Annotated in this window: 96 protein-coding genes, 2 tRNA genes and 1 pseudogene (2 of these 99 cut by a window edge); 50 read left to right on the top strand and 49 right to left on the bottom strand. The window is 72.3% G+C overall.

Translation table 11 applies throughout. The features are described from left to right. The 3 genes in view from AB0B33_RS13770 to AB0B33_RS13780 are tightly spaced (each overlapping or abutting the next) and all read left to right on the top strand, a layout consistent with a single transcriptional unit that may run on beyond the window. Positions 1–233, top strand: partial view of an ATP-grasp domain-containing protein gene (locus AB0B33_RS13770; protein ID WP_360770771.1) — the 3' end only. Its footprint begins 1,021 nt before the window's first position; 233 of the gene's 1,254 nt are visible here — the last part of the coding sequence; the start codon falls outside the window, past its left edge; it ends in the stop codon at positions 231–233. Further along, positions 230–1,168, top strand: coding sequence for a TauD/TfdA family dioxygenase (locus AB0B33_RS13775; protein WP_360770774.1), 939 nt, complete (start codon positions 230–232; stop codon positions 1,166–1,168). The genes AB0B33_RS13770 and AB0B33_RS13775 overlap by 4 nt, the downstream gene beginning before the upstream one ends. Next, positions 1,165–1,806, top strand: a complete 642-nt coding sequence (locus AB0B33_RS13780) for an NAD(P)H-dependent oxidoreductase (RefSeq protein ID WP_360770777.1) — start codon at positions 1,165–1,167, stop codon at positions 1,804–1,806. Before AB0B33_RS13775 ends, AB0B33_RS13780 begins: the two co-directional genes overlap by 4 nt. 352 nt (positions 1,807–2,158) lie before the next feature. On the opposite strand, the gene bla is transcribed toward AB0B33_RS13780, so the two are convergent. Next, a complete protein-coding gene (gene bla, locus AB0B33_RS13785) occupies positions 2,159–3,061 on the bottom strand; it encodes a class A beta-lactamase (protein ID WP_360770780.1) in 903 nt (300 codons plus the stop codon). 107 nt (positions 3,062–3,168) lie between these two features. Here bla and AB0B33_RS13790 point away from each other — a divergent pair, with 107 nt between their 5' ends. Together AB0B33_RS13790 and AB0B33_RS13795 are read left to right on the top strand one after the other, a co-directional pair. Then, positions 3,169–4,038, top strand: a complete 870-nt coding sequence (locus tag AB0B33_RS13790; RefSeq protein WP_360770782.1) for a LysR family transcriptional regulator — start codon at positions 3,169–3,171, stop codon at positions 4,036–4,038. After that, positions 4,035–4,937, top strand: a complete 903-nt coding sequence (locus tag AB0B33_RS13795) for a serine hydrolase (RefSeq protein WP_360770785.1) — start codon at positions 4,035–4,037, stop codon at positions 4,935–4,937. The genes AB0B33_RS13790 and AB0B33_RS13795 overlap by 4 nt, the downstream gene beginning before the upstream one ends. 389 nt (positions 4,938–5,326) lie before the next feature. Here the strand turns inward: AB0B33_RS13795 and AB0B33_RS13800 are convergent, their stop codons facing one another. Further along, positions 5,327–5,893 (bottom strand): isochorismatase family protein, encoded by a 567-nt coding sequence (locus AB0B33_RS13800; protein ID WP_360770787.1) that lies wholly within the window; start codon positions 5,891–5,893, stop codon positions 5,327–5,329. 53 nt (positions 5,894–5,946) lie between these two features. Between AB0B33_RS13800 and AB0B33_RS13805 the strand changes: the two genes are divergently transcribed. Next, positions 5,947–6,237, top strand: a complete 291-nt coding sequence (locus AB0B33_RS13805; RefSeq protein WP_360770790.1) for a hypothetical protein — start codon at positions 5,947–5,949, stop codon at positions 6,235–6,237. Positions 6,238–6,240: 3 nt separating this feature from the next. Here the strand turns inward: AB0B33_RS13805 and AB0B33_RS13810 are convergent, their stop codons facing one another. Then, positions 6,241–6,453 (bottom strand): DUF2795 domain-containing protein, encoded by a 213-nt coding sequence (locus tag AB0B33_RS13810; protein WP_360770793.1) that lies wholly within the window; start codon positions 6,451–6,453, stop codon positions 6,241–6,243. A gap of 34 nt (positions 6,454–6,487) precedes the next feature. Continuing rightward, positions 6,488–7,480 carry a selenide, water dikinase SelD gene (gene selD / locus AB0B33_RS13815; RefSeq protein ID WP_360770796.1) on the bottom strand — a complete coding sequence of 331 codons (993 nt, stop codon included), beginning with the start codon at positions 7,478–7,480 and terminating at the stop codon, positions 6,488–6,490. Positions 7,481–7,534: 54 nt separating this feature from the next. On the opposite strand from selD, the gene AB0B33_RS13820 reads away from it, so the two are divergent. The 3 genes from AB0B33_RS13820 (at position 7,535) to AB0B33_RS13830 (ending at position 10,624) form a co-directional block, all read left to right on the top strand. Then, positions 7,535–7,629: transfer RNA gene (locus AB0B33_RS13820), tRNA-Sec, on the top strand. Beyond that, positions 7,629–8,912, top strand: a complete 1,284-nt coding sequence (gene selA, locus AB0B33_RS13825) for an L-seryl-tRNA(Sec) selenium transferase (protein ID WP_360770799.1) — start codon at positions 7,629–7,631, stop codon at positions 8,910–8,912. Before AB0B33_RS13820 ends, selA begins: the two co-directional genes overlap by 1 nt. Next, positions 8,903–10,624 carry a SelB C-terminal domain-containing protein gene (locus AB0B33_RS13830; protein WP_360770802.1) on the top strand — a complete coding sequence of 574 codons (1,722 nt, stop codon included), beginning with the start codon at positions 8,903–8,905 and terminating at the stop codon, positions 10,622–10,624. Before selA ends, AB0B33_RS13830 begins: the two co-directional genes overlap by 10 nt. Here AB0B33_RS13830 and AB0B33_RS13835 read toward each other — a convergent pair. The 3 genes from AB0B33_RS13835 to AB0B33_RS13845 all read right to left on the bottom strand — a co-directional run bounded on the left by AB0B33_RS13835 (position 10,621) and on the right by AB0B33_RS13845 (position 13,173). Continuing rightward, positions 10,621–11,568 (bottom strand): alpha/beta hydrolase, encoded by a 948-nt coding sequence (locus AB0B33_RS13835; protein WP_360770805.1) that lies wholly within the window; start codon positions 11,566–11,568, stop codon positions 10,621–10,623. The genes AB0B33_RS13830 and AB0B33_RS13835 overlap by 4 nt on opposite strands. 67 nt (positions 11,569–11,635) lie before the next feature. Further along, entirely contained in the window at positions 11,636–11,818 is a 183-nt protein-coding gene (locus tag AB0B33_RS13840; protein WP_247023071.1) for a CsbD family protein, read from the bottom strand. 95 nt (positions 11,819–11,913) lie between these two features. After that, positions 11,914–13,173, bottom strand: a complete 1,260-nt coding sequence (locus tag AB0B33_RS13845) for a cation:proton antiporter (protein WP_360770808.1) — start codon at positions 13,171–13,173, stop codon at positions 11,914–11,916. Between the two features lie 182 nt (positions 13,174–13,355). On the opposite strand from AB0B33_RS13845, the gene AB0B33_RS13850 reads away from it, so the two are divergent. Then, entirely contained in the window at positions 13,356–13,700 is a 345-nt protein-coding gene (locus AB0B33_RS13850) for a hypothetical protein (RefSeq protein ID WP_247023073.1), read from the top strand. A gap of 39 nt (positions 13,701–13,739) precedes the next feature. Further along, positions 13,740–15,060: pseudogene (locus AB0B33_RS13855) on the top strand (cytochrome P450). A 3-nt stretch (positions 15,061–15,063) separates the two neighbouring features. Here the strand turns inward: AB0B33_RS13855 and AB0B33_RS13860 are convergent. Together AB0B33_RS13860 and AB0B33_RS13865 are read right to left on the bottom strand one after the other, a co-directional pair. Next, positions 15,064–15,510 carry a hypothetical protein gene (locus AB0B33_RS13860; protein ID WP_360770811.1) on the bottom strand — a complete coding sequence of 149 codons (447 nt, stop codon included), beginning with the start codon at positions 15,508–15,510 and terminating at the stop codon, positions 15,064–15,066. 320 nt (positions 15,511–15,830) lie between these two features. Beyond that, complete coding sequence (locus tag AB0B33_RS13865; protein ID WP_360770813.1) at positions 15,831–19,487, bottom strand: family 78 glycoside hydrolase catalytic domain; 3,657 nt, start codon at positions 19,485–19,487, stop codon at positions 15,831–15,833. Between the two features lie 358 nt (positions 19,488–19,845). Here AB0B33_RS13865 and AB0B33_RS13870 point away from each other — a divergent pair, with 358 nt between their 5' ends. Next, on the top strand, positions 19,846–21,303 hold the full coding sequence (locus AB0B33_RS13870) for an alpha-L-arabinofuranosidase B (RefSeq protein WP_360770816.1): 1,458 nt from the start codon (positions 19,846–19,848) through the stop codon (positions 21,301–21,303). Here the strand turns inward: AB0B33_RS13870 and AB0B33_RS13875 are convergent. From AB0B33_RS13875 to AB0B33_RS13890, 4 genes are all read right to left on the bottom strand, one after another. Then, on the bottom strand, positions 21,269–22,579 hold the full coding sequence (locus tag AB0B33_RS13875) for a DJ-1/PfpI family protein (RefSeq protein WP_360770819.1): 1,311 nt from the start codon (positions 22,577–22,579) through the stop codon (positions 21,269–21,271). The two genes, AB0B33_RS13870 and AB0B33_RS13875, sit on opposite strands and share 35 nt — an antisense overlap. A 1-nt stretch (position 22,580) precedes the next feature. Beyond that, on the bottom strand, positions 22,581–22,970 hold the full coding sequence (locus tag AB0B33_RS13880) for a hypothetical protein (RefSeq protein ID WP_360770821.1): 390 nt from the start codon (positions 22,968–22,970) through the stop codon (positions 22,581–22,583). A gap of 94 nt (positions 22,971–23,064) precedes the next feature. Beyond that, on the bottom strand, positions 23,065–23,718 hold the full coding sequence (locus tag AB0B33_RS13885) for a response regulator transcription factor (RefSeq protein ID WP_360770824.1): 654 nt from the start codon (positions 23,716–23,718) through the stop codon (positions 23,065–23,067). Next, the gene (locus AB0B33_RS13890; RefSeq protein ID WP_360770827.1) at positions 23,715–24,797 is read right to left on the bottom strand and encodes a sensor histidine kinase; all 1,083 of its coding nucleotides are present in this window, start codon (positions 24,795–24,797) and stop codon (positions 23,715–23,717) included. Before AB0B33_RS13890 ends, AB0B33_RS13885 begins: the two co-directional genes overlap by 4 nt. A gap of 138 nt (positions 24,798–24,935) precedes the next feature. Here AB0B33_RS13890 and AB0B33_RS13895 point away from each other — a divergent pair, with 138 nt between their 5' ends. The 3 genes from AB0B33_RS13895 (at position 24,936) to AB0B33_RS13905 (ending at position 29,891) form a co-directional block, all read left to right on the top strand. After that, positions 24,936–27,509, top strand: coding sequence for a glycosyltransferase (locus AB0B33_RS13895; protein ID WP_360770830.1), 2,574 nt, complete (start codon positions 24,936–24,938; stop codon positions 27,507–27,509). Next, positions 27,509–28,957, top strand: coding sequence for a radical SAM protein (locus tag AB0B33_RS13900; protein ID WP_360770833.1), 1,449 nt, complete (start codon positions 27,509–27,511; stop codon positions 28,955–28,957). The genes AB0B33_RS13895 and AB0B33_RS13900 overlap by 1 nt, the downstream gene beginning before the upstream one ends. A 91-nt stretch (positions 28,958–29,048) precedes the next feature. Beyond that, entirely contained in the window at positions 29,049–29,891 is an 843-nt protein-coding gene (locus AB0B33_RS13905; protein ID WP_360770836.1) for a GH25 family lysozyme, read from the top strand. On the opposite strand, the gene AB0B33_RS13910 is transcribed toward AB0B33_RS13905, so the two are convergent. Then, entirely contained in the window at positions 29,888–30,130 is a 243-nt protein-coding gene (locus AB0B33_RS13910) for a hypothetical protein (protein ID WP_360770838.1), read from the bottom strand. The genes AB0B33_RS13905 and AB0B33_RS13910 overlap by 4 nt on opposite strands. 131 nt (positions 30,131–30,261) lie before the next feature. Here AB0B33_RS13910 and AB0B33_RS13915 point away from each other — a divergent pair, with 131 nt between their 5' ends. The 3 genes from AB0B33_RS13915 to AB0B33_RS13925 all read left to right on the top strand — a co-directional run bounded on the left by AB0B33_RS13915 (position 30,262) and on the right by AB0B33_RS13925 (position 32,326). Next, positions 30,262–31,482: a GDSL-type esterase/lipase family protein gene (locus tag AB0B33_RS13915; protein WP_360770841.1), complete on the top strand. Its 1,221-nt coding sequence runs from the start codon at positions 30,262–30,264 to the stop codon at positions 31,480–31,482. Between the two features lie 78 nt (positions 31,483–31,560). Further along, positions 31,561–31,950, top strand: coding sequence for a hypothetical protein (locus AB0B33_RS13920; protein ID WP_247023086.1), 390 nt, complete (start codon positions 31,561–31,563; stop codon positions 31,948–31,950). Positions 31,951–31,975: 25 nt separating this feature from the next. After that, on the top strand, positions 31,976–32,326 hold the full coding sequence (locus tag AB0B33_RS13925; RefSeq protein ID WP_247023087.1) for a ClpX C4-type zinc finger protein: 351 nt from the start codon (positions 31,976–31,978) through the stop codon (positions 32,324–32,326). Here the strand turns inward: AB0B33_RS13925 and AB0B33_RS13930 are convergent. The 7 genes from AB0B33_RS13930 to AB0B33_RS13960 form a co-directional block, all read right to left on the bottom strand. Then, positions 32,316–33,119, bottom strand: coding sequence for an SAM-dependent methyltransferase (locus AB0B33_RS13930; protein ID WP_247023088.1), 804 nt, complete (start codon positions 33,117–33,119; stop codon positions 32,316–32,318). The two genes, AB0B33_RS13925 and AB0B33_RS13930, sit on opposite strands and share 11 nt — an antisense overlap. 252 nt (positions 33,120–33,371) lie before the next feature. After that, positions 33,372–34,331, bottom strand: a complete 960-nt coding sequence (locus AB0B33_RS13935; RefSeq protein WP_360770846.1) for a hypothetical protein — start codon at positions 34,329–34,331, stop codon at positions 33,372–33,374. 122 nt (positions 34,332–34,453) lie between these two features. Next, positions 34,454–34,527 (bottom strand) — tRNA-Pro (locus AB0B33_RS13940). 118 nt (positions 34,528–34,645) lie between these two features. Then, positions 34,646–35,818, bottom strand: a complete 1,173-nt coding sequence (locus AB0B33_RS13945; protein WP_360770848.1) for an alginate lyase family protein — start codon at positions 35,816–35,818, stop codon at positions 34,646–34,648. A gap of 164 nt (positions 35,819–35,982) precedes the next feature. Beyond that, positions 35,983–38,238, bottom strand: a complete 2,256-nt coding sequence (locus AB0B33_RS13950) for a glycosyl hydrolase family 18 protein (protein WP_360770851.1) — start codon at positions 38,236–38,238, stop codon at positions 35,983–35,985. Between the two features lie 119 nt (positions 38,239–38,357). Further along, positions 38,358–39,137, bottom strand: a complete 780-nt coding sequence (locus AB0B33_RS13955; RefSeq protein WP_360770853.1) for an enoyl-CoA hydratase/isomerase family protein — start codon at positions 39,135–39,137, stop codon at positions 38,358–38,360. A 2-nt stretch (positions 39,138–39,139) separates the two neighbouring features. Then, positions 39,140–40,051: a PaaX family transcriptional regulator C-terminal domain-containing protein gene (locus tag AB0B33_RS13960; protein ID WP_281506287.1), complete on the bottom strand. Its 912-nt coding sequence runs from the start codon at positions 40,049–40,051 to the stop codon at positions 39,140–39,142. A gap of 147 nt (positions 40,052–40,198) precedes the next feature. On the opposite strand from AB0B33_RS13960, the gene AB0B33_RS13965 reads away from it, so the two are divergent. Then, a complete protein-coding gene (locus AB0B33_RS13965) occupies positions 40,199–41,836 on the top strand; it encodes an ABC-F family ATP-binding cassette domain-containing protein (RefSeq protein ID WP_247023110.1) in 1,638 nt (545 codons plus the stop codon). Beyond that, complete coding sequence (locus AB0B33_RS13970) at positions 41,833–42,315, top strand: GNAT family N-acetyltransferase (protein ID WP_360770858.1); 483 nt, start codon at positions 41,833–41,835, stop codon at positions 42,313–42,315. Before AB0B33_RS13965 ends, AB0B33_RS13970 begins: the two co-directional genes overlap by 4 nt. Positions 42,316–42,345: 30 nt before the next feature. Here AB0B33_RS13970 and AB0B33_RS13975 read toward each other — a convergent pair whose 3' ends face one another. The 5 genes from AB0B33_RS13975 to AB0B33_RS13995 form a co-directional block, all read right to left on the bottom strand. After that, on the bottom strand, positions 42,346–43,155 hold the full coding sequence (locus tag AB0B33_RS13975) for a carbohydrate ABC transporter permease (RefSeq protein ID WP_360770861.1): 810 nt from the start codon (positions 43,153–43,155) through the stop codon (positions 42,346–42,348). Next, positions 43,152–44,051 (bottom strand): sugar ABC transporter permease, encoded by a 900-nt coding sequence (locus AB0B33_RS13980; protein WP_360770864.1) that lies wholly within the window; start codon positions 44,049–44,051, stop codon positions 43,152–43,154. The genes AB0B33_RS13975 and AB0B33_RS13980 overlap by 4 nt, the downstream gene beginning before the upstream one ends. A gap of 1 nt (position 44,052) precedes the next feature. Beyond that, entirely contained in the window at positions 44,053–45,318 is a 1,266-nt protein-coding gene (locus AB0B33_RS13985) for an extracellular solute-binding protein (RefSeq protein ID WP_360770868.1), read from the bottom strand. A gap of 109 nt (positions 45,319–45,427) precedes the next feature. Continuing rightward, entirely contained in the window at positions 45,428–47,518 is a 2,091-nt protein-coding gene (locus AB0B33_RS13990; RefSeq protein ID WP_360770871.1) for an alpha-galactosidase, read from the bottom strand. A 56-nt stretch (positions 47,519–47,574) separates the two neighbouring features. Beyond that, the gene (locus AB0B33_RS13995) at positions 47,575–48,519 is read right to left on the bottom strand and encodes a methionyl-tRNA formyltransferase (RefSeq protein ID WP_360770874.1); all 945 of its coding nucleotides are present in this window, start codon (positions 48,517–48,519) and stop codon (positions 47,575–47,577) included. Positions 48,520–48,634: 115 nt separating this feature from the next. Here AB0B33_RS13995 and AB0B33_RS14000 point away from each other — a divergent pair, with 115 nt between their 5' ends. Then, entirely contained in the window at positions 48,635–49,942 is a 1,308-nt protein-coding gene (locus AB0B33_RS14000; RefSeq protein ID WP_360770877.1) for a lysine N(6)-hydroxylase/L-ornithine N(5)-oxygenase family protein, read from the top strand. A 313-nt stretch (positions 49,943–50,255) separates the two neighbouring features. Here the strand turns inward: AB0B33_RS14000 and AB0B33_RS14005 are convergent, their stop codons facing one another. The 4 genes from AB0B33_RS14005 to AB0B33_RS14020 form a co-directional block, all read right to left on the bottom strand. Beyond that, the gene (locus tag AB0B33_RS14005) at positions 50,256–50,741 is read right to left on the bottom strand and encodes a DinB family protein (RefSeq protein ID WP_360770880.1); all 486 of its coding nucleotides are present in this window, start codon (positions 50,739–50,741) and stop codon (positions 50,256–50,258) included. Between the two features lie 123 nt (positions 50,742–50,864). Beyond that, on the bottom strand, positions 50,865–51,674 hold the full coding sequence (locus tag AB0B33_RS14010) for an ABC transporter ATP-binding protein (protein WP_360770882.1): 810 nt from the start codon (positions 51,672–51,674) through the stop codon (positions 50,865–50,867). Positions 51,675–51,678: 4 nt separating this feature from the next. Next, complete coding sequence (locus AB0B33_RS14015; RefSeq protein WP_360770885.1) at positions 51,679–52,737, bottom strand: iron chelate uptake ABC transporter family permease subunit; 1,059 nt, start codon at positions 52,735–52,737, stop codon at positions 51,679–51,681. Positions 52,738–52,815: 78 nt separating this feature from the next. Further along, positions 52,816–53,853: an iron chelate uptake ABC transporter family permease subunit gene (locus AB0B33_RS14020; protein ID WP_360770887.1), complete on the bottom strand. Its 1,038-nt coding sequence runs from the start codon at positions 53,851–53,853 to the stop codon at positions 52,816–52,818. Positions 53,854–53,989: 136 nt separating this feature from the next. On the opposite strand from AB0B33_RS14020, the gene AB0B33_RS14025 reads away from it, so the two are divergent. From AB0B33_RS14025 to AB0B33_RS14040, 4 genes are all read left to right on the top strand, one after another. Continuing rightward, the gene (locus tag AB0B33_RS14025; RefSeq protein WP_360770889.1) at positions 53,990–72,085 is read left to right on the top strand and encodes an amino acid adenylation domain-containing protein; all 18,096 of its coding nucleotides are present in this window, start codon (positions 53,990–53,992) and stop codon (positions 72,083–72,085) included. 3 nt (positions 72,086–72,088) lie between these two features. Next, positions 72,089–72,499, top strand: a complete 411-nt coding sequence (panD, locus tag AB0B33_RS14030) for an aspartate 1-decarboxylase (RefSeq protein ID WP_360770892.1) — start codon at positions 72,089–72,091, stop codon at positions 72,497–72,499. A 97-nt stretch (positions 72,500–72,596) separates the two neighbouring features. Then, on the top strand, positions 72,597–73,622 hold the full coding sequence (locus AB0B33_RS14035) for an ABC transporter substrate-binding protein (protein WP_360770895.1): 1,026 nt from the start codon (positions 72,597–72,599) through the stop codon (positions 73,620–73,622). 11 nt (positions 73,623–73,633) lie between these two features. Next, positions 73,634–73,843: an MbtH family protein gene (locus AB0B33_RS14040; RefSeq protein WP_247023125.1), complete on the top strand. Its 210-nt coding sequence runs from the start codon at positions 73,634–73,636 to the stop codon at positions 73,841–73,843. Positions 73,844–74,169: 326 nt separating this feature from the next. Here the strand turns inward: AB0B33_RS14040 and AB0B33_RS14045 are convergent, their stop codons facing one another. Genes AB0B33_RS14045 through AB0B33_RS14055 form a run of 3 tightly spaced genes read right to left on the bottom strand, consistent with a single transcriptional unit; the run spans position 74,170 to position 78,505 of the window. Continuing rightward, a complete protein-coding gene (locus AB0B33_RS14045; protein WP_360770898.1) occupies positions 74,170–75,921 on the bottom strand; it encodes an ABC transporter ATP-binding protein in 1,752 nt (583 codons plus the stop codon). Then, complete coding sequence (locus tag AB0B33_RS14050) at positions 75,918–77,588, bottom strand: ABC transporter ATP-binding protein (protein WP_360770901.1); 1,671 nt, start codon at positions 77,586–77,588, stop codon at positions 75,918–75,920. The genes AB0B33_RS14045 and AB0B33_RS14050 overlap by 4 nt, the downstream gene beginning before the upstream one ends. Before the next feature lie 53 nt (positions 77,589–77,641). Continuing rightward, entirely contained in the window at positions 77,642–78,505 is an 864-nt protein-coding gene (locus AB0B33_RS14055) for a hypothetical protein (protein WP_247023128.1), read from the bottom strand. A gap of 44 nt (positions 78,506–78,549) precedes the next feature. Between AB0B33_RS14055 and AB0B33_RS14060 the strand changes: the two genes are divergently transcribed. Together AB0B33_RS14060 and AB0B33_RS14065 are read left to right on the top strand one after the other, a co-directional pair. Next, positions 78,550–79,062, top strand: a complete 513-nt coding sequence (locus AB0B33_RS14060) for a DinB family protein (protein ID WP_247023129.1) — start codon at positions 78,550–78,552, stop codon at positions 79,060–79,062. Between the two features lie 511 nt (positions 79,063–79,573). Next, positions 79,574–80,710 (top strand): hypothetical protein, encoded by a 1,137-nt coding sequence (locus AB0B33_RS14065; protein WP_360770905.1) that lies wholly within the window; start codon positions 79,574–79,576, stop codon positions 80,708–80,710. Here the strand turns inward: AB0B33_RS14065 and AB0B33_RS14070 are convergent. Next, positions 80,666–81,235 carry a TetR/AcrR family transcriptional regulator gene (locus AB0B33_RS14070; RefSeq protein ID WP_247023131.1) on the bottom strand — a complete coding sequence of 190 codons (570 nt, stop codon included), beginning with the start codon at positions 81,233–81,235 and terminating at the stop codon, positions 80,666–80,668. The genes AB0B33_RS14065 and AB0B33_RS14070 overlap by 45 nt on opposite strands. A gap of 81 nt (positions 81,236–81,316) precedes the next feature. On the opposite strand from AB0B33_RS14070, the gene AB0B33_RS14075 reads away from it, so the two are divergent. Next, the gene (locus AB0B33_RS14075; protein WP_360770908.1) at positions 81,317–82,291 is read left to right on the top strand and encodes a zinc-binding dehydrogenase; all 975 of its coding nucleotides are present in this window, start codon (positions 81,317–81,319) and stop codon (positions 82,289–82,291) included. Here AB0B33_RS14075 and AB0B33_RS14080 read toward each other — a convergent pair. Beyond that, complete coding sequence (locus tag AB0B33_RS14080; RefSeq protein WP_360770911.1) at positions 82,260–82,874, bottom strand: dihydrofolate reductase family protein; 615 nt, start codon at positions 82,872–82,874, stop codon at positions 82,260–82,262. The genes AB0B33_RS14075 and AB0B33_RS14080 overlap by 32 nt on opposite strands. A 97-nt stretch (positions 82,875–82,971) precedes the next feature. Here AB0B33_RS14080 and AB0B33_RS14085 point away from each other — a divergent pair, with 97 nt between their 5' ends. The 6 genes from AB0B33_RS14085 (at position 82,972) to AB0B33_RS14110 (ending at position 88,291) form a co-directional block, all read left to right on the top strand. After that, on the top strand, positions 82,972–83,844 hold the full coding sequence (locus AB0B33_RS14085) for a LysR family transcriptional regulator (RefSeq protein WP_360770914.1): 873 nt from the start codon (positions 82,972–82,974) through the stop codon (positions 83,842–83,844). A gap of 10 nt (positions 83,845–83,854) precedes the next feature. Beyond that, complete coding sequence (locus AB0B33_RS14090; RefSeq protein ID WP_360770917.1) at positions 83,855–84,565, top strand: MBL fold metallo-hydrolase; 711 nt, start codon at positions 83,855–83,857, stop codon at positions 84,563–84,565. 124 nt (positions 84,566–84,689) lie between these two features. Beyond that, positions 84,690–85,505 carry an ABC transporter permease gene (locus AB0B33_RS14095; protein ID WP_360770920.1) on the top strand — a complete coding sequence of 272 codons (816 nt, stop codon included), beginning with the start codon at positions 84,690–84,692 and terminating at the stop codon, positions 85,503–85,505. Next, positions 85,490–86,194, top strand: a complete 705-nt coding sequence (locus AB0B33_RS14100) for an ABC transporter ATP-binding protein (protein WP_247023137.1) — start codon at positions 85,490–85,492, stop codon at positions 86,192–86,194. Before AB0B33_RS14095 ends, AB0B33_RS14100 begins: the two co-directional genes overlap by 16 nt. Then, positions 86,181–87,191, top strand: coding sequence for an ABC transporter substrate-binding protein (locus AB0B33_RS14105; protein ID WP_360770924.1), 1,011 nt, complete (start codon positions 86,181–86,183; stop codon positions 87,189–87,191). The genes AB0B33_RS14100 and AB0B33_RS14105 overlap by 14 nt, the downstream gene beginning before the upstream one ends. Beyond that, positions 87,188–88,291 (top strand): LLM class flavin-dependent oxidoreductase, encoded by a 1,104-nt coding sequence (locus tag AB0B33_RS14110; protein ID WP_360770927.1) that lies wholly within the window; start codon positions 87,188–87,190, stop codon positions 88,289–88,291. Before AB0B33_RS14105 ends, AB0B33_RS14110 begins: the two co-directional genes overlap by 4 nt. On the opposite strand, the gene AB0B33_RS14115 is transcribed toward AB0B33_RS14110, so the two are convergent. The 5 genes from AB0B33_RS14115 to AB0B33_RS14135 form a co-directional block, all read right to left on the bottom strand. Beyond that, complete coding sequence (locus tag AB0B33_RS14115; protein WP_360770930.1) at positions 88,288–88,887, bottom strand: class F sortase; 600 nt, start codon at positions 88,885–88,887, stop codon at positions 88,288–88,290. The genes AB0B33_RS14110 and AB0B33_RS14115 overlap by 4 nt on opposite strands. Beyond that, positions 88,877–89,725, bottom strand: a complete 849-nt coding sequence (locus tag AB0B33_RS14120) for a DUF4397 domain-containing protein (protein ID WP_247023141.1) — start codon at positions 89,723–89,725, stop codon at positions 88,877–88,879. The genes AB0B33_RS14115 and AB0B33_RS14120 overlap by 11 nt, the downstream gene beginning before the upstream one ends. Positions 89,726–89,742: 17 nt before the next feature. After that, positions 89,743–91,566 (bottom strand): glycosyl transferase, encoded by a 1,824-nt coding sequence (locus AB0B33_RS14125; RefSeq protein ID WP_360770934.1) that lies wholly within the window; start codon positions 91,564–91,566, stop codon positions 89,743–89,745. Between the two features lie 95 nt (positions 91,567–91,661). Next, positions 91,662–92,447, bottom strand: coding sequence for an IclR family transcriptional regulator (locus tag AB0B33_RS14130; protein WP_360770937.1), 786 nt, complete (start codon positions 92,445–92,447; stop codon positions 91,662–91,664). 52 nt (positions 92,448–92,499) lie between these two features. Further along, the gene (locus AB0B33_RS14135; protein WP_247023144.1) at positions 92,500–93,090 is read right to left on the bottom strand and encodes a TetR/AcrR family transcriptional regulator; all 591 of its coding nucleotides are present in this window, start codon (positions 93,088–93,090) and stop codon (positions 92,500–92,502) included. Positions 93,091–93,203: 113 nt separating this feature from the next. Here AB0B33_RS14135 and AB0B33_RS14140 point away from each other — a divergent pair, with 113 nt between their 5' ends. The 6 genes from AB0B33_RS14140 (at position 93,204) to AB0B33_RS14165 (ending at position 101,210) form a co-directional block, all read left to right on the top strand. Beyond that, on the top strand, positions 93,204–94,154 hold the full coding sequence (locus tag AB0B33_RS14140) for an oxygenase MpaB family protein (protein WP_247023145.1): 951 nt from the start codon (positions 93,204–93,206) through the stop codon (positions 94,152–94,154). Between the two features lie 9 nt (positions 94,155–94,163). Then, positions 94,164–95,189, top strand: coding sequence for an LLM class F420-dependent oxidoreductase (locus AB0B33_RS14145; protein WP_360770941.1), 1,026 nt, complete (start codon positions 94,164–94,166; stop codon positions 95,187–95,189). Positions 95,190–95,503: 314 nt separating this feature from the next. Next, positions 95,504–97,504, top strand: a complete 2,001-nt coding sequence (locus AB0B33_RS14150) for a neutral/alkaline ceramidase (protein ID WP_360770944.1) — start codon at positions 95,504–95,506, stop codon at positions 97,502–97,504. Between the two features lie 11 nt (positions 97,505–97,515). Continuing rightward, positions 97,516–98,460 carry a sphingomyelin phosphodiesterase gene (locus AB0B33_RS14155; protein WP_360770947.1) on the top strand — a complete coding sequence of 315 codons (945 nt, stop codon included), beginning with the start codon at positions 97,516–97,518 and terminating at the stop codon, positions 98,458–98,460. A gap of 34 nt (positions 98,461–98,494) precedes the next feature. After that, a complete protein-coding gene (locus tag AB0B33_RS14160) occupies positions 98,495–99,808 on the top strand; it encodes an MFS transporter (RefSeq protein ID WP_247023149.1) in 1,314 nt (437 codons plus the stop codon). Further along, positions 99,795–101,210, top strand: a complete 1,416-nt coding sequence (locus AB0B33_RS14165) for an aminotransferase class V-fold PLP-dependent enzyme (protein ID WP_360770950.1) — start codon at positions 99,795–99,797, stop codon at positions 101,208–101,210. The genes AB0B33_RS14160 and AB0B33_RS14165 overlap by 14 nt, the downstream gene beginning before the upstream one ends. A 222-nt stretch (positions 101,211–101,432) precedes the next feature. Here AB0B33_RS14165 and AB0B33_RS14170 read toward each other — a convergent pair whose 3' ends face one another. From AB0B33_RS14170 to AB0B33_RS14185, 4 genes are read right to left on the bottom strand one after another with little or no spacing between them, the layout of a single operon-like run. Continuing rightward, positions 101,433–101,705, bottom strand: coding sequence for a DUF6295 family protein (locus tag AB0B33_RS14170; protein WP_247023152.1), 273 nt, complete (start codon positions 101,703–101,705; stop codon positions 101,433–101,435). Positions 101,706–101,717: 12 nt separating this feature from the next. Next, positions 101,718–102,458, bottom strand: a complete 741-nt coding sequence (locus AB0B33_RS14175) for a dienelactone hydrolase family protein (RefSeq protein WP_360770953.1) — start codon at positions 102,456–102,458, stop codon at positions 101,718–101,720. Further along, positions 102,455–104,125, bottom strand: a complete 1,671-nt coding sequence (locus AB0B33_RS14180) for an MFS transporter (protein ID WP_360770956.1) — start codon at positions 104,123–104,125, stop codon at positions 102,455–102,457. The genes AB0B33_RS14175 and AB0B33_RS14180 overlap by 4 nt, the downstream gene beginning before the upstream one ends. Continuing rightward, positions 104,122–104,556, bottom strand: coding sequence for a MarR family transcriptional regulator (locus tag AB0B33_RS14185; protein ID WP_360770959.1), 435 nt, complete (start codon positions 104,554–104,556; stop codon positions 104,122–104,124). Before AB0B33_RS14185 ends, AB0B33_RS14180 begins: the two co-directional genes overlap by 4 nt. Positions 104,557–104,698: 142 nt before the next feature. Between AB0B33_RS14185 and AB0B33_RS14190 the strand changes: the two genes are divergently transcribed. Then, positions 104,699–104,995, top strand: coding sequence for a hypothetical protein (locus AB0B33_RS14190; protein WP_247023156.1), 297 nt, complete (start codon positions 104,699–104,701; stop codon positions 104,993–104,995). A gap of 19 nt (positions 104,996–105,014) precedes the next feature. Here the strand turns inward: AB0B33_RS14190 and AB0B33_RS14195 are convergent, their stop codons facing one another. Genes AB0B33_RS14195 through AB0B33_RS14210 form a run of 4 tightly spaced genes read right to left on the bottom strand, consistent with a single transcriptional unit; the run spans position 105,015 to position 107,729 of the window. Continuing rightward, positions 105,015–106,082, bottom strand: a complete 1,068-nt coding sequence (locus AB0B33_RS14195) for a GTP-binding protein (protein ID WP_360770962.1) — start codon at positions 106,080–106,082, stop codon at positions 105,015–105,017. Then, entirely contained in the window at positions 106,079–106,228 is a 150-nt protein-coding gene (gene rpmF / locus AB0B33_RS14200) for a 50S ribosomal protein L32 (protein ID WP_247023158.1), read from the bottom strand. Before rpmF ends, AB0B33_RS14195 begins: the two co-directional genes overlap by 4 nt. Then, positions 106,228–106,482 carry a type B 50S ribosomal protein L31 gene (locus AB0B33_RS14205; RefSeq protein ID WP_247023159.1) on the bottom strand — a complete coding sequence of 85 codons (255 nt, stop codon included), beginning with the start codon at positions 106,480–106,482 and terminating at the stop codon, positions 106,228–106,230. Before AB0B33_RS14205 ends, rpmF begins: the two co-directional genes overlap by 1 nt. Continuing rightward, the gene (locus tag AB0B33_RS14210; RefSeq protein ID WP_360770967.1) at positions 106,479–107,729 is read right to left on the bottom strand and encodes a GTP-binding protein; all 1,251 of its coding nucleotides are present in this window, start codon (positions 107,727–107,729) and stop codon (positions 106,479–106,481) included. The genes AB0B33_RS14205 and AB0B33_RS14210 overlap by 4 nt, the downstream gene beginning before the upstream one ends. Positions 107,730–107,807: 78 nt before the next feature. Between AB0B33_RS14210 and rpmB the strand changes: the two genes are divergently transcribed. The 7 genes from rpmB (at position 107,808) to cobA (ending at position 113,061) form a co-directional block, all read left to right on the top strand. Beyond that, entirely contained in the window at positions 107,808–108,044 is a 237-nt protein-coding gene (rpmB, locus tag AB0B33_RS14215) for a 50S ribosomal protein L28 (protein WP_360770970.1), read from the top strand. Beyond that, positions 108,044–108,211, top strand: a complete 168-nt coding sequence (rpmG, locus tag AB0B33_RS14220; RefSeq protein WP_003091682.1) for a 50S ribosomal protein L33 — start codon at positions 108,044–108,046, stop codon at positions 108,209–108,211. Before rpmB ends, rpmG begins: the two co-directional genes overlap by 1 nt. Continuing rightward, on the top strand, positions 108,211–108,516 hold the full coding sequence (gene rpsN / locus AB0B33_RS14225) for a 30S ribosomal protein S14 (protein ID WP_247023162.1): 306 nt from the start codon (positions 108,211–108,213) through the stop codon (positions 108,514–108,516). Before rpmG ends, rpsN begins: the two co-directional genes overlap by 1 nt. Positions 108,517–108,521: 5 nt before the next feature. Then, a complete protein-coding gene (gene rpsR, locus AB0B33_RS14230) occupies positions 108,522–108,767 on the top strand; it encodes a 30S ribosomal protein S18 (RefSeq protein ID WP_360770973.1) in 246 nt (81 codons plus the stop codon). A gap of 90 nt (positions 108,768–108,857) precedes the next feature. Continuing rightward, positions 108,858–109,919 carry a MoxR family ATPase gene (locus tag AB0B33_RS14235; RefSeq protein WP_360770976.1) on the top strand — a complete coding sequence of 354 codons (1,062 nt, stop codon included), beginning with the start codon at positions 108,858–108,860 and terminating at the stop codon, positions 109,917–109,919. Then, positions 109,916–111,787: a hypothetical protein gene (locus AB0B33_RS14240; RefSeq protein WP_360770979.1), complete on the top strand. Its 1,872-nt coding sequence runs from the start codon at positions 109,916–109,918 to the stop codon at positions 111,785–111,787. Before AB0B33_RS14235 ends, AB0B33_RS14240 begins: the two co-directional genes overlap by 4 nt. A gap of 47 nt (positions 111,788–111,834) precedes the next feature. Then, complete coding sequence (gene cobA, locus AB0B33_RS14245; RefSeq protein ID WP_360770982.1) at positions 111,835–113,061, top strand: uroporphyrinogen-III C-methyltransferase; 1,227 nt, start codon at positions 111,835–111,837, stop codon at positions 113,059–113,061. Here cobA and AB0B33_RS14250 read toward each other — a convergent pair. Beyond that, complete coding sequence (locus AB0B33_RS14250; RefSeq protein ID WP_247023167.1) at positions 113,049–113,927, bottom strand: alpha/beta fold hydrolase; 879 nt, start codon at positions 113,925–113,927, stop codon at positions 113,049–113,051. The two genes, cobA and AB0B33_RS14250, sit on opposite strands and share 13 nt — an antisense overlap. A gap of 135 nt (positions 113,928–114,062) precedes the next feature. Here AB0B33_RS14250 and AB0B33_RS14255 point away from each other — a divergent pair, with 135 nt between their 5' ends. Next, a complete protein-coding gene (locus tag AB0B33_RS14255; RefSeq protein WP_360770985.1) occupies positions 114,063–114,905 on the top strand; it encodes a crotonase/enoyl-CoA hydratase family protein in 843 nt (280 codons plus the stop codon). 35 nt (positions 114,906–114,940) lie between these two features. Then, a protein-coding gene (locus AB0B33_RS14260; protein ID WP_360770988.1) for an AMP-binding protein crosses the window boundary here: on the top strand, positions 114,941–115,343 show its start. Its footprint extends 1,301 nt past the window's final position; only the first 403 of its 1,704 coding nucleotides appear in the window; its start codon is at positions 114,941–114,943; its stop codon lies off the right edge, out of view.

Genomic DNA, 115,343 nt, shown 5'->3' on the forward strand with positions numbered 1-115,343 from the left:
TCTACGCCGAGGGCACCGGACGGCTCGTGCGCGTCGAAGGCACCGAAGAAGTCGCGGACCTGCCGGAGGTCCTCGACGTCGTCACCATCGTTTCGCCCGGCCAGGTGCTCAGCGACGACCAGGAGATCTACGCCGTGAACGTCCTCGTCGCCGGCTTCGCCGACGTCGACGACCTGGCCGCGCTGCACGCCGAGGCCGCCAAGCTTGTCCGATTCGAACTGGAGGGGTCATGACCGCCGATCTCGCGGCGCCGCTGGGGCAGCTGCAGGGCAACGAGCACACCAAGATCGCCGTCTTCCCGGCCGCGGACTTCGCGGCCGTCGAGGCGCAGCTGCCGCAGGTGCGGGAGCACCTGCGCGACCACGGCGCGATCCTGCTGCGCGGCCTGCCCGCCGACCTCGACCTGTTCAACCGGGTCACCGAGACGATCGGTGGCGCGCTGCTCAGCTACACCGAACGTTCGACGCCGCGGTCGAACGTGGCGGGCAACATCTACACCTCGACCGAGTACCCGCCCGCCGAGTCGATCCCGATGCACAACGAGAACTCGTACTCGGCGAGCTGGCCCGCGCGGCTGTTCTTCCTGTGCGACACCGCCGCCGAAACCGGTGGGGCCACGCCGATCGCGGACAGCCGGGCGATGTACCGGCTGCTGCCGGCAGACCTCCGCGAGCGGTTCGCCAGCGGCGTCACCTACGCGCGTGCTTTCCGCGAAGGGCTCGGGCTGACGTGGCAGGAGGCGTTCCAGACCGAGGACCGCGCGGTCGTCGAGGACTACTGCGCGCGCAACGGCCAGACGTTCGAATGGACCGAGGAGGGGCTGCGGACCCGGCACGTCCGGCCGTCGTTCGTGGTGGAAGAGCACACCGGGGAAACCGTGTGGTTCAACCAGGCCAACCTGTTCCACGTCTCGAGCCTCGGTGAAGAGGTCAGCGAGGCGTTGCTGGAGCTGTACCCGGAGGCGGACCTGCCGCGCAACGCCTACTTCGCCGACGGCAGCCCGATCCCGGTCGAGGACCTTGCGAAGGTGCGGGAGGTCTACGACGAGGTCAGCTTCGCGTTCCCGTGGCAGGCCGGCGACATCATGGTGATCAACAACATGCTGATGGCGCACGGCCGCGAGCCGTTCACGGGCAAGCGGCGCATCCTGGTGGCGATGACGGGATGACCGCCCCGGTGGTGGTGCTGCTCGCGCACCCGCGGCCCGGGAGCTTCAACCACGCGCTCGCCGGCCGGGTCGTCGCGGCGCTGGAGCGGGCCGGGGTGCCGGTGCGGTTCCACGACCTGTACGCCGAGGGCTTCGACCCGGTGCTCACCGCGGAAGAGGCCTACACCAGCGGCACCCGGGCGGAGGAGTTCCTCGCCGCCGAACCGGACCCGCTGGTGCGGCGCCACCGCGAGGAACTGCGCGAAGCGGGCGGGCTCGTCGCGATCCACCCGAACTGGTGGGGCAAACCACCGGCGATCCTCAGCGGCTGGCTCGACCGGATCCTCGTCCCCGGCGTCGCGTACCGCCTCGACGACGCGGGCGGCGCCCCCGAGTCGCTGCTTTCGTTGCGACGGCTGCTGGTGGTGAACACGTCCGACACGACGGAGGAGCGCGAGCGAACGCTGTTCGGCGACCCGCTCGACGCGATCTGGCGGCGCTGCCTGCCGCCGTACCTCGGCGAGCCGGAGGTAAACCGGCTCGTGCTGCGGGTGGTGGCCGACGCGGGCGGAGACCGCCGTGCGGAGTGGCTCGACGAGGTCGAAGCAGAGGCGGCCCGGCTCTTCGGGGCGCGGGTGACGTCGGACGGCGGGTCTTGACCTCAGCGCGGTAGGGCGGCCGGGTGGCGGGTGTCTTGAAAGAGTCGTTCAGGTTACCGGAGGTCCTGAATGACTCAAGACACCCGCCGCCCGCCGCCCGAGCGGCCAACCCGCCGACTCGACGCCTTCCCCGACCCGCCAACCCAACGCCCGACCCAGCGCGCGCCCGACCCGGCAACCCCATGCCCGCGCAACCCCACGCCCGCGCAACTTCAGCGCTCGCCGGACCCGCGCAACCCCACGCCCGCCCGAGCCGCTATCCCCCTACCGGCGGCCGCCGCTCGCTGGCGGGGCTGGCCGGGGCCAGGGAGCCGGCGCGGTGAACGACCCTTTCATGAGCTTCTCCGGGCCCTCAGCGGTAGGTGTCGAGGGTCAGCTTCGCCGCCTGGGCGAGCAGGCGGTCGTCCGGCTTGGCGTTCTTCGCCTTGCGGTCGGACAGCACCACCAGCACGATCGGCGCGCGGCCCGGCGGCCAGACGACCGCGATGTCGTTGCGCGTCGCGTAGTCGCCGGTCCCGGTCTTGTCGGCGACCGTCCAGCCGGCCGGGGTGCCCGCGCGGATCACCGCGTTGCCCGTGAGGTTGGCGCGCATCGTGTCCGTGTAGAAGGTCCGCTGCTCGGCGGGCAGCGCCGTGCCGACGGCGAACGCGCGCAGGTCGGCCGCCATCGCGTGCGGGGTGCTCGTGTCGCGGACGTCGCCCGGGGCCAGGTCGTTGAGGCCCGGCTCGATCCGGTCGACGTGCGTGGTGGTGTCGCCGATCCCGCGCAACACCGCGGCCAGCCCGACCGGGCCGCCGAGCTCGCGGAACAGCAGGTTGGCGGCGGTGTTGTCGCTGTAGCGCAACGCCGCGTCGATCGCGTCGCGCAGGGACAGCCCGGTGTGCTTTTCGCCGATCGGCGAGTTCGGCTGGACGTCGGCCTTCGTGTAGGGCAGCACCTTCGCCAGCCCCGCCATGCTCGTGCGCTGGAGGACGGCCGCGGCGGAAAACGCCTTGTGCGTCGACGCGTAACCGAAGCGCTCGTCGGCCCGGTGGGCGATCTCGCGGCCGGAGCCGGTGTCGATCGCGTACACGCCGAGGCGGGCGTCGAATTCGCGTTCGAGCGGAGCGAAGTCCGGTTGAGGCGCCACCGCGATCGAGGACGTCGACGGCGCTGCCGGGGCCGGCGTCACGGCCGGCGTTTCGGCGGCGCACGCGGTGAGCGGGACGAGGGCCAGCGCGGCGAGCGCGGCCCACCGGACGTGGGGGAACGGCACGGTGCTTCCTTCCGGTCTTGATCGACATCCGCAGTGTCGCCGCAGTCGCTCATGCTGTCCAAGACGCGAACGCACGGTTCGATGCCGGAATCGCATAGAGTGAGGTCGTGGACCTGGTCGGCGGCTGCAGAGCGTTCGTGAGCGTGAGCGAGACGGGGAGCTTCACGGCGGGCGCGGCGCTCGCGCGCATCCCGCAGCCGGTCGCGAGCCGGCGGATCGCGGCGCTCGAGCGGCACTTCGGCGAGCGGCTCTTCGACCGCTCCACCCGCCGGGCTCGGCTGACCGCGTTCGGCCGTGACGTGCTCCCGTCGGCCCAGCGGCTCGTCCGGCTGGCCGACTCGCTGGAGCACGACGCCCGGCGCGCGCGGCTGCGGCCCATGCGGGTGGCCGTGCCCGGCACGTGCGGGGTGCGCGAGCTCGCCGAACTGGCCGCCGAAGCCCGGGCGCTCGACGTCCACCTGGAGTTCCGCGCCGCGGAGCCGGGGGAGCGGGCCGAACTCGTCCGGACGAGCGAAGTGCGGGCCGCGCTCACCGCCGTCCCGGCCGAGGAGGGCGTGTGGTCGGTGCCGCTGGGCGTCGCCGGGGTGGCGCCGCCGGGAGCGCGGGTCGTGCACCTGGAGACGCTGCGGGCGGGCCGGTCCGGCGGCCCGCGGCGGCGCGTGTGGATCCAGCCCGAGGACGACGTCCCGCACGTCCGCGACCGGGTGCTGCGGGTCCGCGACGCCGTCGGGCTCCCCCCGGCGCAGGTCGCGGTGGCCGGCTCGCTGACCGCGGCGGCCGCGGAGGTGTTCGCCTCGGCGGACCTGCTGGTCTGCTCGGTCGCGCAGGCCGCCGACCTCGGGCTGCACTGGCGCCCGATCGGCGAACTCGATCTCGCGCGCGGCTTCGGCGTCGCGGCCACGCTGGGCGAAGACGCCGAACGGCTGCGCACGGTGCTGCGGGAAGCCGTCGGACGCTGCCTGGGAGCCGCGTCGTGAGCACCGAAGCACTGGTCCGTGACCTGCGGGCGGAACTGGACGACGGCGGCCTGCGCGGCTCGTTCCTGGTGCGCGACCTGCGGTCGGGCGCCGAGGTGGGGATCGACCCGGACCGCGAGTACCCGATCGCGTCCCTGGTGAAGGTCCCGCTGGCGGCGGCGACCCTGGAGCGCATCCGCCGCGGCGAGCTCGACGGCGCCACCCAGCTGGACGTCCCACCCGGCCGCGTCACCACGCCCGGCCCGATCGGCGTGACCCGCTTCCGCCACCCGGCCCGCATCGCCGTCGAGGACCTGCTGTACCTGAGCACGTGCCTCAGCGACGGCCAAGCGGCCGACGTCCTCTTCGGTCTGACGCCGCCGGCCGAGGTGGCGGCCCTGCTGACCGGCTGGGGCCTGAGCGGGATCGCGCTCCGGCACGAGCTGCGCGACCTGGTGGACACCCCGGCCGAGCGCTTCGACGCGGCCGAAGCCGACCTCGCCCACGCCCTGGCGATCGGCGCGGGCACGGCGGGCCAGGGCCACCGCCTGGCCCAGCTCGACGTATCGCGCGCGAACACGGCGTCCGCACGGGCGGTGCTGGAGCTGCTGCAGGCGCTGTGGACCCCGTCGAAGATCGACCCGACGGTGGCCGCGGGGGTGCGCGAGCTGATGGCGAACAACGTGATCCGCCACCGCCTGACCCCGGACTTCGCCTCAGACGCTGCGAAGTGGTCGTCGAAAACGGGAACGCTGCTGAACATGCGCCACGAGGCCGGCGTCGTCGAGCACGCGGACGGCGGGGTGTTCGGTGTGGTGGCCTTGACTGAATCCCGTGTACCGGCGGCGGTCCAGCCGGAGGCGGACGTGCTGATGTCCCGCGTCGCGCGGGCGTTGCGCGACCACTTGCGTGGTGCGTGAACGTCGATGGCTACGCGGCAATGGACGAGCACGGACGCGAGCTGACGGTCCTGTACTACCGCGACGCGGCGGCGATCGAGGGCTGGAAACAGCAGTGGTACGCGAACTACCACATCGAGGTGACGAGGGGGGAGCGCGCTTACGGCTTCACGCGGCAGGAGGAGCCGAGCGAACCGGCGTGGCTCGGCAGGCGCGCGGGAGGACCTGCGCGCGAAATCGACCGTTGGCCGACGAGCTTTTCTGTCGCGCCTTCGCTCGCGCGCGGATCGGCCGGAATCCGCAACCCGCTGTCGCACCGCGCTCGGCTCACCCAGAGCCCTCGGCCCGCCGCCGGACCTCGCGTCCGAAGCCCTGCCGACCCCAGCCGCCGGCCCGCAACCCGGTCTCTCTCAAGCCGGCGTGGTCACCCCGAACTCCACCTCCTCCGTGGTCATCGTGCCCGCCGTGCGGCCTGGCGCCGTCTGGTACTGCCAGTACAGGTTGGTGTGGGCGATCACCTGCCCCGGCGGCGGAGCACCATAGGCCGACAGGTCCTCCGTCGTGTGCGCGTCCGAAACCAGCGCCGCGTCGTACCCCCGCGCGAGCGCCCCGTGCAGCGTCGACCGGATGCACGCGTCCGTCTGCGCTCCCGCCACCACCAGCGCACCCACCCCTCGTTCGGCCAGCACCGCCTCGAGATCGGTGGCCTCGAACGAGTCCCCGTATTCCTTGTGCACCAGCGGTTCCGCCTCCCGCCGCACCAGCTCCGGCACATAAGCCCACGTCTCGCTGTCTCGTGGCAGCTCGTCGCTGGTGTGCTGCACCCACACCACCTCCGTCCCCGAAGCGCGGGCTTTCTCCACCAGGGTCACGATGTTGGCGAGCACGGACGAGCGGTCGTGGGCCGACGCCATCACGCCGTTCTGGACGTCGACGACGAGCAACGCGGTCTTCGGCCGGTCAGTCAATGTGGTCATGGCGGAACCCTAGCCACCACCACCGACAATTTCCGGAAGTAGCATGTCCCGCCATGGACTACGGGATGGTGTTGCTCGGTGTCGCCGTGCTGGCCGGGGTCGTCGCGCTGGGAACGTCGGCCACCGACCGGCGGCTGACGCGGGTCGACCGGCGGCTGGCGCGCGTGGAGCGGAAGCTCGACGCCATCGCCGAAAAGCTCGGGGTGGCCGTCGAGGAGCCGGCGCTGCCGGAGGTCGTCGCGCTGGTGCGAGAAGGCAAGAAGATCCAGGCGATCAAGGTCTACCGCGAACGCACCGGCGCCGACCTCAAAGACGCCCGTGACGCCGTGGAGCGCCTCGGCTGACGCCTACGGCGCCCCGCCGATGTGCTTGGCCGACACCGCCTCCCAGACGGCGTCGAAGTCCTCGTACCGGTCGCTGTGCGGCAAGCCGCCCAGTGAGCCTAGGACCGAGTCGCCGCCGCCGGCCGCGGCCGCTCGGCGGAGGAGTTCGTCGCGGCCGCACGGGTACTCCGTCTCGGCCAGGTGCTGTTCGAGGCTGGTTCGGTCCGGTGCAGGCATGCTCGTCGCGTACCCGCCGCGCCCGGCCCGAAACTCAGCCGACGACGATCGTGTGGTCCCCGCGCGGGACCAGCTCCCCGATCACGGGGTGCCCCGGCAGCTCCCCGGCGACCAGCAGCCCGCCGGACGTCTGCGCGTCCGCGAGCAGCAGCGCCTCGTCCTCGGACACCCTCGACAGGTCCGTGTGCGGCCGGACCCAGTCGAGGTTGCGCCGGGTGCCGCCGCTGACGTACCCCTCGCGCAGCGCCGAACGCGCGCCGTCGAGGTACGGCACCGCCGCCGGGTCCAGCCGGGCCGTGACGCCGCTGGCCCGCGCCAGCTTGAACAGGTGGCCCAGCAGGCCGAACCCCGTCACGTCGGTGGCGCACGTGGTCCCGGCCGCCAGCGCCGCGCGGGAGGCGGGCGCGTTCAACGTCGTCATGACGTCGATCGCCTGCTCGAACCGTTCCCCCGTGGCCTTGTGCCGCGAGTTCAGCACGCCGACGCCGAGCGGTTTCGTCAGCGTCAGCGGCAGCCCGGCCCGCCCGGCGTCGTTGCGCAGCAGCCGCGCCGGATCCGCAATGCCGGTGACGGCCAGGCCGTACTTCGGTTCCGGGTCGTCGACGCTGTGCCCGCCGGCGAGGTGGCAGCCCGCCTCGCCGCAGACGTCCAGGCCGCCGCGCAGCACTTCGGCGGCCAGCTCGAACGGCAGCGTCTCCCGCGGCCAGCCGAGCAGGTTGAGCGCCACCACCGGCGTCCCGCCCATGGCGTAGACGTCGGAGAGCGCGTTGGCCGCCGCGATCCGGCCCCAGTCGTAGGCGTCGTCGACCACCGGGGTGAAGAAGTCCGTCGTCGCGATGAGCGCGGTGTCCCCGGAAATCCGGACCGCGGCCGCGTCGTCGCCGGTGTCCAGCCCGACGAGCAGCTCGCCCGGCGGGTCGACGGGCGAGGCGCCGGTGAGGCCGCGGACGGCCGCTTCGAGTTCGCCGGGCGGGATCTTGCACGCGCACCCGCCGCCGTGCGCGTACTGCGTCAGTCGGTAACCCACGGGTTCATCGTGCCCGCTCGCCGCGACCTTGGCAGGATGGCTGCCATGGTTCAGGGAGGCGTATCCGGCCTGGTGACCGGCGCGATCTTCAAAATCGCCGAGCGGCAGGTCCTGCCGCTGGCGGGTTCGATTCCCGTCCGCCTCCGCCATGCCTGACCCCCGCCGCGCGATCCCACGCACCGACGCGCTCCTGGCCGAGCCCGGGATCGCCGAAGCCGCCGCTGAAATGGGTCGTGACCTGGTGAAATCCGTCGTCCAGGACGTCCAGCGGGCGGCGCGGGCGGGGGAACTCGCCCCGGCCGACGTCACCGCCACCGTGCTCGCGCGGTTGCCCGGGAGTGCCGCTTCGCTGCGGCCGGTGATCAACGCGACCGGCGTCGTCGTGCACACCAACCTCGGCCGCGCCCCGCTGTCGGCGGCCGCGCTCGCCGCCCTCGTCGCGGCCGGCGGCGCCACCGATGTCGAGTTCGACCTCGCGACCGGTGACCGGGCCCGCCGCGGCCGGAGCGCGCTGTCCGCGCTGGCCGCCGCCGTGCCGGACGCCGGCGCCGTCCACGTCGTCAACAACAACGCGGCCGCCCTCCTGCTCTGCGCGCTCGCCATGGCCCCCGGCCGCGAGATCGTCGTCAGCCGCGGCGAGCTGGTCGAGATCGGCGACGGCTTCCGCATCCCGGACCTCCTGGCGTCGACCGGCGCGCGGCTGCGGGAAGTCGGCACCACGAACCGGACGTCGGTCCGCGACTACGCCGCCGCGCTCGGCCCGGACACCGGCTTCGTGCTCAAGGTCCACCCGTCGAACTACCGGATCACCGGGTTCACGGCGGAAGCACCGCTCGAGGAGCTGGCGAAACTCGGCGTACCGGTCGTCGCGGACATCGGCTCCGGCCTGCTCGCCCCGCACCCGCTCCTGCCGGACGAACCGGACGCGGCGACCGCGCTGCGGGCGGGCGCCGCGGTCGTCACCGCCAGCGGGGACAAGCTCCTGGGTGGCCCGCAGGCCGGGCTGCTCTTCGGCGACGAGGACGTGATCGAACGGCTGCGGCGGCACCCCGCGGCCCGCGCCCTGCGCGTCGACAAGCTCACCCTCGCCGCGCTCGAGGCGACCCTGCGCGGCCCGGTGCCCCCGGTGCGCGCCGCGCTCGAAGCGTCCGTCGAGGACTTGCGACGCCGCGCCGAAGCCTTGGCGCGGAGCCTGCGTGACGTCGGCGCGGAAGCCGTCGAATCGGCCGCGGCGGTCGGTGGCGGTGGCGCGCCCGGCGTCGAACTGCCCAGTGCCGCGGTCAGCCTGCCCGCGCGGTACGCGGCGGCCCTGCGGACGGGCGAGCCGCCGGTCGTCGGCCGGGTCGTGCGCGACCGCTGCCTGCTCGACTTGCGGACCGTGCGCCCGGACGAGGACGCGAAGCTGCGGGAAGCCGTGCGCCGATGCGGGTGATCGTCACCGCCGGCCACGTCGACCACGGGAAGTCCACACTGGTCCGCCGGCTGACCGGGATGGAGCCCGACCGGTGGGCCGAGGAGCGCCGCCGCGGGCTCACCATCGACCTCGGGTTCGCGTGGACGCGGATCGGCGGGGAGGACGTCGCGTTCGTCGACGTGCCGGGCCACGAACGGTTCGTGCCCAACATGCTGGCCGGGGCCGGACCCGCGCCGGCCGTGCTGTTCGTCGTCGCCGCGGACGAGGGCTGGATGCCGCAGTCGGCGGAGCACCTCGCCGCGCTGGCCGCGTTCGGCGTCCGCCGCGGCCTGCTGGTCGTGACCAAGGCGGACCGCGCCGATCCGGCCGCGGCCACCGGGGCGGCGCTCGCCGAGATCGCCGGGACGTCGCTGGGCACCGTGCCGAGCGTCGCCGTCAGCGGCCGGACGGGCGAGGGTCTCGACGAGCTGCGCACGGCGATCGGCGAGCTGACCGGCGGCCTGCCCGCACCCGATCCCGCCGCCGACGTCCGGTTGTGGATCGACCGCGCCTTCACGGTGTCCGGGGCGGGCACGGTCGTCACGGGCACCCTGTCCGCGGGGACGATCGCCGTCGGCGACGAGCTGCACCTGGGCACGACGCCGGTGAAGGTCCGCGGCCTGCAGGCGCTCGGGGAGCCGCACACCAGCGTCACCGCCGTGGCCCGGGTGGCGGTGAACCTCCGGGGCACGCCGCGGGGTGACGTCGGCCGCGGCGACGTCCTGCTGACGCCCGGCCGCTGGCGCACCACGGCCGAGTTCGACGTGCGGCTGCGCGGTGCGGCGACCGCCGACCTGCACCGGGACCTCGTGCTGCACCTGGGAACGGTGGCGCGGCCGGTGCGCGTCCGTCCACTGGGGACGGACACCGCACGGCTCACCACGACCACCGCGCTGCCGTTGCGCGTGGGGGACTGGGGCCTGGTGCGCGACCCGGGCGAGCACCGGATCGCCGCCGGGTTCGACGTCCTGGACGTCTGCCCGCCGCCGTTGTCGCGCCGCGGCGCCGCGCGGGACCGCGGCCGCGAGCTGACCGACCCCGACCTCGCCCGGAGTTACCTGCGCCGCCACGGTTTCGTCCGCGCGGACGACTTCACCGCGATGGGCCTGCCCGAGACGGGGGAGCGCCTGGGCGGCTGGTGCGCGGACCAGGACCGGTTCACGGCGTTGCGCGCGGAGGCGGCGGAGATCGTGGGCGGCTGGGACCGGACCGCCGCGGGCGTGCCGGTGGAAGCGCTGCGGCAGCGACTCGGCTTGCCCGCGCCCGAACTGGTCGTCCCCGTCCTGCGCGGGACGGGCTTCGAGGTCGCGGGCGGGCTGGTCCGCCGCCCCGGCGCCGGGCTCGCCCCGGCGGTCGAGGAAGCCCTCGAAGCGGTGGCGAAGCGGCTGGCCGAGCACCCGTTCCGCGCCCCGGAAGCGGACGAACTGCGCGCACTCGGCCTCGGCCGACGCGAACTGGCGGCGGCGACCCGCCTCGGCCGGCTGACAGCGCTCGCCGAAGGGGTCGTGCTCGGCCCGGACGCGGAGGACCGCGCGGTGGCCGAGCTGAGCAGGCTTCCGCGCCCGTTCACGGTTTCCGAGGCGCGCAAGGCGCTCGACAGCACTCGCCGGGTGATGATCCCGCTGCTGGAACGCCTCGACGCGGCGGGCCGCACGGAACCGCTCGGTGACGGGACCCGCCGGGTGCGCTAGATCCCGCTGCCACGCGTCCGAGGTGCGTCGACCGCGGCCCGGCTCGGCCCGGCCGTCGGACAATCGCGACCCTGGATCCCGCCGAAGAAGTCGCCGAGCGCGGTGGCCAGTGCTTCCGGGTTCTCCTCGGCCATGTGGTGCCCGGACTCGATCGCGTGCCCGCGCAGGTCGGTCGTCCACCCGCGCCAGATGTCCAGGACATCGCCGTAGAGGTCTGCCAGGTCGTCGTCGCTGGACCACAACACCAGTGCCGGGCAGGTGATCCGCCGCCCGGCGGCCTGGTCCGCGTCGTCGTGGGCGCGGTCGATGCCCAGGCCCGCGCGGTAGTCCTCGAGCATCGAGGTGACCGTCGCCGGGTTGTGGATCGCGCGGTGGAAGTCGGCGAAGTTCGCTTCGCCGAGCCGCTCGGGCGTGTTCTTGGTGCCGACGTTGTACCAGGCGTCGGGGTCGGCGGTGATCACCCGTTCGGGCTTTTCCGGCTGGGCGAAGAAGAACCAGTGGAACCACTCGCGCGCGAACCGCGCGTCGCAGCGGGCGAGGGCCTCACCGATCGGGACGGCGTCCAAGATCGCCGCGCCGCGCACCACCGTGGGGTGGTCGAGCGCCAGCCGCGTCGCCACGTACGCGCCGCGGTCGTGCCCCGCCACGAAGAACCGGGAGTGCCCGAAGTGCTCCATCAAGGCGACGCAGTCGGCCGCCATGACGCGTTTGCTGTACGGCGTGTGCCCGGCGTCGGTGGGCGGCTTGGTGGACTCGCCGTAGCCGCGGGTGTCCGGGCACACCACCGTGAACCGCTCCGCCAGCCGCGGGGCTACGCGGTGCCACGTCGTGTGCGTGCGCGGGTGCCCGTGCAGCAGCAGGACCGGCGGGCCGGAACCGCCGTGGCGCACCCGCAGGGTCACGTCGCCGACGTCGACGTGGTCGAGCGTGAAGCCGTCGAACATGGTCGCCCCCGAACGCGAAAAGCTGCCGCACCCCGGGAAGCCCGGGGTGCGGCAGCGGCAGGACAGGTCAGTTCTTGTCCTTGACGCCCTTCACGGCGTCCTTGATCTTCTCGCCGGCCTGCTTCAGCGAGCCCTTGGCCTGGTCGGACTTGCCCTCGGCCTGCCACTGCTCGTTGCCCGTGGCGTCGCCGACGGCTTCCTTGGCCCGGCCCTTGAGCTCTTCGCCCTTGTTTTCGATCTTGTCGTTCATCGGGGTGCACCTTCCCGTTGCGGCGACATTTCCGGATCGGCCAGTCGCCAAAAGGGCCTTGACAAGTGGTTACCCGGCCGTCGCGGATCTACACATCAGGTCGCCGGGAGGTGGCCGCCCATCCGTTCGATCCGCTGGATCGCCGGTTCCGCGATAACGCCGTGCACCAGCACCGACACGGCGACGGCGAGCGCGCCGACCCGCCACAGCACGTCCTGCTGCGGCACCGGGAGCCGGTTGAGCGCGTAAGCCAGGTAGTAGAGCGTGCCGATGCCGCGGACGCCGAAGAACGCGATCGCCGCGGTGGCCGGGCGCCCGGCGGAGCTGCCGAACAGCGAGAGCCAGCCGATCACCGGCCGCACGACCAGGACCGCGGTGACGGCGATCACCACTTCGAGCACGCGCAGGCCGCGCAGCAGCCCGTCGCCTATGGCGAGCCCGAGCCCCAGCAGGGCGAGCGGGACGAAGAGCCGCTCCAGCTGGTGGCCGAAGGCGTGCAGGACGCCGTGGTAGTCGTGCTCCCGCTCCAGCTTGCGGACGACGACCGCCGCGACGAACACGGCGGCGAAACCGTTGCCGTGGGCCACTTCCGCCAGCGCGTACGGCAGGAAGGCGAGCGCGAGCAGGACCAGTCCGTCGCCGTATTCGGCCAGCCGCAGCCGGTCCGACGACGTGTGGAAGATCGCCCAGCCGAGCGCGCGCCCGGCGAGCAGGCCCACCAGCACGCCGATCGCCACGGGCAGCAGGAGGTCCACCAGCACCCACGAGAAGCCGAGGTTCGGCCTGCTGCCCGCCAGGGCGAGGCCGAGGAGGACGAACGGCATGGTCAGGCCGTCGTTGAGCCCGGCCTCCGTGGTCAGCGTGAAGCGGATTTCGTTGTTCCTGGCCAGGTCCGGTTCGACGTCGGGGTGCGGCACGCCGACGTCCCCGGCCAGCACCGGGTCGGTCGGCGCCAGCGCGGCGGCCAGCAGCAGCGCCACCCCGGGGGCGAGCGCGAGCCACCAGTACCCGAGCACGGCGATCACCGCGATCGACAGCGGCATGGTCAGGGCCAGCAGCCGCCACGTCGAGCCCCAGCGCTTCAGGCCGAACCGGCGGTCGACGGACAGGCCGGCCCCGGCGAGCGCGACGAGGATACCCAGCTGGGTGAAGGATTCGACGCCTTCCAGGTGGGCGGCGGGATCGCTCCAGCCGTTGCCGTAGGGCGCCGGCAGCGGCAGCAGGCCCAGCACGATCCCGGCGATCAGCATCACCAGCGGTACCGAGAACGGCCGGTCGGCCACGAGTTTCGGGACGATCGCGGCGGCGAGGGCGAGCAGTCCGGCCACACCGAACAGCACCGTCAACGACGACAAGGGTTCCTCCTGCCCGCTCAAGCCGTGCCGCCCGGGCGGGAGGTCCGTGCCGGGACCAAGCCGAGCGTGAGCCGGGTCCGCCGTCGCCCCGGATCGGCCGTGCCGGAGTAGCGTTGGCCGTCAAGGTGCGTCGCGCCCGGAGTTCCCGGCTGTGCGTGCGGCGAAACCGGTGAGGAGGCGGCGTGACGGCGAGCAACGGGGCCGGCCGGCCGTGCCGGTTCTGCGGCCGGAACCGCGACCCGCGGGTCCCCGGCCGGTCCGGGCCGATCTGCCTGGACTGCGTGCGGGCCGGCCTGCGGGTGATCCGGGACGGCGCGGACCGCCGGACTCCGGCGGGTGACGTGCTGGCGGCGGTGACGTCGCCGCTGGCCGCGGTCTGCGACTTCTGCGGCCGTCGCGAGCGCCGGACGTTCCTCGGCCTGCGGCGTCCGCTGCTGCGCGTGGACTGCGCCGCGCGGGACGCGGTGATCTGCGCGGACTGCCTCGACCACGCGGGGGACGTGCTGAACGTCGCACTGCGCGGCTGACGGCGTTTCCGGCGGGGCGGCCCAGGGTAGCCGGACGCCATGACCTCCACCCGAGGGAAGATCGACACCGCTTCGGTGGCCGAGACGGTCAAGGTCGCCATCGGTGTGGCACTGCCCACTTTGGTCGGCGGGGTGATCAAGCGCCGCCCGCCGGCGATGGCGCTGGTTGAGAAGCTGCAGGCCGACCGCCCGGCCGTGAAGCTGTTGCGGCGCCTGCGCGAGCGCCACGAGGGGCGGCCGCTGAAGCTGCGCGTGCCCCGGCCGGTCGGTGGAGCTGGCGTTGTCCGGTGAAGACGTCGGCGCGCTGCTGGCCGCCGCGCCGACGCCGTTCAGTCCGTCCACAGTGGAGAAGCGGGCCGCGCTGCGGCACTTCCAGCCGCACGGCCTGCTGATCTCGGACGCGGCGGAACGCGAGCCGCGCCGGGCCTTCACGGAAGCCGTGCTCGAGCCGGGCCGTCCGCTGCACGAGCTGGCCGGGCCCTTCGCCCGGGCGATCGCGGACGAGACCGCCGTCCTGCTGGGTGAGGCGACCCACGAGGGCGAACTGAACTGGGACGCCTTCAACGTCGCTTGGTGGCGGCTGGTCCGGCGCGTGGTGCTCGGCGAGCGGGCCCGCGACGACGAAACGCTCACCGACCTGCTGGAGAAGCTGCGCTTCGACGCGAACTGGGCGTACGCGCACCCGCGGCGGAAGCGCGTGCGCGCGGAGTTCCACGAACGGCTGACCGCCCACCTCGGCCGAGCGGAGCCGGGCAGCCTGGCCGCGGCGATCGCCGCCACGCCCGGCGACGGCACGGCGGCCGACCAGGTGGCGCACTGGCTGTTCGCCTTCGACGCGGCGGGCATGGTGGCCTTCCGGACCCTCGCCCTGCTGTCCACCCACCCGGCGGCGGCCGATCGCGCCCGCGGGGAAATCGCCGGGATCGACCCGGGGGAGCCGCACCAGCTGAGCTACCTGCGGGCGTGCGCACTGGACGCGATCCGCCTGTGGCCGACGACGCCGATGCTGCTGCGCGAGAGCACCGAAGAGACGCCGTGGAGCCCGGCGGGGACGACGGTCCTGGTCTACACGCCGTTCTTCCACCGCGACCCGGAGCTGCCCTACGCCGACAGCTTCGCCCCGGACATCTGGCTGGACGGCCGCGCGGCGGCGAACCCGGCCCTGGTCCCGTTCAGCGCGGGCCCGGCGATCTGCCCGGGTCGTGACCTGGTCCAGTTCTGCGTCAGCACGCTGCTGGCGAACCTGCTGCGCAACCACGCGTTCGAGCAGACGACGGGCCCGGTACTGGCCCCGGACCGCGCACTCCCGGCAACCCTGGACAACTTCCACCTGAAGTTCACCGTGCGGCCGGTACCGTGAACACTATTTCTTCAGCTCGATCACTTCCGAGAGGGACTTGGCGTTCTCAGCCGGGAAGAGCTGCTTGGCTCCGGCCATCGCAATGAGCCGGTTGCGCAAGTCGGCGTCGTCGAGCAGTTCCAGAACGTCGAGTGCTCGCTGGAGATTGTCACTCTCTTTGAGGTTGTCGCCAGCCTTTTCGAACCAGGTGCTGGCGCGTTTGTCGGCGACATCGGACCGCTGGTAGAGGAGGGCGGCGATGGACGTGTTGACGACTCCGGCTGCTCCGGACACGTTCGATGTGTCCAGGCTGGCGAAGTAGGCCATGACCGCGCCTGCCAGGATCGTCGCAAAACCGATGGCGCCCAGCGTCAGACTGAACCAGAACGCGATCTTCGACCGTGTCAGCGCCTCATCGGCGTACCGCGTGTATCGGTTGACATCGCGAGAAGCCGCGTCGGCGGCGTTCACGACGATTTCGGCCGCAGCGCTTTTGAGCCGAACTTCCTGGGGGTGCTGTCCATCGATGGCATCTCTGCCACCGTCGGTTGGCCGGTGGTGTCGTTCGCCGTCGGCGGCCTCGCGCTCGAGCGCTCGCTGCCGTGAACATCGCGTCGTCGCCAGATCACCTGCCCTGCGACCGCTGCCGTACCTGCGACCACCGCGAAAGTCGTTGAATCACGGTAGGTCGCTTCGGAGAGGCCCCCTGTTACAGGGCAGATCCACCCATGCGAAAGGGTGGCCTTCGGTGCGGCAAACGCACCGAAGGCCACCCGGGGTGCTTCAGCCGGTCACGCGGGAGCGGTGAACACGTACGAACCCGCCGGCACGAAGTACGTCCCCGCCGCCGACGGGACCGCCTCCGCCGGGGCCACCACCGCGCCCGGGTTCGACGTCGGGACCTTGACCGTCGCCGACGACCCGGGCGGGACAGTCACCCGCAGCGTCAGCTTCCCGGCCGACACCGACCAGTCGCTGACTGCGCCGCCGTACGGCGTCTCATAGGCCGACTTCGCCGACGTCAACCCACCGCCCGGCCTGGGCGCCACGAGCAGCGACCCGTACCCCGGGGACGCCGGTGACAGCCCGCCGACGGAGCGGTACAGGAAGTCGCCCACCGAGCCGAGGCCGTAGTGGTTGAACGAGTTCATGCCCGGGTCGTTGAAGGTGCCGTCCGGCTTGATGCCGTCCCAGCGCTCCCAGATCGTCGTCGCGCCGTGGCCGATCATGTAGCCCCAGCCGGGGAAGCCCGGCTGCAGCAGCACCTGGTACGCGACGTCGGCGTGGCCGTGCGCGGCCAGCACCGGCAGCAGGTTCTCGACGCCGAGGAAGCCGACGCTGAGGTGTCCGTTCGCCGCCGCCACCCGGGCGGCCAGCTTGTCCGCCGCCGGCTGGACGCGGGCCGCCGGGAGCAGCCCGAACGCCAGCGCCAGGACGTACCCGGCCTGGGAACCGGACCCCACCGTGCCGTCGGCCTGCGAGAAGCGCGAGGTGAACGCCGCCCCGATCTGGTCGGCGAGCGTCCCGTACTTGGCCGCGTCCGCCGTCCGGCCGGTGGCCGCCGCCATCCGGGAGACCAGCCGCGACGACCACGCGAAGAACGCCGTCGAAATCAGGTCCTGCGCGGTGTTGTCGTTGACGTTGAGCCAGTCCCCGAACGTCTGGTGGTCGCGGATCAGGTCCGCGCCGGACGTCGAGCGCAGGTACTCGACCCACTTGACCATCGCCGCGTAGTGCTCGTCGATCACGCCGGTGTCGCCGTAGCGCTGCCACAGGGTGTAGGGCACGATGACGCCCGCGTCGCCCCAGCCCGCCGTGCCCGAGCCGCCCAGCACACCCGGCGCGACGTCGGTGAACGAGCCGTCGTCGTGCTGCGCGTCGACCAGGTCGTCGCTGAACTTGCCGAGGAAGTTCGCGACGTCGAGGTTGAACGTCGACGTACCCGCGAAGATCCCGATGTCGCCGGTCCAGCCGAGCCGCTCGTCGCGCTGCGGGCAGTCGCTCGGGACGGACAGCATGTTCGACCGCTCACCCCACAAGATGTTGTGCTGCAGCTGGTTGACCAGCGCGTTCGACGTCGTGAACGTGCCCGTCTGCGCGCCGGACGTCCACATCGCCCGGCCGGTCAACGTCGAGGCCGTCGGAGCTGACGGCAGGCCGGTCAGCTCGACGTACCGGTAGCCGTGGACGGTGAACCGCGGCTCGTACGTCTCCGCGCTCCCGGTACCCGCCAGGGTGAAGCGGTCGGTCGCCTGCGCCGCGCGCAGGTTCGTCGTGTAGATCGTGCCGTCCGGGTCGAGCACTTCGGCGTGCCGGACGGTCACCGTCGTACCCGCCGCTCCGGTGACCGAAAGCCGGTTCCAGCCGCTGAAGTTCTGGCCGAGGTCGGCCACCCACACGCCGGGCTTCGGCTGCGTCCACGCGACCGGCTTGAACTCTTGCTGGACCGTGACGCCGTTGTCCACTTGGGACACCAGGTTCGGCTTCGCACCGGACCGCAGGCGGGGTGCCGCCCAGCCGCGGTCGTCGAAGCCGGGCCGGTCCCAGCCCGCCGGGGCGAGCCGGGCGTCGTACGTTTCGCCCTGGTAGAGGTCGTCGGCGCGGATCGGGCCGTCGGTGGTCTTCCAGGTGCCGTCGGACGCGACCGTCGTGCTGGTCCCGTCGGTGAACGTCAGCACGAGCTGCGCCGAGTACCACGGCTCGGTGCCGTACTTCTGGCTGCCGGCGATGCCGACGCTGCCGGAGTACCAGCCGTTGCCCAGCATCGCGCCCAGCGCGTTCTCGCCCGGCCGGATCTGCCCGGTGACGTCGGAAACCCGGTACTGGACGCGTTTCGCGTAGTCGGTCCAGCCGGGTGCGAGGACCTCGTCGCCGACCTTGACGCCGTTGAGGTGCGTCTCCTGCAGTCCGAGCGCGGTGGTCAGCAGCCGCGCGCTGGCCACCGGCTTCGAGATCGTGAAGCTCTTGCGCAGCAGGGGAGAGGGCGCCGAGACGGCGACGTTCGCGCCCCACGGACCGGTGCCGTACGCGGTCAGCGCGCGGGCCGCGGTCCACGAGCTGTCGTCGAACGTCCGCTGCTGCCAGCCGTCCGGGCCGGTCTGGCTCGCCTTCCACGAGCTGTCGGTGCTCACGGCCGGTCCACCGGGGACGGTCAGCTTCGCGATCAGCCCGGCCGGGCTCTGCGTGGTGTTCTCGGCGCTGATCGCGACCGTGTTGGACCCCGCCGTGAGGAGGCTGCCGACGTCGACGACGGCGGCCGTCTTCCACGAGTCGGTGACCCGCGGGGAATCGCTCACCTTCGTGCCGTTGACCCACACGGTCGCGGTGTCGTCGCCGGTCACGACCAGCGTCGCCTTCCCGGGCGCCGCCGCGAGGTCCACGGTCTTGCGGAAGAACCGCGTGGCCGGGGGCACTCCGCCGAGCGGATCGCCTTCGGGGTACCAGATCCAGTTCGCGCCGGCCAGGTCCGGGCCCGCGGTGGCGCGGCCGAGGAACGCGCCGGTCCATTCCGCCGTCGGCGCGCGCAACGCGGTTTCGAAGCGCTGCACCGCGCTCCAGCCGCTCTGCCGTCCCTGGCCATCCCAGACGCGGACGCGCCAGGTGTACGCCGTGAGCGAGCCCAGCGCCGGACCGCCGTAGGCCACGTCGGCCTGCTGCGCGGAAGCTACGCGGCCGCTGTCCCAGACGTCCGTCCCGCCGGCGGACACCACGAGCTGGTACGCGGACTGCCGTTGCTGCGGTGCGGAAGAGCCCAGTTTCCAGCCGAACCGCGGCTGCGCCGGGTCGACGCCGAGCGGGTTGACCCGCTGCCCGACCGTGGCGCTCGCGACCGACAGCGGGGTCTGGTCCGAGCCGTTCGGCGCACTGACGCCGGTGCCCCACGGTGCCGTGCCGAACGCGCCGAGGTCTTGGGCCGCGGCCCAGCCGCCGTCGGCGAAACCGGGCTGTTCCCAGCCTTCCGGCGCGGTGGTCGCGCTCTTCCAGGTGCCACCGGTGGTCACGTCCGTGGTGCCCGAGCCGGTGGTGACGCGCAGCCGCCCGAGCAGGCCCGCCGGTCCGCCGGCGTTGCGGGCGGCGACGGCGAGGGTGTTGACGCCGGGCTTGAGCGCCGGCTTCAGGTCCACGGTCAGCGCCGTCCGCCAGGAATCCGCGGTGCGCGCGGAGGAAGCGAGCGGCGTGCCGTTGAGCCAGACGTCCGCGGTGTCGTCGCCGGTGACGGCGAACCGGGCGTCGGTGACGGCGCCGGCCGGGACGGTGAACGTCGTGCGGAAGTACCGGGTGGCGGCGGGCGCCGAGACGCGGGCGTCGCCTTCGGGGTACCAGATCCAGTGCGCGCCGGCGAGGTCGACGGGTGGCGCGGCGCCGGCCGGGGGCACCGCGGCGGCCGAAAGGACCAGGATCGCGGCGAGCGTGGTGGTGGTCGCGCGCCAAAGCTTGGAGGGCAGCATACGGGCTCCCTGGTGGCGGGGATGGGCGACGAATTTGAACGTTTCAATAAGACGTGATACGTGACTGTAATGACGAACTCACACGTTGGCAATACTCCACCGGGGCGCACGCGCTGCATCGGTGCAGGTAAATGTAAATCGTTTTAGATCGCAAGGATGTCCGTTTCGCGACTGATGGGGGCGTTGACGAACGGGGGATCGGACTGGATAGTGCTCGCTGGTAACGCTCACATCATTCGGCCAAGCCATGGAGGCTTTTATGTCTCACCGTCGAGACGGCAAGAATGTTAGCGCTAACAGTCGGCCGAGGTTTTGGCTCTCGCTCGCCGGTGCCGTGGTTCTGGCACTCGCGAGCTTGATGACCGCCTCGACCGCGTCGGCCGCCGCTTCGCTGCCGTGCGATATCTACGGGGCCGCGGGCACACCGTGCGTCGCCGCGCACAGCACCACCCGCGCCCTCTACGCCGCCTACAACGGCCCGCTCTACCAGGTGCAGCGCGCGTCCGACGGCGCCAAGACGAACATCGGCCTGCTGGCCGCGGGCGGGTACGCCAACGCCGCCGCGCAGGATTCGTTCTGCGCCGGGACGACGTGCCTGATCACCGAGCTCTACGACCAGTCGCCGCGCCACAACGACCTGACGATCGAAGGCCCCGGCGGCGCGGGCGGGCAGGACACCGGCGTGCCGGCGGACGCTCTGCCGGTGACCGCGGGCGGGCACCAGGTCTACGGCGCTTCCTTCTCCGGCCGCATGGGCTACCGCGACAACTCGACGTCCGGCGTCGCGAAGAACGGGCAGCCCGAAGGCATGTACATGATCACCTCCGGCACCCACGTGAACGGCGCCTGCTGCTTCGACTACGGCAACGCCGAAACGAACAACCAGGACACCGGCAACGGCCACATGGACGCCCTCAACTTCGGCACCGAGTGCTGGTTCCAGCCCTGCCACGGCGCCGGCCCGTGGGTGCAGGCCGACCTCGAGAACGGGTTGTTCCAGTCGAGCGCGGGCGGCAGCCAGAACACCGCCAACACCGGGATCACCGCGCCGTTCGTCACCGCCCTGCTGAAGAACAACGGCCAGAACTTCCTCGCGCTCAAGGACGCCAACGCCCAGTCCGGCGGCCTGCGGACGACGTACTCCGGTCCGGAACCGACGCGCGCCGGGTATTCGCCGATGCACCAGGAAGGCGCGATCGTGCTGGGCACCGGCGGGGACAACAGCAACGGCTCGATCGGCTCGTTCTTCGAAGGCGTCATGACCGCCGGGTTGCCGTCGGACGCGGCGGACAACGCGGTCCAGGCCAACGTCGTGTCGGTCGGTTACGGCGGCCCGACCGGCTCCACCGGCACCTTGAACCCCGCTTCGGAGATCTCCCTGCGCGCGACCACCGCGTGCTGCACGAGCGACTACATCCGCCACCAGAACGACAACGCGGTGATCTCGGCCGTCAGTTCCACTTTGGACAAGGGCGACGCCACCTGGATCGTCCGCCGCGGGCTGGCCAGCGCGTCCTGCGTGTCGTTCGAATCCCGCAACTACCCCGGTGACTTCCTGCGGCACTTCAACTTCCAGGTGTACCGCCAGCCGATGGACGGCAGCGCGGCCTTCCGCGCCGACGCGACGTTCTGCCCGGTGACCGGGAAGAACGGCCAGGGTTCGTCGTTCCGGTCCTACAACTACTCCGGCAAGTACCTGCGGCACTACAACAACACCCTCTACATCGCCGACACCAGCGGCGCCCACGCCTGGGACGCCGCCGGGTCGTACAACGACGATGTCAGCTGGGTCGTGGCCCAGCCCTGGGCGCCCTGATCCGGCGCACGGCCACGACCACCGCCGCGCCGAGCAGGATCAAGACGATCGGCACGGCGGTGGGCAGCCACGGCCAGGCCCGGCCTTCGAACACGACCCCGTCGGTGGGCAGCTCCAGCACCTTCGCCGTCCAGCGGGCGGTGGCCACGTCGGTGCTGCGCGCGAGCCGGCTCACCGCGGTGTCGTAGGCGAAGCCGGGCCGGTCGTGGACGTACTCGGGGGCCGGCCCACCGGCCGGTGGCGTGATCCCGCGGGCCGCGCCCGGCACGAGCAGCCGGTCGAGGCCCGGCGCGGTGAGCGCCGCCCGCGGCAGGAACGTCAGCCCGTGCCGCGACCGGACCGGGCCGCCGCCGGCGCTGAGGGCGAGCGTGCGCGCGGACAGCGACTGCCCCTCGGTGTCGAACACCGAGGCCAGCTCGATCTCCCCGACACCGTCGGTGAGCAGCACCCCGACGGTGTCGGGGTTCCAGCGGAACCCCGCGTTGACGATCGCGGCGGCGTCCGGGACCCCGGCGGGCGGCGTCACCGGCACCCGGGTGCCGTAGTGGCGCCAGCCGATCTTCGCCGCGGCGCCGGCCGCCACCGCGGGCCCGGCGAGCCGCTCGACCCAGTGCAGCGTCCCGTCGATGCCGGAGAGGACTCCGGCGGTGGTGACGACGTCGCCGTCGTCGACGAACCGCTGCCCGCGCACCCACTTCCCGGCCGGGTACTCCTTCGCCCAGTCGTCGAGCTTCAGCCAGTGCGCGGTGGCCGGGCGCCCGTCGAGCAGCCCCGCCGAGGCGAGCACCCCGCCGCCGTTGCAGACGCTCAGCAGGTTCGCGCCGTGAGCGGCCTGGGCGCGCAGCCACGCCGTGACGACGTCGCTGCCGGGCTCGCCGACGTCCGGCAGAGCGGGCACGACGACCAGGTCCGGCGCCTTCGGTCCGAGCCGCGCGGCCAGGTCGTCGAAGCCGAAGTCCGGCACCAGGTCGAGGCCGCCGGTCAGCGGCTCCGGCTCGCGGTGCGGGGCGACCGTGTAGACGTTGAACTTCCCGGTCGCGGCGAGGATTTCGTACGGCGCCAGCGCGTCGGAGACGACGGCGCCGTGGTCGCCGACGACGATCACCGCGGTCGGCTTGGCCGGGTCGTGGGGGACCGGCGCCGCGGTCGGGAGGGGCCGCACCGGACCGGGGGCGTAGAGGGCGTCGAACGCCGAGAGGGCGGAGACGGTCGCGCCGACGGCCGGGACGGCGAGCACGGCGACGACGAGTGCGCACCACTTCAGGAAGGTCCGCACGTCAGTGCCAGTACTCGGCGCGGCGCCACACCATGGCGGCGAGCATCAGCGGGACCATGAGCACGTGCCCGGCGACCATCAGCGCGGTGCCGGAGAGCGCGCCGAGCCAGTAGGGCACGAGCAGCGCCACGAACGGCAGGTACATGGCGGCGGCCATCTCGGCGATCCGTGGCCAGGAGTGCCGGCGCAGCGCCATGGCGAGCACCATCGCGACGGTCATGTCCGTGGCCATCACGAGCGCTTCGACATCGGCCCGATCGAGCCAGGCCGACGGCCACAGCGGGGCGAGCGCGACCATGCCGATCAGCATGGCGACGACCATTTCGACGTAGTGGCCGGCGAACCGGGCGAGCTTGCGGGTGGTGGATCTCGGTGTCTCGGCGGTGGTCATCGCGGGTCCCTCCAGGTTTCGTCCTGGACGAGGATCCCGGTCCGGCGCCGTGCTGCCAGGTGCCGGAAGTCATGACCCGGGTCATGTGACCGCGTCAGAGCAGGCCGAGGTCCCTCGCGCGCAACGCGGCCTGCGTGCGGTCGCGGGCACCGAGCTTGCCCAGCAGGTTCGTCACGTGGTTCTTCACCGTGCCCTCGGCGAGGAACAGCGTCGTGGCGATCTCGCGGTTGCTGCGGCCGCCGGAGAGCAGGCGCAGCACCTCGAGTTCGCGGTCCGACAGCGGCACGACCAGCGGCTGCGGCCGCGGCTCGGGCGCGTCGGCCAGCTGCGCGAACCGCGCGACGACCTTCGCGGCGACCGAGGGCTGCAGCACGGATTCCCCGCGCGCGGCGGCCCGCACCGCCTCGATCAGCCGCGCCGACGAGACGTCCTTGAGCAGGTAGCCGACCGCACCCGCGCGCAACGCGGCGAAGACGTCTTCGTCGTCGTCGAACGTGGTCAGCGCGATGACCTGGACGGCCGGGTGCGCCCGCCGCAGCCGCCGGGTGGCGCCGACGCCGTCGAGGACCGGCATGCGCAGGTCCATCAGGACGACGTCCGGGGTCAGCGCGGCCGCCTGGCTCAGCGCTTCCTCGCCGTTGCCCGCTTCGCCGACGACGTCGATGCCGTCGTGGGTGGCGAGGAGGGTGCCGAGGGCTTCGCGGAAGAGGGCCTGGTCGTCGACGAGCAGGACGCGGACCGGCGTCATCCCGGGACCTCCATGCTCAGCGCGCTGCCCTCGCCGGGCGCCGAGGTGAAGTCGAGCTTGCCACCCAGGTTCTCGGCGCGTTCCCGCAGCCCCAGCAGCCCGAAGCCGGCGGGCGCACCGTCGTCGCTGCCGACGCCGTCGTCGCGCACCGAGACCCGCACCGACGTCTCGGCGTAGTCCAGCAGGAGGTCCACCCGCCCGGCGGACGCGTGCTTCCGGACGTTCGTCAGACCCTCCTGCGCGGCCCGGAACAGGGCCTCCCGGTGTGCTTCGGGCAGCGGGCGTTCGGCGCCGGACACGGTGAGCCGCGCCGGTACCCCGGCTTCGGTGGCCAGTGCCTCCAGGGCGTCCGGCAACGGCGCCGGCCGCGGTTCGCGCAGCGCCTTGACCGACCGGCGGACTTCCGCGAGGGCGTTCTCGGCCTGGTCCTGAGCCTTGGCCAGGACTTCGTCGGCCTTGCCGGGATCGGTCGGCAGCACCGCCCGCGCGGCCTTGACCTGCATCTGGACGACAGTGAGCGAATGCCCGAGCCCGTCGTGGATGTCCCGGGCGACCCGGTTGCGCTCCTGCGCCGTGGCCAGCCGTTCCGCCTGGGTGGCGTAGTCGCGCAGCTTCGCGTGCGCTACGGCGAGTTCGCCCCGGGACCGCTGCTCGCGCACGAGGAGTTCGGTGATGACGGCCGCGAACAGCACCGAAACCAGGGTGCCGAGCCCTTCGCGCAGGCCTTCGCCGAGCGACATCCCGAGGTGCACGAGCGGCACCACGGCGATCACCAGCGCGACCACCGGGAGCGGCAGCCGCAGCAGCACGCACTGGCTGACCAGCACGACCAGGAACAGCGTCGCCCCGACGCCGGCGTTGACCGTGAAGACGAAGAAGGACAGCGGGAGCTGCACGGCGACGTAGCCCGCCGCCCAGCCGAGCCGGCCGCGGTCCTGCACCCAGCCGAAGCCCAGCGTGGCGAGGGCGGCGAAGACGGCGCCCAGCACGAGGGAGAGCACGGGTTCCCCGGAACCGAGGACCCCGAGCACGACGGAGAGGAAGGCGCCGCAGGTCAGCACCCCGAGGGCCCGGTTCATGGAGCCACTCTGGGGCGTCGCCGGGCCGCGGTCAACCACCGCGGACCGGAGGAAAGCGCTCTCTGCTCACGCGGCCGCCCGCCGCCACAACCCGTAGGCTGGCGGTGACGGCGAAGCCGAGACGGGAGTCCGACATCGATGTCAGTGCTCTGGGGCGTGTCCTTCGACGCCACCCCGCTTTCCGGGGTCGTGGTGGAGTTCCTCAAGACGGCGGGCCGGCTGCGCGGGCGCCGGGTGCACCTCGACCTCGGCTACGACATCAAGGCCGGCAAGGGTGCTTTCTTCCGGCCCTACCGCGACGAAGCGGGCCTGCTGCCGGACTGGGTCACGCTCGACCGCGTCGAGGGCGTCGAGCAGATCCGCGGCTACGACCGCGCGTTCGTCGAACGAGTGCTCCGGGAAGTGGTCCAGGGCGGCGACGAGACGCTGCGCCCGGAGATCGACCGGATCGCCGGGGAGCTGGCCACCCGCATCGTCGCGACCTGGGAACGCCTCGGCGTGACCATGGTGGCGGTCGAAAACGGGACCCTGCCGGAGAACTTGACCTACACCGAAGCGCTGTACCGGGCGATCGACCGCTACGGCGCCCGGCACCGGCTCGGCCGGTTCGTGTTCTGGCGCGACCACGACCTGATGTGGCAGAGCGAACCGGGGATCGCCAAGTACGGCCGGTTCCCGTACCCCGGCGTCCCCGCGCCGCGGAACTCGCCGCACATCCACTACTTCGCGCTCCACGAGCAGGCGAAGGCCCGGACCCTGGAATGGGTTCCCGGTCTGCGGAACATCGACGTCCTGCCCAACGCGTTCGCCATCGCCCCCGCGCGGATCGACGAGCGCAACGGCGGTTTCCGCCGGGACCACGGCATTCCCGCGAACGTCCCGCTGCTGGCCCGGATCACCCGGATCATCCCGCAGAAGCGCGTCGACCGGGACCTGCACCTGCTGGCGCTGCTGCCGGACGCCTGGCTGTTCGTCGCCGGCGACGTCGAAGAGGCACCCGCCGAGCACACCCGGCTCGTCGCGCTGGCCGACCGCCTCGGCGTGCGCGACCGCGTCGTCTTCGGCGGCTGGCTGACGCCGTACGACACGGCGCTGCCCGGCCGCTACTCGGTGCGCGACCTGCTCGCGCACGCGACGGTCGTGTCGTTCCTGACCTCTTACGACTACGAGAGCTACGGCAACCCGGTCAGCGAAGCCATCGCCTCCGGGACGCCGTACATCACCAGCGGGTACGAGCTCTACGACGTCGTCTACGGCGGGTTCCGGGCCCCGGTGCTGGACATCCGGGCGCGCGACCTGCCGGACGCGGCGTTCGCCCGCGAGGTGGCCGAGCTGATCACCGACGAAGGGAAACGGGCGGAAGTGGTGCGGGCGAACTCGGAACTCGGGCGGGCGCGGTTCGGCACGCCGGTCGTCGACGGCCTCGTCGACCGGCTCTACCCGCCGCCGATGGGGGCGGGTACGCGGCTGAGCGTCGTGCTGCCGGTGTACAACGAAGCCGCGAACCTGCCGGAGGTGCTGCGGACGCTGCACGACCAGCGCGACGGCGACGGGCCGCTCGACCGGGGCCGCTACGAGGTCGTGCTGGTGGACAACAACTCGACCGACGACACCGTGTCGATCGCCCGCGACTTCGCGGCGGCCCACCCGGACCTGGCGCTGCACGTCATCCACGAGTCCGAGCAGGGGGTTTCGTGCGCGCGGCGGGCCGGGATGGACTTCGCCGCGGCGCGCAGCCGCAACCGGCCCGACACCGATCCGGGGGAGCGGTTCTACCTCGTGTCGGCCGACGCCGACTGCCGCGTCGACGCGCACTGGCTCAGCGAGCTCTTCGCCGCGATGGAGACGAGCAAGGCCGCGATCGGCGTCTGCGACTACTACTACAACGCCGGGCACTTCACCGGCCGCCCGCGGCTGTGGGACGCGATCCAGCGGACGCTGCGGTGCCGCGCGGTGACGTTCTCGCTGTTCGGCGGCTTCCCGGACGGCAAGGGGTTCGCCGTCGAGCGCGACGCCTACGAGCGCGCCGGCGGCATCGAGATCTTCTACCAGCTGCAGGACGGGAAGTTCGTCAGCCACCTCTCCGACGACTGGGACTTCGGGATCAAGGTGGCCAGCGGCGGCGACGCGATCACGTACGCGCCGCGCTCGCGCGTCGAGATCAACCCGCGGCGCGTGGACCACGCCATCGACGAGGTGATCGCGGGCCGGGCGTACGGCTCGGACGGCATCATCGTCATGCGCGACATCCGGCCCGCGACGCCCGGCGCCGCGGCGGACCTGACCGAAGCCGAGGCGCGGCAGGCGTGGGAGTTCTCGATCAAGGACTTCACGCCGAAGAACACCATCCTGCCGGTGCTGCTGACCCCCGCGCTGCTCGAAGACGACGCCGTCATCGCGTTCTTCGGCGCGGAGCTGGCCGCCCGGCTGGCCCGGCGGATCGCGGAGATCCGGGACGAGATGCGCGTCGTCGACTTCACGCCGATCCACGCCTACAAGACACCGTCGTACCGGCTGTACTTCGAATTCGCCGACGAGCTGTTCGCGTGCCTGCGGGAGCACGTCGGCGAAGACATCGGCTTCCCGCCCCCGCTGCCGCCGTGCCTGACGGAGATCCCTCCCGCTCGCTTCGCGGAGTTCGTCCACTACTACTGCGAGGATCGCGAATCGGGGGAAGCCCACAACTACTTCGGCAACGGAGGGGTGTTCTGATGACGCTCGCCTACGAAGCGGCGATCGGGTCGCTGCACGGTCTCGACCCGGCGTGGCCCCGGCCCGCCGTGCTCGACGCCCTGGAAGCGCCCGAGAACCGGCACCTGCTCGAGTTCGTCCGCGAGGACCCGTTCGGGGCGCACGTGTTCCCCGGCAACGTCCCCGGCACGCCGGCGGAGTTCCTGCGCGACCTGGACGCGCAGCTCGCGTCCGCCGGCCCGATCCACCTCTGGTCCTACATCCCGACGTGCGCCTACCGCTGCCGCTTCTGCCAGTACCCGGTGGTGCTGGTGAAGGGCAAACCCGAGGTGACGTACGAAAAGGCGAAGCACTGGGTCGACCTGAACATCGCCGAGGCGAAGCTGTGGCTCGACGCCGTGCCGAACCTGGCCGGGGCCGAAGTGGGGGAGTTCAACGTCTTCGGCGGCACGCCGTCGCTGCTGCCGGAGCCGGAGATCCGCCGGCTGCTGGAGTTCTACCGCGCGCACTTCGGGTTCACCGGCGACACCACGATCCGCTTCGAGGGCGATCCCAGCACGTTCACCCCGGCGAAGCTGGACCTGCTGCGGGAATTGGGCTGCACCAAGCTGTCCAGCGGCGTCCAGTCGTTCGACGACCACGTGCTGGAGCTGTGCGGTCGCGAGCACAGCGCGGCGATGTGCGTCGACTTCGTCCGCAACGCGCAGCGCGCCGGGTTCGACTGGATCAGCATCGACCTCATGTACGGCCTGCTCGACCAGACCCTCGACAGCGTCCGGCGCGACCTGGACGTCGTGCTGGAGAACGAAGTCACCGCGGTCGTGTGCACGAAGCTGCACCTGGCGTCCTACAGCGACACCCGTACCGGCGTCACGGGAGAGAAGCCCGCCGCGTGGCAGCTGCCGTCCTACCGGGACAAGCTGGTGCGCGACGGCCACCGCTGGCCGACGCTCGGCGAGCAGTACCAGATGCGCGAACTGCTCACCGACGGCTTGCGCGCGGCCGGCTACACCGAGCACCCGACGATGTACTTCGCGCGCGACGGCCTCGGGCCGGAGAAGTGGAAGTCCATCATGGTCGACCAGGACAAGCAGGAGGCCGAAGTCGCGATCGGGCTCGGCGGCAGCTCGAGCTGCCGCGCGTCCGAGGCGATCACCGACGTGAACTCCCGGCGCTACCCCGAAACCGTGGCGGCCGGGCGCATCCCGCTGGGGTCGGCGACGCGGTTCACCCCGGAGGCACAGGAGGCGCGGGCGGTCAAGATGGCGCTGACGACGTTGCAGCCGCTGCGGGACTCGCTGCACCGCTCGCGGTTCCCCGGCCGGTCGCTGTTCGCGGAGCCGTGGCTGGGCAAATTCCGCTCGCTGGCCGCGCGCGGGCTCGTCCGGCTGGACCCGGACGACGGCGTCGTCGAACTGACCCGGGTGGGGGAGGTCCTCGTGGAAGCGATCATCACGACCGAGCTGTGAGTCACTACATCGAGTGACAGAAGTGTCGCGAAGAGCGACACGGGCGGGCAGCATGGGCTTCGGACGTGCCAGTACCGAGATCGGAGCCCGGATGAGCCGAAGCCTGGCCGAACAACCGAAGTGGCGGGCGCGGCTCGCGGGAGCGGGCGCGCTGGCCGCGCTCGCGGCGGTCGTCACCGCCCCGCCCGCGGCGGCCGCCCCCGACTATTCGCTGGCGGACGCGAACTACGCCGGCACGCAGATCGCGCTGCACGAAGGCGTCCAGGGCACCCCACGCCTGGACGACGTCGGGCAGACGCTCGGCCACGACGTCAGCGGGCACCAGGGCCCGGTCGACTGGGCCGCCGCGGCCGGCGCCGGCGCGCAGTTCACCTACGTCAAGGCGACCGAAGGCACCGGGTTCGTCAACCCGCAGTACGGGCAGCAGTACGACGGCGCGCACGCGGCGGGCATCATCCGCGGCGCCTACCACTTCGGCCGCCCGGACGTCTCCGGCGGCGCCGAGCAGGCGGAGTACTTCATCGCCCACGGCGGTGGCTGGCGCGCCGACGGCACGACCCTGCCTGGCGCGCTGGACATCGAGTACAACCCGTACGGCGAGGTCTGCTACGGCAAGAACGCGGCCGACCTGACGGCGTGGATCGCCGACTTCACCCGCACCTACCTGGCGAAGGTGAAGCGCAGCGCGCTGATCTACACGAGCACGGCGTGGTGGAAGCGCTGCACCGGCAACGCGGGGCAGTTCGGGAACACCAACCCGCTCTGGCTCGCGCGTTACGGCGCGGACGTCGGCGAACTGCCCGCCGGCTGGGACAAGCAGAGCATCTGGCAGTTCGCCCGCGGCGGCGGCCTGCCGGGGGACCAGAACTACTACAACGGCCCGTTCGGCCGCGTCCAGGCACTGGCCAAGGGCGCGGCGGCCGGCGGCGCTTAACGGCGCAGGGAGACGTCCGGCCACGGCGGCCGCCGCAGCACCGCGAGGGTGCCGAGCGTCGCGGCCACCAGGCCGGTCGTCACCGCCAGCAGGGCGACGCGCGTGGCGTCGACGGCCGGTTCCCACTTGACTTCGCCCTCGCGGATCGCGAACACCCCGACCGGGCGGCTGACGGGGATCACCGTCGTGCCGTCCTGCGTTTCGTACGGTTCGCCGAAGAGTGGCGGCAGCTGCTCCATCACGCCATCGAACCGTGCGGGCGCCTCCGCTGACAAGATCGGACAGAATCCTGTCGGTTCCGTGATCGGCTGCTTACGATCGGCGGCAGGGCCGTCGCCGCCGACTGTCCTCAGTGGACAAGGGAGCCGCCGTGCGCAGGATCGCCCTTCTGACCGCGTTTTCCGTGGCCGCGGCCGTCGTCGCGTCGGCGCCGGGAGCTGCCGGGGCCGGGCCCGCGTGGTTCACGTCGTGGGCGCAGTCGCAGGACGGCCGGGCCGACGCGCCGGTGTCAGCGCAGTCGGTGCGCATGATCACGCACCTCAGCCAGGGTGGCGACGCGGTCCGCGTCCGGTTCCAGAACACGTTCGGGACCGGCCCGCTGACCATCGGCCACGCGACCGCCGGGCCGAGCGCGGGCGGCGCCGCGGTGTCGGCGGTGCGCGGGCTGACGTTCGCCGGCCGCGCGGGTGTCACGATCCCGGCGGGCGGTGAGGTCTGGAGCGACGAGACCAAGCTGGTGACGAAGCCGGACACGAACCTGGCCGTGAGCATGTCCGTCGAGGGCACGGCGGTGGTGGGCCGCCACGGCGCGGCCCTGCGCGACAACTACCTCACCCCGCCGGGCTCGGGCGACCACACGGCCGACGGTCCGGGCACCGCTTATACGTCGACGGTCGGGTCGACGTACGTCGTCAGCGCCGTCGACGTGCACAACACGGCGCTGAAGGGCACGGTCGTCCCGTTCGGCAGCTCGGTGGTCGACGGCGTCGGCAGCACGAACTGCGGCCCGGGCTGCACCCAGCTCGGCGCGGATCGCCGGTGGACCGACGACCTGGCGCGGCGGTTCGTCGCATCGTCGGCGCCGCTCGCTGTCGCCAACGCCGGCGTCTCGGGTACGACGAGTGCCCCCACGTGTCCCGGCATGCCGCCGTCGGTCGCGGGCCTGGACGCGGCGAGCCGGCTGGACCGCGACGTCCTGGCGCTGCACGGCGTCCGGTCGGTGATCTACTACTACGGCACGAACGACCTCGCGTACGGCTGCGACGCGGCGGCGATCCTGGCCAGCTACCGCGCGGTGTTCCAGCGCCTGCGCGCGGCGGGCATCGCGGTGTACGTCACGCCGAGCACGCCCCGCCCCGGCTACGACGACGCGGCGAACCTGGCCCGCCACGAGATCGGCCTGTTCGTGTCCAAGTGGAGCAGTTGCGGCGGAACGTGTTCGGGCGTCGTCGACTTCGACCAGGTGCTGAAGGACCCGTTGAAGCCGAACAGCATCCTCCCGGCGTACGACAACGGCGACGGCATCCACGCCAACGCGGCGGGTCAGCAGGCACTGGCCGATTTCGTGTCGGTTTCGCTGCTCGCCCGATAGGGGCCGGTTCTTCACACGATGGGTTGACCACGCGAGTCGGACCGGCGGTTTTGTGCGGGGATGCGCAGAGTACGCCGTGTGATCGCTGACTCGATGGACGACGCCGGGTGCTGCCTGCTGTCGGTGGCCTGGAACGTCGCCCCGTTGGCCGAAGCCCACCCGGACTCCCGCCGCGGCTCCTTGCGACGCCGCGTCGTGGCCGCGTGCCGCACGGCGGGCCACGGCGCCCGCGACTGGGCGGTGGCGCACGGGCCGGGTGTCGAGGCGGAGTACCGCCCGTTCCTCCAGCTGGCCGACGTCGCGTACGAGATCGCGACGTTGTTGTTGCTGGTGGAGGACTTCCTGGTCCCGGACCTCGAGAGGGAGCACCGGCGCTGGGCCGAGATCGAGGAGCTGACAGTCCGGTTCACGGAGCTTTCGGAGTGGACGTCGTCGTTCCTCTTGTCAGGCGCTCCCTTACGCTTGTAAGGTCAGCCCTGACAAGGGAGGTCCGATGGCGGTCATCGCCCGCTGTTCGTTCTGTTCGAAGCCGAACACGGAAGTGGAGACGTTGGTCGGCGGCCCAGGTGTCTTCATCTGTGACGGCTGTGTGCAGCTTTGTGTGTCGGTGATCGAGGGCAAGCCTTCCGACGCGCCGCTGATCGCTCCGTGGGAGCACGACCTGCCACTGGCACAGGTCCTCCAGAACCTGGCTCCCGTGTCCGCGGCGACCACCCAGGTCCAGCAGAACCTGGCGGCGTGGGTCGGAAAGGCCCGATCACTGGGCGGCACGTGGTCCCAGATCGGCGAGGCATTGGGAATGACCCGCCAGTCGGCGTGGGAGCGCTTCGGTTCTACCGCTTGACGCCCACGCCGGCGTAGAGCCCGTCTTCCTCAGGATCGACGACGGCGGCCAACCGGTCCGGTCGCCAGTTCGCGGAGGTCGTCAGCCCGGGTTCGACGAGCTCGAAGCCGTCGAAGAGTGCCAGTACTTCGCTCTTCGTCCGCGGGAAGATGTGGTCCTGGGTCGACCGCATGGTCTCGGCCACCCGCGGATCGTTCAGGACGGCGAAGTCGTTCGTCAGGTGGGTGAGCGCGAGGTAGCTGCCGGGCGCGAGGACTTCACGGTAGTTTTTGAAGATCTCGCTGACGTCGGGGAGGTAGTGCCCGAGGGTGATGGCGAGCAACCCGACGGGTTTCCCGAGGTCGAGCAACCTCTTGGTGGCTTCGGCTTGCAGGACCGCGTCGGTATCGGTGGCATCGGCCTCGACGGCAGCGGCGTTGCTGTTCCCCTTGAGCAACATCCGGCTGTGCGCAACGGCGACGGGTTCGTAGTCGACGTAGACCACTTTCGCCGCGGGGTCGGTGGCTTGGGCGACCTCGTGGACGTTGCCGACGGTGGGGATGCCGGAGCCGAGGTCGAGGAACTGCCGCACGCCTTGGTCGAGCAGGAACCTGACTGTCCTCCGGAGAAAGGCCCGGTTCCGCCTGGCCACGGCGGCGACTTGGGGCTGGATGGCCTCGAGCCTCCGCGCAACCTCCCGATCGGCGGTGAGGTTGTGCGCCCCACCGAGAAGGTAGTCGTAGATGCGGGCGGCGCTGGGGCGGGAAAGATCAGCCCCGGGCGGGATCCAGTCCGCCCCCTCCTGCTCGGTCATGGTTCGTCCCCTGCAATCGGCTGCGGTCACCCTAGCTGGTCTGACTGTCGCTGTGCTTGTGCTTCGGGAGAACCAGTCCGGCAGGTGGGCTGTCCCACTCGTCAAACAGCGGTGGCCGGGACCAGTCCGCGGGGTCACGGAAAACGACGCGGGTCCCGGCGAATTCAGCCCCTTCGAAGGTCACAGGAGTTCCGCTGAAGGCGGACTCCGCGAAGAAGACGATCCCCTGCCTCAACTTCGCGCCGCCGAAGCTCACGTTGCCGTCCTGGAACTTCGTGTCCTTGAACGCGACCGTTCCTCCCTCGAAGCGTGCGTCGTTGAACAAGACGCGGCCCCCGGAAATTCGGCCTCGGTGAAGTTGACCGTGCCGCCGGCGAACTCGGCCGTGTGGAAGCTGACGAGCGCACCGGAAAACTTCGCGTTTTGGAAGTGCACGTAGCCGCCGGTGAACCGGGCTCTCTCGAACAGGACCATACCGCTGGTGAACTCGGCGTTGCTGAAGTCCCCGCCGTCGAAGTGTGCCCCGGTGAAGTCGAGGTTTCGGCCACGCCACGAAACCTGCGCCTGAGGACGAAGGTGCGTGGAGATCAGCCGGATGATGGTGTCGCGGACGTGCCGCTCGCCACGATCGGCAGGATCGTGCTCGCTCCCCCTCGGCGCGGACGACGCGCCATGGCCGGGTTGTCGCAGTCCCAGTGTTCTGCTTTGACCGGCGGCCGGAAGGGAATTTTCCTCCGATCGATACGGCATGCGCAGGTACGCGCAGAGTACATCGATGCACGTCTGCCGCCCGGCGTACCAATCATCGGCCAGCCCGCCCATGGCGTACACCCCGGCCAATCGCACGGCGGCCTTGTCCGACCCGAGCTGTTCCGCGGCCTTGGTGAACCGTTCGGCGAAGAACTTGGCTTCCTCGCGCCGTTCGGCCGCCTCGTTGAGCTGTTGCTTCCGATACGCGACGACCAGGGCCACGATCCCACCGATCCCACCGACGACGGTCAGCGTGATCTTCAGCAGGTTCAGGCTCTGATCCGCCGTCCACGGGGCGGTGACACTGATCCGCGGCCGTCCAAAGGCCCACCACAAGAGGGCCGCGATCCCGGCCGCGGTCGCAATGGCAGCCACGAGCAGAACGGCAAGGTTCACCCCGAGCGACATCCGCACCGTGTGCCGCGGAACATCGGAACGGCGTCGGCGCTTGAACGACGGCACCGGGAGCCTCCTCGTCGAAACTGTGATCACCCGGATCACGAGTAGTCGGCACCGCCGGGCTCCGCGTTACGGCCTCGGATACGACGAAAGCCACGTTCACCTGAGTGAACGTGGCTTGTCCGTCGGGCTGACAGGATTTGAACCTGCGACCCCTTGACCCCCAGTCAAGTGCGCTACCAAACTGCGCCACAGCCCGGACCCGCACTCGCTGAGTGCGTGAGAAGTACTCTAGCGTGCCCCTCAACCCCCTCTGCAAGCAGGGTCCCCAGTCCGCCTGACCTGCGGAAACAACTCAGGCGGACCGGAGCCCAAGATCAAGCCGGGTTGCTTGCGTGGGTCAACGTCTGCCAAGCCACGAACAGGTTGTTCGACCCCGCCGGCCGCTGGCGTTCCGTCAGCGTCTGCGTGTTGGACATGGCGATGCCCAGGCGCGTGTGGAGCGCGTTGAACCCCACCTCGGTCACCGGACCCAACCCCAGCTTCAGGGAGCCCGAGCAAAGCCAGGAAGGCACCGCAGTCCCCAGCTGGTACTTCGACTGGAAGCCCAGCGCCTGACGCAGCCGTTCGCCGACGTCGGTTCCGTAGACGTCCTGGCCCTGGATGCGGAGCGTCTCCGCCACGTCCGCGATCGCCGCGATGCCGTAGCCCGTGTGGGTGAAGTCGCGGCAGGTCTCCTGGGTCAAGCCGTCCACGAAGGTCGACTGGCCCTGCCAGTAGCCCACGATCTGGTCGCGCGACGACAACCCACTGCCAGGGACCGTCTTCGGCAAGGCGCCGTCCGAAGACAGGTACACGTACGCCGCCACTCGGTTGCGGTACCGGGTTACCGCCTTGTCGAAGTTCGGCTTGTCCTCCAGGAACACCGTGATGCCGACCGCGGCCTCCATCATGGACAGTTCCCAGTTGCCGTTGCTGTTGCTGCCGTTGATGATTTTGTTCAGGTACACGTTGCGCAGCATCGTGCCGAAGCGCCCCGAATTGGGCCAGCTCGTGTACGTATATTTGATGATCTCCGCCGCTCGGGGCCACGACGAGCCCGCCCAGCCCGTCTGCAGGGGTGCGTTGCTGTTGGTGTGGCTCGTGATCGTCGCCGACCACGCGTCCATCAGCGCTATCGCCTTCTGTGCGTAGCGGGCGTCACCCGAGATGTACCAGATCAGGGCGTCCGTGTACGCCGCGATCGCGTCTTCGCGCTCGTCCGTGCAGCCGTAGTTCGGGTTCGAATAGGAGCCGCATTCCACGACCGCGCGGGGTTTCGGGGTTCGGGACAACGAGGCGTACGAGCTCGCCAATGCCTGGTCGTACGCCGCTTTCCAGGGTTGGGCGCCCGCGTTCACCTGGGTTTTGACGAAGTCCAGCTGGGGGCGGCTCACCAGTACTCCGGGGTGGGTGAACGTCGCCGGGGCGGCCGGGGCCGGGGTGGCGATCAGCCCCAGTGCCAGCGGGATCGCTGCACCCAAAGCGAAAAACAAGCGTAAGCGGGACATGGCTCTCCTCGAGACGACGGTGTCCTGGATCCCCTGCGCGCTGCGCCCAGTTTCATGGTCCAGACCATCGGGAGTCAAGAAGTTGAGAGCCTTTGTTCGCGATTTGAAGGAAAGGTTCAGCCCGCTGAACGGAAAGGCCGATTCCGTTCAGCGGGCTGAACAACCTAACCGAGTCCGGCGCTGACCGCGTTCATCAATGCGCCGGTGTCACCGGACATCTCCCACGCCATCACGCCGAGCAGGCCGCGCTGCTTCAGCCACGTCGTCTTCAGCCCGATCGACCACGCGTCGTCGAACGTCCACCACTGGCCGCCGTTGCCCGTGTAGCAGGACGTCGCCACCGCCGCCGTGTCGTGGTAGACCGTGCAGTTCGGGACGCTCGCCAGCAGGTTCGCGTAGCCGCGCGTGCCCGCCTCCTCGGCGAACTGGCCCGGGGCCGCGCCGGTCGCCGACTGCCACTCGCCGTTCTTGCCGCCCGCCGCGACGCCTTGCCAGCCCCGGCCGTAGAAGGCCAGGCCCAACGTCAGCCTTCGCGGATCGACGCCCGCGTTCGTGTACGCGTTGATCGCCGCCTCGGCGCTGAAGTGGAACGGGTACGGGTCGTCCGCGTCGGCGTACAGGTTGCCCTGGTGGCCGGTGCGGTTCGGTTCCCACGAGTTGTCGCTGCCCGAGCCGTGGAAGTCGTACCCCTGCACGTTCGCCACGTCCAGGTAGTTGAACACCTTCGAGAGGTCCCACCCGGACGCGACCTTGTTCGGGTCGGCCGGCGTGAACGCGTGCAGCTGGTAGCGCTTGCCGGTCGTCGCGCCGTACGCGTCCATCTGCGTGCGGAACTCCGCCATCAGCGCGGTCAGGTTGTCCTTGTCGTTCGGGCTCCAGTGGTTGCCCGGGTGGCCGTCGGCGCTCGCCGGCCACTCCCAGTCGAGGTCGATGCCGTCGAAGATGCCGGCCGCGGTGCCCGGGCCGCCCGCGCCGCCGTAGGACGCGATGTTGCCCTTCAGCCACGTGTCGACGCACGACGAGACGAACTTCTTGCGCGACGCGTCCGTGGCCGCGACGTCGGAGAAGTACTTCGAGTACGTCCAGCCGCCCAGCGACACCAGCACCTTCAGGTTGGGGTGCTTCGCCTTGAGCTTCTTCAGCTGGTTGAAGTTGCCGCGCAACGACTCCCAGCCCGTGTCGGCCACGCCGTCCACCGACTGCGCCGCCGAGAACGGCCGCGAGTAGTCGGCCTCGGCGTCGCCGGCGCCGTCACCCTGGTTCGGGTCCTGCGGGTTCGCCGTGGTGCCCTTCGTGACGCCGGACAGGCACGTCAGGTTCACCGGGTCGATGTTCTCGAACGCGTACAGCAGGTGCGTCAGCTTGGCCGCCGCGCCCGACGTCTCGAGGTTCTTCACGAAGTACTGGCGCCCGTAGATGCCCCACTGCACGAAGTAGCCGACCTTCGCGTAGCCCGAGACGATGTCGCCGGTCTTCGCGGTCACCGCGGCGCTCGGCGCCGACACGTTGTCGTAGCCGTCGCGCGCCCGCACCGTGAACGAGTACGAAGTGGACGGTGCCAGCCCGGTCACGACGGCGGACGTCGTGGTCACCGTGGTGGCCAGTACCGATCCGCGGTACACGTCGTAGCCGATCACGCCGGTGTTGTCCGTCGACGCCGTCCAGGACAGGGAGACGCTGCCCGAGTCCGCGGCCGTCGAGCGCAGCCCGGCTGGGGCGGACGGCGCCTGCGTGTCGTCGGAGGGGCTGTTCGTCGTCACGGCCAGTGCGGCGCTCGCCGGGGACGTGTTCCCCTTGGCGTCCTTGGCCTTCACCGTGAACGAGTACGCCGCGCCCGGGGTGAGCCCGGAGATCGTCGCGCTCGTCCCGGTCACCGACGCGGCGAGGGACGTGCCCTGGTAGACGTCGTACCCGGTGACCGGCAACGATCCGGCCGCCGACGCGGTCCAGGCCAAGGCGACCGTCTTGGTCGTCTTCGTGACCAGCCTGAGCCCGCCGGGCGCACCCGGTGGCGTGTCCGGTGAACCGTCGCAGTTGGCGTTGTCGACGCGGCACTGCGCGGGTGCCGCGGCGGCGCTGAGCCGGAAAGTCGGGCTGTACGGGTAGGTGGTCCGGCCCGGCGCCAGCGTCGCGATGTAGTACGCGGGGGTCAGCGTGACCTGCGTGCCGTTCTGGGTCACCGTGCCGTTCTCGCCGGTCGACGCGGTGACGCCGGCGGGCAGCGTGAAGGTGATCGCCCAGTTGCTCACCGAGGCGGTGCCGGTGTTGGCGACGGTGTAGGTCCCGGTGGTGCCGCTCATCGCCAGGGTGGCGGTCAGCGAGCCGGCCGCGGCGGCGGGTGGCGCGAGCGCCGCGGTGCCGCCGAGCGCCACCAGTAAGGCGGCGAGCGCGGAGCGTAGTCGTACGGGGGTGCGTCTCATGGCGGTTCTCCAGACGGCACGGGGGCGGGGACGACGTGGTCTAGACCACATCGAATGTAACCCGGTGCGGGGAGAACCGCGCAGGCCCGAACGGCGGCAACCGCCGTCCGAACGGCCGGTTAACGGCCCGAGAACGTCGCCTTGCCCGGCCCGTCGGCCAAGAACGACTTCACGGCGCCGCGGAGGTCCTCGGTTTCGAAGAGCTCGGCCGCGATCGACGTGATGTGCGCGTTCGCCTCGGGAACGCCGCCGGCGGAGAAGTGGTCGAGTACGCGCTTGGTCGCCGCGTGGGCCCGGGTCGGCCCGGCGGCGAGCTGCCGCGCGAACTCCCGCGCGGCCTCGTCGAAGCCCTCGTCCGGCAGGACGCGGTTGACGACGTTCCAGCGCTCCAGCGTGGCCGCGTCGTAGGTGTCGCCGGTCATGACGAACTCCTTCGCGCGGCCCACTCCGGCGCGCGAAGCGAGCCGCTGGGTGCCGCCCATGGTCGGGGTCAGCCCGACGACCTTCTCGACCAGCCCGAACTTCGCCCGCGACGCGGCCAGGATGAGGTCGCACGCCACGGCGACCTCGAACGCCCAGGTCAGGCACAGGCCGTGCGCGGCGAACACGGTCGGGAACGGCAGCGCCGCGATCCGGTCCGGCACCGCGAGCATCTCGTCGAACAGCACCTTCGCCTCGGCGGGCGAGCCCTGGGCGTCGAACAGCGAGACGTCCACGCCGCCGCTGACGATCTTGCCCTCGGCCCGGATCAGCAGGGCCCGGGCGGGCGCCTCCTCCAGCGAGCCGAGCGCCGAAGCGAGCTGAGACTGCAGCGAAGCCGTGTAGAGGTTCAACGGCGGAGCGTCGACGGTCAGGACGGCGAGCCCGCCGTCACGATCGAGGCGGACCTGCTGAGTCATGTTCACCCTGCTTCTTCGGCTTCGACGATGTCGTCCCAATACTGCTGGGCCTCGGGGCGCCAGTCGACGTGTTTGTGATGGAACAGTTCCCCGGCTTTCGTCCCGCTCCACTTCGCCGGGAGGAGTTCGGCGGGCAGCTGCGGGTCGAGGAACGGGAACCGCCGCCACTCGTGCACCAGCTCGGTCTGCGCGCGCAGCACCGCCCGGCCGCCGGTCGGGTGCAGGCCGGTGAACCGGTCGATGAAGTCTTCGTAGCGGTCCTTCAGCTCGGTCAGGTCCCAAGAGCGCGAGACCATCGACTCCTGTTCGCCGACCTCGCCGTACGCCGCGGTGAACGACATCGCCTGGGCGTCGAGGCCGAGCTCGCTGACGATCTGCTGCGCCTCGCGCTGGCGGGACAGGTCCGGGCTGACCCACACGCCGGCCACCGGCGAACCGAAGCCCGCCCAGGTCAGCCGCGTGCGCAGCCGGTGCCGCAGGTCGCGCTTGGCCTCCGGGACGGACACGATCAGCATCAGCCACTGCCCGTTCCACGGCGGGCGCTCGCGGCCGAAGGCGTAGATCCGCTCGGCGCCCTCGGTCAGCAGCCGGCGCCCGGGCGGGGTCAGCGACCAGCGGACGCGGCGCCCGACGCGCTCGGAGACGACCCAGCCCTCGGCGGCCGAGCGGGCCAGCGCCTGCCGGGCGGACTTCTCCTCGATGTCGAGGATGCCGAGGACCTCGACCAGCATGGACGTCCAGACGGGCTTGTCACGAGGCAGCGCGTACTCGCCGAGCACGGTCATCAGCAGCGACCGGGCGCTGGCGTGGCTCACCTCGCGGCGCCGGCTCACCGTGGGCCGGGGCGCGGATGGGCGGCCTTCCCTCGGTTTCGGCCTGCGGCCGAGGGTCACCGGGGGAGCGGGTTCGCCCATCTGTGTTCACCAACCTCACTGCACGGAAGACGCGACAACCGAACAGGGTACCCACACTCAGTGATCAAAGCGCCACCCGACACACACAGCCGGTGGCTTTGACCTTGATCTGACAGTCCACCACGGCCCCGTAGACTCGGCGATCTCATGAGCGCAACACTCGTCGCGAAGGACCTGGCCGCGGGCCACGGTGACCGCATCCTCTTCTCCGGCCTCGATCTCGTCGTCGCCCCGGGCGACGTCGTCGGCCTGGTCGGTGTCAACGGCGCCGGCAAGTCGACGCTGCTGCGGACCCTCGCCGGGCTCGCGAAACCGGACGGCGGCGAGATCCGGCTGAACCCGCCGTCGGCGACCGTCGGGCACCTGCCGCAGGAGCCGGAGCGGCGGGACGGCGAGTCGGTGCGGGCGTTCCTCGCGCGCCGCACCGGCGTGTCGGCGGCCCAGGCGGACCTCGACGCGGCGACCGAAGCCCTCACCGCGGGCGAAGCGGGCGCGGACGACCAGTACGCGACGGCGCTCGACCGCTGGCTCGACCTGGGCGGCGCCGACCTCGACGACCGCGCCGCCGAAGTGGCCGCCGACCTCGGTCTCGCCGTCGACCTCGACCAGCCGATGACGTCGCTCTCGGGCGGTCAGGCCGCGCGCGCCGGGCTCGCGTCGCTGCTGCTGAGCCGCTACGACATCTTCTTGCTGGACGAGCCGACCAACGACCTCGACCTGGACGGCCTGGCCCGGCTGGAGCGGTTCGTGACCGGGTTGCGGGCGGCGACCGTGCTGGTCAGCCACGACCGCGAGTTCCTGGCCAGGACCGTCGACCGCGTCGTCGAGCTGGACCTGGTGCAGCAGCAGGTCAACAGCTACGGCGGCGGCTACGAGGCCTACCTCGAGGAACGCGAGGTCGCGCGCCGGCACGCGCGTGAGGACTACGAGGAGTTCGCCGACACGAAGGCCTCGCTCGAGGCGCGCGGCCGGATGCAGCGGGCGTGGATGGAGAAGGGCGTCAAGAACGCCCGCCGGAAGCAGCCCGACAACGACAAGAACGCCCGCAAGTTCCGCGCCGAGGCCACCGAGAAGCAGGCGTCGAAGGCCCGGCAGACCGACCGGATGATCGAGCGCCTGGACGTCGTCGAGGAGCCCCGCAAGGAGTGGGAGCTGCGGATGGAGATCGCCGCGGCCCCGCGCGCGGGCGCGGTGGTCGCGACCCTGCGCGGCGCGGTCGTCCGCCGCGGCGGCTTCACGCTCGGGCCGGTCGACCTGCAGATCGACTGGGCGGACAAGGTCGCCATCACCGGCGCCAACGGCGCGGGCAAGTCGACGCTGCTGGCCGCGCTGCTCGGCCGGGTCCCGCTCGACGAGGGCAACGCCGCGCTCGGGCCGGGGGTCGTGGTCGGCGAGGTCGACCAGGCCCGGCGGCTGTTCCTCGACGACGTCCCGCTCGCCGACGCGTTCGCGCGCGAGGTCCCGGAGCTGGCCGACGCCGACGTCCGGACGCTGCTGGCGAAGTTCGGGCTCAAAGCCGCGCACGTGCTCCGGTCGGCGGCGACGCTGTCGCCGGGGGAGCGGACCCGCGCGGCGCTGGCGCTGCTGCAGGCCCGCGGGGTCAACCTGCTGGTGCTGGACGAGCCGACCAACCACCTCGACCTGGCCGCGATCGAGCAGCTCGAGTCGGCGCTCGACAAGTACCCGGGCACCCTGCTGCTGGTTACGCACGACCGCCGGATGCTGGACGCCGTGCACGTGACGCGCCGCCTGGAGGTCGACGGCGGGCGGGTCCGCGAGCGGTGAAGCTCCGCCCGGCGACCGCCGACGACGCCGACTTCCTGGCCGACGTGCTGGTGGCCGCGGTCAACTGGTCGTCGGAGTGGCCGCCGAAGAGCCGTCGTCGCGTGCTCGCGGCTCCGAGCACCGCCTGCTACGTCGCCGGCTGGCCGCGGGAAAGCGACCTGGGCGTGGTCGCCGAGGCGGACGGCAAGAGGGTCGGCGCCGCCTGGCTGCGCTTCTTCGCTCCCGATAAGCCGGGGTACGGGTTCGTGGCCGCCGACGTCCCCGAACTCACCATCGGCGTGGCCGAGGAGTGGCGCGGCCGGGGTGTCGGACGCGCGTTGCTGCACGCCGTCGAGGACCACGCGAAGGAGGCAGGGATCGCGCGGATCAGCCTCAGCGTCGAACGGAAGAACTTCGCGCAGCGGCTGTACTTCGCGGCCGGTTACGAGGTCGTGGGCGCGGGGTCCGAGCAGTCCGACACCATGGTGAAGGTTCTGTGAAGAAGCGGCACTTTCACGTGAAAGTGCGCGCTAGCCCTTCGTCGCGCCGCCGGTCAGGCCCTTCACGAACTGCTTCTGCAGCGCCAGGTAGAAGATCAGCACCGGCAGCGTCGCCAGGAACATCAGGGCGAACACGCTGCCCAGGTCCGCCTGGTACTGGCCGATCGAGCGGTAGATGCCCGTCGTGATCGTCGTGCCCTGCCCCGGGCCGAGGATGATCAGCGGGTCGATGAAGTCGTTCCAGATCCACACGCCCAGGAAGATCAGCACGGACGCCGTCGCCGGGCGCAGCAGCGGGAACACCACGCGCCAGAACACCTGCATCCGCCCGGCGCCGTCGAGCAGCGCCGCCTCCTCCAGCTCGACCGGGACCCCGCGGACGAACCCGCTGAACACGAAGACCCCGAACGGCACGTAGTAGCCGACGTTGAACAGGATCAGCCCCGGCAGCGACGCCATCAGGTGGGTGACGCGCAGGACGTCCGTGATCGGGATCAGGATGACCTGCGGCGGGATCATCAGGCCGGCCAGCAGCACCAGCGTCAGGACCTTCGTCCACCGCTTGCGCGAACGCGCCAGGTAGTGGCCGAGCATGGCCGACAGGACGGTCAGGACCAGGATCGACGACACCGTCACGAGGACGCTGTTGGCCAAGCTGACCCAGAACAACCCGTCCGGGCGGGTCAGCACCGCGTGGATGTTGGCCGGCGTCGGCGGCAGCGGGAGCGACGCGGGCTCCTTCGCGATCAGGTCGCCCCGCTTGAAGACGTTGGCCAGCACCAGGTACAGCGGCACGAAGAACACCGCGCCGACGAGCAGGGCGACCAGGCGACGGGTCACAGGTCCACCTCCCGGCGGCGGAGGAAGTTCAGCACGACGGTCGTCACGGCCGCGACGATCACCAGCATCAGCACGGCCATCGCGGACGCGTAGCCGACGTGGTTGGCGTCGAAGCCGGTCTGCAGCACGTCGAACGCGATCGTCGCCGTGGCCCCGGAACCCGGGCCGCCGTTGGTGATCACCTTGACGTAGTCGTAGGTCTTGAACGCGGAGATCAGCAGCACGACCGTAGTGATCGTCAATGACGGCGCGAGCAGCGGCCAGGTGACCGCGCGGAACCGGCGCAGCGGCCCGGCGCCGTCGATCTCGGCGGCTTCGAGCAGTTCGGCCGGCACGCCCTGCAGCCCGGCCAGGTAGACGACGACGCAGAACCCGAGCAGCTGCCAGCACACGATCGAGGCGACCGAATACAGCGCCAGATCGGGGTCCGAAAGCCAGCCCGGCGGGTGCTCGACCCCCAGCGCGCGCAACAGGTTGTTCAGCGGCCCGGCGTCGTCGAGCAGCCGCGACCAGACGATCGAGACGACGACCGAGCTGAGGATCACCGGGGTGAAGAACACGCTGCGCAAAGCGTTGTACAGCCAGCCTTTCCGGTCGAGCAGCAGCGCGACGCCGAGACCGAGCACGTTGGGCACGACGACCACGATCAGCGTCAGGATCGTGGTGACCTCGAGCGCGGCGAGGAACTGCTCATCGGTGAAGAGCAGCCGGTAGTTGTCGAAGCCGACGAACCGCACCGGCGGGTGGAACGGGTTGTAGTTCGTCAGGCTGTAGCCGAAGCTGATCAGGATCGGAGCGAGCACGAAGCACACGTAGACGAGCACGCCCGGGGCGCCGAACGACGCGAAGTGCCCGACCCGCGGCAGGACCGGCTTGCGGGTGCCGGCGGTGGCCAAGTCAGCCCGCCTTCGCCCACTCGGTGTCCAGGAACGCGCACGCGTCGGCCACCGTCTTGCGGCCGGTGATGACGTCCTGGGCGGCCTGGTCGACCTTGTCCTTCATGCCGGGCAGCAACCCGTCGTCGGCGGTCTCCCAGCGGAACGCGTGGACGACGGCGTTCTGCCGCACCGCCTGGGTGTAGAGGTCGTACCCGGCCTTGAACGTCGGGCCCACGTCGGCCGGCGGGGTGTAGCCCTTGATCGCCGGGAACAGGCCGTCCGCCTTGACCGACGCGTCGAGCTGGTCCTTGTCCAGCTGGAAGCCGAGCGCGAACTTCCTGGCGGCGTCGAGGTTCGCGGCCTTCGCGTTCACGATCATGCCGCCGCCGGTGTAGGCCGGGACGACGAGCTTGCCGTCCTCGGTGGGGAAGTCGAACACGCCGACTTCGAAGTCGTGCTTCTTGGAGTCGGCGTTGGCGGCGAACCAGTTGCCCATCGGGTACATCGCGCTCTTGCCGTCGAGGAAAGCCTGCTCGGTCGCCGCGTAGTCGCGGGAAACGCTCGTCTTGTCCACGTACCCCCGCGCGGCGAGGTCGGCGAGCTTCGAGAAGGCGTGCTGGAACGCGGGATCGGCGAACTTGACCTTGTCCTGGCGCCGCTGGGTCAGCCAGTCCGGCGTCGTGGGGTAGACCTCGGTGCCGACCAGGCCGGAGAGGATCATCGACGACGGGAAGCCGTCCTTGCCGCCGCCGATGGTGAACGGCGCGAAGCCCTTGTCCTTGAGCTTGCCGGCGTCGGCGACCAGCTCGGCCCACGTCTTCGGCGGCGCGGCGATACCCGCGTCGGCGAACATCGTCTTGTTGTAGTAGACCGGCGGGATGGTCTGGGTGTTCGCCGGCAGCTGGTAGTACTTCCCGTTGACCGGGTTGGCCTCGGGGAACTGGAAGTCCTTGAGCTCGTCGGGGGTCCAGGCGTAGAGGTTGCCTGCCTCGGCGAAGCCCGCGGAGTCCACGGCGATCAGCACGTCCGGGAACTGGCCGGACTGCAGCAGCTGCTTCGCGTACGACGTCCGGCCGTCGGCGGTGGGGGCGACGAGCTTCTTCACCTTGATGCCGGGGTTCTTGTCGGTGACGCGCTTGATCGCGGCGTCCCAGTAGGCGGGCGTGAGGTTCGGTGTCTCGAAGGTGAGGAAGGTGATTTCGGTGCCACCGCCGGTGTTAGACCCGACCGAGCACGCGCTCACCGCCAGGAGCACCGCGGCGCCCAGCGCCAGTGACCTTCTCATCGAGCCTCCCGCCAGATGTGATGTATGACGCATTTGATCTGACGTCTGATGGGCTGTCAAGCGTTCAGTGGCGGTGAAACCGTCGAAGGGTGGCCGATAGATCCGATCTCTAGCGCGAAATTCGCTCCAGCCGGACGACTGCGCTCGCGAAGTCGCCGGTCGGGAGCCCGAGACGCAGTCCGTGGGCGAGCAAGACGGCGCCCGAGTGCGTGGTGCCGGAAGCCGGATCGAGGTACCGGTCAGCGGAATCGAGCCCGCCGAGCCGCAGCGGCCGGTCCGGCTCGGCGAAGTGCGCGGCCTGCCGGTAGGCGAACACGACCGACCGGCCGCCGAGGACGTACTGGAGCGCGACGAGGCCGTCGTCGACCGGTGGCCGGAGCCGGTGCAGCGCCCCGTGCTGCACCACGGGCTGGATGTCCCGGTACAGCGCGATCATTTCCCGGGCGAGCGCGAGGTCTTCGTCCGGCCAGTGCGCGATGTCGCCGCCGAGACCGAGCACGCCGGCCATGGCGACGTGGAACCGGAAGCGCAGCGGCACCGAGCGGGCGGTGACGAAGTTCGGGTCGTCGGTGACCCAGGCCGCCATCGCGCGGGCCGGGTAGAGCTGGCTGTAGCCGTGCTGGACGCGGAGCCGGTCGAGGGCGTCGGTGTTGTCCGACGGCCAGACCTGGTCGGTGCGGGCGAGCACCCCGAGGTCGACCCGGCCGCCGCCACCGCTGCACGCCTCGATCCGCAGGCCGGGGTGGTCGCGGCGGAGGCGGTCCAGGATCGCGTACACCGCACGGGTGTGCTCGACCCACAGCCGGTCCTGGTCCGTTTCGCCCGGCCAGCCCGCTTCGCTGAACGGGCGGTTCATGTCCCACTTGAGGAAGTCGACGCCGTGGTCGCCGACTAGCCGGTCGAGCCAGCCGTGCGCCCACGCGGCGACGTCGGGCCGCGCGAAGTTGAGGACGAGCTGGTTGCGCAGTTCCGACCGGCGCCGGTGCGGGTGGTGCAGCACCCAGTCCGGGTGGGCGCGCTGGAGGTCGCTGTCCGGGTTGACCATCTCGGGCTCGACCCAGAGCCCGAACTTCATGCCCAGCGCGTGCACCGCGTCGACCAGCGGCCGGAGGCCACCGGGGAAGCGCTCGCGGTTGACGTGCCAGTCGCCGAGCCCGGCGTGGTCGCCGGTGCGGGCGCCGAACCAGCCGTCGTCCAGCACGAACAGCTCGACGCCGAGCGCCGCGGCCCGCTCGGCGAGGGCGAGCTGGCCGCCTTCGGAGACGGCGAATCCCGTGGCTTCCCAGGAGTTGTAGAGGACCGGACGCAGCTCCGCGGGGTGCGGCAGGACGTGTTCGCGGACGTAGGCGTGCCACGCACGGCTCGCGGCGCCGAACCCGCCGCGGGTGTGCAGGCCGGCGGCGACCGGGGTGGTCAGCGGCCGGCCGGGCCCGATCCGGTGGACGACGCCGTCTTGCCCGAAGCCGCCGCTGACCGTCAGGCGCCCGGTCGAGGAGCGGGTCGTGGTGAGGCGCCACGAGCCGCTCCACGCGAGCGCGACGCCGTAGACCTCGCCGTGGTGTTCGGTGGCGGTGCCGTCGTCGACCATGACCCAGGGGTTGGCGTGGTGGCCGGTGATTCCGCGGCGGCTGCCGAAGACGGTCTCCCCGTGCGGGGCGGGTTCCCGTCGCAGCTGGGTTTCCGCGGCCCAGCGGCCGGTGGTGTGGCTGAGCCGGTAGTCGTCGAGGACGGGCAGGGCCCAGGTCGCGGAGTCGGCCCGGGCGACCTCGACGTCGGTGTCGGCGGACAGCTCGGTCCAGCGTTCGAGGACGTCGGACCGGAACCGGTAGTGGAGGGTGATCCGAACGGAGTAGTGGCGGTCGGTGCAGTGGATCGCCAGGTGATGCTCGGTGATTTCGTGGCGCTGGTACCGCCATTCGAGGCCCCGGGTGCCGTCGGCGAAGCGGAGTTGCAGGGCCGGGGTCCAGTAGCGGGTGCCGCTGTCCGCCGCGAGTTCGTCGAGGCCTTCGTTCGGGTCGTTGAAGCCGTCCCAGCGGGGAAGCGTTTTCTGCGTGAGTTCGACGACCTGGGGCGGGGACAGGCGAGGACCCCAGTACACGTGGGTGGGGACGTCGTCTTCGTCGAGCCGCAGGGCGTAGGTGGTCGTCGTGCCGGTGAGCACCCAGGTGCGGTGGGCGTCGAGGAAGCTGATCCCGGGCATGCGGGTCATCCTGGCCGCCGGGACACCGCGGCGGCCAGGAATTCCCGCTCACCGGATCAAGGCCGGTCGGTCAGGTACCCGCCCATGGTCTTGAAGTACTCGTGCGCCGGCAGTTCCGTGCCGTCGGCGGTGCGGACCCGCTCGACGACCAGGCCGGCCGACTGACCGCGGCGCGCCTGCGGGCCGGCCACGATGACGACGCCGTCGCCCTCCTTGATGAAGATCCGGCCCGGCGTGCCGCCGTAGTGCCCCTTCGACACCGATGCCTTGAGGATCCGCAGCTCCTCGCCGCGGTGGTGGGTGAACGCGTTCGGGTACGGGTCGGACAGCGCGCGGACGAAGCGCTCGAGGTCCTCGGGCGGGAGGGTCCAGTCGATCAGGCTGTCGCGGCGGGCGCGCTTGTGGAAGAAGCTGGCCTTCGAGCGGTCCTGCGGCACCGGGGTGTACCCCGTCTCGATCTTCGAGATCGCTTCGGCCGTGAGCGGGGCGATCAGGTCGACCGTGCGGTGGAACAGATCCGTCGTGGTGTCCGCCGGGCCGACCGGGACCGCGCGCTGCAGGACGATGTCGCCCGCGTCGAGCTCGCCGTCCATCATGTGGGCGGTGACGCCGACCTCGGGCTCGCCGTTGATCAGCGCCCAGATGAGCGGGGAGAAGCCCGCGTACGACGGCAGCAGCGAGTCGTGGATGTTGAGGGTGCCGTGCCGCGGGAGGTCGAAGATCTCCGGGGGCAGCCAGGTGCGCCAGTTGTTCGCCACGATCAGGTCGAGGTCCGCGGCCTTGAGCTCGGCCAGCAGTTCGGCGTCGTCCGGGCGGGTGCGGAGCAGGACGCGGATGCCGTTGGCCTCGGCGAGGTCGGCGACCGAATCGGCCCAGATCCGCTCGTAGGCGTGGTCGCTCTTCGGGTGCGTCACCACGAGGGCGACGTCGTGCCCCGCGTCGATGAGCGCCTGCAGGGTCCGGTGCCCCCAGGTCTGGTAGCCGAACATCGCCACGCGCATTCGAGAGTGCCCTTTCGTGATCGGGGGACGAACATCACCACGAACGTACTAGGCGAGGCTCGCCTAAGTTAGGTTAGGGTTCCCTGAACGGTACCGGAGCACGCGAGGGAGCAACATGACTGCAGAGGTCCCGATCTACGACATCGTCGGCGTGGGCTTCGGACCGTCGAACCTGGCCCTCGCGATCGCCCTCGCCGAGCACAACGCCGGCGCCGGGGAGCCGGTGACCGCGCACTTCCTCGAGCGGCAGCCGAAGTTCGGCTGGCACCGCGGGATGCTCATCGACACGGCCACGATGCAGGTGTCGTTCCTGAAGGACCTGGTCACCATGCGGAACCCGACCAGCGGGTTCAGCTTCCTCAACTACCTGCACTCGGCGGGGCGGCTGGTCGACTTCATCAACCACAAGAACCTCTTCCCGCTGCGGGTCGAGTTCCACGACTACTTCGAGTGGGCGGCCGCGAAGGTCGACGACGTCGTCTCGTACGGCACCGAGGTGGTGTCGGTGAAGCCGGTGTACGACGGTTCCGAGGTGGCCTACTTCGACGTCGAGGCTTCGGACGGCTCGTCGTTGCGCGCCCGGAATCTGGTGGTGGGTACCGGCTTGCGGCCGCAGCTGCCGGAAGGGATCACCGCCGGGCCGCGGATCTGGCACAACAGCGAACTGCTGTTCCGCGTCGACGCCCTGCGCGGAACATCGCCCCGGCGCCTGGTCGTGGTGGGCGCCGGGCAGAGCGCCGCCGAGGTGGCGGCGCTGCTGCACGACGAGTTCCCGCAGACCGAGGTGTGCGCGGTGTTCGCCCGCTACGGCTACAGCCCGGCCGACGACAGCTCGTTCGCGAACCGGATCTTCGACCCGGACGCCGTCGACCAGTTCTACCGCGCGGGCGAACCGGTCAAGGACCGCCTGATGCGCTACCACGGCGCGACGAACTACTCCGCGGTCGACATCGACCTGATCGACGAGCTGTACCGGCGGGTGTACCGCGAGAAGGTGCTCGGGGTCCAGCGGTTGCGGCTGCTGAACGTCTCCCGCCCGGTCGAGGTGACCGACACGGGCACGGCGGTGTCGGTGACGATCGAGTCACTGACGACGGGCGAGTGCACGGTGCTGGAGGCGGACGCGATCGTCTACGCGACCGGTTACCGCCCGGCCGACCCGACGCCGTTGCTGGGCGAGCTCGGCCCGCGGTGTTCCCGGGACGAGGAGGGCCGCTTGCGCGTCGAGCGTGACTACCGCTTGACCACGGAACCTGTGCTGCGCGGCGGGATCTACCTCCAGGGCGGAACGGAGCACACGCACGGCATCACGTCGTCGCTGCTGTCGAACACGGCGGTGCGGGTGGGGGAGATCCTGCAGTCCGTCGTGGACCGCCGGGTGGTGGCGGCGCCGGCGGGGGAGTACGCGGTCAGCGCCCGCTGACCCGCCAGACGGAGATCGTAACCGCTGTTCGAAGTCGGACGGACACTTCGGGTGGGCGTTGTGTCAGTCCCTGGCAGATTTTGTGGCTGCTGGTGACGCTCGCGGCCGCGGCGGCAGGCGTGATGTTCGCTTCTGACGTTCAAAAAATCACCTGCTCACGTGATCGTACGATGAAGGTCGGGCCGGCCTGAGCGCGCTCGAGCCGGTCCAGCGCCTCCTCGGCGGCTTCTGCGATGTCGGAGCCGACGATTCATACGCAGGTAGCCCTCGAGCGGGCCGTCGAGCCAGGTCGTTCACGCCGCAGGCTACGAGTTCAACGGGCGGCCAGCTGTTCCCGCAGGATGTCGCCGTGGCCGGCGTGGCGGGCGAAGTCCTCGATCAGGAGCAGGTAGACGAACCGCAGGTTCACCTCGCCGAGGACGTCGTGCGTCCACGTGTCGTCGAGGTCGAAGCGGGCCGCGATTTCCCGGGACCGGGCGCCGGCCCGCTCGAACTCGGCGATCACGTCGGCGACCGTTTCGCCTTCGGTGACGACGAAACTGGGGTCGCCCGGCGTCGTGGGACCGTCGCATTCGGACTCGGCGCGGCCCAGTAGCAGGCACTGGAACCACCGCCGCTCGGCCATGGCCGCGTGCTTGACCAGCCCGATCGGCGTGGTCATCGACGCGACCAGCCGCACGCGGGCATCGGCCTCCGACAGTCCGCGGGCGGTCGCGGCGACGGCGCGCCGGTTGCGGTCCATCGTGGCCTCCAGCAGGTGGCGCTCGGGACCGGTGGTGATTTCGGGCAGCACGAACATAGCTCTGCTTCCTGGAGGGGGTTTCGGCCGGACATTCCTCGGAACACGCGAGGCGGGCCGGGACCCAGGATAGCCGAAGTCGGGCTCGGCGCGAAGAAGGCTGTCCCTGCCAGTTCGCCGGGGTCAGCCCTGGTGCACCGGCGCCGGGTGGTGGCGGCTGATCGGGATCACCATCGGCGTCCCGCTCACCGGGTCCGCGGTGATCCGGCAGCGGACGTCGAACACCTCGTCCACCAGCTCCTCGGTGATCACCTCGGTCGGCGCGCCCGAGGCCACGATCCGGCCGGACTTCATCGCGATCACGTGGTCGGCGTAGCGGCACGCCTGCGGCAGGTCGTGCAGCACCATCACCACCGTGCGGCCCTCGCCGCGGTTGAGGTCGACGACCAGGTCGAGGACGTCGATCTGGTGCGCCAGGTCGAGGTACGTCGTCGGCTCGTCGAGCAGCAGCACCGGTGTGCCCTGCGCGACCGCCATCGCGATCCACGCGCGCTGGCGCTGACCGCCGGAAAGCTCGTCCACCGGGCGGTCGGCCAGGTCGGTCATCTCCGTCGCCGCCAAGGCTTCGCGCACCGCGCCTTCGTCCGATGTGGACCACTGGCGCCACCAGCTCTGGTGCGGGGCGCGGCCGCGGCCGACGAGGTCGGCGACCGTCATGCCCTCCGGCGCCACCGGCGACTGCGGGAGGATGCCGAGCTGCTGGGCGACCTGGCGGGTCGGCAGGTCGTGGATCGGCCGGCCGTCGAGGTAGACGCCCCCCGACTTCGGCGTGAGCAGCCGGGCGAGCGTGCGCAGCAGCGTCGACTTCCCGCACGCGTTCGGGCCGACGATCGCGGTGATCCGGCCCGGCGGGATCTCGAGGTCGAGGCCGTCGATGACGACCCGGTCGTCGTAGGCGACGCGGAGGTCCCGCACGCGCAGGGACGGTGTCATCTTCTCAGCCTCCGGAACCGGAACGGTTGGCCCTGGCCAGCAGCCAGAGCAGGATCGGAGCGCCCAGCACGCCGGTCACGATGCCGACCGGCAGCCCGGACGCGGTGAGCTCGCGCGCGATGATGTCGCTGCCCAGCACCACGACCGCGCCGGTGAGCGCGGACGCGGTGATCGGCGGCGACGACAGCCGGGCGAGCCGCTGCGCGATCTGCGGTGCGGTCAGCGCGACGAACGAGATCGGCCCGGCCGACGCGGTCGCGAACGCGACCAGCCCGGCGCCGGCCAGCAGCAGCCCGAGCCGGACCGGCTGCACCGGCGTGCCGAGCCCGGCGGCCACGTCGTCGCCGAGCAGCAGCGTGCCCATCCACCGCGACAGCGCCAGCACCAGCGGGAACAGCACGACCAGCGCGGCGAACAGCGGCACGACGTGGTCCCAGCCGCGGTTGGCGAGGTTGCCGACCAGCCAGCCGATCGACGCCTGCGCCTCGGTGATCTGCGCCTTGCTCAGCAGGTAGTCCGTGAGGCTCGTGCACATCGCGAAGATCCCGATGCCCACCAAGAGGATCCGGTAACCGGTGGTGCCGCGCCGCCACGCCAGCGCGTACACCAGCAACGCGGTCAGCAGGCCGCCGGCCAGGCCGAGGGTGGTGGTGCCGAGCCCGCCGCCGAAGCCGAACGCGATCCCGGCGACGACGAACGTGGCCGCGCCCGCGTTGATGCCGATCATGTCCGGGCTGGCCAGCGGGTTGCGGGTGATCGTCTGGAACACCGCGCCGGACGCGCCGAACGCGAGCCCGGCCAGCAGCCCGGTCAGCGCCCGCGGCAGCCGCAGTTCTTGCACGATGTAGGTGTTCCCGGTGTCGCCGCCGCCGAAGAGGCCCGAGAGGACGTCGGACACGCTCATCGGGACGTCGCCGATCGTCATGCCCAGGCAGAACAACACGAACGCGAGGACGGCGAGGATCCCGGAGACCAGCAGCAGCCGCGGCCGGACGCGGCCGGACACCGGGGGTGCGGCGAGGCGGAAGGTGACGCGGTCGCGCCGGAGGTGCAGCAGGCTCATGCGCACGCCTCGCTGACGCTCGGCGCGGCCTGAGCCGAAGGCGCGGTGTTGGTCGATTCGCTCGCAAGCTCGCTCATGTCAGGACTCCGCGAGCTTGCGCCGGCGGACCAGGTAGATGAAGAACGGCGCGCCGAGGAACGCGACGATCACGCCCGCGCGGATCTCGCTCGGCCGCGCCAGGACCCGGCCGAGGATGTCGGCGGCGAGCAGCAGGCTCGGGGCGAGCACCGCGGTGTAGGGCAGCAGCCAGCGATGGTCCGGGCCCAGCACGAACCGCACCGCGTGCGGGACGATCAGGCCCAGGAACAGGATCGGCCCGGCGACGGCGACGGCCGCGCCGGTCAGCAGGGTGATCGCCAGCGCGCCGCGCAGCCGCAGCGGGCCGAGCTTCCGGCCCAGCGCGATCGCGACGTCGTCGCCGAGGGCCAGGCTGTTGAGCGCCGGGCCGCTCGCGATCGCGAGCACCACGCCGACGACGAGGAACGGCAGCACCTGCAGCAGGGCGTTCGCGTCCACGCCGGACAGCGAGCCCGACGACCAGAAGCGGTAGCGGTTGAGCGCCACCGGATCCGACAGCACCATCGCGCTGGTGAAGGACGCCAGCAGCGCCGTGACGGCCGCGCCCGCCAGCGCCAGCTTGACCGGGCTCGACCCGGCCCGCCCGCGCGTACCGAGGAAGTAGACGACGGCGGTCGCGGCGAGCGCTCCCGCGAAGGCGAACCAGATGTAGCCGTAGAGCGAGCTGATGCCGAGCACGGTGATCGAGAAGACGATCGCGAACCCGGCTCCGGCGCTCACGCCCAGCAGACCGGGGTCGGCGAGCGGGTTGCGGGTCAGGGCCTGCATCACCGTGCCGGCCAGGCCGAGCGCGGCGCCCACCAGGACGGCCAGCAGGGTTCGCGGCATCCGGACACTGTGGATGATGACCGCGTCGGCCGAGCCGTCGTCGTGCCACAGCACCTGCCAGACGGCACCGAACGAGATCTCCTTCGATCCCAGCCAGACACTCAGCAGGCACAGGAAAACCAGGACACCGAGGGCGGCCAGCAGACCGAGCGCACGGCCCGTGTGTGGCGGGCGTCGCGTGAGAGCGATCCCTCCGGGGTCTGTTCGCACCGCACCTCCGACTGGTACTCATTTTAGGTAAGGCTAACCGATGGTACAGGAGTGCATCCTCACCATCCGTTTGTTAGGGTCGCCTAAGTTCGCGCCTCGTCGGAGGCGCCGCGAGCAGCGGGAGGCTGGTCTACCGGTGAGCAACGGTGACGCTGTGCAGCAGGTGTCGAGGCTCGGTTTCTGGCGTGATCGCCTCGCCTCGGCGCCGAAGGAGCTGGCGCTGCCGGTCGACCGGCCGTACCCCGCCGAGCCCGTCGCCGCGGTGACGCGCACCCGGCCGTTGCCCGAAACGGACGAGCTGACGCTCCTCGCCGCGTTCACGGTGCTGCTGTCCCGGTACGCGGGAACCACCGACCTCCTGCTCGGGATCGGCGCGCTGGTGCCGCTGCGGGTGGATCTCGGTGGCTCGCCCGGATTCGCCGACGTCGTCGCGCGCGTGCGTGCGGCGCGGGAAGAGGCGCTGGCGCACGAGGTGCCGTTCGCCGACCTGGTCACCGAGCTCGAGCCGGAGCCCGGGAGGGGTGGCTCGCTGCTCGTCAACGTCGGCTTCCACGCCGGGACCGACCTGCCGCTCGACCTGAACCTGACCACCGGCGGCCTGCGCTACCGCCCCGACGTGCTCGACGAGTCCACTGTGGACCGGATGCTCGACCACCTCGGCCACCTCCTCGCCGAAGCGGCGGAACGTCCACAGTGGCCGGTGGAGCGGCTCGCCCTGATGTCCGCGCCGGAGCTGCACCGGATCCTGGCCGGGTGGAACGACACGGACCTCGCCGAGCCGCTCTCGACCCTGCCGGAGCTGTTCGCCGCCCGGGCCCGGGAGACCCCCGGCGCCGTCGCCCTCGTCTTCGAAGACGAAGAGCTGACCTACGCCGAGCTGGACGCGCGCGCCAACCGGCTCGCCCACGTCCTCGTCGGCCGCGGCGCCGGGCCGGAACGAGTCGTCGCCCTCGCCGTCCCGCGTTCGCTCGACATGATCGTGGCCGAGCTGGCGGTGCTCAAGGCCGGTGCCGCCTACCTGCCGCTGGACCAGGACTACCCGGCCGAGCGGATCGCCTTCATGGTCGCCGACGCCCGCCCGGTGTGCGTGGTGACCACCAGCGACCTCGCCGGCCGCTTCGACGGTGACGTCCTGCTCCTCGACGAGACGGACCTGACCGGCGTCCCGGCCACCGGCCCGGCCGCGCGGATCGTCCCGGCGAACGCGGCCTACGTCATCTACACGTCGGGGTCGACCGGGCGGCCCAAGGGGGTCGTGGTTTCCCACGCGGGCGTGGCGAAGCTGGTGGCGACGCAGACCGAGCGGTTCGGCATCGGGCCGCACAGCCGGGTGCTGCAGTTCGCGTCGCCGAGTTTCGACGTCGCGTTCTGGGACCTGTGCCTCGGGCTGCTCTCGGGCGGCCGGCTGGTCGTCGTCCCGGCCGAGCGGCGGGTGCCCGGCCCCGAGCTGGCCGAGTACGCCCACGCCAAGGGCGTCGACTTCATGATCCTGCCGCCGGCTCTGCTCGCCGAGTTCCCGGAGGATTGCGATCTGCCGCGGGACAGCGTCCTGCTCGCGGGCACCGAGCGCGTGTCGCCGGAGCTGGTGCGGCGGTGGGCGCCGGGGCGGCGGATGTTCAACGCCTACGGGCCGACCGAGGCCACGACCAACTCGACGCTCGGGCTCTGCGACCCGGAGATCGCGCCCGGCTCGGCCGTGCCGATCGGCGTCCCCGACCCGGGCACCCGTGCCTACGTCCTCGACGCGCACCTCGCGCCGGTCCCGGTCGGCGTCGTGGGCGAGCTGTACCTCGCGGGTCCGGGGCTGGCGCGGGGTTATCTCGGGCGGCCGGGGCTGACGGCGGAGCGGTTCGTGGCGGACCCGTTCGGTTCGGGCGGACGCCTTTACCGCACGGGTGACCTGGTGAAGTGGTTGCCGGACGGCCGGCTGGTGTTCCTGGGCCGGGCGGACGACCAGGTGAAGATCCGCGGTTACCGGATCGAGCTGGGCGAGATCGAGTCCGTCCTCGCCGAACACCCGCGCGTCGGGCAGTCGGTCGTCGTCGCGCAGGACGGCCGGCTGATCGCCTACGCCGTGCCGGTGCCCGACCGCGACCAGGCGGCCGAGCAGGGCCACGTCGACGAATGGCACGACGTCCACGAAGAGATGCTCGCCGGTTCCCAGGGCATCGAGGAGAACTTCGCCGGCTGGAACTCCAGCTACGACGGTTCGGACATCCCCCTCGCCGAGATGCGGGAGTGGCACGCGGCGACGATCGAGCGGATCCGGTCCCTCGAACCGAAGCGGGTGCTGGAGATCGGCGTCGGCAGCGGGCTCATCCTCTCGCGGATCGCGCCGGACGCCGAGGAGTACTGGGGCGTCGACCTTTCCGAGAGCGCGATCGAGAACGTCCGGCGCGAGGTCGCGGCGACACCGTTCGCGGGCAAGGTCCACCTGGCCGCGCGTCCGGCGCACGACCTCGGCGAGCTGCCCGGCGAGCCGTTCGACACGGTGATCATCAACTCCGTCGCGCAGTACTTCCCGAGCGCCGATTACCTCACCGAGGTGGTGAAGACCGCGGCCGGTGTTCTGGAGCCCGGCGGGACGATCTTCCTCGGCGACATCCGGAACCTGCGTTCACTGCGGGCGTTCCGCACCGCCGTCGAGCTGCGGCACGGCCGGGGCGACGTCGCCGCGGTCGACCAGGCCATCGCGCGCGAGGGCGAGCTGGTGCTCGACCCGGACTTCTTCCCGGCGCTGGCCCGCGGTCTCGACGGGTTCGACGACGTCGACCTGTGGGTCAAGCGCGGCCACGCGCACAACGAGCTGACCCGGCACCGCTACGACGTCGTGCTGCGCCGGGGTTCCCGGCCGGAGCCGGCCGAAGAGCAGGTCGTCGCGTTCGGCGATCTCGGTGCGGTCGAACGGTTCCTGGCGGCGGAGGCACCGGAGCGGCTGCGCGTCACCGGCGTCCCGGACGCGCGGCTGTCCGGCGAGCTGGCCGCGGTCCGCGCCCTCGACGCAGGCACCCCGGCGGCCGCCCACGAAGCCCTCGACGGGCGCGACGGCGTCGACCCGGAAGCCCTGCACCGGCTCGGCGACGCCGCGGGCTACCGGGTCGCGGTGACCTGGGCCGCCGAAGCCGGCGAGCTGGAAGCCGTCTTCTCGAGGGGGGAGGACGGCACCGCCTACCGGCCGGGACGCTGGAGTGGTGCGCCCGGGTCGTACGCCAACAACCCCGCGGCGCGGCGGGAGACCGGTGCGTTCGTGGCGTCGCTGCGCGCGCACGTGCGGGACCGGCTGCCGCTGTACATGGTGCCGTCGGCGTTCGTCGTGCTGGACAAGCTGCCGGTGCTGGCGTCGGGGAAGCTCGACCGCAAGGCGCTGCCGAGCGCCGAGCGGTTCACCGCCGGGCCGGGCCGGGCGCCGCGCAACCCCGTCGAGCAGCTGCTGTGCGAGATGTTCGCCGACGTCCTCGGCGTGCCGCAGGCCGGCCCGGACGACGACTTCTTCGCCCTCGGCGGGCATTCCCTGCTGGCCACCCGGCTGATCCAGCGCATCCGCGCGGCCGTCGGCGCCGAGGTGCCGGTGCGCGCGGTGTTCGACGCGCCGACCCCGGCCGCCCTCGCCGAACTCCTCGCCGGGGCCGTCACCGGGTCCGAACGCCGTCCGCTCACCCGCGTCACCGAGCGGCCCGAGCGGCTGCCGCTGTCGTTCGCGCAGCAGCGGCTGTGGTTCCTGCACGGACTCGAAGGCGGGTCCGCGACCTACAACGTCCCGCTCGTCATGCGCCTGTCCGGCGAGCTGGACGTCGACGCGCTGCGCTGGGCGCTGAACGACGTCCTCGCCCGGCACGAAGCCTTGCGCACGACCTTCCCCGTCACCGACGGGGTTCCGTACCAGGAGGTCCTGCCCGAAGGCACGGTCGAACTGACCGTGCGCGCAGTGTCCGATGTGGATTCCGCAGTGGACTCCCTCGTGCGCGGGGTGTTCGACCTCGGCGCCGGCGTGCCCGTCCGCGCGGAGCTGCTGAGCGCCGGCCCGCGCCGGCACGTGCTGGTCCTGGTGGTGCACCACATCGCCGCCGACGGCTGGTCGCTTTCGCCGCTCTGGCAGGACATCGCCACGGCGTACCGCGCCCGGCTCCGCGGCGACACTCCCGGGTGGACACCGCTGCCGGTGCAGTACGCGGACTACACGCTCTGGCAACGCGAACTCCTCGCGGCCGAAGAAAGCACCCAGCTCGACTACTGGCGCGGCGCCCTCGACGGCCTGCCCGAGCGGATCACCCTCCCGCTCGACCGCCCGCACCCGGCCGTCTCCGCCTACCGCGGCGGGTTCTTCACCTTCGCCTGGGACGCCGGGCTCCAGGCCGGGCTCGCCGACCTCGCACGGGCGTGCGGCGCGAGCCCGTTCATGGTCGTGCACGCGGGCCTGACCGCGCTGCTGTCCCGCCTCGGCGGCGGCACGGACATCCCGATCGGCACCCCGATCGCGGGCCGCACCGACCCGGCGCTCGACGACCTGGTCGGGTTCTTCGTCAACACCTTGGTCCTGCGCGTGGACACCGGCGGCGACCCGTCCTTCCGCGACCTCGTCGCGCGGGTGCGCGAGCGCAGCCTGGACGCCTACGCCCACCAGGACGTGCCGTTCGAGCGGCTGGTCGAGGTGCTGAACCCGGCGCGGTCGCTGGCGCACCACCCGCTGTTCCAGACCATGCTCGCCTGGCAGAACACGCCCGGCAGCGGCGTCGAGCTGCCCGGGCTGACCGTCACCGAGCAGCCGGTCGGCACCGGGACGGCCAAGTTCGACCTGTGGTTCTCCTTCACCGAACGCGCCGACGGGCTGCACGGCCAGGCCGAGTTCAACGCCGAGGTGTTCGACCTGGCCACCGTGACCGGCCTCCTCGACCGGCTGGAGGTCCTGCTCCGCCAGGTCGTCTCGGCCCCGGACCGCCGCCTCGGGGCGCTCGACGTGCTCACGCCGGCCGAGCGCGACGGTCTCGAAGCGACCTGGTCGGGCGCGGCCGGGGACGTGCCCGCGGTGACCGTGCCCGAGCTGTTCGCGGCGCAGGCCGCCCGCACGCCGGACCACCCCGCGCTGGTCTTCGAGGAGGAAGAGCTCAGCTACGCCGAGCTGGACGCCGTCTCGAACCGCCTCGCCCACGTGCTGGCCGCGCGGGGCGCCGGGCCGGAACGCGTGGTCGCCCTCGCGCTGCCGCGCTCGACACACCTGGTGACGGCGATCCTCGCCGTGCTCAAGACGGGCGCGGCCTACCTGCCGCTCGACCCGGGCTACCCGGCCGACCGCATCGCGTTCATGCTCGAAGACGCGGCCCCGGCCCTGGTGCTGGCCGTCGAGGAGACCGCCGTCCCGGGCGCGCTCCTGCTCGACGACCCCGGCACCCTCGCCGACGCCCCGGACACGCCGCTCGATGTCGTGCTCCGGCCGGGCAACCCGGCGTACGTCATCTACACGTCCGGGTCGACCGGCCGCCCCAAGGGCGTCGTCGTCCCGCACGCGGGGATCGTCAACCGGCTGCTGTGGATGCAGGGCGAGTACGGCCTCACCGGCGACGACCGCGTGCTGCAGAAGACGCCGTCCAGCTTCGACGTCTCGGTGTGGGAGTTCCTCTGGCCGCTGCTCACCGGCGCCACGGAGGTCCTCGCGCGGCCCGACGGGCACAAGGACCCCGCCTACCTGGCCCGGCTGATCCGCGACCGCGGGATCACGACCGTCCACTTCGTCCCGTCGATGCTCCAGGTCTTCCTGCAGGAACCGGCGGCGGGGGAGTGCACGAGCCTGCGCCGGGTCCTCTGCAGTGGCGAGGCGCTGCCGCCGGACGCCGTCGCGCAGTTCGGCCGGGTGCTCGACGCCGAACTGCACAACCTCTACGGCCCCACCGAAGCCTCGGTCGACGTCACGGCCTGGCGGACGTCCACTGTGGACGTCACCGTCCCGATCGGACGTCCGGTGTGGAACACGCGGACCTACGTGCTCGACGCCGCCCTGCGCCCGGTCCCGCCCGGCACCCCCGGTGAGCTGTACCTCGCCGGGGTCCAGCTCGCCCGCGGCTACCTCGGCCGGCCCGGGCTCACCGCGGAGCGGTTCGTCGCCGACCCGTTCGGCGCGCCCGGCGCCCGGATGTACCGCACCGGCGACCTGGCCCGCTTCCGCGCCGACGGCGTCCTCGAGTTCCTCGGCCGCGGCGACGAGCAGGTCAAGATCCGCGGCTTCCGCGTCGAGCCCGGCGAGATCGCCGCGACGCTGTCCGCGCACGACGACGTCGCCCACGCGGTGGTCGTGGCCCGCGAAGACCGCCCCGGCGACGTCCGCCTGGTCGGGTACGTCGTGCCCGCCGACCTGTCCCCTGGGGACGAGACCGAGCAGGTCGGCGAGTGGCGCGAGCTGTACGACTCGATGTACGCGAGCGCAGCCGACGAATTCGAAGGCTGGAACTCCAGCTACACCGGCGAGCCGATTCCGCGGGCCGAGATGCGGGAGTGGCGCGACGCGATCGTCACGCGGATCCGGTCGCTGAAGCCGAAGCGCGTGCTGGAGATCGGCGTCGGCACCGGCCTGGTGCTGACCGAGCTGGCTCCGGACTGCGAGTCCTACTGGGGCACGGACTTCTCCGCCGAGGTCATCGCTTCCCTGGGCGCCCGGGTCGCGGCCGACCCGGCGCTCGCCGGGCGCGTCGAGCTGCGCACCGGAGATGCCGCCGACGTCACCGGGCTGCCGTCCGGATTCTTCGACACCATCGTGCTCAACTCCGTCGTCCAGTACTTCCCGAGCGGGACCTACCTCCTGGACGTCGTCCGGAAGGCACTGGACCTGCTCGCCCCGGGCGGGGCGCTGTTCGTCGGCGACGTCCGCGACCTGCGTCAGGTCCGGGCGTTCCACACGGCGGTGGCCGAAGCGCGCGGGGGTGACGTCGAGCAGAACCTCCTGCGGGAGAAGGAGCTCCTCGTCGCGCCCGAGTTCTTCGCCGGGCTCGACGGGGTCGCCGCGGACATCCGGGTCAAGCGCGGCCGGGCGGTCAACGAGCTGACCCAGTACCGCTACGACGTGGTGCTGCGCCGCGGTTCGGTGGAGGTCCCCGAGGTCCCGGCGCTCGCGTGGGGTACCGATCTCTCCAGCGTGGACGAGGTTGCCGGCCCGAGCCGGATCGAACGCGTTCCGAACGGCCGCACCGCAGCGGGCGGGGTGGACCCTGAAGACTGGTACGCGTTCGGCGACGCGCACGGCTACCGCACGGTGGTCACCTGGTCCGCCGAGGGCGACGGATCCGTCGACGTCGTGTTCACGACCGGCGAGACCGCCGGTGCGTTCCGGCCCGGCCCCGGCCCGCTGCTGTCCTACACCGGCAACCCCGGCCGGTTCCGCCGCGTCAGCACGCTGTCCGCGGACCTGCGGGCGCTGGCCGCCGAACGGCTGCCGGAGCACATGGTGCCCTCGGCGATCGTCGTCCTCGACGCGCTCCCGGTGACCGCCAACGGCAAGCTCGACCGCCGGGGCCTGCCGTCGCCCGACCCGGTCGCGCCGACGTCGGACCGCGAGCCGCGCACGCCGCTCGAGCGGCAGCTGTGCGAGCTGTTCGCCGACGTCCTCGGCCTGCCGCGGGTCGGCCCGGACGACGGCTTCTTCGCCCTCGGCGGCCATTCGCTGCTGGCCACCCGGCTGATCGCCCGGATCCGGACGTCCCTGAACGCCGAGCTGGAAGTCCGGTCGGTCTTCGAGACGCCGACCGCCGCGGGCCTCGCCGGGGTGCTGGCCACGGCCGGCGGGTCCGCCCGCCCGCCGCTGGTCCGGCAGCCCCGGCCCGAGCGGGTGCCGCTGTCCGGCGCCCAGCAGCGGCTGTGGTTCCTGCACCACCTCGAAGGACCGTCGGCCACCTACAACGTGCCGCTGATCATGCGCCTCGACGGCGACCTCGACGTCGAAGCGCTGCGCGCGGCGCTCACCGACGTGGTCGCCCGGCACGAAGCCCTGCGCACCCGCTTCCCGCAGCGGGACGGCGTGCCGTACCAGGACGTCCTCCCGGCCGAAGACGTCAGCCTGCCGGTGCGCGAGGTCGCGGACCTCGACGCGGCCCTTACCGGCCTCGTCCGCGGGCCCTTCGACCTCGAGCACGAGGTGCCGGTGCGCGCGGAACTGCTCCGCCTGGGCGCGCGCGAGCACGTGTTCGCGCTGGTGTTCCACCACATCGCCTCCGACGGCTGGTCGATGGCCCCGCTGTGGCGCGACATCGCCACCGCCTACGCCGCCCGCCGGTCCGGCGAGACTCCACAGTGGACTCCGCTGCCGGTCCAGTACGCGGACTACACGCTGTGGCAACAGGAACTGCTCGGCCGCGAGGACGACCCGGACAGCGTGCTCAGCGCGCAGCTGGACTACTGGCGCGACGCGCTCGACGGCCTGCCGGACCGGATCGAGCTGCCGCTGGACCGGCCGCACCCCGCGACCGCGACCTTCCGCGGCGAGCTGCACACCTTCGGCTGGGACGCCGGGCTCCACACCCGGTTGGCCGAGCTGGCCCGCGAGTCCGGCGCCAGCGTGTTCATGGTCGTCCACGCGGCCCTCGCCGCCCTGCTCACCCGGCTCGGCGCGGGCACCGACGTGCCGATCGGCTCGCCCATCGCCGGGCGCACCGACCAGGCGCTCGACGACCTCGTCGGGTTCTTCGTCAACACCCTGGTGCTGCGTGTGGACACCGGCGGCGAACCGTCGTTCCGCGACCTCGTGGCCCGCGTCCGCGAGCGCAACCTGGACGCGTACGCCCACCAGGACGTGCCGTTCGAGCGGCTGGTCGAGGTGCTGAACCCGGCGCGGTCGCTGTCGTACCACCCGCTGTTCCAGGTGATGATCGCCGGGCAGAACAACACCCGCGCCGAGGTGACCCTGCCCGGCCTGACCGTGTCGGAGATCCCGGTGACCACCGGGACGTCGAAGTTCGACCTGGCCATCTCCCTGACCGAACGGGAAGCCGGGATCGACGGCGTGCTGGAGTTCAACGCCGACGTCTTCGACCACGCCGGCGCGGACGCGATCCTGAGCCGCCTCGAAGTGCTGCTGCGCGCGGCCCTGGCCGAGCCGGACCGGCCGGTCGGCGCGCTCGACCTCCTCACCGGGGACGAGCGGGACCGGGCGCTCACCGAGTGGGCCGGGTCGCTCGACCCGGCGGGCACGGAGACGTTCCCCGCGATGTTCGCCCGCCGCGTCGCCGACGCGCCGGACGCGGTCGCGCTCGTCTTCGAGGACGAGGAACTCACCTACGCCGAGGTGGACGCGCGCGCCAACCGGCTGGCGAACCTGCTGCTCGCCCGCGGTGCCGGCCTCGAGCGGGTGGTCGCGCTGGCCGTGCCGCGGTCGGTCGACATGATCGTCGCGGAGCTGGCCGTCCTCAAGGCCGGGGCCGCCTACCTCCCGGTCGACGTCGACTACCCGGCCGACCGGATCGCCTTCATGACCGAGGACGCGGGCCCGGTCTGCGTGGTGACGACCCGGGACGTCGAGGCGAAGCTGCCCGCGAGCCTGCCGCGGATCCTGCTCGACGACCCGGCACTGGCCGAATCGTCCACTGTGGACCCGCGGGTGCCGGTGCGGCCGGAGAACGCGGCCTACGTGATCTACACGTCCGGCTCGTCCGGGCGGCCGAAGGGCGTCGTGCTCCAGCACTCCGGCGTCGCGAAGCTGGTTGCCACGCAGGTCGAGCGGTTCGGCGTCGGGCCGCACAGCCGGGTGCTGCAGTTCGCGTCGCCGAGTTTCGACGTCGCCTTCTGGGACCTGTGCCTCGGGCTGCTCTCCGGCGGCCGCCTGGTGGTGGTGCCGGCCGAGCGCCGGGTCGCCGGGCCCGCACTGACCGAGTACGCGCACCGGCACGCCGTCGACTTCATGATCCTGCCGCCCGCGCTGCTCGACGCCATGCCGGCGGACCTCGACCTGCCGACCGACAGCGTCTTGCTCGCGGGTACGGAACGGGTGTCGCCGGAGCTGGTGCGGCGGTGGGCGCCGGGGCGGCGGATGTTCAACGCCTACGGCCCGACCGAGGCCACCACCAACTCCACGCTCGGCGAGAGCGACCCGGCCGAGCTGGCGGACGCTACGGTCGTCCCGATCGGCATCCCGGATCCCGGCACCCGGGCCTACGTGCTCGACGCCGGGTTGCGGCCGGTCCCGCCCGGCGTGGTGGGGGAGCTGTACCTCGCGGGCTCGGGCCTGGCGCGGGGTTATCTCGGGCGGCCGGGGCTGACGGCGGAGCGGTTCGTGGCGGACCCCTTCGGTTCGGGCGGACGCCTTTACCGCACGGGCGACCTGGTGAAGTGGCTGCCGGACGGCCGGCTGGTGTTCCTGGGCCGGGCGGACGACCAGGTCAAGATCCGCGGTTACCGGATCGAGCTGGGCGAGATCGAGTCCGTGCTCGTCGAGCACCCCGCGGTCGGGCAGGCGGTCGTCACCGCGCAGGACGGGCGGCTCATCGCCTACGCCGTGCCCTCGGCCGGGCGCGACGAAGAAGCGGAGCTGGAGCACGTCGGCGAGTGGCGTGAGCTGCACGAGAACGTCTTCACCGACGCGGCGGCCGGCGGGCTGGAGGAGAACTTCACCGGCTGGAACTCCAGCTACGACGGCACCGAGATCCCCCTGGCCGAGATGCGCGAGTGGCACGCGGCGACGATCGACCGCATCCGCTCCCTCGCGAAACCCGCACTTTCACGTGAAAGTGCGGGTTTGGGGCGGGTGCTGGAGATCGGCGTCGGCAGTGGCTTGATCCTGTCCCGGCTCGCGCCGGACGCCGAGGCGTACTGGGGTGTCGACCTGTCCGAGAAGGCCATCGCCAACCTGCGGCGGGAGCTGGCCGGGACGCCGTTCGCGAGCAAGGTCCACCTGGCCGCGCGCCCGGCGCACGACCTGGGCGAGCTGCCCGACGAACCGTTCGACACGGTGATCGTCAACTCGGTCGCGCAGTACTTCCCGAGCGTCGGCTACCTCGCCGAGGTGATCCGCACGGCCGCCGCGCGCGTCCGGCCGGGCGGGGTCGTCTTCCTCGGCGACATCCGCAACCTGCGCTCGTTGCGGGCGTTCCGGACCGCGACCGAACTGCGCCACGGCCGCCGGGACACCGCGGCCCCCGACCAGGCGATCGCCCGCGAAGGCGAGCTGGTGCTCGACCCGGACTTCTTCGCGGCGCTGAGCCGGGAGCTCGACGGGTTCGACGACGTCGACCTGTGGGTCAAGCGCGGCCACGCGCACAACGAGCTGACCCGGCACCGCTACGACGTCGTGCTGCGGAAGGCGCCGAAGCCGGCGCCGCCGGCCGAAGACGTCATCGCGTTCGCTTCGCTCGAGGAGCTGGCTGAACGGCTCGAGAAGCGGCCCGCGCGGCTGCGCGTCACCGGGGTGCCGAACGCGCGGCTGTCCGGTGAGCTGGCCGCCGTCGCGGCGCTGGCCGGCGGGGACGCCGACGCCGCACTGTCCGCTTTGGACGGCGAGCCGTCCGGAGTGGACCCCGAAACCCTGCACGCGCTGGGCGAACGCCACGGCTACCGCGTCCACGCGACGCTCACGGCGGACGCAGGCACGCTGGAGGTCGTGTTCACCACCGGTGCGCCGATCCGGATCCACCGCACCCGCCCGGTCCGGGCCACCCTCGAGGCGCTCGGCAACCACCCGGCCGGGCAGCGGGACACGAGCGCGCTGGTGGCGGCGCTGCGGGCGCACGTGCGCGACCGGCTGCCGCAGTACATGGTGCCCTCCGCGTTCGTGCTCCTGGACCGCCTGCCGCTGCTGGCTTCCGGCAAGCTCGACCGCCGCGCGCTGCCGAGCCCGGACAAGCAGGCCGCCGGCACCGGACGGGCGCCGCGGACCCCGGTCGAAGAAGTCCTGTGCGGCCTGTTCGCCGAAGTCCTCGACACGGCCGCGGTCGGCGTCGACGACGACTTCTTCGCCCTCGGCGGGCATTCGCTGATGGCGACCCGGCTGGTCGCGCGGCTGCGCGCGGTCTTCGGCGTCGAACTCCAGGTGCGGTCGGTGTTCGAGACGCCGACCGTGGCCGGGCTCGCCGCGCTGCTCGCCGCCGCCGACGCCTCGGCCGCCCGGCCCGCCCTGGTGCGCGCCGACCCGCGGCCGGCGGTGCTGCCGCTGTCGTTCGCCCAGCAGCGGCTGTGGTTCCTGCACCGCCTCGAAGGCCCGTCGGCGACGTACAACATGCCGACCGCGGTGCGGCTCACCGGCGCCCTCGACGCCGACGCGCTGCGCACCGCGCTGTCCGATGTGGTCGAACGCCATGAAGCCCTCCGCACGGTCTTCCCCGAGGTCGAGGGTGAAGCCCGGCAGCGGGTGCTCGACGACGTCACGATTCCCCTGCCGGTGCGCGAAGTCACCGGCGCGACGCTCGCCGACGCGGTGTCGGAAGCGGCCCGGACGGTGTTCGAGCTGGAGTCCGAAATCCCGCTGCACGCGGAACTGCTCCGCCTGGGCGCCCGGGAACACGTCCTCGTGCTGGTGTTCCACCACATCGCCTCGGACGGCTGGTCGACCGCGCCGCTGTGGCGGGACCTCGCCACCGCCTACACCGCCCGCCACGCCGGTGAAGCTCCTCCGTGGACGCCATTGCCGGTGCAGTACGCCGACTACACGGTGTGGCAGCGGGACGTCCTGGGCGAGCCGGTGATCGAACCGCAGCTCGACTACTGGCGGCGCGCGCTGGCGAACCTGCCCGAGCGCATCGAGCTGCCGACCGACCGGCCGCACCCGGCGGAGGCGTCCTACCGCGGTGAGCAGTTCGCCTTCGGCTGGGACGCCCGCCTCCACAGTGGACTCGTCGACCTGGCCCGCGCCTGCGGGGCCAGCGTGTTCATGGTCGTGCACGCCGGGCTCACCGCGGTGCTCACCCGGCTCGGCGCGGGCACCGACGTCCCGGTCGGCACGTCCATCGCCGGGCGTACCGATCAGGCCGTCGACGACCTCGTCGGCTTCTTCGTCAACACCCTGGTGCTGCGCGTGGACACCGGGGGCGATCCGACGTTCCGCGACCTCGTGGCCCGCGTGCGGGACCGCAGCCTCGACGCCTACGCCCACCAGGACGTGCCGTTCGAGCGTCTGGTCGAAGCGCTGAACCCGGCGCGCTCGCTGGCGTACCACCCGCTGTTCCAGACGATGCTGGCGTGGCAGAACAACGCGGTCGCCGACCTGACCCTGCCGGGGCTGACCGTCGCCGAGGAGCCGGTCCGCACCGGTACCTCGCGCGCCGACCTGGTGTTCTTCGTCGGCGAGAGCCCGGGCGCGCAGGCCGGGATCCGCGGCACCGCCGAGTACAACAGCGACGTCTTCGACCGCGCGAGCGTCGAGGCGATCCTGACCCGGCTCCGGACCTTGCTGACCGCCGTCGTCGCCGACCCGGACACCCGGATCGGCGCGGTCGACCTGCTGACCGACGCCGAACACGACCAGCTCACGCCCGATCCCGCGACACCGCTGCCCGCGGAGACGGCCGCCGGGCTGTTCGCCGCGCAGGTGAGCCGGACCCCGGACGCCGTCGCGCTGGTGTTCGGCGGCGAGCGCGTGACCTACGCCGAGCTGGACACGCGGGCCACGACGCTCGCCCGGGCGTTGCTCGCCCGGGGTGCCGGGCCGGAGCGGGTCGTCGCGGTCGCGCTCCCGCGCTCGGCCGAGCTGGTCGTCGCACTCTTGGCGGTGCTCAAGACCGGTGCCGCCTACCTGCCCCTCGACCTCAACCACCCGGCCGAGCGCGTCGAGCTGATGCTCACCGACGCCGCGCCGCACCTGGTCATCGCCGAGGACGGCTTCGGCGACCGGCTGGTCCGGCCGGGTGACACCGGGCCGGCACCGGTGTGGCCGTCGATCAGCCCGGACCACCCGGCGTACGTGATCTTCACGTCCGGCTCGACCGGCCGCCCGAAGGCGGTCGCCGGCACCCAGCGGGCGCTCGCCAACCGGCTGCACTGGGGCCGCGACGCCGCCCGGGGCGTCCGCGTGGCCAAGAGCGCGCTGACGTTCATCGACGGCTCCACCGAGCTGCTCGGCGGCCTCGTCGCGGGCGACAGCGTGGTGCTCGCCGACGACACGACGGCCACCGACCCGATCGCGCTCGCCGAGCTGGTCCGCACGTCCGGCGCCCAGGTGCTGACCGTGGTGCCGAGCCTCCTCGACACGTTCGCCGAAGACACCGAAGCTGACGCGTTCGCCTCGGTGACCACCTGGATCACCAGTGGCGAACCGCTTTCCGGGGCCCTCGCCGAGAAGGTGGCGCGGCGGTGGCCGTCGGCGGAACTGGTCAACCTCTACGGCTGCTCGGAAGTCGCGGGCGACAGCCTGGCCCAGGTCTGCGGCCCGGTGGCCATCGGACGGCCGGTCGCGAACACCCGCGCGTACGTCCTCGACGCCGGTCTCCGGCCGGTCCCGCCGGGCGTCCGCGGCGAGCTGTACCTGGCCGGCGCCGGGCTCGCCCGGGGTTACCTCGGCCGTCCGGCGCTCACCGCGGAACGGTTCGTCGCGTCGCCCTTCGAGCCGGGGGAGCGGATGTACCGCACCGGCGACGTCGTCCGCCGCCGTCCCGACGGCGCCCTCGACTTCGTCGGCCGCGCCGACCAGCAGATCAAGATCCGCGGCTTCCGCGTCGAGCCCGGCGAGGTCGAGGCCGTGCTGACGACGGACACCGCGGTGGCCCGCGCGGTGGTGATCGCCCGCGAGAACCGGCTCATCGCCTACGTCGCACCGTCGGGCGACCCGGCCGCGTTGCGGGCGGCAGTGGCCGCGCGGCTGCCGGAGTACGCGGTGCCTTCGGCGATCGTCGTGCTGCCGGAACTGCCGGTCAACGCCAACGGCAAGCTCGACCGCGCCGCGCTGCCCGATCCGGCGGTCCGGACCTCGGGCCGCGTCGCGCGGACCCCGGCCGAGCAGGCGCTGTGCGAGCTGTTCGCCGACGTCCTCGGGGTGCCCGCGGTCGGCCCGGACGACGGCTTCTTCGCCCTCGGCGGGCATTCCCTGCTGGCGACGCGCCTGGTCAGCCGGATCCGCGCGCTGCTCGGCGTCGAAGTGCCGATCCGGGCGGTGTTCGACGCGCCGACCCCGGCCCGGCTCGCCGAAGTCCTGGACCCGGGCCGCCGCAGCCGCCCGGCGCTGGTCCCGGCCGAGCGGCCGGCCGTCCTGCCGCTTTCGTTCGCGCAGCAACGGCTGTGGTTCCTCGATCGCCTCGACGGGCCGTCCGCGACCTACAACATCCCGTGGGCGTGGGAGCTGACCGGGCCGGTCGACGCGTGCGCGCTGGAGGCGGCAGTGCGCGATGTCGTGGCGCGCCACGAGGTTCTGCGGACGCTGTTGGTCGAAGAGCAGGGCACCCCGCACCAGATCGTGCTCGACCCCGCGGATGACCGCGCCCGCCCGGCTCTCGTGACGGAAACGGCCACCGACCTCGACGAGCGCGTCACGGCGGCGGCGTCGTACTGCTTCACCCTCGACGCCGAAATCCCGATCCGGGCGACCCTCGTCTCGGCCGGGACGGAGCGGCACGTGTTCGTGCTGCTGGTCCACCACATCGCGGGCGACGGCTGGTCGCTGCCGCCGTTGAAGCGCGACCTCGACACCGCCTACGCGGCCCGGCTCCGCGGTGAGCGTCCACAGTGGACGCCGTTGCCGGTGCAGTACGCGGACTACACGCTGTGGCAGCGCGAGATGTTCGGCCGCGCCGACGACCCGGACAGCCTGCTCGGCCGGCAGGCGGCGTTCTGGCGGGACACCCTCGCGGGCCTGCCCGACGAGCTGGCGCTCCCGGCCGACCGGCCGCGCCCGGCGCGCTCGACCAACCGCGGGGCCGCGGTGCCGTTCACCGTGCCCGCGGAAGTCCACCGTGGACTGCGCGCGCTGGCGAACGTCAGTGGCACCAGCACGTTCATGGTGCTGCAGGCGGCGCTGGCCGCCCTGCTGACCCGGGTCGGCGCGGGCACCGACATCCCGCTGGGGACGCCGGTGGCCGGCCGCACCGACCACGCGCTGGAGGACCTCGCCGGCTTCTTCGTCAACACCCTGGTGCTGCGCACCGACACCGGCGGCGACCCGACGTTCCGGGATCTCCTGGCCCGCGTCCGGGAGGCCGACCTCGCCGCGTACGCGCACCAGGACCTGCCGTTCGAGCACCTCGTCGAGCTGCTCAACCCGGCGCGGTCACTGGCCCGGCACCCGCTGTTCCAGGTCATGCTCGCGGTGTACCACTCCGGCCGGGAGCGGGAACGGCTGCTCGGCCTCGACGCGGCCTACCGGGACACCGGGCTGCGGCAGGCGAAGTTCGACCTGTCCTTCGACCTGGTCGAAACCCCCGACGGCATCGAGGGCGACCTCGAATTCAGCCTCGACCTCTTCGACGAGCCGTCCGCCCGGACGCTCGCCGAACGCCTGGTGCGGCTGATGACCGCCGTCGTCGCGGACCCGGACCGGCCGCTGAGCCGGATCGACGTCCTCGAAGCCGGCGAGCGGGACCGGATCCTGCGCGAGTGGGGGAGCGGCGCCCCGCTGACGACGTCGGCGCCGACGGTCGTCGACCGGCTGGCCGCGCAGGTGGCGGCGACGCCGGACGCGATCGCGCTGAGCGACGCGGATTCGAGCGTCACGTTCGCGGAGTTCGCCGCGCGGACCGACCGCCTCGCGCGGTGGCTCGCGTCGCGGGGAGCGGGCCCCGAGAAGGTCGTGGCGCTCGTGCTGCCGCGGTCGGCGGCCGTCGTCGAGGCGATCTTCGGCGTGTTCAAGACGGGGGCGGCGTACCTGCCGGTGGACCCGGACCAGCCGGCCGGCCGGATCGCCGCGATCCTCGCCGACTCCGGCGCCGCGCTGGTGCTCACCAGCCGCGCGCTGGCGTCACCGGTGCCGGGTGCGCTGTTCGTCGAGGACGTCGTGGACACCGGCGCGGCCTTGAAGCCGCCGTCGCCCGCGAACCCGGCGTACGTGCTCTACACGTCCGGCTCGACGGGCAAGCCCAAGGGTGTCGTGGTCCCGCACGCCGGCCTGGTGAACCTGTTCCACAGCCACCGCGAGACGCTCTACCGCCCGGCGGTCGCCGCGGCGGGCGGGCGGCGGCTGCGGGTCGGGCACGCGTGGGCGTTCTTCTTCGACGCGTCCTGGCAGCCGCAGCTGTGGCTGCTCGACGGGCACGAGGTGCACGTCGTCGACGACGAAACCCGCCGCGACCCGGCGCGGCTGGCGGCGGTGGTGCGCGAACGCGGGCTCGACTTCCTCGAACTCACGCCGTCGCACTTCACGCAGCTGGCCGAGGCGGGCGTGGTCGAGGACGGGCAGTGCGCCCTCGGCGTCGTCGGTGTCGGCGGGGAAGCCGTGTCCCAGACGTTGTGGGAGACGCTGCGGTCGATGCCGGGCACGGCGGCGTACAACCTCTACGGGCCGACCGAGGCCACCGTCGACGTGCTGGTCGGCCGGTTCGCCGATGCCGAGCGCCCGGTCGTCGGCCGCCCGGTGCACAACGCCCGCGCGTACGTCCTCGACGGCGGCCTGGCGCCGGTTCCGGCCGGGGTGCCGGGCGAGCTCTACCTGGCCGGCGCCGGGCTGGCCCGCGGGTACCACGAACGTCCCGCGCTCACCGCGGACCGCTTCGTCGCCGACCCGTTCGGGCCGCCCGGGGAACGCATGTACCGCACTGGTGACCTCGTGCGCTGGCGGCCGGACGGGCAGCTCGAATACCTCGGGCGCACCGACGACCAGGTCAAGATCCGCGGCTTCCGGATCGAACCCGCGGAGATCGAGACGGCGCTGACCCGGCACGAAGACGTCGCCCAGGCGCTCGTCGTCGTCCGCGAGGACCGGGACAAGCGCCTGGTCGCGTACACGACGCCGTCGACCGCGGACCCGGTGCGGCTGCGGGAGTTCGTGGCCCGCTCGCTGCCGGAGTACATGGTGCCGGCGGCGATCGTCCCGCTCGACGCGTTCCCGGTGACGCCCAACGGGAAGCTCGACAAGGCCGCGCTGCCGGTGCCCGAGTTCGGAACCCGGGGCCGGGCCCCGGAAACACCCCTGGAGAAGTCCCTCTGCGAGATCTTCGCGGAGGTCCTGGACGTCGCCGCCGTCGGCGCCGACGACGACCTGTTCACCCTCGGCGGTCACTCGATGCTGCTCGTGGTCCTGCGCAACCGGATCACCGGGCGGCTCGGGACGGAACTCCCGATCGCCGAGTTCTTCCGCACCCCCACCGCGGCGGGCCTCGCCGCGCTGTTGACCCGAGACCCGAGGTAACCGATGCACCGCACCCTGATGAACGCCAAGATCCACCGTGCCACGGTGACCCAGGCCGACCTGCACTACGTCGGTTCGCTGACCATCGACGCGGACCTGATGACCGCCGCGGACATCGTCGAAGGCGAGCGGGTCCAGGTCGTCGACATCACCAACGGCGCCCGGCTGGAGACCTACGCCATCACCGGCGAGGCGGGCTCCGGCGTGATCGGCGTCAACGGCGCGGCCGCGCACCTCGTGCACCCCGGCGACCTGGTCATCATCATCACCTACGCCCAGGTCCACGAGGCCGAGCGCGCCGCGCACCGGCCGCGGGTGGTGCACGTCGACGCGGGCAACCGGCAGGTCCACCTGGGACACGACCCGGCCGAGCCCGTCCCGGGCGCGGAAGCCCAGTTGTCCGGCCGGAATTGACGCAGGTGGGCGTGGACACAGGTCGGTCGCGGCGGTTGCTTTTGCCAGGCTTCCCTAAATAAGGTGTGCCTATCCTAAAAGCTGGTGAGAGGTTCACATGTCCGTGTTTCAAGGCACTGCCGGGCTCAGCCGGCGTGGATTCCTGATCGGCGCGGGCGGCGTCGCCGCCGCGGCGGCCCTGACCGCGTGCGGCAGCGGCGGCGGCGACGGCAAGCAGGCCGCCTCCGGTCCGTGGGAGTTCACCGACGACCGCGGCCAGAAGGCGGCGCGCGACCAGCGTCCGACGCGGGTGGTGGCCTACGCCAGCTCGGCCGCCGCGCTGTGGGACTACGGCGTCCGCCCGGTCGGCGTGTTCGGCCCGCAGAAGACCGCCGACGGCAAGAAGGAGATCCAGGCCGGCAACATCGACCTGAACTCCGTCACGTCGATCGGCAACGCCTGGGACGACTTCAGCATGGAGAAGTTCGCCGCGCTCAAGCCCGACCTGGTCGTCACCGGCCTGACCGGCACCAAGCCGACGGACCTGTGGGTGCTCAAGGACGACCTCGGCCCCAAGGTGCAGCAGATCGCCCCGATCGTCGCGATCTCCGAGTACAAGGTCACGCTGCCCAAGGTCATCGAGCGCTTCGAGCAGCTCGCCGTCGCCCTCGGCGGCGACGCGAACACCGACGCGATCAAGAAGGGCAAGGACGACTTCAAGAAGGCGTCCGACGACCTCAAGACCGCGATCCAGGGCAAGCCGGGCCTCAAGGTGCTCGTGGTGTCCAGCGACAAGGACAACCTGTACGTCTGCAAGCCGGAGTACTTCGCCGACCTCGCCTACTACCGCGAGCTCGGCCTGGACATCGTCGCCGGCGGCGGCTCGGACGACTACTTCGAGACGCTCAGCTGGGAGCAGGCGGGCAAGTACCCGGCCGACCTGATCCTCACCGACAGCCGCACGTACGCGCTGACGCGCCAGCAGATGGCGCAGTTCCCGACGTGGGCGCAGCTGCCCGCGGTGAAGGCGAACCAGCTCGCCGACTGGTCGACCGAACCCCGGTTCAACCCGGTGCTCGCGGCCCCGGTCCTGCAGCAGCTGACCGAGGTCGTCAAGGGCGCCCGCACGGACATCACCGCCTGAGGAGGCCTGGCATGACCAACCCGTTCGAAGACCCCGACGGCACGTACCTGGTGCTGGTCAACGCGGAGAACCAGCACAGCCTCTGGCCGGCGTCCGCCGACGTCCCGGCGGGCTGGACGGTGGCCTTCGGGCCGTCCGGCCGCCAGGCGTGCCTCGACCACGTGGAAGCGAACTGGACGGACATGCGGCCGAAGTCCCTGGCCGACGCCATGGACGACTGACCCTTCCGGGAAGACGAAGGCGCCGGGAGCCCCTGCGGCTCCCGGCGCTTTTGCTGTGTCGCGGCCAGGGCGCGCGATGCGAGGGACGAGTCTTCGTGAGTGGAGCCGGGCGCGACCGCTGGTCAGGACATCCGCCACCGCGGTGAACGCCTTCCCCACCGCCAGCCGGGTTGATCCGCTGATGTCACGCTCACGGACACCCGGTCCAGGGCCCCGCAAAGTCGGATCGGCACGGCGGTCCCGGGAATCATGGTCGGGTGTCCGGCCTGTCCGGCGACTTGCCGGGACCTTGGACGCCCGGTCCGTCAACGTGGCATTCACGGCCGTCAGGCGCGCTGGCCGGACCAGGCCGTCCAGAGCTTCGCGTACTGGCCGCCCGCCGCGACCAGTTCGTCGTGGCTGCCGGACTCCACGACGGCGCCCGCGTCCAGCACCACGATCCGGTCCGACGCCGCCGCCTGCGTGAGGCGGTGCGCCACCACCAGCGCCGTCCGGCCCTCCAGCGCCGCCGCGGCCGCGGACTCCAGGACCTTCGAACCCGCGCTGCCGGCTTCCGCCGTGGCCTCGTCGAGGATCGCGATCGGCGGGTCGGCCAGCACCAGCCGGACCAGGGCCAGCTGCTGCGCCTGCGTCACCGTCAGCTGGTGGCCGCCTTCGCCGACGACCGTCGCGAGACCGTCCGGAAGGGACGAAACCCAGGTCAGCGCGCCCACTTTGGCCAGTGCCTCCCGCAGTTCGGCGTCGGTCGCCGCCGGGCGCGCGAGCCGGAGGTCGTCGGCCAGCGGCCCGGCGAAGACGTGGACCTCCTGGCTGATCAGCGCGACCGTCCGCCGGGTGGCCTCGGGGCCCAGCTCGTCGAGCGGGACGCCGCCGAGGGTGATCGAACCCGTGCCGGGGCGGTGGATGCCGGCGATCAGCTTGGCCAGCGTCGTCTTCCCGGCGCCGCTCGCCCCGACCAGCGCCACCCGTTCGCCCGGGGCGACGGCGAGGTCGACGTCGCCGAGCACCGGGTGACCGTCCACATAGGAGTACCCGACGCCCGCCGTCTTCACCGACGCGTCGACCGGCCGGGCCGGCTGCGCGGGCGAGGCTTCGGCGGGCAGGTCGGCGACGCCGATCAGCCGCGCCAGGCTCGCCGCGGCCGCCTGCGCGTCGTCGACGAGCGCGAGCGCGGTCGTGATCGGGCCGAACAGGCTGTGGAAGTACAGCGCCGCCGCGGTCGCCACGCCGACCGTCACCGCGTCCGCGCCGACCAGCAGGAACCCCATCGCCAGCACGGCGGACAGCCCGAGGAACTCGGCGAGGTTGAGCCGCGCGTAAAACCGCGTCACCAGCCGGATTCCGCGCAGGGCCAGCTCGACGGCGCCGTCGGACCGCTGCCGCACCCGCTCCAGGTGCGCATCGGCGAGCCGGAACGCGCGGACGGTCTTCGCGCCGCCGATGGTGTCCAGGAGTTGCTGCTGCTGCGCGCCGACGGCCTCGCGCTGGCTGGCGTACAACGGCTTCGCGCGCGGCACGTACCAGCGCACGGTCCACAGCTGCACCGGCACGGCGACCAGCGCGGCCAGCAGGAACCGCCAGTCGAGCACGGCCAGCGCGCCCAGCGTCAGGACGACCGTCAGCACCGACCGGCCCAGCTCGGGCAGCGCCTGCCGGACGCCTTCCGCGACCACCGAGACGTCGTTGGTCACGCGGGCGGTCAGGTCGCCGGAACCGGCGCGCTCGAGCTGTTCCAGCGGCAGGCCGAGCGCGCGCTCGACGAAGCGTTCGCGCAGCTCGGCCAGGATCGTCTCGCCGAGGCGCGCCACCATCGACACCCCGATGGCGGTCGCGACCGCCTGGGCGAGCGCGACCAGCACCAGGCCGACGACCGGCGTGACGAGGTCGGCGCCCGGGTGGCGCGTCGCGACCAGGTCGACGACCCGGCCGAGCAGGGGAGCGGTGAGCAGGCCGATCGCGGTCGCCGCGACGAGCACCGCGGCCGCCGCGGCCGTGCGGCCCTTGGCGCGGCCGAGCAGTTCGCCGACGACGGCGCGGATCCGGCGGCCGTCGGCCACGGGGAGGAGTTCACGGGTCACGAGAGCACCGCCGCCCGGTAGTCGGCCCGGCCCGCCAGGTCGGCGTGGCTGCCTTCGCCCGTCACGCGCCCGTCGTCGAGCAGGACGACGCGGTCGGTCGCGGCGAGCAGCGCCGGGCTGGTGGTCACGAGGATGGTCGTGCGGCCTCGCCGCAGCTCCGCCAGTCCCGCGGCGATCCGCGCCTCGGTGACGGTGTCGACGGCGGTCGTCGGGTCGTGCAGCACCAGCACCGGCGCGTCCGCGGCGAGCGCGCGGGCGAGGGCGACCCGCTGGCGCTGCCCGCCGGACAGCGACCGCCCGCGTTCGGTGACGGCGGTCGCGACGCCGTCGGGCAGCGCGCCGGCCACCTCGTCGACGGCGGCCGCGGTCATCGCTTCGGCCGTCCTGGGCCCGGTTTCCACGTTTTCGGCGACGGTTCCGGCGAACAGGTCGGCGTCGTGCGCGGCCACCAGCACCACCTCCCTGACCCGGCTCGGGTCCACAGTGGACAGATCGACGGCGTCGACCGACACCGAGCCGCTCGCGGGGTCGGCGGCGCGGCCGAGGCAGTCGAGCAGGTCCGTCGCGGCGGCCGGGTCGGTGGCGACCACGCCGAGCAGCTCGCCGGGCCGGGCTTCGAACCCGACGTCCCGCAGCGCGCCGCGGGTCAGCGCGGAGAGCTTGACGTGCCCGGCGGCCGGGACCGGCAGCGTGGCGTCCCCGGCGCCGACCGCGGGCGGTGCGTTGAGGACGTCGGCGATGCGCGCGGCCGACGCCCGGCCCTGCGCGAGTTCGCCGTTGACCCACGAGAAGATCGAGAACGGCGTGATCAGGTACTGCGCGAGCCCGACCGCGGCGACCAGGTCGCCGACGCTGATTTCGCCCGCCGCGGCGAGGGTGCCGCCGACGAGCGCGACCAGCGCGATGAAGACGCCGGTCAGCGCGAGCAGCGCGCCGTTGTGCCAGGCCTGCGCGCGGGCCGCCCGGAGGGTCGCCTTGAGCGAGTCCTGGCTGGTCCGGCGGTAGCGGTCGACGGCGGCGCGCTCGGCGCCGACGCCCTTGAGCACGCGCAGCCCGGCGACGAGGTCGGTCGCGATGCCCGAGGCGAACGCGGAGCGCTCCTGCTCGGCCTCGCTGCGGCGCTCCAGCGGCTTGCCGATCAGGTGGGCCAAGTAGAGCATCGGCGGCGTGCCGAGCAGCACGAGCAGCCCGAGCGGCAGCGACATGGTGAGCAGCACGACGGCGCTGACCAGCAGCCCGGCCAGCCCGGCGACGGCGAACGGCAGGACGCCGTTGACCGTGCCGACCCGCTTCGCGTCCGAGGTCCCGATGCTCACCAGTTCGCCGGCCAGCGCACTGGAACCCGCGACGCCGCCGGGGTGCAGCACCCGGCGTCCGACGTCGAGCCGGAGTTCGTGGGCCGCGCGCTCCGCGGCGCGCTCGCCGAAGCGGGCGCCGAGGCGGTAGCTGGTCGACAGCGCGGCGAAGAGGACTCCGAGCACCGCGAGCCAGAGCAGGAGCGTGCTCACCGAACCGCCCGCGTCGGCCTGGTCGATGACCACGCCGATCACCACCGGCACCAGTGCTTCGCCGCCCTGGTGGCCCGCTGTCAGCAGGGCCGCGAGGGTCACCGATCGTCGTTGCCCGGCGATCGACCGGCGGAGGACTTCCCGTCCCGTCGTGCTCACCCGCGCCTCCCTGTCCGCGTCGTGGATAGGTAAGGCTAGTCTAAGTAAAGAAGTTACGGGAACACGGTCGGCTTCGTCTCATTCCGCGGCTCGGTGGCCGGTTCCCCGAACCGCGCGAGCGCGAGCGCGGCGGCCACGGCGAGCACGAAGCCGGCCACGGCGACGACCGCGAACCCCGGCCGCGTGCGGTCGCCGAGCGCGAAGACGCCGATCAGCGACGGGAAGACCGTCTCGCCGAGCACCATCATCGCGGTGGACGTGGTGACGCTCCCGCGTTGCAGCGCGGTGGCGTAGAACAGCATGGCCATCCCGCCCGCGACCGCGACCGTGTAGGTCGCCGGGTCGGTCAGCAGGGCGAGCGGCGCGAGGCTCGGGATGATCCGCCCGGAGATGGCGACGACCCCGAAGCTCAGCCCGGCGACGAGCCCGAGCGCCGGCGTCCGCACCCGGCGGTTCGCCTTCCCCGCCGCGATCCCGGCGCCGGCCAGCACGACGACCGCGCCGATCAGGACCAGCCGGAACCCGAGCCCGACGGGATCGGACCCCTCGCTTTCCGCGGCGGCGCCCAGCAGGGCGAGCCCGGCACAAACGACGGCGACGGCGGCCCATTCGCGCCGCCCGAGCCGCACCCCGAGGAACCGCGCGGCTACGGCGGTGACGGCGAGGCTGGCGGCGAGCGCGGCCTGCACGACGAACAGCGGAAGGACGTGCAGGGCGGCGATCTGCGCGACGAACCCCAGGATGTCCAGTGCGAGCCCCAGCACGAACTTCCACTGGCCGAGCACGCGCACGAGCAGTCTCGGATCGACGCCGCCGTCGCCTCCGGTGTCGGTCGCCCGCGCGGCGACCGCCTGCATCACCGAAGCCACGCCGTACGCGATCGCCGCGCCGAGGGCGCAAAGCAGTCCCCACCACATGGCGATCACTCTATTTTGTCGGACCCGTGGGGTACGTTGCGGTCATGTCGAACACGAGTTCGAAGACGCACCGCCGCTGGCCCGCGAGGCTCGCGGCCGACGAACTGCGCCTCCAGCTGGACTTCCTGCAGTTCCTCCGCGCGACGGCGGTCAACAAGCTGGCGGGCCTGCCTCGTGAGTTGGCGGCGGCGGCCCCGTTGCCCACTTCGCCGCGGCTGAGCGCGTTGGGGGTGGTGAAGCACCTGACGGCGGTGGAGCGCTGGTGGCTGTGCATCGAGGCAGGTGGGGCGGACCTGCCGTCGTTGTGGGCCGGGTCGCCGGACCCGAGCTGGGACGTGGCGGAGTCGGACACACCGGAGTCCGTGGTGGCGGCGTACCGGGCGGAGTGGGGCCGGGCGGAGAAGGCGTTGCGGCGGCTGGGCCCGGACGACCGGACGCGGCGGCGGTCGGAGTTCACGGTCCGCTGGGTGGTGGCCCACGTCGTGCAGGAGACGGCGCGGCACGTGGGGCACCTGGACTTGCTGCGGGAGCTGGCGGACGGGGAGGTGGGTGAGTGAGGGAGGGATGAGCGGACGACAGGGGCGGTGAGGGCCTGGCTGCGGTAGAGGAGGGCGGGATCGGCGAGCGCGCCCGCCGATGGGGGTGTGTCCGCCCCTCGGAGGCCGGCCAGTGCGCGGGCGGGCGGGGAGCACGTTCAGCGGAGGTCCCTCCCGGGCTTGGTCGCAGCCGGCGCGTGCGATAGCCGGCCCGCGTGCGGGACCGGTCGGTGACGAGCTCGGTCGCCGGTGTACCCGCGGCGGCTGACGTGGTGAACCCTGCCGCGGCCCCGAAATCCGCGTGACGCCGGCCCTATCCTGGGTGCGTGGCCGTCGTTGCGGAGTACCGCCGATTTACCGGCCCCCTGGCCCTTCGTGGGTGCCAGCGGGGTTCCGGTGCCACATCCGCCGTCAGCTCGACCTGACAGCGCGCGGCCGCGAGCAGCGGCCGCCGGAACGCACTGACCTCGCCGGGTGCCCGGGCCAGGGGGAGCCGTCCCGCCACCTCACCCGCTCACCACGGAGGTCCGTCATGCCCGAACCGCTCACCCCCGCCCAGCTCGTGCGCGCTCTCGCCGTCCGGGATCTCACCGATCCGCGGGCCGGCGCGCACGCCGTTCAGCTCGTCGTCAGCCAGGCCGTCGAGGCCCTCGCCGACCTCTGGCCGACCGCCGTCCGGTGGTGGCCCGGCGATCGCGTCGTCACCATCGCCGACAACTACGACAACCTCGGCTACGACCCCGCCGACGTCACCCGCGACGCCCGCTACACCCGGTACGTCGACCAGGACCACGTCCTCCGCAGCCACTCCAGCGCCATGATCCCCGCCGCGCTCCGGGCGCTGGCCGCGAATCCGGCCGATGACGTCCTGCTCGTCTGCCCCGGCGTCGTCTACCGGCGCGACAGCATCGACCGGCTGCACAGCGGCACCCCGCACCAGCTCGACCTGTGGCGGATCACCCGCGCCCGTGTCACCCGAGCCGACCTCGAGGACATGGTCGCCGCGCTCGTCCCGGAGCGGGAGTGGCGGCTCGAACCGCGCCGCCACCCGTACACAGTGGACGGTGCGCAGCTCGACGTCGAACACGACGGGCGCTGGGTCGAAGTCGCCGAGTGCGGGCTCGCGCACCCCGCCGTGCTCGCGCGGGCCGGGCTCGGGGCCGGGTGGTCCGGGCTCGCGCTCGGCATGGGTCTCGACCGGATGCTGATGCTGCGCAAGGGCATTCCCGACATCCGCCTCCTCCGCTCGGCCGAACCGGCCGTCGCCGCGCAGCTGACCGACCTCGCGCCCTACCGGCCGGTGTCCGCGCTGCCGTCCGTGCGCCGGGACCTGTCGATCGCCGTCGACGCCGGCGACCGGGCCGAAGACCTCGGCGACCGCGTCCGCGACGCGCTCGGTGACGACGCCGACGTCGTCGAGTCGGTCGAGATCCGGCAGGAGACGCCGTGCGCGCAACTGCCGCCGGCCGCGCTCGCCCGGCTCGGGGCCCACGCCGGGCAGAAGAACCTGCTCGTCCGCCTGGTGCTCCGCCCGCTCGGCGCCACCCTGTCCGACCACGAGGCCAACGTCCTCAGGGACCGCGCGTACGCCGCCCTCCACCAGGGGAGCGGCCACCAGTGGGCGTCAGGCCCGGAGGCCCCGGATGGCAAGGGCGGCGAAGCGCCGTGAAGCCGCGACGTGCGCCGCCGGTGACGTGGCCTGGATGCCGCCGTTCGCCATGAGGACCAGGATCACGTCGTCGAGTTCGACGTCGGGGCGCAGGTAGCCGGCCTCCCGGGCGCGGCGGGTCAGCTCGGCGATGGACTTCACCGCGCGTTCGCGGGCCGCGGCGAAGTCCATCGCGTGCGGGAACACCGCCGTGAAGGCCGCGGTGAAACCCCGGTCGCGGGCGTGCAGCTCGCACAGCTTCGTGAGCACCGAAGTGAAGCCGCGCGCCGGGTCGGGGTCGGCGAGCCCGTCGTCGACGATCGCGTAGCACACGTGCATCTGGTCGGCGAACGCTTCGGTGGCCAGCGCTTCCTTGGTCGGGAAGTGGCGGTACAGGGTCGCCGGGCCGACGTCGGCGCGCCGGGCGATCTCGCGCATCGGCACCGCCAGGCCCTCGGCCGCGAAGATCGCGCGGGCGGCCTCGAGGATGCGTTCGCGGTTGTCCCGGGCGTCGGAGCGCAGGACCTGAGACAAAGCTTCGGTCACTCCCTCACTTTAGCGAACCGGACGGGGGCGTCCGTTAACGTCCGGCGTCGATCATCGACCCCGGAACGACGGAGAAGAACAGTGAAAGCAGTCGCGGTGCAGGCGTTCGGCGAACCCGGCGGGATGGCGGTCGTCGACCTCCCGGTCCCGAGCCCGGCCGGTGGCCAGGTGCTGATCACCACCGAGGCGATCGGCGTCGGCGGCGTCGACGTCCTGATCCGCCGGGGCGCGCTCGCCGCCTACGGCTTCCGGGAAGGGCACGTCCTCGGCGGCGAGATCGCCGGCACGGTGGCCGCGGTCGGCGACGGCGTCGACCCGGCCTGGGCGGGGCGCCGCGTCTGGGCGTTCGCCGGCACCGGCGGCGGTTATGCCGAGCAGGCGGTCGCGTCCGCCGAGACGCTCGTCCCGCTGCCGCCGGAGGTGTCGCCCGTCGACGCCGTGACGCTCGGCAGCTCCGGCATGGTCGCGCACTTCGCCCTGCGCCACGTCCACTTCGTCCCGGGCGAGTCGGTGCTGGTGCGCGGCGCGGCCGGCGGCATCGGGATCATGGCGGTCCAGCTCGCGGCCCGCAGTGGCGCCGCCGCGATCGCCGTGACGACGTCGTCGCCCGAACGCGGCGACCGCCTGCGCGAGCTGGGCGCGACCCACGTGTTCGGCCGCGACGGCGAGGGCGCCGAGGGGTACGACGTCATCCTCGACATCGTCGCCGGTCCGGACCTGCCGTCGTTCTTCGCCAAGCTCAACCCCAACGGGCGCCTGGTGACCGTCGGCCTGATGGGCGGCGACCCGCCCGCCGACTTCGGGAAGGTGCTGTTCGCGGGGTTCCGGCGCTCGCTGTCCTTCGCGACCTTCAGCGCGGACACCGTGCCGATGGCCGACCGCGCCGCCGCCACCGCCGACCTCTTCGCCGGCGGCCTGCGGTCGGTCGTGCACGAGGTGCTGCCGCTGGAGGAAGCGGCGTCAGCGCACCGCCGGCTCGACGCCGGCGACGTCTTCGGCCGGTTCGTCCTCACCACGGGCAGCTTCAGCGAAGCACGCGATACCGCAGGTGCGTGACCGACGGCGTCGGGCGCGCGTCGAGCTGCTCGAGGCGCAGCGGCGGCACGCCGTCGAACAGCCGGACGCCGTCGCCGAGCGTGTACGGCGAGATGTGCAGCCGCACCTCGTCGATCAGGCCGGCGGCGAGGTACTGGTTGACGGTGCTCGCGCCACCGTGGATGGAGATGCCGCCGTCACCGGCCGCTTCCCGCGCGCGGTCCAGCGCGGCCTCGATGCCGTCGGTGACGAAGTGGAAGGTGGTGCCGCCGGTCATCGGCTGCGGGTCGCGCGGGTGGTGGGTGAGCACGAACACCGGGCCGTGGTACGGCGGTTCGTCGCCCCACCAGCCGGTCCACGGCCGGTCCCACGCGCCCCGCACCGGGCCGAACATGTTGCGCCCCATGATGAACGCCTTGGCGGTGAGCATCCGGTCGAACTCGGCCGGGTGCTCGTCGCGGCCCTCGCCGTACCAGGCGTGCAGCCGGTCGCCCCAGCCGTCGCCGCCGTCGTCGCCGAACGGCCGCTCCTCGCTCTGGCCGTGCCCGGCCGCGTAGCCGTCGACCGTGATCGTGAGGTCGCAGGTCACCAAACCCTGGGTCATCGTCGTGCCTCCCTCGTCGGATGGACACCAGGATGTCCCGGACGGCGCATGCCGTCCAATGCCAATTCCGGCGGTGAAGCATTGATATCGTCGATGAATGCTCAGCCTGGTCCAGCTCAAGGTCCTGGCCGCGGTGGCCCGCCACGGCTCGGTGACCGACGCGGCCCGCGAACTGCACTATTCGCAGCCGTCGGTGAGCCACCACCTGTCCCGCCTGGAGGCGGCGACGGGCGCCCAGCTGCTGCAGCGCGTCGGCCGCGGCATCCGCCTGACGCCGGAGGGCCGCCTGCTGGCCGACCGCGCCGCGGAGATCCTCGGCCGCGTCGACGCGGCGGCCACCGAGCTGGCCGCCCAGGTGGGCCTGCGAACCGGCCGCGTCCGGCTGGCGGCGAACGCGTCGGCGCTGAGCACGCTCGTCCCGAAAGCGGCCGCCACCCTGGCGCGGGACCACCCGGGCCTGGAACTGAGCCTCGTCGACGAGCACCCGGTGGCGGCCCTGGACCTGCTGCGCCGCGGCGACATCGACGTCGCGCTGGTCTTCCAGCACGCCGGTTCGCGGCTCGAGGAGGAGGGTTTCCGCTTCCGCCACCTCACCGACGACCCGATCCACCTGATCAGCCGCCACCCGGCCGACACCCTGGCGAACCACCGCGACTCCACCTGGATCGGCGGCTGCGAACGCTGCCGAGCCGAACTGGACGCCCTCTGCGCCGCGGCGGGCTTCACCCCGCGCGTCGGTTCCCTGAGCGACGACATGGTGGTGGTCCAGTCCCTGGTGGCGGCGGGCCTGGGCGTCGCGACGCTGCCCGGGCTCGCGCTGGAAGCCCACCGGCGGCCGGACATCCACGCGACCGAACTACCGGGCGTCCACCGCCGCATCCACGCCGCCACGTACGGCGACCCACCGGACCCACCGGCGGTGACGGCGGTCCTGACGGCACTCACCCAGGCGGCGACCGGCGGACCGTAGGGTGTCCGGCATGACTGATCGGCTCTACTTCCGGCAGCTGCTCGCCGGGCGCGACTTCGCCGTCGGCGACCCCGTTGCCACGCAGATGCTGAACTTCGCCTACCTCGTCGGCGATCGCGAAACCGGGGACGCGGTGGTCGTCGATCCCGCCTACGCCGTGCAGGATCTGCTGGACGTGCTCGAGAACGACGGCATGCGGCTGACCGGGGTGCTCGCCACGCACCACCACCCCGACCACGTCGGGGGCGAAATGCTCGGCTTCTCACTCCCCGGGATCGCCGAGCTGCTCGCGATCCGGCAGGTGCCGATCCACGTCAACGGGGCCGAGAGCGAGTGGGTCAAGCGGGTCACCGGGGTGTCCGGGACCGACCTGCGGGCGCACGACCACGACGACGTCCTCGAAGTCGGCTCGATCCCGATCCGGTTGCTGCACACGCCCGGGCACACGCCGGGCAGCCAGTGCTTCCTCGTCGAGGACAAGCTCGTCTCCGGGGACACGCTGTTCCTCGAAGGCTGTGGCCGCACCGATTTCCCGGGTGGGGACACCGAAGAGATCTACCGCAGCCTGCAGGCGCTCGCCGGGCTGGCCGGGGATCCCGTCGTCTACCCCGGGCACCGGTACTCCGCCGAGCCGTCGGCCGCGCTGTCCGAAGTGAAGCGCAGCAACTTCGTCTACCGGCCGCGGTCGCTGGACGAATGGAAGGTCATGTTCGGCGGCTGAGCCAAGTCGTTCCACGGGCTGAAACACCGGGCGTTCACGGAGTGGGCGCGGATTGACTTCGCTTCCCGAGGACCGGAAAGTCGGGACCACGCAACCCCGATGTCCCCGTCCCCGGGAGAAATCCGTGTCGATTTCCACCACGGGCGTGCTCCCGCGCGCCCGGCCGGCCGCCGAGCGGCCACCTCGCAAGTCGCGGCGCTTCGACCTGCGGCGCTGGATCAGCCCGGTGGTGCTCGTGGCCGCCTGGCAGCTCGCGAGCGCCACCGGCGTCCTGCCCCCCGACAAGCTCAGTTCACCGTGGACGGTCGTGCAGGCCGGCGTCGAAGTCGCGCGCAGCGGCGAACTCGGTGACGCCTTCGCCGTTTCGCTCGGCCGGGTGGGCGCCGGGTTCGCGCTCGGCGCGATCGCCGGCGTGCTGCTCGGCATCGTGTCCGGGCTGTCCCGCTGGGGCGAAGCGCTGGTCGACCCGCCCGTCCAGATGCTGCGCACGCTGCCCTTCCTCGGCCTGATCCCGCTGTTCATCCTGTGGTTCGGCATCGGCGAGGAAACCAAGATCGTGCTGGTCGCCCTCGGCGTGGCCTTCCCGCTCTACCTGAACGTCCACTCGGGAATCCGCGGCGCCGACCCGAACCTCGTCGAAGCCTCGCGCGCGCTGGGTTTCAGCCGCGCCGAACGGCTCTGGCACGTCATCGTCCCCGGCGCGCTGCCGCAGGCGCTCGTCGGGTTGCGCCAGTCGCTCGGCCTCGCCTGGCTCGCGCTGATCGTCGGCGAGACGGTCAACGCCGACGCCGGCGTCGGCTACCTCATCAACAACGCGCGCGAGTTCCTGCGCACCGACGTCGTGGTCGTCGGTCTCGTCCTGTACGCCCTGCTCGGCCTGGTCACCGACGCGCTGGTCCGGCTGCTCGAACGGAAGGTGCTGCGGTGGCGAACCCGGTAGCCGAGGTCCGCGACCTCACCAAACGGTTCGGGGACCGGACCGTCCTCAGTGGACTCGACCTGACCGTGGAACGCGGCGAGTTCGTCGCCCTGCTGGGCCGCAGCGGCTCCGGCAAGTCGACGCTCCTGCGCGTCCTCGCCGGACTCGACGGCGACGTCGAGGGCGGAGCGGATGTGACGGGGACCGTCTCGGTCGCGTTCCAGCAGCCGAGACTGCTGCCGTGGCGGAAGGTCTGGCGCAACGTCGTCCTCGGGCTGCGTCAGGACGGCGTCTCGAAATCCCGCAACCGGGCGCTGGCCGAGAAGGCCCTCGCCGAGGTCCAGCTGACCGAGCACGCCGACGACTGGCCGCTCACGCTCTCCGGCGGCGAGGCGCAGCGCGTGTCACTGGCCCGCGCGCTGGTGCGCGAACCCGACCTGCTGCTGCTCGACGAGCCGTTCGGCGCCCTCGACGCGCTCACCCGGATCGCGATGCACGGCCTGGTGCTGGACCTCTGGCGGCGCCACCGCCCGGGCGTGCTGCTGGTGACCCACGACGTCGACGAGGCCCTGCGCCTCGCGGACCGGGTCCTGGTGCTCGACGGTGGCCGGATCGTGGCCACCCACCGCCCGCGCGAGACCGATGACCACGACGACCTCCGCCGCCGTGTGCTGACAGACCTGGGAGTGACCGAAGATGCTGTGGCGTAGGGGAGTCGCGGTCGTCGCGGCCGCGTTCGCGCTGGCCGGGTGCGGCTCGGCGGCCGGTACCGACCAGGCGGCCGTGCCGGGTCCGGTGAGCGCGGCGGACCTGGCGAAGGTGACGCTCAAGGTCGGTGACCAGAAGGGCGGCGTCAAGTCGCTGCTCACCGCGGCCGGGCTGCTGGACGGGACGCCGTACAAGATCGAGTGGGCCACCTTCACCTCGGGCCCGCCGCTGCTGGAGGCCGCGTCGGCCGGCGCGATCGACACCGGCCGCGTCGGCAACACGCCGCCGATCTTCGCGGCCGCGGCGAAGGCGAAGATCAAGGTGATCAGCGTTTCGCGCAGCAACGTCGAGCGGGAAGCCGTCCTCGTCCCGCCGGACTCGGCGCTGCGCGGCGTCGCCGAGCTGAAGGGCAAGACGATCGGCGTCGCCAAGGGCACCTCGGCCCACGGCCAGCTGCTGAACACGCTGCACAACAACGGTCTGTCCACAAAGGACGTCAAGCTGAACTTCCTGCAGCCGGCCGAGGCCTACGCCGCGTTCACCCAGCACACGATCGACGCCTGGGCGATCTGGGACCCCTACACCGCGCAGGCGCAGATCGAGGCGCACGCCCGCGTGCTGGCCGACGGCCGCGGGGCCTCGAACGGCCTCGGGTTCCTGACCGCGGGCACGGCCGCGCTGTCCGACCCCGGCAAGAACTCGGCGCTGCGCGACTTCGCCGTCCGGGTGGTCAAGGCGCAGAAGTGGGCCGACACGCACCGGCGGGAGTGGGCGGCGGCCTGGGCCGAGGAGACCGGGCTGAAGCCCGAAGTGGCGCAGAAGGCCGTCGACGCCGGGCGGGACCTGCCCATCCCGCTGGACGACTCGGTGGTGGCTTCCGAACAACAGCTCGCGGACGCCTTCACCGAGGAGAAGACTCTGCCGGGCAAGGTGGACTTCGCCGCGTTCGCGGACCGGCGGTTCGCCCCTGACCTGGACCAGGCGAGGAGCAACGGATGAGCATCGGTCTGCACTGGTTCCTGCCCACCAGCGGCGACGGCCGCACGATCGTGGAACGCTTCCACGCCAACCGGTCCCAGGGCCCGTCGGCGCAGCGCCAACCGGATCTCGACTACCTCGCGCAGGTCGCCCGCGCCGCCGAGCGGCAGGGCTTCGAAGGGGTGCTGACCCCGACCGGTACGTGGTGCGAGGACGCGTGGCTCACGACGGCCGCGCTGATCCGCGAGACGACCCGGCTGAAGTTCCTGGTCGCGTTCCGCCCCGGCGTCATCTCGCCGACGCTCGCGGCCCAGATGGCGGGGACGTTCCAGCGCCTGTCGGAAGGGCGGGTGCTGCTCAACATCGTCACCGGCGGCGACGCCGTGGAGCAGCGGCGCTTCGGCGACTGGCACGACCACGACGCCCGGTACGCGCGCACCGACGAGTTCCTCACCATCGTGCGCGGGGTCTGGTCCGGGCAGCCGTTCACCTTCGAGGGCGAGCACCTGAAGGTCGAAGGCGCGACGACGCTGGCCGCACCGGACCCGGCGCCGCCGATCTACTTCGGGGGCTCCTCGCCGGCCGCGCTGCCGGTCGCGGCCCGGCACGCCGACGTCTACCTGACCTGGGGCGAGCCGCCCGCGCAGGTCGCGGAGAAGATCGGCAAGGTCCGCGCGCTGGCCGGCGACCGGGCGATCCGGTTCGGCGTCCGGCTGCACACGATCTCGCGCGACACCTCGGCCGAGGCCTGGGCGGAGGCGCAGAAGCTCCTGGACGCGCTGAGCCCGGAGCAGGTCGCCAAGGCGCAGGCGCAGCTGGCCGCGAGCGAGTCGGTCGGGCAGCAGCGGATGGTCGCGCTGCACGGCGGCCGCACCGACGGCGGGGTCCGCGGGCTGGAGATCCACCCGAACCTCTGGGCCGGCGTCGGCCTGGTCCGCGGCGGCGCCGGGACCGCGCTCGTCGGCAGCCACGCCGAGGTCGCGGACCTGATCGAGGAGTACCACAGCGCCGGCGTGAGCGAGTTCGTGCTGTCGGGCTACCCCCACCTCGAGGAGGCGTACTGGTTCGGCGACGGCGTCCGGCCCGAGCTGGCGCGGCGCGGGCTGCTGAAGGAGTACTAGCCCCACCGCGTCGAGGCGTAGACGACGATGTTGTCGCGGTACGAGCGTTTCGCCGCGTCGAAGCTGCCGCCGCAGGTGATGAGCCGCAGTGCGCTGCCCGGCGCGGGGCCGTACACCGCGTCGGTCGGGAACGCGTCCTTCGGGTAGCGCTGGACGGCGTCCACGACGAACCGGGTTTCCTGGCCGTCGGAGCGCGCGACGAACACCTGGTCGCCGCCGTGCAGGTCGCGCAGCCGGAAGAACGGTGCCGGGCCGGAGCGGGAGTCGACGTGCGCGGCGATCACCGCCGGGCCGGCGTCACCCGGGACCGGCCCGGCGGCGTACCAGCCGACGTCCTCGAAGCGCGCGGGTGCTTCGAGCTGGTGGTCGGCGCCGAGCCCGAGCGGCACGAGCGCGGGCGCGTCGACGCCGATGGCGGGGATCCGCAGCCGCACCGGGCGGACGTCGGCGGCCGCGGGCAGCGGCAGGGGCCCGGTCGCCGACGGCGACGCGGGTGTGGTCGCGACCGGGACGACGGGTGGTGGTGCGGCCGGGGCCGCCGCGCAGCCCGCGGCCAGCAGCGCCACGACGAGCAGCGCGCCGAGGTCAGCGCGCACGAGCCGCCCGGCGTCCCCAGAGCAGCGCGGCCAGCAACCCGGCCGCCGCCAGCGCCGGCCAGAGCGGGGTGCCGGACGACGGCGCGGTGCCGCCGCCCCCGGTCTCGACGCCGAGCTTCGGCGGTTCGGGCAGCGACGCACCGTCGGAGATGGGGTTCGCCTTCAGCGCCCCGGCGTTCTCGGTGACCAGCAGCGTCGTCGACGAGCCCGCCTTGACGTCGACGTCCGCGGCCGACTTCACCGCGCCGCCGGAGAGCTGCAGCGGCCAGCGCCCTTCCGGCACGTCCACATAGGACGAAGTCTGGCCGTAGGCCGCGTCCTTGGCGAGCGTGACGCCCTGCGGCCCGGCCACGGTGACCGGCGCGATCGCCGCCGACCCTTCGACGACCCGGACGCGGCCCTTGCCCGCGGCGGGCGCGCTGAGGTCGTCGTTCACCAGGTCGCCCTTGAGCGTGCCGTCCGGTCCGTTCGCGAACACCAGCAGCGAGTAGGCGCTGCGTTCGGCCACCTCGATGGTCGCCGACAGCGCGGGCGGGGTGCTCGACGCCGCGTCGGCGGGCCGCATCGAGAGCGTGTACTTGCCGGGGTCGAGCGAGGAGTACGGCGTCACGGCGCCGTAGCCCGCCTTGCGGATGACGACCTTCTCGGCCTGCCCGAAGGGGGCGAAGTAGATGTCCACCGGAGGCACCTTCGGGGAGAGGTGACCGACCCGGATCCAGCCGACGCCCGGGCCGGGGGCGGTCGCCGCCCCGGCCGTCACCGGCGTCAGCGCGACGAGCAGCAGGGCCGCGGCGATCAGCCCGCCGGGTCTGAGCGTTCTGGACGTGAGCGTGCGCATGAGTGGTCCTTTCGCCGTCAGGGGGAGGAGAACGGGACCAGCAGCCCCGGGGGTGCGAACAGCGGGTACGTGACGAGCACGCCGTCGGTGGTCTCGGCGACCGAGGACGGGCGGAACAGGTCGCGCTGGCCGGTGTAGAACGCCGCCACGGCGTCCTTGCCCGCCGTCAGGAGGACCCGGCGGCGCGGCTGGCCGGCGGGGTCTTCGCCGGGGACGGCGGGGAACGCCCCCACGCTGACCGGCCGGATCGCGGCGAGCGCGGCCAGCGTGGCGATCAGCCGCGGGTCGACGTGGCCCTCGCGCAGGACCGCGGTGGCGTCCGGGGGCAGGGTGATCCGGGTCGACGCGGCCAGTGCCTCGCCCGCGTGGGTGCGGGCGGACTCCTCCGACGGCGCGGCCGGGTCGGCGGCGGGCAGGCCGAGGCGGGAGACGGTGACCGCGCGGTCACCGTCACCGAACACCGCCGTCACGCCGGCTTCGGCCAGGGTGATGCCGAGGGCGGGGTAGCGGCCGCGGGGATCGGTCGTGCCGTCCGCGAAGACCGCCCACTCGACCGGCGGGCAGCCGGCCGCGCACGCGGCGGGCGGGACGAGCAGGCCGGTCGGCCAGCCCGCCTTGGCGAGCTCCGCCCAGGCGCCGTCGTCGACCAGCACCCGGGCGCCGGAAGCGTTGGCCCGCAACCACTGCTGGGCTTCGGCCAGTGGCCCGCCGCGGTCGGTCGTCGGCCGCAGGGCCGGGTAGCCGTAGACCCAGCCGGCCGCGACCACGGCGACCAGGACGAGCGACACCAGCGCCGTCCCGGGACCGCGGCCGGGGTTCCAGCGGTGGGCCGGGGCGCGTTGCCGCGACGCGGTTTGGACGACCGCGGCCAGCAGCAGCGGGGTCAGCGGCAGCAGCAGCGCGAGCACGCCGGTGTCCGGCACGCCGGGCACGAACAGGGTCGCGACGAGGAGCAGGCCGGACACCGCGAACGGCCGCAACGCGGTCACGGCCAGCGCGGCCACCAGCGCCACGGTCGAGAGCACCGCCCACGCCGGGTCGAGGGCGACCCAGTCGACGATGGCCGGACGGCCGCCGTCGGCGAGGTGCGGCCGGAGGACGGCGGCCGCCGGGCCGAACGCGATGCCCAGCCCGAGGTTGAGCAGCACCGCCACCAGCGCCGCGCGGACGGGCGCGCGCCGCACCAGCAGCCAGCCCGCCGCGGGGAGGAAGACCAGCGCGAGCGGCGAAGTGAGCACGGCCGCGAGCAGGCAGACCGCGGCCAGCGCGTCGTGCCGGATCCGGGCGCCGGGCTTGGTGATGAGCACCAGCGCGCCCAGCGCCCAGACCGCCGCGAGGTGCTCGACGACGACCAGCCGCTGCAGGCCGAGCGCGAGCGGGGACGCCGCGAGCAGCACCACCGCGGCCGCCGCCGCCCACCGCGTCAGGCCGAGCCGGCGCGCCAGGAACCACAGCAGCAGGGCGCCGAGCACCGCGGCGATGAGCACGGCTTCGCGGACCGCCGCGAGCGCCGTCGCCGAGCGCCCGAAGGCGTCGGTGACCATCGTGTAGGCCGAGAGCTGCCACCACCCGAACGGGCTCACCCCGGCGCCGCCCGCGTCGGTGAACGGTGTGAGGTGCCCCAGCGCGTACGCGTGCGCGATGTTCGCGCCCTCGGCGGGCAGGGCCGGTGCGGGCGCGGCGAGGTACAGCACCCGCAGGCCGCCGGCCAGCGCCAGCAGCGCGAGCACGATGTCGAGCGACAACAACCGGTGCGCGGCGGAGGAACCGGCGGCGGCCGGTCCGGGAAGCGTCGCGGGGGAGCGGCCCGGGTCCGTCGTCCCCCGGCTGTGCTGGGCCATTGGACGGATCGTAGCCGCTTCCGATCACCGGTCCAGCTCGGGACGATTACGTCAGCCGGACGGCCTAGACACGGAGAAAGCGTTGTCCCGCAAGATTATTTCCGACTGTCCCGAGTGGATCCGGAGAGTGTCCGGGTCAACGCGAGTGCGACCGTCCGGACGGCGGGCGCGACCCGTTCGGTCCGCATCCGGTTGGCCCACCCCGAAATCGAAACGGCGGCGACCGCGACCCCCTGCGCGTCCAGCAGCGGGCTGGCCGCGCACACGACGCCGACGCCGGATTCCTCGCGCTCCAGCGCGATGCCGTCCTCGTGGATCCGGGTGAGCTGACGCCGGAGCAGGCCGGGCGCGGTGATCGTCTTCGGGCTCATCCGGGGTAATCCGGCGTCGATCACCTGGTTCACCACGGATTCCGGAGAAAACGCGAGGATCGCCTTGCCGACCCCGGTCGCGTGCGCGGGGAACCGGCCGCCGATGCGCGAGGGCAGGGTCGGCGCGTCCGGGCCGCGCAGGACGTCGAGGTAGACGACTTCGGTGCCTTCGAGGATGGCGAGGTGGACGGTGTTGCGCGTCGCCTCGCGCAGGTCGGCGAGGTACGGGCGGGCCGCCTCGACCAGTCCCCGGCGGGGCGAGGCCAGTTGGCCGATTTCGAACAGCCGCAGCCCGAGCCGCACCGCGCCGTCCTCGCGCTCGAGGAGGCCGGTGCCGGTGAGGTGCCCGACGAGCCGGTGCACCGTCGTCTTCGCCAGCCCGGTCCGGCGGGCCAGTTCGGAGACGCCGAGGGTCTCGTCGCCGGGCCGGAAGGCTTCCAGGAGCGCGGCGAGCCGGGCCGCGACGAGGCCGTCGCCGCTCGCGCCGTCGTTCCGCCCAGCGGTACGCATGGGTTGAGTGTGCCCGATCAGCCGCGCGACTGTCACCAGGTCGGAGGTGAGGTCAGTGGTCGTCGGCGCCGAGCACGAGTTTCACGCAGTGGGCGACGAGCCGCTCGCGCGAGACCTTCAGCGAGCCGTCGAGGTAGGCGATGAAGACGTTGCTCAGCGCGCCGACCAGCCCGACGGCGACCATCTGGCGTTCGGTCTCGTCGCCGTGGGACAGCTGCTCCCCGACGAGCGCGGCGAAGACGGGCAGCAGGTGCAGGCCCCGGCGGGTCAGCGCGGGGTCGGTCAGCGGGGCGAGCAGCAGCACGCGGCCCTGGCGCGGGTCGTCGACGATCAGCTCGACGAACGCGCGCACGGCGTTCTCGGCCCGCAGGACCGGGCTCGGCGCGTCCCGCACCGCGGCCACGAGCGCCAGCCGCGCCTGCTCGCCGACGTGCTCGTACACCGCCGCGACCAGCTCTTCGCGGTCGGCGAAGCTCTCGTAGAAGTAGCGCTCGGTCAGCTTCGCGTGCCGGCACACCGCGCGGACGCTCGTCGCGGCCGATCCCTCGGTGCCCAGCAGCTCGAGACCGGCGGCCACGAGCTGCGCGCGCCGCTGCGCCTTCCGGTCGTCCAGCGTCGTGCCCGCCCAGGTGCGGCCCGGCATGATCACTCCTCGGTTGACTACGTGTGTTGTCAGATCTTAGCCTGACAACAGCCGTAGTCAGTTCGACTCGACGAGGAGTGCCGATGACACCGGAACGCTTTGAGGGGGCCCGGGTGGCGAAGCCCCCGGCCCGGGGCGGAGCCCCGGATGTCACGGAGCCACTGGGTCCCGACTCGCTGACGTGGAAGTACTTCGGCGACTGGCGCGGCCTGCTCATCGCCCTCTGGGCCGGGTCGATGCAGAACATGCACCCGGGCCTCGGCGCCGGCGTCGAGCAGCACTCGCGGTTCTTCGAGGAGCGCTGGCAGCGGCTGTTCCGGTCGCTCTACCCGATCGGCGGCGTCGTCTACGACGGCCCGCGCGCCCACGCCACCGCGCTGCAGGTCCGCGGCTACCACGACCGGATCAAGGGCGTCGACGCCCGGGGACGCCGCTACCACGCCCTCGACCCGGACACCTACTACTGGGCGCACTCGACGTTCTTCGTCAGCACCATCCTCATCGCCGACCACTTCATGGGCGGGATCGGCGAGGCCGAGAAGCGGCGGCTGTTCGACGAGCACGTCACGTGGTGGCGGATGTACGACATGACCCTGCGGCCGGTGCCGGAGAGCTGGGAGGACTTCCAGCGCTACTGGAAGCACATGTGCGCCGAGGTCCTGGAGGACAACAAGGCCACGCGGGACGTCCTCGACCTGCGCGGGATCGCGAAACCGCCGTTCCTGCCGTGGCTGCCGGACCCGCTCTGGCGGCCGCTGAGCGCACTGATCGCGCGCAACTTCGTGTGGCTGACCACCGGGCTGTACGACCGCGAGATCCGCGACCTGCTCGGCCTACGCTGGTCGGAGCGCGACGCGCGCCGGCACCGGCGGGCCGGGAAGCTGATCAACGCCGTGTTCAAGCTCGTCCCGCACGACCGCCGCTACCACCCGCGGGCCCGGGCCGGCTGGCGGCGCGTGCGCGGCGAGGTGGCTCCGGGCGCGCCGGTGGTCGAGACTCCACGGAGGAACCTGCCCCCGCTGTCCGAGCGGGGCAAGCCCGAGCACTACGCGCCGAACGTCTAGGAGGCATTCGTGAAGCTGGGATTCCACGTCGGGTACTGGGGCAGCGGCCCGACCCCGGGCGCGCTGGAGGCCGTGCTCAAGGCCGAGGAGCTCGGCTTCGACTCGGTGTGGACGGCGGAGGCGTACGGCTCGGACGCGTTCACGCCGCTGGCCTGGTACGGCGCCTCGACCAGCCGGATCCGCCTGGGCACGAACATCGTGCAGATGGCCGCGCGCACGCCGACGGCCACGGCGATGAGCGCGATGACCCTCGACCACTTGTCGGGTGGCCGGATGGTGCTCGGGCTCGGCGCGTCCGGCCCGCAGGTCGTCGAAGGCTGGTACGGCCAGCCGTACCCCAAGCCGCTCGCGCGGACCCGGGAGTACGTGGACATCGTCCGGCAGGTGATCGCCCGCGAGGCACCGGTGACCCTGGACGGCGCCCACTTCCAGCTGCCGCTGCGGGGCGGGACGGGCCTCGGCAAGGCGTTGAAGCCGACGGTGCACCCGCTGCGCAAGGAGATCCCGATCCACCTGGCCGCGGAGGGCCCGAAGAACGTCGCGCTGGCGGCGGAGATCGGCGACGGCTGGCTGCCGTTGTTCTTCTCGCCCAAGAGCGACGCCTTCTACCGCGCCGCCCTGGAAGAGGGCTTCGCGCGGCCGGGCGCGCGGCACACCCTGGAGACGTTCGAGGTGCCGTGCTCGATCCCGGTGATCGTGCACGACGACGTCGAGGAAGCGGCGTCGTGGATCAAGCCGTCGCTGGCGTTGTACATCGGGGGGATGGGCGCGAAGAGCGTGAACTTCCACCACGACGTCTTCGCGCGGCTGGGCTACGAGGACGTGGCGGACAAGGTGCAGGAGCTGTACCTGGCCGGCCGCAAGGACGAGGCGACGGCCGCGATCCCGACGTCGCTGGTGGAGGACACGGCGCTGATCGGCCCGCCGGCGAAGATCCGCGACGAGCTGCAGGCGTGGGAGGAGACGGTGGTGACGCAGCTGCTGCTGCGCGGGGACGCGGCGACCCTGGCGAAGATCGCCGGCGCGCTGGGCTGAACGCCATGGAGGGCACCGGCAAGTCTTGCGCGGTCTGCCCGGGGTCGCGGGTCGTCATGAACGGGTCGTTCATGTCGTCTGGCGAGGTGAACGACCCGTTCATGACCTTGCGGGCCGTCGGCGTTCGCGACCTTGGCGAGCCGTTGTCATCGGAGCGGGAACGCCGTCTTGACTTCGCCGGAGCCCTGGCTCCAAAAGTCATGAGGGTGCCCGGGCCGGCGCTTGCCGGAACTTTCGCCGGGTTGCCCGGTGCGCCGGGCTCACGTACGGTCCCCGACTAACGCGAAAGTCGTTCACGTTAGTCGGGAGACCGCATGCGGGTGAGCCGTCGTCACGTCCTGGCCGGAGCTGCCGCGCTCCCGTTCGCCGCCGCGCTCGGCGGGAGAACGGCCGAAGCGGCCACGGCGCTGAAGGTCGGCGTCGGGATCGGGGACGTCACCGGGCCCGCCGCCGAGAACGGCATGATGGGCTACTCCATGCCGCAGCAGCAGACCGCCGGCATCCACCTGCGCACCCGGGCCCGCGCGTTCATCGTCGACGACGGCGCGAACCGGATCGTCTTCGTCACCGCCGAGCTGGGCGCGCTGTTCCAGTCCGTGCACCAGGGCGTCCTGCGGGAGCTCGCGAGGAAGTACGGCGACCGCTACACCGAGCAGAACGTCCTGCTCAACGCCACCCACACCCACTCGGCCTGCGGCGGCGACTCGCACTACGCGGCTTACGACCTGTCGATCCTCGGCTTCCAGCAGCAGACCTACGACGCCGTCGTCGCCGGGATCGTCGACGCCGTCGGCCGGGCCCACGACGACCTCAAGCCCGGCGAGCTGTCCCTCGGCCGCACCGAGCTGACCAAGGCCAGCGCCAACCGCTCCCGGGTCGCCTTCGAGCGCAACCCGGACAAGGGCCACTTCCCGCTCTCGATCGACCCCGCGGTCACCGTGCTGCGGTTCCGCCAGGGCGGCCGGGACGTCGGCGCGATCACCTGGTTCGCCACCCACGGCACGTCGATGAGCAACGGCAACCACCTGATCAGCAGCGACAACAAGGGCTACGCCGCCTACGCGTGGGAGCACGACCACGCCGGCGTCCGCTACCTCGACGGCCCGCCCGGGTTCGTCGCCGCCTTCGCGCAGACCAACTCCGGCGACATGACGCCGAACCTGAACCTCCGGCCCGGCACGCCCGAGACGGAGTTCGAGAACACGCGCCGGATCGGCGAACTCCAGTTCCAGGCGGCGAAACGCGCGTTCGACGCGGCGGACGAGAAAATCACCGGCGGCGTCGACCACCGGCTGACCTACGTGGACATGTCCGCCGTCGACGTGGCCCCGGAGTTCACCCCGGACGGCCGCCCGCACCGCACCTGCACCGCCGCCATCGGCGTTTCGATGCTGGCCGGCAGCACCGAGGACGGCCCCGGCCTGCCGCTGCCCGAAGGCGTCAAGAACCCCTTCATCGACTGGCTCGGCGGCATCGACGCGCCGATCCCGCGGGCACTGGCCGACGCGCAGGCGCCGAAGGTCGTCGCCGTGCCGTTCGGCGCGATGAAGCCGTACCCGTGGGCGCCGGAGGTGCTGCCGCTGCAGATCGTCCGGATCGGGCAGCTGCACCTGGTCGCCGGACCCGCCGAGTACACGATCGTCGCCGGGCTGCGGATCCGGAAGACCGTCGCTTCGACGCTCGGCGTGCCGCTCGAGAACGTCCTCATGCAGGGCTACTCGAACGCCTACAGCCAGTACGTGACGACGCCGGAGGAGTACGACTCGCAGCAGTACGAAGGCGCGTCGACGCTCTTCGGCCGCTACACGCTCCCGGCGTACCAGCAGGAGTTCGGGAAGCTCGCCGCCGCGCTGAAGACCGGCGCGAGGGTGCCGCACGGGCCGGTCCCGCGTGACCTGCGCGGCAAGCTCGTCAACTTCCAGCCCGGCGTCGTCTTCGACAGCGCGCCCCTGCTCAAGAGCTTCGGCGACGTCGTGACCGACGCGAAGAGCAGCTACCGGCGGGGCGAGCAGGTCTCGGTCGCGTTCGTGACCGGCCACCCGAAGAACGACCTGCGCCGCGACGGCACGTTCCTGGAGGTCCAGCAGTACGTCGACGGCCGCTGGGTCCGCTACGCCGACGACGGCGACTGGGCCACGAAGTTCCGCTGGACCCGGACCTTCGTCAGCGAGTCCCGCGCCGAAGTCACCTGGGACATCCCCGCGAACACCCCCGTCGGCAAGTACCGGGTGGTCCACTTCGGAGCCTGGAAACACGGGCTCACCGGCGCCATCGCCCAGCTCAGCGGGACCTCCCGCGCCTTCGTCGTCTCCTGAAAGGACCCCGCGTGCGCAGGACCGCCATTCTCGCCGCCGTCGTCATCGCCGCTTTCACCGCCGCACCCGCCCAGGCCGCGGACGCCGCCGTGAGCGTGCTGAGCTTCAACCTCTGGCAGCTCCCCTGGATCGCCAACCCGAACACAGCCGACAAGGAAGCCCGGGCGCAGGCCGCGGAGGGCGTGATCCGCGCCCAGGACACCGACGTCGTCGTGCTCGAAGAAGCCTTCAGCGCCCAAGCCGAGGACCTGCGCGGCCGGCTCGTGGACGCCTACCCGTTCCAGGCGCCGCTGGTCGGCCAGTCGTGCTCGACGTCGCCGGGCTGGACGTCGGTCAACGGGAACTGCTCGAACTCGCCGTTCGTCGTCAACGGCGGGGTCACCGTGCTCAGCAAGTACCCGATCACCGAGAAGCACCAGCTCGTCTACCGGAACTCCCTCTCCGGCACCGCGGACCACCTGGCGAACAAGGGCGCCGCGCTGGTCCGGATCTTCGCGCACGGCAAGGCGCTCTGGCTCGCGGGCACCCACCTGCAGGCCGACGAAGGACCCGAGACGCTGCCCAAGGCGCACGCCGTCCGGATGGCTCAGCTCGGCGAACTCCGCGACCTGACGGCGGCCCGCGTCCCGGCCGGGGACGCCGTGGCGGTCGCCGGTGACCTCAACATCGAGTACCGGGCCGGGCAGGGCCGCCGCGACGCCGCCGGCCGCACCCAGGCCGAGCAGGGCGAGGCGGCGCTCGGCGGCACGCTGCGGACCACCGGCGCGGGGGAGTACACCTTCGACGCGGCGACCAACCCGGCCGCGGCGAAGTCCGTCCCGGCGACCTACCGCGATTCGCTGGACTACGTCGGCTCGGTGCGACGCGCCGAGGTCGGCCCGGTACGGCTGGTGCATTACGACGGTGGCACGATTCCCTCCGACCACTACCCGGTGCGGGCCGAGATCCACTACTGATCGCAGCATCGGGATCCGCTCTGCGAGGAGGACCATGGCGACGCTGTCCGGCCGGACGAGGTTCCGCTATTCGCTCGGCTCGTTCGTCACCGGGTCCTTCGGCACGGTCCCGGGCCTGGTCCTGGTCAAGTACCTGACCGACACGATGGCCGTGCCCGCGGGCTGGGCCGCCGCGATCGTGTTCGTGCCCAAGGCCTGGGACGTGCTGTTCAACCCGATCGCCGGCCGGCTGTCCGACGCGGACCTGATCAAGACCGGCAGCCGGCGGCGCTTCCTGCTGATCGGCGGCATCGGCGTCGCGATCCTGTTCGCCGCGATGTTCGCCCACCCCGGGTTCGGCAGCCCGCTGCCGGACGCGTTGTACGTGGCGATCGCCTTCGCCGCCTGCGCCACGGCGTACGCGCTGTTCCAGGTGCCGTTCAACGCGCTGCCGGCCGAGCTGACCGAGTCGGCGACCGAGCGCACGAAGCTCACCAGCGTCCGGATCGGCGTGCTGGCCGTGACGATCCTGATCTGCGGCGGCGGCGCCCCCGCGATCAGCGCCGGCATCGGCGGGGTCACCGGCTACCGCGTGATGGCGGTGGTGATCGGGCTGATCGTGCTGGCCGCGACGCTGCTGGTGTACTTCGGGCTCAAGGACGCGCCGGTCGGCTCGCTGCGGCCCAACACGGTGAACCTGAGGGAGCTCGTGCGGACGCTGGCCGGCTGGCGGCCGTTCCGCTGGCTGCTCGGCACCTACTTCATCCAGGCGCTGGGCATCGGCACGGTGCTCGCCGCGATCCCGTTCTTCGCCCAGCGCATCCTCGGCAGCGAGGGCTACGGCACGATCCTGTTCGTCATCTTCGTCGGCCCGGCGCTGGTCACCATGCCGCTGTGGCCGCGCCTGGGCGACCGGGTCGGCAAGCTCAACGGCTTCCGCCTGGCCACCGCGGCGTTCGCGATCGGCCTGCTGGGCCTGGTGTTCGCGCAGTCGATCCCGCTGGTCGTGTCGTTCGTGTTCGTGGCGCTCTGCGGGGTCGGGTACGCGGGGATTTCGGTGTTCCCGCTGGCGATCCTGCCCGACCTGATCACCGCCGAGGAGGAGCGCACCGGCGAGACGCGCGCGGGGATCGCGGCCGGCGTGTGGACCGCGGGGGAGACGCTCGGGCTGGCCTTCGGCGGCGGGCTGTGGGCGCTCATCCTGGCGTTCGGCGGGTACGTGTCGAGCACGGACGCGACGACGGCCCAGCCGCACAGCGCGATCGTGGCGATCCTCGTCGGCGCGTCGATCATCCCGGGCGTGCTGATCGCGCTGGCCCTGCCGCTGCTGCGGCGCAAGGTCCTGGAGCCGCGCCATGAACTCGCCTGAGGACGTCCTGGCGGCGTTGCGGGAGCTGCGCGCGGGCGACCTGCCGACGCACGGCGGCCGGACGCTCGCCTACGTCTACGACAGCGGGCTGTCCGAAGTGGACTCCCTCGGTGCGGCCGCGCACACGCTGGCGTCGTCGGCCAACGGTCTCGACCCGACGGCGTTCCCGAGCCTGCTGCGGATGGAGAACGACCTCGTCGCGGAGGCCGCCGCGTTGCTCGGCGCCGTTCCGGGCGTGGTCGGTTCGGTGACCTCCGGCGGCACGGAGTCGTGCTTGCTGGCGGTTTTGGCGGCCCGCGACGCCCACCCTGAGATCGCTTCGCCGTCTCTGGTGATCCCGACGACCGCGCACGCGGCGTTCCACAAGGCGGCGCACCTGTTCGGGCTGCGCCGGATCGACGTCCCGGTCGACCCGGAGACGTTCCTCGCGGACCCGGCCGCGATGGCGGCGGCGATCGACGACTCGACGGTGCTGGTGGTGGCGAGCGCGCCTTCGTACGCGCACGGCGTCCTCGACCCGATCGCTCCGATCGCCGCGGCGGCTCTGGAGCGCGGCGTCCGGATGCACGTCGACGCGTGCATCGGCGGCTGGGTGCTGCCGTACTTCGCCCGTCTCGGCGCGGACGTCCCGCCGTTCGACTTCCGCGTCCCCGGCGTCACGAGCATCTCGGTGGATCTGCACAAGTACGCGTACTGCCCGAAGGGCACGTCCGTGCTGCTGCACGCTTCCGCGGAACTGCGGCGCTCGCACTACTTCGCGAGCGCGTCCTGGCCCGGCTACACGATGCTGAACACGACGATCCAGAGCACGCGTTCGGGCGGCCCGCTGGCGGCGGCGTGGGCGGTGGTCCGCCACCTCGGTCCGGAGGGCTACCTCTCGCTGGCGGCTTCGACGCGTACCGCCGTTTCGCGCATCCGCGAGGGGATCACCGACATCGACGGCCTGCGGATCCTGGGCGACCCGGTGTCGACGCTGATCGCGTTCACCGGCGACGACGGCTTCGACCTGTTCACGGTGGCGGACGAGATGAAGTCCCGCGGCTGGTACGTCCAGCCGCAGTTCGCTCACCTGTCGTCGCCGGCGAACCTGCACCTGACGGTGACGGCGGCGAACCACGGCAGCGAGAAGGAGTTCCTGACCGACCTCGCGGCTTCGGTGGCCGCGGCCCGCGCGGCCGGCCCGGTTCTCGTCGACGCCGCCGTGGCGGAGTTCGTGGCCGCGCTCGACCCGGCAACACTGACACCGGACCAGTTCACGGGCCTCCTGTCGGCGGCGGGCCTCGGCGGCGAGTCGGGCCTGCCGGACCGGATGGCCCCGATCAACGCACTCCTCGCAACGGCACCGGCGCCACTGCGGGAGCGGCTGCTGCTGGAATTCCTGGGCGCGCTGTACACAGCGTGAGTCACAGATCGAACTTCGGTTGGTAGGCGTCTTTGACGAAAGCCGTGGCCGCTTCGGATGGCAGCTTGATGATTTCTCACGGCTCCGAGCTCGGCCGAGGGCAGTGCGTGCCCGCGATATCCCCTCGGCCGAGCCGAATCCCGGAAGATCAGGAGTACCCAACAGAAATCAACGGCATAGCGGCGTTTTACGGCCAGCAACGCAAGCGCAACAGCTTGAACCTCACTGGTTCCGCGAAGCCAGCCCCGCGGGCGCCGATTTCACCGCCGCGTGGATCGCGTCCGCCAGGGCCAGCGCGTCTTCCTCGGTAAGCTCCAGGGCGACGCGGGCCGAAGCCCCAAGCTCGGGGTTGCGGAAGTCGATGTTCACCGTGTGCGCGTACGGCGCGTGGACCGGGTGGTCGACGTACACCGTCCCCTCGCTCAGCCGGAACCAGCCGCGGGCGCCTTTGCCGCTGCCTTCGAGGGCGAACTTCTCGGTCAGGTAAGTGCACATGCGCGAGTCCTCTCAGGCGGTCAGGGTGCGGGAGTAGAAGTCGAGGATGCGTTCCCAGCCGTCCTTCGCGGCCTCCGGCCGGTAGCTCGGGCGGTCGACCGCGAAGAACGCGTGGCCCGCGCCCGCGTACGTGTGGAACTCGTGTTCCTTGCCCAGCTTCTCCAGCTCCGCCGCCAGCACGGCGACCTCGTCCGGGCTCGGGAACTGGTCGTCCGCGCCGAAGATGCCCAGCAGCGGGCACGACAGCTGCGAGGACAGACCGAGCAGCGGCTTCATCTGCTTCATGGCCTCCGGCGGGTCGTTGACGACGAACGCGCCGTAGCAGTCGACCGCCGCGTCGACGTCCAGCGAACACCCGACGAGGAACGCCTGGCGGCCGCCGGAGCAGTGGCCGATGACGCCGACGCGGCCGTTCGAGTTCTCCAGGGCGCGGAGGTAGTCCGCCGCGCCGGAGACGTCGCCGACCAGGCGGTCGTCCGGGACGCCGCCGGAAGCGCGGACCGCCGCCGCCGCGTCGTCCGGGTCCGCGCCCGGGGCTTCGCGCGTGTACAGGTTGGGGCAGAGCGCGTTGTAGCCCTCGACGGCGAAGCGGCGGACCATCTCCTTCGTCGCCGCGTCGTAGCCGGGCATGTGGTGGATCACCACAACCCCGCCGCGCGGGGTGTCGTCGGTCGGTTTGGCCAGGTACGCCTCGAGCTCGTCCCCGCCGTGGCCGGTGATGGTGACGGTCCCGGCGACGATCTCGTCGGTCATCGGTTCTCCTTCGATCCCTCGGGGGTGTGGAAGTAGCGCTTGCCGCGCGAAGCGGACGCCACCGCGGCGACGACGGCCATCACCGCGGCCGCGGTGAACACGACCACCAGGCCGTGGTGGAACGGGCCGGACACCAGCTGCGGGAAGAACTCCCCGCCGGTCAGGATCGACCGGTCGGCCGGGGAAAGCCCGGCCAGGACGTCCGGGCCGAGCAGGTGCCCGACCGGGTTGCTGCCGAGGAACGCCGCGAACAGCGTGCTCACCGGCGGCAGCCGGGCGACGCCTTCGGCGACGTTCGCCGGGACGCCGTGGGCCTGCAACCCGCTGGTCAGCGTCTGCGGCAGCGACGACGCGAGCCCGGCGATCATCAGCGAGAAGAACACGCCGATGGACAGCGACGTCCCGGAGTTCTGGAACGTCGCCCGCATGCCGGAGGCGACGCCGCGCTGCTCGGTCGGGACGCTGCTCATGATCGCCGAGGTGTTCGGCGCGGAGAACATGCCCTGGCCGATCCCGCTGAGCACGAGCAGCGCGGCGAACAGGGGATAGGGGAAGTCCACCGGCAACGCCAGGAGCCCGAGGAACGCGGCCGCGACCAGCAGCAGCCCGCCGGTCGAGAACAGCCGGGCCCCGAACCGGTCGGACAGGTAGCCCGACACCGGGCCCGCGATCAGGAACCCGACGGTCAGCGGCAGCATGGAGATGCCCGCCCACAACGGCGTGCGCTCGTAGTCGAAGCCGTGCAGGGGCAGCCAGATCCCCTGCAGCCAGATGATGAGCATGAACTGCATGCCACCACGTGCGACCGAAGTCAGCAACGCGGCGATGTTGCCCGCGGCGAACGCGCGGATCTTGAACAGACCGAGGTGGAACATCGGCGCCGCCACGCGCGTCTCGATGACGCCGAACAGCAGGAGCAGCAGCACCCCGGCGCCGATTCCGCCGAGCACCCACGGGCTGCCCCAGCCGGTCGCCGCGCCGCCGTAGGGCTGGATGCCGTACGTGATCGCGGCCAGCAGCAACGCGGTCCCGGCGGCGAAGGTGACGTTGCCGCCCCAGTCGACCTTGGCGCGCTGGGGCGTGCCGGCCTCGCGGAGGCTGCGGATCGACCAGATCGTGCCGAGCAGTCCGAACGGGACGCTGACCCAGAACACCGCGCGCCAGTCGATTTCGGCGAGCAGCCCGCCGACGACCAGCCCGAGGAACTGCCCGGCCAGCGCGGTGATCTGGTTGACGCCCAGCGCCATCCCGCGCTGCTCGGCCGGGAAGGCGTCGGTGAGGATCGCCGCCGAGTTCGCCGTCAGCATCGACCCGCCGACGGCCTGCACGACCCGCCAGCCGATCAGCCACAGCGCGCCGCCGCCGGCGTGGAACGGGTCGAACGACAGCGCGACCGACGCGGCGCTGAACACGACGAAGCCGAGGTTGTACATCTTGACCCGGCCGAACATGTCACCGAGCCGCCCGAGCGTCACCACCAGCACGGCCTGCACGAGCAGGTAGCCGAGGATCATCCAGAGCAGGTAACCGATGTTGCCCGGCGCGAGCGGGTCGAGGCCGATGCCGCGGAAGATGGCCGGCAGGGAGATGATCACGATCGAGCCGTCGAGCGCCGACATCAGCACGCCGAGCGTGGTGTTCGACAGCGCGACCCACTTGTAGCTCACAGGTGGTCCGCCAGGCGCTCGATGAGGGGGATGGCCGCGATCAGCTCGCGCCGTTCGGCGTCGGTGAACTGCTCGGCCAGCGCGGCCGCCATCTTCCCGGTGGTCGCGGAGCGGCGGTCGGTGAGCAGCTTGACCCCGGCTTCGGTCACCGACATCAGCACCTTGCGGCCGTCGGAGTCGTCCTTGCGCCGTCCGACGAGCCCGCGCGCGACCAGCCCGGCGAGGGTGACGCCCATGGCCTGCGGCTTGACGCGCTCGAGGTCGGCGAGGCAGCCCGGCGTGGCCGGCCCTTCGCGGTCGAGGCGGGACAGCACCGAGCGCTCCGGGAGCGTCAGTTCGCCGACGACGTAACCCTGCCGCAGCCGCCGGACCAGCCGCCCGAGGGCGACGCGCAGGTCGGTGCTCGCCTGGAGGAGGTCCTCGTCCGTCACGATCGTCAACCTAAACTGATAAACCTGGGTTGATCAACTCGGACGGAGCGGCCGCTATCGGGTGAGCCGGGAGCTTTCGCCCGGCCTGCCGCGGACGCCCGGGTTAGCGTCCGAAGTGGACACCACCCGGGAGGGGAAGCCGATGTCGATCCCGCACGTCGCACACGCCGGCCACGACCACGTGCACCGCGAGGGCTGCGGCCACCCGGCGCTGCCGCACGGCGACCACGTGGACTACGCCCACGACGGCCACCTGCACCGCGCGCACGACGGCCACTTCGACGAGTGCGAGATCCACGGCCACGTCCCGCACACCGGCCACGAGCACGCCCACGGCGAAGGCTGCGGCCACGTGGCGGTGCCCCACGGCGACCACGTGGACTACCTCCACGACGGGCACCGCCACGCACCCCACGAAGACCACTACGACGACCACTGAGCCCGGGGCGGCAGACTGCTTAAGCTTGGTGCTCGCGGACGTGGACCGGGTCCCACTCCGGGAACGGGTCGGGGCCGGTCGCCTCGCCGAGGCAGTCGCGCAGGGCCGCCAGGAGCGCGTCGCCGGCCAGGTCGACGCCGATGAACACCAGCTCCTGCCGCGGTGCCGCCGCCACGCCCTGCGGCTCGAACCGCGCCACCGCGCCCGCCTGCGACCACAGCCCGGTCACCCCCGGCCGGGACGCCAGCGTGAAGAACCCCTTGGACCGCAGCACGGTCCCGAACTCGCCCGAGTCGAACCGGCGCGTCACGAAGTCCCACAGCGCCGCCGGGTCGAACGCCTCCGAAGCGCGGAAGACCACGCTGGAAATGCCGTACTCCTCGGTCTCCGGCACGTGGTCGCCGTTCAGCTCGGCCACCCAGCCCGGCGCCTCCCGGGCCCGCTCGGCGTCGTACCGCCCGGTCCCGAACACCCGCTCCAGCGGCACCCGCCCGAACTGGCCGGTGACGACGTCCGCGGCGGGGTTGAGCCGCCGCAACGTCGCCACCAGCCGGTCCAGCACGGTGGCCGGGACCAGGTCGGTCTTGTTCAGCAGCAGGACGTCGGCGAACTCCACCTGGTCGACCAGCAGGTCGCTGACCGTCCGCTCGTCCCCGGAGTACTGGTCCAGCCGGCGCTCCACGAGCGAGTCGCCGGCCGCCAGCTCGCGGGCGAAGTTCGCCGCGTCCACCACCGTCACCATCGTGTCGAGGTGGGCGACGTCCTCCAGGAACGTGAACGTCGCCGCCACCGGCATCGGCTCGGAAATCCCGCTCGACTCGATGAGCACGTGGTCGAAGCGGTCGTCCGCGCACAGCGCCGACACCTCCTCGAGGAGGTCCTCCCGCAGGGTGCAGCAGATGCACCCGTTGGTCAGCTCGACGAGACGCTCCTGCGAGCGCACGAGGCTTGCATCGATGTTGACCTCGCTCATGTCGTTGACGATCACCGCGACCCGCGGCCCCGCCCGGCCGGCGAGGATGCGGTTGAGCAGCGTCGTCTTGCCGGCCCCGAGGAAGCCGGAGAGCACCGTGACCGGAACGCTCACGAGTGGAAGTGCCGCATCAGCCGGCGGGGGACCAGCCGGACCTCGCCGCCGACCTTGATCGGCACCAGGTCCGGCACGGCGGCCTTCCACTGCGCGCGCCGCGATCGCGTGGTGCTGCGGGACTTCTTGCGCTTCGGGACGGCCATCAGCGCGTACCCCGCTTCCCGTAGCGGCGGTGGAACTTCTCGACCTGCCCGGCGCTGTCCATGATCCGCTGGGTGCCGGTCCAGAACGGATGCGACCACGAGCTGATGTCGACCACGACGAGCGGGTAGGTCGCGCCGTCGGTCCACTCGATGGTCTTGTCGGAGGTTATGGTGGAGCGGGTCAGGAACGCGTCGCCGGTGGACGAGTCCTTGAACACCACGGGGTGGTAATCGGGGTGGATACCGGTCTTCATCGATCTTCCTTTCGGTTCGCCGCGGTCGCGTCGTGGCGCGCCGGGTCGGGTTCGGTGTCCTCGCACGGCTCTTCGTGCCAGTCGCCGAACGGGTCCGGGTAGTGCTGCCACTCCCCGGGTCCGGCGGCCAGTTCTTCGTCGGTCAGTAGAGCGCCGCGCAGGGCCGCGTCGATCTCGTCGGGCGTTGTCTGGTCCGTCACCACGACGAGCTCCTGCGCCCGGTCGCCGTGCACCGGGTGCCAGCGCAACGACGCCAGGGTGCGGCGCTCGGGGGAGACGTCCGTCCACCCGGGACCGTTCGGCGCCGCGAGCCACGGCCCGGCGTGGCCGATGCCCAGCCCGCCGCCCGCCGACTCGATCCAGAACGCGACGTCGGGCCGGCTGGCCACCCACGCGCGGCCGCGGGTGCGGACGACGCCGTCCAGGAGGACGTCGAGGGCGTCGTGCAGGCGTTCGGGGTGGAACGGCCGCTGCGCGGTGAAGGTCACCAGGCCGATGCCGCAGTCGGCGTGCAACGGCGGCTGGCCGCGCAGCAGCGCCCCGTGCATGTCGGTGACTTCGCCGCGGCGCGCGTCCGAAGGCACGGCGTCGAGGACGCTGTGCCCGTCGATGCGCGAGAGCTCGACGCGCGGGACCGACGGCGCGACCCGGTCGAGCACCGCGGACGCCTTCGCCGCGCTCCACGCGTCGGTGGCCGCGCCGGCCAGCACGAGGACGTCGGCGAACTCGACCTGCGAGAGCGCCACCTGGGCGACCGTGCGCTCGTCTTCCGGGCTGGCCTGCAGGTTCCGCTCGGCCAGGACGTCGTCGCCCGTCGCGTCGGCCAGGAAGGTCGCGCAGTCGACGACCGTGAGCACCGCGCGCAGCTCGACGTCGTCGCTGACCGGGTGGTCGCCGACCAGGACGCTGCGGATCGCCCAGCTGACCGGCTCCGGCTCCATGGCTTCGTCGAGCCGGACGACGATCCGGCGGACCTGCGGCAGCCGCGCGAGGTGGCGCAGCAGCGGGAGCAGGTCCTCGCGCAGCGTGCAGGACACGCAGCCGTGGGCCAGCTCGAGGACGGTCAGCTGGTCGCGCTGCTCCAGCCGCAGCCGGCGGCGGACGACGCCGGAGTGGATCTCGCGCAGGTCGTGGTGGACGACGGCCGTGCCGGGCCCGGCCACACGCAGCAGCTCGGCGAGCTCGGCGTTCGGGCCTGGGGCGAGGCCGCTCACGAGGACGAGCGGGACGCGGGGGTGTGGGGTCACTGGTGCTCCAGGAATACGGGCGGGGTACGGTGCGTAGAGTAGATGAAAACGACAACCACTATCAACTCAGGAGGGTCCGTGTCCGCCGTGTGCCAGGTCACCGGCCGCAAGCCGGGCTACGGCAAGCAGGTTTCGCACTCGCACCGCCGCACTTCGCGGCGCTGGGAGCCGAACCTGCAGAACCGTCGCTACTTCGTGCCCAGTCAAGGCCGCTGGGTGCGGCTGCGCGTCTCCGCCAAGGGCATGAAGACGATCGACAAGCGCGGCATCGAGGCCGTCGTCACCGAACTGAAGGCAAGGGGAGTGAAGCTGTAATGGCGAAGAGCACCGACGTCCGCCCGATCATCAAGCTGCGGTCCACGGCGGGCACCGGCTACACGTACGTGACCAAGAAGAACCGCCGGAACGACCCCGACCGGATGGTCCTGCGCAAGTACGACCCCGTCGCGCGCAAGCACGTCGAGTTCAAGGAAGAGCGCTGATGGCCAAGAAGTCGAAGATCGCGAAGAACGAGCAGCGGAAGGTGATCGCGGCGCGGTACGTCGAACGCCGCCGCGCGCTCAAAGCCGTCATCGCCTCGCCGTCGGCGTCCCCGGAAGCGAAGGGCGAAGCCGTCGTCGCGCTGCAGAAGCTGCCGCGCGACGCGAGCCCGACGCGCATCCGCAACCGCGACGCCGCCGACGGGCGCCCGCGCGGGTACCTGCGGAAGTTCGGGCTGTCGCGGGTGAAGGTGCGCCAGGCCGCGCACAACGGCGAGCTGCCCGGCGTCACGAAGTCGAGCTGGTGAGCCGGATGCCGAAGCCGGAGCGGGGCCGCCCCGCCAAGCGCAAGGTGAACCTGTTGCGCGCCAACCGGGTCACGCACGTCGACTGGAAGGACGTCGAGCTGCTGCGGAAGTTCATCTCCGACCGCGGCAAGATCCGCGCCCGCCGGGTGACGGGATTGACGCCGCAGCAACAGAAACAGGTCGCCACGGCGATCAAGAACGCGCGTGAGATGGCCCTGCTGCCGTACCCGGCATCGGGCCGCGCGAGCTGAAATTCGGGTGCGCCCGCCGGGCGGGCGCGCGATCATGGGCGCACGAAAGGGGGCGTCGCACGAGGATGTCCTGACTCAGGAGGTCCACGCTTGCACGCCCAGCTCACGGTCACGCCCGCCCGGCTGCCCGAAGTCCTGCTCACCACCGCCGTCGTCCGGCCGGTGTTCCTCTGGGGCGCCCCCGGCATCGGGAAGTCCTCGCTCGTCCGGGACTTCGCCGCCTCGCTCGGGCTCGACTGCGTGTCGCTGCTCGGCACCCAGCTCGCGCCCGAGGACCTCATCGGCGTCCCGCAGATCGTGGACGGCCGCAGCCGCTTCTGCCCGCCGGAGCAGATCGCGCGCGACGAGCCGTACTGCCTGTTCCTCGACGAGCTGAACGCCGCCGCGCCCGACGTCCAGAAGGCGTTCTACTCGCTCATCCTCGACCGCCGGATCGGCTCGTACGAGCTGCCGGCGGGCTCGGTCGTGATCGGCGCCGGCAACCGCGCGACCGACCAGGCACTGGCCCGGCCGATGGCCTCGGCGCTGGTGAACCGCCTGGTGCACGTCCACCTGCGCGCCGCGCCGGGCGACTGGCTCGCGTGGGCGGCGGGCCACGACATCCACCCGTGGGTGATCGAGTACCTCACGCAGCGCCCGGACCACCTATGGAGCCCGCCGCCGAAGACCGAGGAGCCGTTCTCGACGCCGCGGTCGTGGCACATGCTCTCGGACCTGCTCCGCTCCGCCGGCGACCCGGCCGACGACGAGACGATCGCGCTGCTGGCGTACGCGACGCTCACCCCGGCGCACGCGGGCGCGTTCCGCGCGTACCTGAAGGTGGCCCGGCACGCCTTCGACCTGGAGGCGATCCTCAAGGGCGACGCTCGCTGGCCCGCGGAGCCCGGCGACCGCGACCTGCTGTACTTCCTCGCCGAGACGTTCCGCGCCCGGCTGGTCAAGGACCTGCCCGCGGACAAGCGGCACGCGTCGGCCTCGGTGCGCCAGTTCGCTTTCCGCGCCAAGGGCCTGCTCGTCGAGCTGGCCGAGATCTCGCTCGAGATGGCGCAGCTGGTCATCGCCGACGACGAAGCCGGGCACCCGCGGCTGCCGTCGTGGTTCCTCGTCGAAGCCGCCCGCGACCTCCCGCGGCTGGTCGCGGCCCGGGCATGAGCACCGCTCGCGTCGAAGCCCAGCGCCGTGAGCGCCGCGCCAAGGCGATCGCCGACGGCTGGGCCCTGGCCCGGTCGCACACCGTCCTGGACCACCTCGTGCGGGGAGCGAGCCTCAGCCCGGCGAGCGGCACCGGGGGCTGGGCCGTGGTCACCGATCGCGGTCTCGTCACGCCGAACCGCGGCCGCGACGCCGAACCGGCCGAGTGGGCCTGGGTGTTCGCGCACCTGCTGCTGCACCTCGGCCTCGGTCACCTCGACGAGGACCAGCTCACCGAGGCGGCGGCCGTCAAGCCGGGCCGCGAGGTCGAACCGGTCTACGCCGCCGCGTGCTGCGTGGCCGTGCACCGGTTCGCCGAAGCCGTCCACGTCGGGACGCCGGTGCTGGACCTGCCCGAGCTGCCCGGCACCGACGAGCTCGCGCTGACCCGCGCCTGGCGCGAAACGGGCGTGCCGGCGCCGTTCGCCGACCTGGGCACCGGCCGGCCGTGCCTGGTGCTCGCGGAGCCGATGAGCCGCTGGCAGCTGCAGTACCACGGGAAGCCGGAGCCGTGGACCGAACGGTTCGCCCGCGGCCTGATCGCGTCGGCGACCGAGGCGATGGAACGCGCCGCCGACGCGCGCGGGCAGACCCGGCACCGGCGCGCGCTGGGGGAGTGGGACCGCGCGCTGTCGTGGTTCGTCTCGTCGTTCCCGCTGCTCGGCGCGATGGCCGCCGGGTTCACCCTCGTCGTGGACGCCGAAGTCGTGCGTGCCTGGGACATCGCCGTGGCCGCGGTCGACGCCGGGCACGGCAAGATCTACGTCAACCCGAACGCGGCCCTGACCGCCGAGGAGTGGCGGTTCGTGCTCGCCCACGAGATGCTGCACGCCGCGCTGCGGCACGACCGGCGGGCACTGGGCCGCGAGCCCTACCTGTGGAACGTCGCCTGCGACTACGTGATCAACGGCTGGCTGGTCGCCATGGGCGTCGGCGAACTGCCCGGCGACGGCCTGCACGACCAGCAGCTGACCGGGATGTCGGCGGAGTCGGTGTACGACACGCTGACCACCGACCTCCGCCGGGCCCGCAAGCTCCTGACGCTGGGGTCGCGCGAGGCGGGCGACGTGCTGGGCGGCTGGCTGTCCGAGCCGGAGGCGGCGCAGCGCCGGTCGTCCAAGCGGGGCGCGCGGCCGGTGCCGTGGGGTGACCGCGTCCAGGGCGTCGACCTCGACGAGTTCTACCGCCGGGCGCTCACGCAGGGGCTGGAGTACCACCACGCCCAGGGCCGCGGCCTGCTGCCGCTCGGGCTGGAGCAGGAGATCCGGGCCCTCGACCACCCGCCGCTGCCGTGGGACGCGCAGCTCGCCCGCTGGTTCGACGAGCACGTGCGCGCGGAGCTGCCGGTGCGCAGCTACGCGCGGGCGTCCCGCCGCCAGTCGGCGACGCCGGACATCCCGCGCCCGGGTCGCATCCGCCCGGAACGGCTCGACCGGCGCGCGACCTTCGGCGTCGTGCTGGACACGTCCGGGTCGATGAACGCGGAGCTGCTGGGCAAGGCGCTGGGCGCGATCGCGTCGTACGCGCTGGCCAGGGACGTCCCGGCGGCCCGGGTGGTGTTCTGCGACGCGGTCGCCTACGACGCCGGGTACCTCGCCGTGGCGGACATCGCGGGCCGGGTGAAGGTCCGCGGTCGTGGCGGCACGATCCTGCAGCCGGGCGTCGACCTGCTGCAGCGGGCTCCGGACTTCCCGGCCGACGGCCCGATCCTGATCATCACCGACGCCCAGTGCGATCACGTCCGGCCCCGGCGGGAGCACGCGTACCTGGTGCCGCGGGGCGCGCGGCTGCCGTTCGTGGCCCGCGGGCCGGTCTTCCGCGTGGCATGACCCACGCCGGGCTGGCGCTGAGGTGAACCGCCAATAAACTCCCGCGCATGGACGACCCGCACTACCTCTCCGGCCTCCAGCTGACCGGCCGCCGCGTTGTCATGTTCGGCGGCGGGTCGGTGGCCCAGCGACGGCTGCCCCGGCTGATCAGCGCGGGTGCCCGCGTCGAACTGGTGTCGCCGCACACGACGCCGTCGGTGCAGGGGATGGTGGACGCGGGCGAGCTGGTCTGGCACCAGCGCCGCTACGCCGAGGGCGACCTGCGCGCCGCCTGGTACGCGCTGGCCTGCACCGACGACCCCGAGGTGAACGCGGCGATCTGCGCCGAGGCCGAGCGTGAGCGCGTGTTCTGCGTGCGCGCCGACGAAGGCGAGTCCGGTTCCGCCGTGACGCCGGCGTCCGGCCGCCACGGCGGCCTGCTGTTCGGCGTCCTCTCCGGCGGCGAGCCGCTGCGTTCGGCGGCCGTGCGCGACTCGATGCTCGACGGCCTCCACAACGGCACGATCGAGGACGGCCGTCAGCCCCACCCGGAGGGCACGCTGCCCGGAGTGGCCCTGGTCGGCGGCGGTCCCGGCGACCCCGAGCTGATCACGGTCCGCGGCCGCCGGCTGCTCTCGCGCGCGGACGTCGTGGTGGTCGACCGGCTGGCGCCGCGCGAGCTGCTCGACGAACTGGCGCCGGAGGTGGAGATCGTCGACGCGGCGAAGATCCCCTACGGCCGCGCGGCGAGCCAGGACGTCATCAACCGGACGCTCATCGAGAAGGCCAAGGAAGGCAAGTTCGTCGTCCGCCTCAAGGGCGGCGACCCGTACCTGTTCGGCCGCGGCTTCGAAGAGGTCCTCGCCTGCGCGGAGGCCGGCGTCCCGGTCACGATGGTCCCGGGCATCACGAGCGCGTTCGCGGTCCCGGCGGTGGCGGACGTCCCGGTCACCCACCGCGGCGTGGCGCACGAGGTGGTGGTGGTCTCGGGTCACGTGGCCCCGGGCGACGACCGCTCGCTGGTCGACTGGGAGCTGCTGGCCCGCATGCGCGGCACGATCGTGCTGATGATGGGCGTGGAGCGCCTCCCGCAGTTCGCCAAGGCCTTGCTGGACGGCGGCCGCCCGTCGGACACCCCGGTGGCGATCGTCGAGGACGGCACGATGCGGACCCAGCGCACGCTGCGCTCCACATTGGACAAGGTGGTCACGGACGCGGCGGCGTCGGGGGTGCGCCCGCCCGCGGTGATCGTGATCGGCCCGGTGGCGGGTCTGGCGCCGGTTCAGTCCGCGTAGCAGCTCGCCGCGAAGTCCCGGATCGCGTCCGACAGCCTGGTCGGGTCGAGCCTCAGCTCGACCGGGCTGCGCGCCTGGACGAACTCCGCCGCAGGCATGTCCACCGCCAGCGTGTCCGCGTCGCCGAAGGGGTGGATCGGGTCGCCCTGGTGGCCGATCACCAGTGCCCGCGTCGTGATCCGGCGGCGGACCGACTTCGGCGGGGCGATCCGGCCGAACAGCACGCCGTGCAGGAGGGCCGCCATCGGGGCCGGGCGTTGCGAGAGCGTGTCCGTCACGACGTCGACCCACTGGTTGCCGTGCGGGACCAGGGAGGCCACCAGCGCCACCGCCTGGACCGTGACCGGCAGGAAGCGGGCCGCCATCAGCAGCGGGGCGAACGTGAACAGGCCCGCGACGATCGCGTTGTCCAGCACCGGCATCTCGACGATCAGGCCGCGGGCGCGTCCGGGCGCCTGCACCGCCACCTCCAGCGAGACGTTCGCGCCGAGGGACGTCCCGCCGATCACCGCCGACTCGACTTCGAGGTGGTCGAGCAGCGCCAGGGTCTGCTCGGCGAACGACGGCATCGAGTACAGCCACGACTCGGTCGGGCGGTCGGAGTCGCCGTGGCCGAGGAGGTCGAGCGTCACCACCCGGAAGCCCGCGCGGGCCAGCCGGCGCGCCAGCGGGGCGTGCATGCGGCGGGTCAGCATGATGCCGTGGGTGAGCACGACGACGCGGTCGCCGCTGCCGAACTCCGTGTACCAGAGCCGGTGGCCCTCGTGGTCGAACGAGCCGGTCAGCTCGATCGGCCGGGACGCGCGCCGCGCGGGCGGGGCCGGGGGCTCGGGCTCGATCAAGGTCGCGCTGCTGGCCGGGCTCATGTCCCACCGTCCTCCCCGCGTCGTGGTCGCCTACGTCCAGGAAAACATCCCCTGACCACGTTGGCACAGTGACTCGCGCGTCAATTGACAACGTGCCAATGGCGGCTCGTCGCGGGCATGGGTCAAGATGACCCCATGACCGCTACTGCTGACAGTCTGCCCGACCTCGTCTCCCTCAAGGTCGACGTCGACGGCCACGTGGCCGAAGTGACGCTCCTCGGTCCGTCCAAGGGCAACGCGATGGGTCCCGACTTCTGGCGCGAGCTGCCGCTGGTGTTCCGCGCGCTCGACGCCGACCCGCAGGTCAGGGCCGTCGTGCTGACCGGCAGTGGCCGGCACTTCTCCTACGGCCTCGACCTGCCGGCGATGATGGGCGACTGGGCGCCGATGCTCGGCGGCGACAGCCTCGCGGGCCCGCGGACGGCATTCCTCGACCAGGTCCGGTCGCTGCAGGCGGCGGTCAGCTCGATCGCGGAATGCCGCAAACCGGTTGTAGCGGCCGTTTCGGGCTGGTGCATCGGGGGCGGGGTGGACGTCGTCGCCGCCGCGGACATCCGGCTGGCCAGCTCCGACGCCAAGTTCAGCGTCCGCGAAGTGCGCGTCGCTATCGTCGCGGACCTCGGCAGCCTCCAGCGCCTCGCCTCGATCATCGGCGAAGGGCACCTGCGGGAGCTGGCCCTGACCGGCAAGGACGTCGACGCCGCACGCGCCGAGAAGATCGGTCTCGTCAACGACGTGTACGAAGACCAGGACGCGCTGCTGAAGGCCGCGCGGGAACTCGCCGCCGAGATCGCTGCGAACCCGCCGCTCGTGGTGCAGGGTACGAAGCAGGTACTGGCGGCGAACACCGAGCGCCAGGTCGCCGACGGCCTCCGGTACGTCGCGGCCTGGAACTCGGCGTTCCTGCCCAGCAAGGACCTCGGCGAAGCGGTCCAGGCGTTCATGGAGCGACGCGCGCCGGAGTTCAAGGGCGAATAACTTCCCCGTCGGCCGGTGAAGAACTAGGAGGCAGCGTGACCGCTTCGGAAGTCCACCACGCGTTCCGCGTGGCCCGGGATTACCTGCAGGCCCACCGCGAGGACTACGACACGGCCTACCGCGACTTCGCCTGGCCGGAGTTCGACGAGTTCAACTGGGCCATCGACTGGTTCGACGTGGTCGCGCACGACCCCGACAACGCGCAGCGGTACGCGCTCTGGATCGTCGAGGAGGACGGCACCGAGAACCAGTGGACCTACCCGGAGCTGTCCGGCCGGTCCAACCAGGTGGCGAACTGGCTGCGGGGCCTCGGCGTCCGGCGCGGCGACCGGCTGATCCTCATGCTGGGCAACCAGGGCGAGCTGTGGGAGACGATCCTCGCGGCGATCAAGCTCGGCGCCGTCATCATCCCGGCGTCGACGCTGCTCGGCCCGGCCG

The sequence above is a fragment of the Amycolatopsis sp. NPDC049159 genome, assembly GCF_040648295.1.
GTDB classification, from domain to species: Bacteria; Actinomycetota; Actinomycetes; order Mycobacteriales; family Pseudonocardiaceae; genus Amycolatopsis; species Amycolatopsis pretoriensis_A.

Bases quoted from the DNA above. Each gene is read 5' to 3' on its own strand.
- AB0B33_RS13775 (WP_360770774.1), top strand. From the start codon at position 230: ATGACCGCCGATCTCGCGGCGCCGCTGGGGCAGCTGCAGGGCAACGAG.
- AB0B33_RS13780 (WP_360770777.1), top strand. From the start codon at position 1,165: ATGACCGCCCCGGTGGTGGTGCTGCTCGCGCACCCGCGGCCCGGGAGC.
- AB0B33_RS13800 (WP_360770787.1), bottom strand. From the start codon at position 5,893: ATGACCACATTGACTGACCGGCCGAAGACCGCGTTGCTCGTCGTCGAC.
- AB0B33_RS13805 (WP_360770790.1), top strand. From the start codon at position 5,947: ATGGACTACGGGATGGTGTTGCTCGGTGTCGCCGTGCTGGCCGGGGTC.
- AB0B33_RS13810 (WP_360770793.1), bottom strand. From the start codon at position 6,453: ATGCCTGCACCGGACCGAACCAGCCTCGAACAGCACCTGGCCGAGACG.
- selA (WP_360770799.1), top strand. From the start codon at position 7,629: ATGCCTGACCCCCGCCGCGCGATCCCACGCACCGACGCGCTCCTGGCC.
- AB0B33_RS13830 (WP_360770802.1), top strand. From the start codon at position 8,903: ATGCGGGTGATCGTCACCGCCGGCCACGTCGACCACGGGAAGTCCACA.
- AB0B33_RS13835 (WP_360770805.1), bottom strand. From the start codon at position 11,568: ATGTTCGACGGCTTCACGCTCGACCACGTCGACGTCGGCGACGTGACC.
- AB0B33_RS13840 (WP_247023071.1), bottom strand. From the start codon at position 11,818: ATGAACGACAAGATCGAAAACAAGGGCGAAGAGCTCAAGGGCCGGGCC.
- AB0B33_RS13865 (WP_360770813.1), bottom strand. From the start codon at position 19,487: ATGCTGCCCTCCAAGCTTTGGCGCGCGACCACCACCACGCTCGCCGCG.
- AB0B33_RS13870 (WP_360770816.1), top strand. From the start codon at position 19,846: ATGACCGCCTCGACCGCGTCGGCCGCCGCTTCGCTGCCGTGCGATATC.
- AB0B33_RS13880 (WP_360770821.1), bottom strand. From the start codon at position 22,970: ATGACCACCGCCGAGACACCGAGATCCACCACCCGCAAGCTCGCCCGG.
- AB0B33_RS13885 (WP_360770824.1), bottom strand. From the start codon at position 23,718: ATGACGCCGGTCCGCGTCCTGCTCGTCGACGACCAGGCCCTCTTCCGC.
- AB0B33_RS13890 (WP_360770827.1), bottom strand. From the start codon at position 24,797: ATGAACCGGGCCCTCGGGGTGCTGACCTGCGGCGCCTTCCTCTCCGTC.
- AB0B33_RS13895 (WP_360770830.1), top strand. From the start codon at position 24,936: ATGTCAGTGCTCTGGGGCGTGTCCTTCGACGCCACCCCGCTTTCCGGG.
- AB0B33_RS13900 (WP_360770833.1), top strand. From the start codon at position 27,509: ATGACGCTCGCCTACGAAGCGGCGATCGGGTCGCTGCACGGTCTCGAC.
- AB0B33_RS13905 (WP_360770836.1), top strand. From the start codon at position 29,049: ATGAGCCGAAGCCTGGCCGAACAACCGAAGTGGCGGGCGCGGCTCGCG.
- AB0B33_RS13910 (WP_360770838.1), bottom strand. From the start codon at position 30,130: ATGGAGCAGCTGCCGCCACTCTTCGGCGAACCGTACGAAACGCAGGAC.
- AB0B33_RS13925 (WP_247023087.1), top strand. From the start codon at position 31,976: ATGGCGGTCATCGCCCGCTGTTCGTTCTGTTCGAAGCCGAACACGGAA.
- AB0B33_RS13930 (WP_247023088.1), bottom strand. From the start codon at position 33,119: ATGACCGAGCAGGAGGGGGCGGACTGGATCCCGCCCGGGGCTGATCTT.
- AB0B33_RS13945 (WP_360770848.1), bottom strand. From the start codon at position 35,818: ATGTCCCGCTTACGCTTGTTTTTCGCTTTGGGTGCAGCGATCCCGCTG.
- AB0B33_RS13950 (WP_360770851.1), bottom strand. From the start codon at position 38,238: ATGAGACGCACCCCCGTACGACTACGCTCCGCGCTCGCCGCCTTACTG.
- AB0B33_RS13955 (WP_360770853.1), bottom strand. From the start codon at position 39,137: ATGACTCAGCAGGTCCGCCTCGATCGTGACGGCGGGCTCGCCGTCCTG.
- AB0B33_RS13960 (WP_281506287.1), bottom strand. From the start codon at position 40,051: ATGGGCGAACCCGCTCCCCCGGTGACCCTCGGCCGCAGGCCGAAACCG.
- AB0B33_RS13965 (WP_247023110.1), top strand. From the start codon at position 40,199: ATGAGCGCAACACTCGTCGCGAAGGACCTGGCCGCGGGCCACGGTGAC.
- AB0B33_RS13985 (WP_360770868.1), bottom strand. From the start codon at position 45,318: ATGAGAAGGTCACTGGCGCTGGGCGCCGCGGTGCTCCTGGCGGTGAGC.
- AB0B33_RS13990 (WP_360770871.1), bottom strand. From the start codon at position 47,518: ATGCCCGGGATCAGCTTCCTCGACGCCCACCGCACCTGGGTGCTCACC.
- AB0B33_RS13995 (WP_360770874.1), bottom strand. From the start codon at position 48,519: ATGCGCGTGGCGATGTTCGGCTACCAGACCTGGGGGCACCGGACCCTG.
- AB0B33_RS14000 (WP_360770877.1), top strand. From the start codon at position 48,635: ATGACTGCAGAGGTCCCGATCTACGACATCGTCGGCGTGGGCTTCGGA.
- AB0B33_RS14005 (WP_360770880.1), bottom strand. From the start codon at position 50,741: ATGTTCGTGCTGCCCGAAATCACCACCGGTCCCGAGCGCCACCTGCTG.
- AB0B33_RS14010 (WP_360770882.1), bottom strand. From the start codon at position 51,674: ATGACACCGTCCCTGCGCGTGCGGGACCTCCGCGTCGCCTACGACGAC.
- AB0B33_RS14015 (WP_360770885.1), bottom strand. From the start codon at position 52,737: ATGAGCCTGCTGCACCTCCGGCGCGACCGCGTCACCTTCCGCCTCGCC.
- panD (WP_360770892.1), top strand. From the start codon at position 72,089: ATGCACCGCACCCTGATGAACGCCAAGATCCACCGTGCCACGGTGACC.
- AB0B33_RS14035 (WP_360770895.1), top strand. From the start codon at position 72,597: ATGTCCGTGTTTCAAGGCACTGCCGGGCTCAGCCGGCGTGGATTCCTG.
- AB0B33_RS14040 (WP_247023125.1), top strand. From the start codon at position 73,634: ATGACCAACCCGTTCGAAGACCCCGACGGCACGTACCTGGTGCTGGTC.
- AB0B33_RS14055 (WP_247023128.1), bottom strand. From the start codon at position 78,505: ATGTGGTGGGGACTGCTTTGCGCCCTCGGCGCGGCGATCGCGTACGGC.
- AB0B33_RS14060 (WP_247023129.1), top strand. From the start codon at position 78,550: ATGTCGAACACGAGTTCGAAGACGCACCGCCGCTGGCCCGCGAGGCTC.
- AB0B33_RS14065 (WP_360770905.1), top strand. From the start codon at position 79,574: ATGCCCGAACCGCTCACCCCCGCCCAGCTCGTGCGCGCTCTCGCCGTC.
- AB0B33_RS14080 (WP_360770911.1), bottom strand. From the start codon at position 82,874: ATGACCCAGGGTTTGGTGACCTGCGACCTCACGATCACGGTCGACGGC.
- AB0B33_RS14085 (WP_360770914.1), top strand. From the start codon at position 82,972: ATGCTCAGCCTGGTCCAGCTCAAGGTCCTGGCCGCGGTGGCCCGCCAC.
- AB0B33_RS14090 (WP_360770917.1), top strand. From the start codon at position 83,855: ATGACTGATCGGCTCTACTTCCGGCAGCTGCTCGCCGGGCGCGACTTC.
- AB0B33_RS14105 (WP_360770924.1), top strand. From the start codon at position 86,181: ATGCTGTGGCGTAGGGGAGTCGCGGTCGTCGCGGCCGCGTTCGCGCTG.
- AB0B33_RS14110 (WP_360770927.1), top strand. From the start codon at position 87,188: ATGAGCATCGGTCTGCACTGGTTCCTGCCCACCAGCGGCGACGGCCGC.
- AB0B33_RS14120 (WP_247023141.1), bottom strand. From the start codon at position 89,725: ATGCGCACGCTCACGTCCAGAACGCTCAGACCCGGCGGGCTGATCGCC.
- AB0B33_RS14125 (WP_360770934.1), bottom strand. From the start codon at position 91,566: ATGGCCCAGCACAGCCGGGGGACGACGGACCCGGGCCGCTCCCCCGCG.
- AB0B33_RS14130 (WP_360770937.1), bottom strand. From the start codon at position 92,447: ATGCGTACCGCTGGGCGGAACGACGGCGCGAGCGGCGACGGCCTCGTC.
- AB0B33_RS14135 (WP_247023144.1), bottom strand. From the start codon at position 93,090: ATGCCGGGCCGCACCTGGGCGGGCACGACGCTGGACGACCGGAAGGCG.
- AB0B33_RS14150 (WP_360770944.1), top strand. From the start codon at position 95,504: ATGCGGGTGAGCCGTCGTCACGTCCTGGCCGGAGCTGCCGCGCTCCCG.
- AB0B33_RS14160 (WP_247023149.1), top strand. From the start codon at position 98,495: ATGGCGACGCTGTCCGGCCGGACGAGGTTCCGCTATTCGCTCGGCTCG.
- AB0B33_RS14165 (WP_360770950.1), top strand. From the start codon at position 99,795: ATGAACTCGCCTGAGGACGTCCTGGCGGCGTTGCGGGAGCTGCGCGCG.
- AB0B33_RS14170 (WP_247023152.1), bottom strand. From the start codon at position 101,705: ATGTGCACTTACCTGACCGAGAAGTTCGCCCTCGAAGGCAGCGGCAAA.
- AB0B33_RS14175 (WP_360770953.1), bottom strand. From the start codon at position 102,458: ATGACCGACGAGATCGTCGCCGGGACCGTCACCATCACCGGCCACGGC.
- AB0B33_RS14190 (WP_247023156.1), top strand. From the start codon at position 104,699: ATGTCGATCCCGCACGTCGCACACGCCGGCCACGACCACGTGCACCGC.
- rpmF (WP_247023158.1), bottom strand. From the start codon at position 106,228: ATGGCCGTCCCGAAGCGCAAGAAGTCCCGCAGCACCACGCGATCGCGG.
- AB0B33_RS14205 (WP_247023159.1), bottom strand. From the start codon at position 106,482: ATGAAGACCGGTATCCACCCCGATTACCACCCCGTGGTGTTCAAGGAC.
- rpmG (WP_003091682.1), top strand. From the start codon at position 108,044: ATGGCGAAGAGCACCGACGTCCGCCCGATCATCAAGCTGCGGTCCACG.
- rpsN (WP_247023162.1), top strand. From the start codon at position 108,211: ATGGCCAAGAAGTCGAAGATCGCGAAGAACGAGCAGCGGAAGGTGATC.
- rpsR (WP_360770973.1), top strand. From the start codon at position 108,522: ATGCCGAAGCCGGAGCGGGGCCGCCCCGCCAAGCGCAAGGTGAACCTG.
- AB0B33_RS14240 (WP_360770979.1), top strand. From the start codon at position 109,916: ATGAGCACCGCTCGCGTCGAAGCCCAGCGCCGTGAGCGCCGCGCCAAG.
- cobA (WP_360770982.1), top strand. From the start codon at position 111,835: ATGGACGACCCGCACTACCTCTCCGGCCTCCAGCTGACCGGCCGCCGC.
- AB0B33_RS14250 (WP_247023167.1), bottom strand. From the start codon at position 113,927: ATGAGCCCGGCCAGCAGCGCGACCTTGATCGAGCCCGAGCCCCCGGCC.
- AB0B33_RS14255 (WP_360770985.1), top strand. From the start codon at position 114,063: ATGACCGCTACTGCTGACAGTCTGCCCGACCTCGTCTCCCTCAAGGTC.